At 41.1% G+C, this 92,102-nt stretch carries 78 protein-coding genes and 3 tRNA genes; 36 read left to right on the top strand and 45 right to left on the bottom strand.

The features are described 5' to 3' along the window. Positions 1-139: 139 nt before the first annotated feature. Positions 140-736 (bottom strand): thymidine kinase, encoded by a 597-nt coding sequence (locus B2400_RS07065; protein ID WP_223110934.1) that lies wholly within the window; start codon positions 734-736, stop codon positions 140-142. A gap of 217 nt (positions 737-953) precedes the next feature. Here B2400_RS07065 and B2400_RS07060 point away from each other — a divergent pair, with 217 nt between their 5' ends. After that, positions 954-2,087: a hypothetical protein gene (locus B2400_RS07060; RefSeq protein ID WP_293932110.1), complete on the top strand. Its 1,134-nt coding sequence runs from the start codon at positions 954-956 to the stop codon at positions 2,085-2,087. Between the two features lie 286 nt (positions 2,088-2,373). Here the strand turns inward: B2400_RS07060 and B2400_RS07055 are convergent, their stop codons facing one another. Continuing rightward, the gene (locus B2400_RS07055; RefSeq protein ID WP_149526820.1) at positions 2,374-2,868 is read right to left on the bottom strand and encodes a hypothetical protein; all 495 of its coding nucleotides are present in this window, start codon (positions 2,866-2,868) and stop codon (positions 2,374-2,376) included. Between the two features lie 113 nt (positions 2,869-2,981). On the opposite strand from B2400_RS07055, the gene B2400_RS07050 reads away from it, so the two are divergent. Together B2400_RS07050 and B2400_RS07045 are read left to right on the top strand one after the other, a co-directional pair. Then, complete coding sequence (locus B2400_RS07050) at positions 2,982-3,299, top strand: YbaB/EbfC family nucleoid-associated protein (protein WP_149526819.1); 318 nt, start codon at positions 2,982-2,984, stop codon at positions 3,297-3,299. 7 nt (positions 3,300-3,306) lie between these two features. Then, the gene (locus B2400_RS07045; protein ID WP_349681678.1) at positions 3,307-3,993 is read left to right on the top strand and encodes a metal-dependent hydrolase; all 687 of its coding nucleotides are present in this window, start codon (positions 3,307-3,309) and stop codon (positions 3,991-3,993) included. Positions 3,994-4,131: 138 nt separating this feature from the next. Here B2400_RS07045 and B2400_RS07040 read toward each other — a convergent pair whose 3' ends face one another. Continuing rightward, the gene (locus tag B2400_RS07040; protein ID WP_293932107.1) at positions 4,132-4,995 is read right to left on the bottom strand and encodes an N-acetylglucosamine kinase; all 864 of its coding nucleotides are present in this window, start codon (positions 4,993-4,995) and stop codon (positions 4,132-4,134) included. Positions 4,996-5,237: 242 nt separating this feature from the next. Continuing rightward, complete coding sequence (locus B2400_RS07035; RefSeq protein WP_293932105.1) at positions 5,238-6,965, bottom strand: MFS transporter; 1,728 nt, start codon at positions 6,963-6,965, stop codon at positions 5,238-5,240. Between the two features lie 318 nt (positions 6,966-7,283). On the opposite strand from B2400_RS07035, the gene rho reads away from it, so the two are divergent. Both rho and B2400_RS07025 read left to right on the top strand, forming a co-directional pair. Beyond that, complete coding sequence (gene rho / locus B2400_RS07030) at positions 7,284-8,777, top strand: transcription termination factor Rho (protein WP_293932103.1); 1,494 nt, start codon at positions 7,284-7,286, stop codon at positions 8,775-8,777. Between the two features lie 61 nt (positions 8,778-8,838). Continuing rightward, entirely contained in the window at positions 8,839-9,537 is a 699-nt protein-coding gene (locus B2400_RS07025) for a CDP-alcohol phosphatidyltransferase family protein (RefSeq protein ID WP_293932101.1), read from the top strand. Here the strand turns inward: B2400_RS07025 and B2400_RS07020 are convergent. Together B2400_RS07020 and folK are read right to left on the bottom strand one after the other, a co-directional pair. Beyond that, positions 9,510-9,872: an Hpt domain-containing protein gene (locus B2400_RS07020; RefSeq protein ID WP_293932099.1), complete on the bottom strand. Its 363-nt coding sequence runs from the start codon at positions 9,870-9,872 to the stop codon at positions 9,510-9,512. The two genes, B2400_RS07025 and B2400_RS07020, sit on opposite strands and share 28 nt — an antisense overlap. Next, on the bottom strand, positions 9,865-10,353 hold the full coding sequence (gene folK / locus B2400_RS07015; protein ID WP_293932097.1) for a 2-amino-4-hydroxy-6-hydroxymethyldihydropteridine diphosphokinase: 489 nt from the start codon (positions 10,351-10,353) through the stop codon (positions 9,865-9,867). The genes B2400_RS07020 and folK overlap by 8 nt, the downstream gene beginning before the upstream one ends. 77 nt (positions 10,354-10,430) lie before the next feature. Here folK and sppA point away from each other — a divergent pair, with 77 nt between their 5' ends. Both sppA and B2400_RS07005 read left to right on the top strand, forming a co-directional pair. Then, entirely contained in the window at positions 10,431-12,200 is a 1,770-nt protein-coding gene (gene sppA / locus B2400_RS07010; RefSeq protein WP_293932095.1) for a signal peptide peptidase SppA, read from the top strand. A gap of 147 nt (positions 12,201-12,347) precedes the next feature. Further along, positions 12,348-13,538, top strand: coding sequence for a phosphoglycerate kinase (locus B2400_RS07005; protein WP_293932093.1), 1,191 nt, complete (start codon positions 12,348-12,350; stop codon positions 13,536-13,538). 565 nt (positions 13,539-14,103) lie between these two features. On the opposite strand, the gene B2400_RS07000 is transcribed toward B2400_RS07005, so the two are convergent. Continuing rightward, positions 14,104-16,914: a hypothetical protein gene (locus B2400_RS07000; protein WP_293932091.1), complete on the bottom strand. Its 2,811-nt coding sequence runs from the start codon at positions 16,912-16,914 to the stop codon at positions 14,104-14,106. Positions 16,915-17,554: 640 nt separating this feature from the next. Between B2400_RS07000 and mgtE the strand changes: the two genes are divergently transcribed. From mgtE to B2400_RS06980, 4 genes are all read left to right on the top strand, one after another. After that, positions 17,555-18,928, top strand: a complete 1,374-nt coding sequence (gene mgtE / locus B2400_RS06995) for a magnesium transporter (RefSeq protein WP_149526809.1) — start codon at positions 17,555-17,557, stop codon at positions 18,926-18,928. 109 nt (positions 18,929-19,037) lie between these two features. Beyond that, a tRNA-Asn gene (locus B2400_RS06990) sits at positions 19,038-19,111 on the top strand. Positions 19,112-19,647: 536 nt separating this feature from the next. Continuing rightward, positions 19,648-20,361, top strand: a complete 714-nt coding sequence (locus B2400_RS06985) for a 2OG-Fe(II) oxygenase (protein ID WP_293932089.1) — start codon at positions 19,648-19,650, stop codon at positions 20,359-20,361. A 3-nt stretch (positions 20,362-20,364) separates the two neighbouring features. Next, on the top strand, positions 20,365-20,616 hold the full coding sequence (locus tag B2400_RS06980; RefSeq protein ID WP_293932087.1) for an Ada metal-binding domain-containing protein: 252 nt from the start codon (positions 20,365-20,367) through the stop codon (positions 20,614-20,616). Positions 20,617-20,943: 327 nt separating this feature from the next. Here B2400_RS06980 and B2400_RS06975 read toward each other — a convergent pair whose 3' ends face one another. Then, complete coding sequence (locus B2400_RS06975) at positions 20,944-21,660, bottom strand: class I SAM-dependent methyltransferase (RefSeq protein ID WP_293932085.1); 717 nt, start codon at positions 21,658-21,660, stop codon at positions 20,944-20,946. Positions 21,661-21,877: 217 nt separating this feature from the next. On the opposite strand from B2400_RS06975, the gene B2400_RS06970 reads away from it, so the two are divergent. Both B2400_RS06970 and B2400_RS06965 read left to right on the top strand, forming a co-directional pair. Beyond that, a tRNA-Asn gene (locus tag B2400_RS06970) sits at positions 21,878-21,951 on the top strand. Between the two features lie 58 nt (positions 21,952-22,009). Beyond that, positions 22,010-22,930: a PfkB family carbohydrate kinase gene (locus tag B2400_RS06965; protein WP_149526805.1), complete on the top strand. Its 921-nt coding sequence runs from the start codon at positions 22,010-22,012 to the stop codon at positions 22,928-22,930. Positions 22,931-23,030: 100 nt separating this feature from the next. On the opposite strand, the gene B2400_RS06960 is transcribed toward B2400_RS06965, so the two are convergent. Further along, a complete protein-coding gene (locus B2400_RS06960) occupies positions 23,031-23,546 on the bottom strand; it encodes an RNA polymerase sigma factor (RefSeq protein WP_149526804.1) in 516 nt (171 codons plus the stop codon). A 282-nt stretch (positions 23,547-23,828) separates the two neighbouring features. Continuing rightward, on the bottom strand, positions 23,829-24,845 hold the full coding sequence (gene murB / locus B2400_RS06955; RefSeq protein WP_149526803.1) for a UDP-N-acetylmuramate dehydrogenase: 1,017 nt from the start codon (positions 24,843-24,845) through the stop codon (positions 23,829-23,831). Positions 24,846-24,948: 103 nt separating this feature from the next. Here murB and B2400_RS06950 point away from each other — a divergent pair, with 103 nt between their 5' ends. Next, positions 24,949-25,560 carry a TetR/AcrR family transcriptional regulator gene (locus B2400_RS06950; protein WP_286651994.1) on the top strand — a complete coding sequence of 204 codons (612 nt, stop codon included), beginning with the start codon at positions 24,949-24,951 and terminating at the stop codon, positions 25,558-25,560. Here the strand turns inward: B2400_RS06950 and B2400_RS06945 are convergent. After that, entirely contained in the window at positions 25,557-26,525 is a 969-nt protein-coding gene (locus B2400_RS06945; protein WP_293932079.1) for a YpdA family putative bacillithiol disulfide reductase, read from the bottom strand. The two genes, B2400_RS06950 and B2400_RS06945, sit on opposite strands and share 4 nt — an antisense overlap. Next, positions 26,518-28,710 carry an FUSC family protein gene (locus tag B2400_RS06940; protein ID WP_293932077.1) on the bottom strand — a complete coding sequence of 731 codons (2,193 nt, stop codon included), beginning with the start codon at positions 28,708-28,710 and terminating at the stop codon, positions 26,518-26,520. Before B2400_RS06940 ends, B2400_RS06945 begins: the two co-directional genes overlap by 8 nt. Positions 28,711-28,950: 240 nt before the next feature. On the opposite strand from B2400_RS06940, the gene B2400_RS06935 reads away from it, so the two are divergent. The 5 genes from B2400_RS06935 (at position 28,951) to B2400_RS06915 (ending at position 34,356) form a co-directional block, all read left to right on the top strand. Further along, positions 28,951-31,527, top strand: coding sequence for a phosphoenolpyruvate carboxylase (locus B2400_RS06935; RefSeq protein ID WP_293932075.1), 2,577 nt, complete (start codon positions 28,951-28,953; stop codon positions 31,525-31,527). 90 nt (positions 31,528-31,617) lie between these two features. Beyond that, positions 31,618-32,229: a hypothetical protein gene (locus tag B2400_RS06930; protein ID WP_293932073.1), complete on the top strand. Its 612-nt coding sequence runs from the start codon at positions 31,618-31,620 to the stop codon at positions 32,227-32,229. An 11-nt stretch (positions 32,230-32,240) separates the two neighbouring features. After that, a complete protein-coding gene (locus tag B2400_RS06925) occupies positions 32,241-33,263 on the top strand; it encodes a Gfo/Idh/MocA family oxidoreductase (protein WP_293932071.1) in 1,023 nt (340 codons plus the stop codon). Between the two features lie 75 nt (positions 33,264-33,338). Continuing rightward, positions 33,339-34,217: an exopolyphosphatase gene (locus tag B2400_RS06920; RefSeq protein ID WP_260040872.1), complete on the top strand. Its 879-nt coding sequence runs from the start codon at positions 33,339-33,341 to the stop codon at positions 34,215-34,217. 55 nt (positions 34,218-34,272) lie between these two features. Next, positions 34,273-34,356 (top strand) — tRNA-Leu (locus tag B2400_RS06915). Positions 34,357-34,492: 136 nt separating this feature from the next. Here B2400_RS06915 and B2400_RS06910 read toward each other — a convergent pair. After that, the gene (locus B2400_RS06910) at positions 34,493-35,287 is read right to left on the bottom strand and encodes a (Fe-S)-binding protein (RefSeq protein ID WP_293932068.1); all 795 of its coding nucleotides are present in this window, start codon (positions 35,285-35,287) and stop codon (positions 34,493-34,495) included. 12 nt (positions 35,288-35,299) lie between these two features. Continuing rightward, complete coding sequence (locus tag B2400_RS06905) at positions 35,300-36,592, bottom strand: (Fe-S)-binding protein (protein WP_293932066.1); 1,293 nt, start codon at positions 36,590-36,592, stop codon at positions 35,300-35,302. A gap of 256 nt (positions 36,593-36,848) precedes the next feature. Between B2400_RS06905 and B2400_RS06900 the strand changes: the two genes are divergently transcribed. Then, entirely contained in the window at positions 36,849-38,540 is a 1,692-nt protein-coding gene (locus tag B2400_RS06900) for a GMC oxidoreductase (protein ID WP_293932064.1), read from the top strand. A gap of 78 nt (positions 38,541-38,618) precedes the next feature. Here the strand turns inward: B2400_RS06900 and B2400_RS06895 are convergent, their stop codons facing one another. From B2400_RS06895 to B2400_RS06870, 6 genes are all read right to left on the bottom strand, one after another. Then, complete coding sequence (locus B2400_RS06895; protein ID WP_149526792.1) at positions 38,619-39,176, bottom strand: OmpH family outer membrane protein; 558 nt, start codon at positions 39,174-39,176, stop codon at positions 38,619-38,621. Positions 39,177-39,273: 97 nt separating this feature from the next. Continuing rightward, the gene (locus B2400_RS06890) at positions 39,274-39,807 is read right to left on the bottom strand and encodes an OmpH family outer membrane protein (RefSeq protein WP_260040867.1); all 534 of its coding nucleotides are present in this window, start codon (positions 39,805-39,807) and stop codon (positions 39,274-39,276) included. A 61-nt stretch (positions 39,808-39,868) separates the two neighbouring features. Beyond that, the gene (gene bamA, locus B2400_RS06885) at positions 39,869-42,442 is read right to left on the bottom strand and encodes an outer membrane protein assembly factor BamA (protein ID WP_293932062.1); all 2,574 of its coding nucleotides are present in this window, start codon (positions 42,440-42,442) and stop codon (positions 39,869-39,871) included. A gap of 120 nt (positions 42,443-42,562) precedes the next feature. Further along, a complete protein-coding gene (locus B2400_RS06880) occupies positions 42,563-43,300 on the bottom strand; it encodes an isoprenyl transferase (RefSeq protein ID WP_293932060.1) in 738 nt (245 codons plus the stop codon). 342 nt (positions 43,301-43,642) lie between these two features. Further along, positions 43,643-44,536: an NAD kinase gene (locus B2400_RS06875; RefSeq protein ID WP_311201656.1), complete on the bottom strand. Its 894-nt coding sequence runs from the start codon at positions 44,534-44,536 to the stop codon at positions 43,643-43,645. A 48-nt stretch (positions 44,537-44,584) separates the two neighbouring features. Continuing rightward, entirely contained in the window at positions 44,585-45,247 is a 663-nt protein-coding gene (locus tag B2400_RS06870) for a CBS domain-containing protein (RefSeq protein ID WP_293932058.1), read from the bottom strand. Positions 45,248-45,419: 172 nt separating this feature from the next. Here B2400_RS06870 and B2400_RS06865 point away from each other — a divergent pair, with 172 nt between their 5' ends. Together B2400_RS06865 and B2400_RS06860 are read left to right on the top strand one after the other, a co-directional pair. Next, positions 45,420-46,253: a 1-acyl-sn-glycerol-3-phosphate acyltransferase gene (locus B2400_RS06865; RefSeq protein ID WP_149526787.1), complete on the top strand. Its 834-nt coding sequence runs from the start codon at positions 45,420-45,422 to the stop codon at positions 46,251-46,253. Between the two features lie 3 nt (positions 46,254-46,256). Beyond that, the gene (locus tag B2400_RS06860) at positions 46,257-47,222 is read left to right on the top strand and encodes a GNAT family N-acetyltransferase (protein ID WP_149526786.1); all 966 of its coding nucleotides are present in this window, start codon (positions 46,257-46,259) and stop codon (positions 47,220-47,222) included. A gap of 432 nt (positions 47,223-47,654) precedes the next feature. On the opposite strand, the gene B2400_RS06855 is transcribed toward B2400_RS06860, so the two are convergent. The 4 genes from B2400_RS06855 to ubiE are packed head-to-tail and all read right to left on the bottom strand — an operon-like array spanning position 47,655 to position 50,103. Then, entirely contained in the window at positions 47,655-48,098 is a 444-nt protein-coding gene (locus tag B2400_RS06855; RefSeq protein WP_293932055.1) for a GNAT family N-acetyltransferase, read from the bottom strand. A 15-nt stretch (positions 48,099-48,113) separates the two neighbouring features. Beyond that, positions 48,114-48,563 (bottom strand): GatB/YqeY domain-containing protein, encoded by a 450-nt coding sequence (locus B2400_RS06850; RefSeq protein WP_260040860.1) that lies wholly within the window; start codon positions 48,561-48,563, stop codon positions 48,114-48,116. 1 nt (position 48,564) lies between these two features. Continuing rightward, positions 48,565-49,335 carry an SDR family NAD(P)-dependent oxidoreductase gene (locus B2400_RS06845; RefSeq protein ID WP_293932052.1) on the bottom strand — a complete coding sequence of 257 codons (771 nt, stop codon included), beginning with the start codon at positions 49,333-49,335 and terminating at the stop codon, positions 48,565-48,567. A 30-nt stretch (positions 49,336-49,365) separates the two neighbouring features. After that, entirely contained in the window at positions 49,366-50,103 is a 738-nt protein-coding gene (ubiE, locus tag B2400_RS06840; RefSeq protein ID WP_293932050.1) for a bifunctional demethylmenaquinone methyltransferase/2-methoxy-6-polyprenyl-1,4-benzoquinol methylase UbiE, read from the bottom strand. A gap of 395 nt (positions 50,104-50,498) precedes the next feature. Here ubiE and dnaB point away from each other — a divergent pair, with 395 nt between their 5' ends. The 6 genes from dnaB (at position 50,499) to rlmH (ending at position 58,391) form a co-directional block, all read left to right on the top strand. Continuing rightward, entirely contained in the window at positions 50,499-52,094 is a 1,596-nt protein-coding gene (gene dnaB / locus B2400_RS06835) for a replicative DNA helicase (RefSeq protein ID WP_149526781.1), read from the top strand. A gap of 444 nt (positions 52,095-52,538) precedes the next feature. Continuing rightward, positions 52,539-54,821, top strand: a complete 2,283-nt coding sequence (locus B2400_RS06830; RefSeq protein ID WP_293932047.1) for an ATP-dependent helicase — start codon at positions 52,539-52,541, stop codon at positions 54,819-54,821. Between the two features lie 57 nt (positions 54,822-54,878). Further along, positions 54,879-55,601, top strand: a complete 723-nt coding sequence (locus tag B2400_RS06825) for a DUF4290 domain-containing protein (RefSeq protein ID WP_149526779.1) — start codon at positions 54,879-54,881, stop codon at positions 55,599-55,601. Positions 55,602-55,679: 78 nt separating this feature from the next. Next, positions 55,680-57,005 carry a UDP-N-acetylglucosamine 1-carboxyvinyltransferase gene (gene murA, locus B2400_RS06820; protein WP_293932045.1) on the top strand — a complete coding sequence of 442 codons (1,326 nt, stop codon included), beginning with the start codon at positions 55,680-55,682 and terminating at the stop codon, positions 57,003-57,005. A gap of 97 nt (positions 57,006-57,102) precedes the next feature. Next, positions 57,103-57,741, top strand: coding sequence for a YceI family protein (locus B2400_RS06815; protein ID WP_149526777.1), 639 nt, complete (start codon positions 57,103-57,105; stop codon positions 57,739-57,741). A 176-nt stretch (positions 57,742-57,917) separates the two neighbouring features. Continuing rightward, positions 57,918-58,391 carry a 23S rRNA (pseudouridine(1915)-N(3))-methyltransferase RlmH gene (gene rlmH, locus B2400_RS06810; RefSeq protein ID WP_149526776.1) on the top strand — a complete coding sequence of 158 codons (474 nt, stop codon included), beginning with the start codon at positions 57,918-57,920 and terminating at the stop codon, positions 58,389-58,391. 420 nt (positions 58,392-58,811) lie between these two features. Here rlmH and B2400_RS06805 read toward each other — a convergent pair whose 3' ends face one another. Further along, positions 58,812-59,273, bottom strand: coding sequence for an NUDIX domain-containing protein (locus B2400_RS06805; RefSeq protein WP_260040850.1), 462 nt, complete (start codon positions 59,271-59,273; stop codon positions 58,812-58,814). A 107-nt stretch (positions 59,274-59,380) separates the two neighbouring features. Beyond that, complete coding sequence (locus B2400_RS06800) at positions 59,381-60,118, bottom strand: hypothetical protein (RefSeq protein WP_293932041.1); 738 nt, start codon at positions 60,116-60,118, stop codon at positions 59,381-59,383. Positions 60,119-60,256: 138 nt separating this feature from the next. On the opposite strand from B2400_RS06800, the gene B2400_RS06795 reads away from it, so the two are divergent. Next, positions 60,257-62,677: an alpha-ketoacid dehydrogenase subunit alpha/beta gene (locus tag B2400_RS06795; protein ID WP_293932040.1), complete on the top strand. Its 2,421-nt coding sequence runs from the start codon at positions 60,257-60,259 to the stop codon at positions 62,675-62,677. A gap of 467 nt (positions 62,678-63,144) precedes the next feature. Here B2400_RS06795 and B2400_RS06790 read toward each other — a convergent pair whose 3' ends face one another. From B2400_RS06790 to B2400_RS06770, 5 genes are all read right to left on the bottom strand, one after another. Next, positions 63,145-64,017 carry an ROK family protein gene (locus B2400_RS06790; RefSeq protein WP_293932038.1) on the bottom strand — a complete coding sequence of 291 codons (873 nt, stop codon included), beginning with the start codon at positions 64,015-64,017 and terminating at the stop codon, positions 63,145-63,147. Then, positions 63,992-65,086, bottom strand: a complete 1,095-nt coding sequence (gene aroC / locus B2400_RS06785) for a chorismate synthase (RefSeq protein ID WP_293932036.1) — start codon at positions 65,084-65,086, stop codon at positions 63,992-63,994. Before aroC ends, B2400_RS06790 begins: the two co-directional genes overlap by 26 nt. A 70-nt stretch (positions 65,087-65,156) precedes the next feature. Then, positions 65,157-66,407, bottom strand: a complete 1,251-nt coding sequence (gene aroA / locus B2400_RS06780) for a 3-phosphoshikimate 1-carboxyvinyltransferase (protein WP_293932034.1) — start codon at positions 66,405-66,407, stop codon at positions 65,157-65,159. Continuing rightward, positions 66,407-67,513: a chorismate mutase gene (locus B2400_RS06775; RefSeq protein WP_149526770.1), complete on the bottom strand. Its 1,107-nt coding sequence runs from the start codon at positions 67,511-67,513 to the stop codon at positions 66,407-66,409. The genes aroA and B2400_RS06775 overlap by 1 nt, the downstream gene beginning before the upstream one ends. A gap of 37 nt (positions 67,514-67,550) precedes the next feature. Further along, positions 67,551-68,381 (bottom strand): prephenate dehydratase, encoded by an 831-nt coding sequence (locus B2400_RS06770; protein ID WP_293932031.1) that lies wholly within the window; start codon positions 68,379-68,381, stop codon positions 67,551-67,553. A gap of 631 nt (positions 68,382-69,012) precedes the next feature. Here B2400_RS06770 and B2400_RS06765 point away from each other — a divergent pair. Genes B2400_RS06765 through B2400_RS06755 form a run of 3 tightly spaced genes read left to right on the top strand, consistent with a single transcriptional unit; the run spans position 69,013 to position 71,332 of the window. Further along, positions 69,013-69,867: an EamA/RhaT family transporter gene (locus B2400_RS06765; protein WP_293932029.1), complete on the top strand. Its 855-nt coding sequence runs from the start codon at positions 69,013-69,015 to the stop codon at positions 69,865-69,867. Then, positions 69,864-70,481 (top strand): YigZ family protein, encoded by a 618-nt coding sequence (locus B2400_RS06760; protein ID WP_149526767.1) that lies wholly within the window; start codon positions 69,864-69,866, stop codon positions 70,479-70,481. The genes B2400_RS06765 and B2400_RS06760 overlap by 4 nt, the downstream gene beginning before the upstream one ends. Next, positions 70,478-71,332, top strand: coding sequence for a nucleoside phosphorylase (locus B2400_RS06755; protein WP_293932026.1), 855 nt, complete (start codon positions 70,478-70,480; stop codon positions 71,330-71,332). The genes B2400_RS06760 and B2400_RS06755 overlap by 4 nt, the downstream gene beginning before the upstream one ends. Here the strand turns inward: B2400_RS06755 and rodA are convergent. The 12 genes from rodA to B2400_RS06695 all read right to left on the bottom strand — a co-directional run bounded on the left by rodA (position 71,329) and on the right by B2400_RS06695 (position 85,408). Continuing rightward, positions 71,329-72,603 carry a rod shape-determining protein RodA gene (gene rodA / locus B2400_RS06750; protein WP_293932024.1) on the bottom strand — a complete coding sequence of 425 codons (1,275 nt, stop codon included), beginning with the start codon at positions 72,601-72,603 and terminating at the stop codon, positions 71,329-71,331. The genes B2400_RS06755 and rodA overlap by 4 nt on opposite strands. Next, positions 72,596-74,587 (bottom strand): penicillin-binding protein 2, encoded by a 1,992-nt coding sequence (gene mrdA / locus B2400_RS06745; RefSeq protein ID WP_149526764.1) that lies wholly within the window; start codon positions 74,585-74,587, stop codon positions 72,596-72,598. Before mrdA ends, rodA begins: the two co-directional genes overlap by 8 nt. A 23-nt stretch (positions 74,588-74,610) precedes the next feature. Further along, a complete protein-coding gene (locus B2400_RS06740; protein ID WP_149526763.1) occupies positions 74,611-75,138 on the bottom strand; it encodes a rod shape-determining protein MreD in 528 nt (175 codons plus the stop codon). Next, positions 75,131-75,967 (bottom strand): rod shape-determining protein MreC, encoded by an 837-nt coding sequence (gene mreC, locus B2400_RS06735; protein ID WP_149526762.1) that lies wholly within the window; start codon positions 75,965-75,967, stop codon positions 75,131-75,133. Before mreC ends, B2400_RS06740 begins: the two co-directional genes overlap by 8 nt. 85 nt (positions 75,968-76,052) lie before the next feature. Continuing rightward, the gene (locus tag B2400_RS06730) at positions 76,053-77,075 is read right to left on the bottom strand and encodes a rod shape-determining protein (protein WP_149526761.1); all 1,023 of its coding nucleotides are present in this window, start codon (positions 77,073-77,075) and stop codon (positions 76,053-76,055) included. A 150-nt stretch (positions 77,076-77,225) separates the two neighbouring features. Further along, positions 77,226-78,851, bottom strand: coding sequence for a M1 family metallopeptidase (locus tag B2400_RS06725; RefSeq protein ID WP_293932112.1), 1,626 nt, complete (start codon positions 78,849-78,851; stop codon positions 77,226-77,228). Positions 78,852-78,914: 63 nt separating this feature from the next. Further along, entirely contained in the window at positions 78,915-80,585 is a 1,671-nt protein-coding gene (locus tag B2400_RS06720; protein ID WP_293932019.1) for a DNA polymerase/3'-5' exonuclease PolX, read from the bottom strand. A gap of 364 nt (positions 80,586-80,949) precedes the next feature. Beyond that, entirely contained in the window at positions 80,950-82,266 is a 1,317-nt protein-coding gene (locus B2400_RS06715) for an NAD(P)/FAD-dependent oxidoreductase (protein ID WP_149526759.1), read from the bottom strand. A 186-nt stretch (positions 82,267-82,452) separates the two neighbouring features. After that, entirely contained in the window at positions 82,453-82,782 is a 330-nt protein-coding gene (locus B2400_RS06710; RefSeq protein ID WP_149526758.1) for a 2Fe-2S iron-sulfur cluster-binding protein, read from the bottom strand. A 2-nt stretch (positions 82,783-82,784) separates the two neighbouring features. Continuing rightward, complete coding sequence (locus B2400_RS06705; RefSeq protein ID WP_149526757.1) at positions 82,785-83,789, bottom strand: NAD(P)/FAD-dependent oxidoreductase; 1,005 nt, start codon at positions 83,787-83,789, stop codon at positions 82,785-82,787. A 2-nt stretch (positions 83,790-83,791) separates the two neighbouring features. After that, complete coding sequence (locus B2400_RS06700) at positions 83,792-84,229, bottom strand: MarR family winged helix-turn-helix transcriptional regulator (RefSeq protein WP_293932016.1); 438 nt, start codon at positions 84,227-84,229, stop codon at positions 83,792-83,794. Positions 84,230-84,412: 183 nt separating this feature from the next. Continuing rightward, complete coding sequence (locus tag B2400_RS06695; protein ID WP_293932014.1) at positions 84,413-85,408, bottom strand: acyl-ACP desaturase; 996 nt, start codon at positions 85,406-85,408, stop codon at positions 84,413-84,415. A 213-nt stretch (positions 85,409-85,621) separates the two neighbouring features. Between B2400_RS06695 and B2400_RS06690 the strand changes: the two genes are divergently transcribed. Next, positions 85,622-86,845, top strand: a complete 1,224-nt coding sequence (locus B2400_RS06690; RefSeq protein WP_293932012.1) for an aminotransferase class V-fold PLP-dependent enzyme — start codon at positions 85,622-85,624, stop codon at positions 86,843-86,845. A 6-nt stretch (positions 86,846-86,851) separates the two neighbouring features. Next, positions 86,852-87,274, top strand: coding sequence for a SufE family protein (locus B2400_RS06685; RefSeq protein ID WP_149526753.1), 423 nt, complete (start codon positions 86,852-86,854; stop codon positions 87,272-87,274). A gap of 63 nt (positions 87,275-87,337) precedes the next feature. Here the strand turns inward: B2400_RS06685 and murI are convergent, their stop codons facing one another. After that, positions 87,338-88,162 (bottom strand): glutamate racemase, encoded by an 825-nt coding sequence (gene murI, locus B2400_RS06680; RefSeq protein ID WP_293932010.1) that lies wholly within the window; start codon positions 88,160-88,162, stop codon positions 87,338-87,340. 128 nt (positions 88,163-88,290) lie between these two features. Further along, a complete protein-coding gene (locus B2400_RS06675) occupies positions 88,291-89,712 on the bottom strand; it encodes a glycoside hydrolase family 125 protein (RefSeq protein WP_293932008.1) in 1,422 nt (473 codons plus the stop codon). Between the two features lie 188 nt (positions 89,713-89,900). Here B2400_RS06675 and B2400_RS06670 point away from each other — a divergent pair, with 188 nt between their 5' ends. Together B2400_RS06670 and aroQ are read left to right on the top strand one after the other, a co-directional pair. Then, entirely contained in the window at positions 89,901-91,538 is a 1,638-nt protein-coding gene (locus B2400_RS06670) for a gliding motility protein RemB (RefSeq protein WP_293932006.1), read from the top strand. A 33-nt stretch (positions 91,539-91,571) separates the two neighbouring features. Beyond that, on the top strand, positions 91,572-91,991 hold the full coding sequence (gene aroQ, locus B2400_RS06665) for a type II 3-dehydroquinate dehydratase (protein ID WP_293932005.1): 420 nt from the start codon (positions 91,572-91,574) through the stop codon (positions 91,989-91,991). Positions 91,992-92,102 lie beyond the last annotated feature (111 nt).

Genomic DNA, 92,102 nt, shown 5'->3' with positions numbered 1-92,102 from the left:
CCTTTTTAGACAGCCTCTTTTCTTTTATAGGGTATCTTTTTATTGTTTTCCTAATAATGTTTGCCTCCAAAGGCCGTCAAGAACGTTAATTCCTAATGTTGTCTAGGGAAACATGAAAGTTTGTTTTAGGCAGATGGCTTTATGACTGTTCGTCGTTTTTATTTTCTCTGAAATAGCAAGCACGACAGCGTGGCTCGTAGCTTTCTTTTTCTCCTAGAAGGACGCGTGATTCGTTTTCAGCAAATCGATAAGAATAGGTCGCAGGCGATCCACATTGTACACATACGGCGTGTACTTTACTTACGTGCTCAGCCATGGCCATAAGGTTGGGGATGGGACCAAAAGGTCGTCCCTTAAAGTCCATGTCTAATCCAGCAACAATAACTCTGATACCACGATTGGCTAGGGTATTGCATACCTCCGGCAGTTCGTCGTCAAAGAACTGGGCCTCATCAATTCCCACGACTTTGGTATCCGAGCTTAACAATAAGATAGCGGATGAATGAGAAACCGGTGTCGAAGGGATTGCATTGCTATCATGCGATACTACTTCCTTATCTCCGTAGCGGACATCGATTTCCGGTTTGAAAATCTCTACCGGCAATTTAGCGAACTTTGCTCTTTTCAGCCTCCGGATCAATTCCTCCGTTTTCCCGGAAAACATAGAACCACAGATTACCTCTATGCTACCAACGCGTTCCTGTCTTTCATGGAAATTATGTTCTGAAAACAACATCATTTTTGAATGGATTTAATACTAAAAAGGCTTTTAAATAGTTTATAGTTGTAGACAAATTCTTAAGCCCCAATGGATGCGAATATCGAAATTTAATCTTATTTTTGGTTTAAGGATTATCAATTAATCGCTGAAACCTGTATGAATCAGTGGTTTTAATTTTAATACACTTACTTAGGAAAGACTTCCATTTTATAGAACAAAGATATAGAACAATATGGCCTATTCACAACAAGATATTTACAACAAAATTGGTGATCTACTCGTAGAAATTAACGAACAGTATGCAAGCTTGGACAAAGCAAAACTAACACAAGACTCGGTACAAGTACAGCTAATGGCGGCTCAAGCGAAGTTTTTGGCTGCTAATTTGGATGCACTTAATCAACTATCTGCTCCAGCGATTGTTGCAGCAGTACCTGAATTGCCGGGGACAGAGAATACTGTTGCAGAAGAGGAAAATACATTCACACCTGCGCCGACTTTTGACGAGCATGAGGCGGACAGTCAGCTGGTGATTGAAGAAATCCAAGAGGTAAAATCCGAAGATGTCATTGAGGAAACAGAAGTTGTTGCAGAAGCTCCCGAAGAAGTAGAAGAGGAGGAACAATCCCCAGAACAGAAAACTGAAGGTATTAAGTTTGAAGGTTTCGGCCATATCGATGATAGTGTGACAGATAATGAAACGGATCAAGAGGAAGCTGCGGTTGTTGAGAATATTGAAGACACTGTGGAGGAAGAAGAGCAAGAGGAGGAGGTAAAAGCTGTGGAAGAACGACCAGAAGAACCTGCCGCACCTGCCTATACACATACTGCCTCTTCAAACTATACTTCGGTAGAGCGCCCTACGAATAGCTTTAAAACACAAGCGCCAGTTGAAGAAAAGAAGGAAGAGGTTAGCAATGAGCCTGTAGTCAATGAAGTGGTGATCGAAGAGAAGCATGTTGAAATTAAGGAAGAGCCGAAAGAAGCGAGTCTGAACGATTTAGCGAAGCAAGCCGAACAAACTCCTAGTCGTCGCATGACGTTGAATGAGTTGATTCAGCAACAGAAGCAAGCTGGCCTAACGAATGTTAATCAGTTTCAAACATCAACAAGCAAGTCGTCCGATACCATTGTTGATCTAAAAACAGGTGTGAGCCTAAATGATAAGCTGTTGTTTATTAAAGATTTATTTAATGGCTATAGCCTAGCATATAGCGAAGCAATTGAGCTGTTAAACCGCTTTGATAATTTCGCTGAAGCCGACGCATTCCTGCAATCGAACTATGCGCTGAAGAATAATTGGGCTTCAAAACCACAGACGGTGGATAAGCTTTATGTAGTGTTGAGGAAGAAATATGTTAGTTAGATTTTAGACATTAGACATTAGAAATATAGGGCGCCTACTCGGCGCCTTTTTTGTTGTTTTGAACCAAGAAAGGAAGGGTGCAAGGATTGACAGGATGCTTTTTTCTGAACTAGGAAAGGAAGGATGTAAGGATTGACAGGATGCTTTTTTCTGAACCAGGAAAGGAAGGATGCGAGGATTGACAGGATCCTGCATATCTTTTTATCCTTCCTTTCCTGGTTCAAAACAAACAATAAAAAAGGCGCCGAGTAGGCGCCCTCTATTTCTAATGTCTAAAATCTAACATCTAATATCTAATATCAAATTTGATCCATTCTTCGCCTTCATGGCCAAACACAAAGTATTTCGATTGTACGATTTCTGCTAATACTTCGATATCCTGGATATAGGCAGCTTTATCTTTTGCGAATGCTGATTTTTGGATGATGTAGATTTGATTGTTTTTTACGGCTTTGCTTTCCGCGTATAATGTTTGAAGTTCCACGGGGAGCGTGCTGAGGTAATTGTTTGTTTCGTCGATAAAGATTAGGATTTCTACATCTTCTAATGGAACTGCGGATGCTATTGGCTGTGCTCCAGCAACCTTTAACAGCTCTTGCAGATAATCTTGCTGTATTGATTCATCATTGCTTATTACTTGAACGATCGGTCGACTTTCCAGAGGGATGAACTTTAGTTTATGGATGATGATATGTATTTCTTCGTCCAGTTCTTCGTATGCTGTAGGATTGTTTTTTTGTAAATCTTCCGAAATCTCGGTATAGTATGTTAATTCGTTCATCGGTACGCTATGTTAATTCACAAAGGTACTTAAGCTAAGGAAAAGAACCTAATTGCTGACGGAGAATTGGCTAATATTTTGTATTATTGGGCTTATAAACAATATTTAAGGAGATGTTCGATAAATTATTTCAAGCACAACAGAAGGCACAGGAGATTAAAGATAGATTGGATCATGTATCGGTATCCGGAGAAGCGGAGGGCGGTAAGATTCGAGTGATAGCATCGGCTAATAAGGAAATTAAGGAGATCAATATCGATCCTGAGTTCCTGAAAGACGCTGACAAGGAAGAGCTGGAGGAGCTGTTAATTGTTGCTCTAAATAAGGCTATAACGCAAGCAGAGAGTATCAGTCAGGCAGAGATGGCGGCTGCATCTCAAGATATGCTGAGCGGCTTAGGCGGATTAGGAAACCTATTTGGAAATAAATAAAAGAGAGATGATGAAACTTACCTATTACGGACAATCCTGCGTTGAATTTGATTTCAACGGCACTAAGGTCTTAGTAAATCCTTTTATTACTTATAACCCCTTGGCTTCGTCCATCAATGTTGCCGATATCAGGGCGGATTATATTTTCCTATCGCATGGTCATCAAGATCATGTTGCTGATATGGCGACCATACAAAAGCAAAGCGATGCGACCGTATGTGCTATCGTAGAAACGGCGGCTTGGGTGAGAAAACAGGGCGTAGCGGATGATAAAGTAATCGAGTATAATATTGGTGGTACACTGAAACTGCCTTTCGGAAAGGTGAAGATGGTATATGCTGTACATACGAACAGCACGCCAGATGGAGAATATGGTGGCTTTCCGGTTGGATATGTGTTTTTCGTTGATGGGAAGACTATTTATTTTGCCGGAGATACGGCATTAACAATGGAGATGAAGCTGTTAGAGCGTTTTAATATTGACTTAGCGCTGTTACCAATCGGTGGTCATTATACCATGGATGCGGAGGATGCGGTAATTGCTGCGGATTTTATAAAATGTAAGCATATTGTTGGTATTCATTACGATTCTTTTCCTCCGATTACAATCGATAAAGAAGCCACAAAATCGATATTTGATGCGGCCGGTTTAGAACTTCGATTACCGAAAATAGGAGAAACTATAACATTCTAAAATGATTTTATAAGTTAGTAGTTTCGTCAAATTATAAAAGAGAGGGTCTGTATCAAAATACAGACCCTCTCTTTTATCTTCAAAATACCTAGACGCCATAGGTCTAAATACTAAATACTCACTACTAAATACTAACCACTAGTTTGCAGTAGTCTTCGATCTATTGATATGGAATTGAACTAAATCATCAATAGGTGAACGAAGGATTTTACCTACTTGCATACCATATTGGTTCGCTTTTTCTTCCAATACATTTCTGAAGTTGTATCCCACAGAACCGATACAGTTGAACGTGTAAGATTGGTAATCCGGGTACTTGCTTACTAGGTTGTTAAAGAATGCTTCGAATGCATCGTCAACAATCTTGCGTGTATATTGGATATTTACGTTATTGTCGTAAACAAATTTACTGAAACTTGCGCAGAAACGGTTTGCTAACGGTTTTGTGTAAACATTATCCATGATTTCATCCGGCGTAAGTTTGTATGTTTCGTAGAAAACATCAGCTACATCTTTAGGCATTAATCCGCGGATGAAGTCTGTTAATAGTTTTTTACCGATATAGCTACCACTACCTTCATCACCTAAGATATAAGCAGCAGAATCAATGTTATGAGTGATATTTTTTCCGTCATAGATACATGTATTTGTACCTGTTCCGAGGATGGCTGCGAATCCTGCTTCGTTACCTAATAACGCGCGAGCAGCAGCTAATAAGTCATGACCAACTTCGACTTTTGCATTTGGGAACACCGCTTGGATAGCTTCCTCTACAATCTTCGCTTTCTCTTCGTTGTGAACCCCTGCGCCGTAATAATTTACCTCAGCGATTTTCTCAAAAGGAATATCATGAGGTAATCCTTTCTTAAGGGATGCAACAATGTAATCACTATCTACAAAGTATGGGTTATAACCTTCGGTGTTGAAATAGATTTTTTTATTTGAATCATCTAACAAACACCAGTTTGTCTTTGTAGATCCTCCATCTGCAATTATGATCATTATTTTTTAATTTAATTTAAAGTAACTTGTTTGTTTGTTTTACAATGGTATTTTGACTGCTTAAAATCCGAAATTAATGGATTTATCACTAAAAATAAGAATTTTTATTTGATATAATCAAGCAATTCCCCGTAAACGAAACTCAGTTTTGAAGAAAAAACCTCACAATATTTTGATTGTGAGGTTTTTATGCTTTGTAATAAATTTAAAATACTTAGTGTATTTTATACAATTAGTTGCTCTTAGTGTGCGCCTTCAGACTCCACATCGTCGATATTGATTCCTTGTTTTGTCAAGAATCCTCTCACTAAAAAGGCAAATAAAATAATGTATATAAATCCGATAACCGGTACAATATATGAGTTGTGAATACCGATGATATCGGAAAGCTTTCCTTGGATAGGAGGGATAATACCACCACCTAAAATCATCATTACTAAGAAGGCAGATCCCTGCTCGGTGTATTTTCCTAATCCGACAATCGATAAACTGAAAATAGATCCCCACATGATGGAACAAGCTAAGCCTCCTGCTAAGAATGAGTAGATTGCTACAGTTCCTGAAGTCATTAAGCCGACGATCATAGCAACTAGACCGAACGTGCCAAAGATTACTAGGGTGCGTACGGGTTTATCTTTAGAAATAAAGAAGGCAATGATTTGAACCGCTACACAGATGATGTAGTAATATAAAACCGACATATCGAAGCCTGCAAGGGTATTTACGCCGATAATGATCGAAAATGCAATGATAGGGACAATAATGGTTAATAATTGTTTTTTGGAACTCGTAAAGTTAAATGCTGCAATTGCTCCAGCCCATCTACCGATCATCATACCTCCCCAGTACATGGATACATAAGGGGTGATTTGAGAGGACTGTAGATTGCCGAATTCTTCCAATGTCAATAATTCCCCAAGGTTACTCCCGATTGCCACCTCGATTCCTACATATACAAATAGGGCTAGCATACCTAATACCAACTGCGGATATTTCATTGCTCCCCAACCAATTGGGTTTTTCTGTGCTCTTGTATAAGCGAACAAAAGTCCTCCAACGACAACGACTAAAGCGCCTAATAACCAGAACATACGGCTGATTTCAAGGCCGTGCGTAAGCTCTTTTGCTTTCGCAATTAAGCCGGCATCATTGCTTGCTTTTATTTGTTCCTGCAAAGCAGCGACTTCCAAAGCAGCATCTGATTTATAACTTGTAAACACCGGAACAAAAGCACATAATAATAGTACAGTGATAATGATTAAAGTCGTACGCGCTTTATTCGCAGACTCCATCTGTTCAAGGTTATAACCGGCAGGCACCTTCTTCGAGAAGTTGAATAAAGCTGCCGCAAGGATGAATAAGAGTCCTACGCCTATATATAAGTAAACGACTTTGTTGAGCGGTAGGCTCGCAATCTCTGAGTCTGAAACCGTTTCGAATGTGCCAAACAGGGCGTATCCGATAATTAATGGGCCAATTGTAGTACCTAGAGAGTTTACCGCTCCACCAAGGTTTACACGCGAGGCTCCTGTTTTAGGATCGCCGAGGATAACAGCAAACGGGTTTGCGGCAGTTTGTTGCAAGGAGAACCCTAGTGCCACAATAAATAGTCCGATAAGCATTCCTACATATAGGTTAACCTCGACCGCCACAATCATCGATGCAGCACCTAAAGCGGAAAAAAGTAAGCCATAGACGATACTTTTCTTGTATCCCCATTTACCTACCAGGTCTTTCCCTGATAGTGTTCCGAAGATGAAGAGAAGAAGAGCGCCGATGTAATACGCGGAATAGAAAGCAAAGTCAATTAACTGGGATTGAAATTGGTCTAGGTGAAAGTAGTTTTTACAAAACGGGATAAATACGCTATTTCCAGCTGCGATAAATCCCCAAAAAAAGAATACCACAATGAGGGTATAGAGTGCGGGGTAGTTTGTTTTAGTTTCTGTGTTTGTTGGGTGATTGCTCATATAGTTTAGATCTATTTTGCCATAATAATCTTACAAATAAAGAACTTTTTTTGATTTATTTAAAGTTGATATGCTTCGCTAAAACAATTTATTAGGCATATTTGTTAATCCGTGAGGAATAAGTGAAAAAAAATTACTATTTTTCTTTTGAATTTACATTACTTCTTTTTTTCTTTGTGCAGTTCTTAAAATTATCTTTCAGAAGGATATCGAAAAATCTAGATGGATTTGCCTGAGCCTTGAGGACATCACACAGATGTGGAACTGAAAGAAAAATATCAAAAAGTAAAATCCTTAAATAAATCATAAAATAAATTAATGGATATTAATGAATTGAATACGAAGCTCGTGTCTGAATTACGCGAGATTGCTAAGGTTTTAGGTATTGTAGATGCTGAAAAACTAAGAAAGCAAGAGCTAATCGATCGTATTACTGTTATAGCCGATGAGGCTCAACAAGATAGTGCTGCTCCCGCAGCAGATTCTGATTCAGCAGACCATGCTTCAGGAGATCGTCCTCGCAAGCGCGTTCGTACAGTGAAATCGGCAGAGCCAATCGCTGTTACAAGAAAGCCATCTTCCACAGAAGAAGCACCAAGAGTAGAACAGGCAGTTGCTACGGAAGTAGAAGTTGCTGAAGCTCCAAAACCAGCTGCTCCAGCAGAGCCTGCACCAGCTAAATCTTCTTCGTCTGATTTCGATAATGTTATTGTCAATGAAGGCGTGTTAGAGATCATGGCTGATGGATATGGTTTCTTGAGATCATCAGATTACAACTATTTAACATCTCCAGATGATATTTACGTATCACAGTCGCAGATCAAATTATTTGGTTTAAAGACTGGTGATAATGTTCGCGGATGTATCCGCCCTCCGAAAGAAGGAGAGAAATACTTCCCATTGGTTCGCGTAGAAGCGATCAATGGTCAAGATCCTGCGGAAGTAAGAGACCGCGTTCCTTTCGATTATTTAACGCCATTGTTCCCGGATGAGAAATTGAACCTAGACTTAGGTCCCGGAAATTACTCAACGCGTATCATGGATTTATTTACGCCTATCGGTAAAGGTCAGCGTGGACTTATCGTAGCGCAGCCTAAAACAGGTAAAACAAACTTGTTGAAAGAGGTTGCAAATGCTATCGCGAAGAATCACCCTGAGGTTTATTTGATCATCTTATTGATTGATGAGCGTCCTGAAGAGGTTACAGATATGGCGAGATCGGTGCGTGCGGAAGTTGTATCATCGACTTTCGATGAGCCTGCAGATCGTCACGTTAAGATTGCTAACATCGTGTTAGAGAAGGCAAAACGTATGGTTGAATGTGGCCATGATGTTGTTATTCTATTAGATTCTATCACACGTCTTGCGCGTGCTTATAATACGGTTGCTCCTGCATCAGGTAAGATCCTTTCAGGTGGTGTGGATGCGAATGCGTTGCATAAACCTAAGCGTTTCTTTGGTGCTGCTCGTAATATCGAGAATGGTGGTTCATTAACTATTCTTGCAACAGCATTAACAGAGACTGGTTCTAAAATGGACGAGGTTATCTTTGAAGAATTTAAAGGTACAGGTAACATGGAATTGCAGTTGGATCGCAAGCTTTCAAACAAGCGTATCTTCCCGGCAATCGACCTTACGGCTTCAAGTACTCGTCGCGACGATCTATTAGTAGACCGCGAAGAGTTACAACGTCTATGGGTGTTAAGAAACCATTTAGCCGACATGAATTCTCAAGAAGCAATGGAATTCTTATTGACTCAAATGCGTGGAACGAAGTCTAATCAAGAATTTTTAATTAGCATGAATGGCTAAAAAGCCATTTTAAATTGATACTTTTAAGCCATCTTTTATTCAAAGATGGCTTTTTTTATTTATGAAGAAATATATTCCAAATAGTATTACCTCCCTTAATTTGTTCAGTGGTTGTATTGGCGTTGTGATGGCGCTGCAAGGCAATTACCTTTTTGCATTTTACTGTGTGTTAGCTTCCGGGATATTTGATTTCTTTGACGGGATGTCTGCACGAGCATTGCATGTAAAGTCGTTGATTGGAAAAGAGCTAGACTCTTTAGCTGATGTGATTAGCTTTGGATTTCTGCCAGGGACCATCATGTTTATGATGCTGAAAGAAAGTACAGACTCACAATATCTTCCTTATTTAGGATACGTTATGACGATTTTCTCCGCCTTGCGCTTAGCGAAATTCAATATTGACACAAGACAGACTACAGACTTTATTGGTGTGAATACGCCAATGAATACCTTTTTTATAATCTCCTTACCTTTTATTGCACAAGACTATCCGGTGTTACACAATGTTGTTCTGCTTCTAGGTATTGTAGCCGTGTGTAGTTTCTTACTGGTTTCGGAGATCAAGCTTTTCTCCATGAAGCTGAGTTCCTTAGCATGGAGCGCCAATAAGTTTAAATATCTTTTCTTGTTGCTTAGCCTTGTGCTAATTGTAATATTTAAATTCTTGGCACTCCCAATGGTATTGATCCTATATATACTATTCTCTTATTTACATTTCGCTTCCGAGCGGAATTATGCTTCAGCTAAAGAGGTAGAATAAGTTTCAAGTTCAAGCATCGCTGTATTAAAATCTCTTTTCAGAATGGCAAAAGCTTCCTCAATTTCTTCAATTGATGCTTTGTTTCTTGCTTTTTGTTCTAGATCCTGAAACTGTATTCTCAAGTTCGAGGCACCTATATATTCCATGGTAGGTTTGATATGATGTGCTTTCGATGCTATTTCCAGGTAATTTTTTTCACTGACTGCATTCTCCAAGGTCTCGAAATCCACCTTTCCTTGGGTTAGAAATAGAGCGACCAACTGCTTGACCATCTCCATATTATTCATCATACTACTTTTTAGTACGTCGGGGCTAATAATTTTAAAATCACTCATGTTTGGCAATATTTACATTCAGCGGATCTTTGGAATCCATTAATAGTTGTTGATTTGTTTTCTTGAAAATAGGGTGTTCGAAATTGGGGGCAATTTCAGTAAGGGGAATTAGTGTAAAATTACGTTCCTGTATATAGGGATGAGGAACCTGTAAATCAGGCTCGTGTATAATGTCAGTATTATAGTATAGAATATCGATATCTATCGTTCTAGAGCCCCAGCGCTGTGTTCTTATTCTTCCCAATACCAATTCAATCTGCTGGATTGTTTGCAATACTTTTGAGGCAGAATGTGGGGTGATAATTTCCAACACTTGATTTAGGAATATCGGTTGATCTTCAACTCCCCAAGCTTCGGATTCATAGATAGAAGATTCCTTTATAATCTTCCCGACGCGCTCTGCAATTTCAATCTTCGCATCATTCAACTGTTGTCTTGGATTCCCAATGTTTGCTCCAGTTAATAGGTAAACTATATTCATCCGATTAATATAAGAATAGTTTAAGATAATTCGAATAATACCTTATTTTTACTAGAATTAAAATCACATACAATTCTATGAAGTCTTTCTTTAAGTACGTATTAGCGACCATTACGGGTATTATTATCAGTAGTATTCTCATGTTTTTTATACTGATTGGTATTGTTACATATATGGTGAGTTCGGTGTCTCCGACATCGGAAACCGTTACACCGAGCAATGCGGTATTGCTTGTTACATTAGATCACACGATAACTGAAAAAACAGAACCCAATCCTTTTGAAGGGCTGGACATGCCAGGGTATAGCAGTATGCGCAGTATAGGGTTAAATGATGTCCTTTCTCGAATTCAGGCAGCAAAGGAGGACTCCAATATCAAAGGCATTTATCTGAATGTAAAAGGTGTGAATACCGGCTTTGCAACCATGAAGGCAATTCGCGATGCTATTCGGGACTTTAAAGCGTCAGGGAAGTTTGTCGTTGCATACAGCGAAAGCTTTACTCAAAAAGCCTATTATCTCAGCTCTGTTGCTGATCAGGTATACTTACATCCAGAAGGCGGATTAGACTTTAGAGGGCTGGCAAGCTCAGTTATGTTTTTCAAAGACGCCTTAGATAAGATAGGTGTGGATATGCAGGTTCTTAAAGTAGGGACTTATAAAAGTGCCGTTGAGCCTTATATCATGAATAGTATGAGTGAGGCTAATCGTGAGCAGGTAAATTCTTATTTAGGAAGTATCTATAATACATTTGTAAATGATATCGCAACTGGCAGAAAGCTGAATGCGGACAGCGTTAGAGGAATTGCAGACAATTATGCAATTAAATATCCGGAGGATGCCGTGAACATGAAGTTTATAGACAGCCTTTTATATAAAGATGAGATATTAGCAAAAATTAGAGAAAAGCTAGGCATCGACAGCAAGAAAGATATACCTACGATCTCTTTATTGGACTATAAAAATACGCCTTCTACGGGTAAAGGAACTGCGGATCGTGTTGCTGTTCTTTACGCCTATGGTGCTATTGTAGACGGTGAGGGTTCTACCGGAATGATTGGTGGTGATAAATTATCGAGAGATTTACGCGAATTGCGTAATGATGATAAGGTTAAGGCGGTTGTTTTGCGTGTGAATTCTCCGGGAGGTTCTGCATTAGCATCGGATGTTATCTGGAGAGAAGTTGAATTGACTAAAAAAGTTAAACCGGTGATTGTCTCTATGGGAGATTATGCGGCTTCAGGAGGCTATTATATCTCTGCGGCTGCAGACTCAATCTTCGCAGATCCAACAACATTAACAGGTTCCATTGGGGTGTTTGGTGTTATTCCGAGCTTCCAGAAGCTATTCAATGAGAAGCTAGGTGTTCATTTCGATGCGGTGAAAACGGGTAAGTTTGCGGACATGGATGTTGATATGGACAGACCATTGTCCGAGGAAGAAAAAAGCATTATTCAAGGAAGTGTAAATCGCGTTTACCAAGTCTTTATGAAGCGTGTCGCGGACGGTAGAAAGATGACTGTGGCGAATGTCGATAGCATCGGGCAGGGAAGAGTATGGACAGGCGCGCAAGCTGTTGAATTGAACCTCGTAGACCGCTTGGCGACCTTAGATGAGGCTGTGAAAGCTGCTGCTGCAAAAGCTAAATTAACGGATTACCGTGTTACAGAATACCCACGCGCGAAGGATCCATTGTCTGAAATATGGTCGGTTTCTAAAGAGAAAGTGAAAGGAATGCTTATCGATGAAGAGCTAGGCGAGTATGCCAAGTACTTAAAAGAGCTTAAGCGTGTTACTACGCAATCTGGGATACAAGCACGTATACCTTATATGATTGAAATATATTAATAGAAAATAATTGCTTTTATTAAAAATCAAGAAAATGAAAACTCATAAAAGCATGTAAAATAAGTAAAAAGGCGCTGATGAAGATTTCTCAATCAGCGCCTTTTTTATATCTTTAATCCCAAAATCAACCGGAAAGAAAAATACAATATGAAAACTATCGACGATTTAAATTTTAACGGAAAAAAAGCACTAATCAGAGTTGATTTCAACGTGCCACTTGACGAGAACTTCAATATTACTGATGATAACCGTATTCAAGGAGCTGCACCGACAATCAAAAAGATTCTTAAGGACGGAGGTTCTGTTATTTTAATGTCTCACTTAGGAAGACCAAAAGAGGGACCTACGGACAAATATTCCCTTAAACATATCGTAAAGCATCTTTCTGATGTGTTAGGCGTAGATGTGCAGTTTGCTGATGACTGCATCGGTCAAGAAGCAATTGATAAAGCGGCAGCGTTAGAAGCAGGACAAGTATTATTATTAGAAAACCTACGTTTCTACAAAGAAGAGGAAAAAGGTGACCGCGACTTCGCTGAAAAGCTATCTAAGTTAGGCGATGTCTATGTAAATGATGCCTTCGGAACTGCGCATAGAGCACATGCTTCTACGGCAGTAATCGCTGAATTCTTCCCGAACAATAAATATTTCGGATATCTAATGGCTCGTGAAATCGAGAATGCAGAGAAGGTGATGAACAAGCCTGAGCGTCCATTCACGGCGATCATGGGCGGTGCCAAAGTATCTGATAAATTAGAACTTATTGAAGCGCTATTAGATAAAGTAGACAATTTAATCATCGGCGGCGGTATGGCTTATACCTTCGTTAAAGCACGTGGAGGTGAAATAGGCAAGTCATTAGTCGAGTTAGACAAGCTAGATTTAGCCAATGAATTGGTTAAAAAAGCAGATGAAAAGGGTGTTAACCTTGTTTTACCAACCGATGCGCAGATCGCAGATCGTTTCGCTAATGATGCTAATGTATATGATGGTCCCAACGATGAAATCCCTGCAGATATGCAAGGTTTAGATATCGGTAAAGAGTCTTCAGAGCACTTCCACGATGTTATTATGGCATCCAATACTTTATTATGGAATGGTCCAATGGGTGTGTTTGAAATGGATACATTCGCAAAAGGAACAAAAGCCGTTGCAGACGCTGTAGTAGCCGCAACAGAACGCGGAGCATTCTCCCTAATCGGTGGTGGTGACTCAGCAGCTGCAGTGTCCAAATTCGGAATGACCGAGCATGTAAGCTACGTGAGTACCGGTGGTGGAGCTCTTCTAGAATACATGGAAGGCAAGACTTTACCAGGGGTTAAGGCAATTTTAGATTAGTAGTTATTAATAGTAGTTAGTATTTAGTAGTTAGTATTTAGACCTTTGGCTGAATAGCAAGAGGTTATACATAAAAAGAGAGAGCTATCATAATGGCTCTCTCTTTTTATGTATAGTCATGAGTATTTTTGAGTTTGAACCAGTAAGGGATGGGAAATTTGTCTTTGAACCAAGAAAGGAAGGATATAAGGAGAAACAGGATCCTGCTCATCTATTCATCCTTCCTTTCCTGATTCAAGACAAAATCGGTAAGTATGCTTGATCCTGCTCATCTATTCATCCTTCCTTTCCTGGTTCAAGACAAAATTGTCAAGTATGCTTGATCCTATCCATCCTTTCATCCTTCCTTTCCTAGTTCAAGACAAAATCGGTAAGTATGTTTGATCCTGCTCATCTATTCATCCTTCCTTTCCTGGTTCAAGACAAAATCGGTAAGTATGCTTGATCCTATCCATCCTTTTATCTTTCCTTTCCTGGTTCAAAGACAATACTCTAAAATCTCACATCTAAAATCTCACATCTACTCCCGCCATAGGTCTTAATACTAACTACTAAATACTAACTACTAATAAGAATATGAAAAACTAAAGCTCGGCACTATTTTATTCGTTGCGCTGACATCATTGATATAGCTTAATTTGCTGCCGATACCGAAATCAGGGAGTTTATATCGAAAGATATTGAGGTCAACAGAGAGGCCTATTCCGTAGGTTTTAGGGGCTATATCGCTGTTATGTAAGTTTTGGTAATCAGCGAAGAAATAGCCGTGGAATCGCTTGATATAAGCTAGCGATCCGATTGTCCAATCAGGGTAGGCGATAGGGAATCTATAGTTCAACATTAAGTTATTGGAGACCTTTCCCGACTTGAAATGCCCGAATGCACTGATCATTGGAATCTCGTAAAAATTATCAAATCTACCGGTATTATCTTGGTAGTTGAAGCGTGCTTGGAAGGCGTGGTTGGCGAAAAATCCGGGAAAAAAGAAGTTGGATTTTATGGCAAACAGGTTTCCGTCGAGCTCATTTTCGAAGGGTAAATGTCGGTAGATAATGCTGATATTTTGCCCCCAGCGCGGCACCAAATCCATGCTGCTACGACGAACATTCCTGTTGAAATAGGCAATGTAATTCATCGGAAGGATGATTTCTTCATTGAAATTCTTCAGATTATTAATGCTCAAATCGTAGTTTTTCTGGTAGGAAGTCCCCACGTTTAGACCAAAACTATAGATGTTATTTCCACGATATAGGGAAAAAGGGAGCTGCATTTCGAAGGAATAATAATGATCTCGGTAGTCGAATTGTATGGTTTCGGCATTAGGATTTGAAGATTTTGCGTAGCCAATTCGTCCTCTATTTTGGTATTTCGCAATGAATTTTGGATAGTATTTTTGATAAACAAGCTCGGCAGAATAGATGCTTTTTTCGATATCCATATCGTATTCGTAGCCTAATTTTAGCTGACTTGTATTCATTAAATCGTTCGCCAGCCAGAAGATTCCGGGCTTATAATTGTCGAAATCTTCGAAGTTATTGGCACTAATACTAAGGCTATGGAAGTTGAAAAAGTCACTTAGGGTATTGTATTTTTTGACTTCAAAGTCGCCATTTTCTACCTTTAGCTTGTTCGAAAATGTGTCAGAAATCTGCTGATCTGTGATCGCCGGCGCCTCGAAAACCGGCTGGATTTCCTCTTGATTTTCGTTTCTTAATTCCAATTTTGCTAGTCTGTATCCATCATTTTGGTACTCATTATAGAGTAGATTTCCGTCGGTAGAGAGGGAAGGATAGAACGCTCCGAAGGCAGAATTGCTTATTCTATAAGTTTTATTTTCGGCTTTAGAGTAACGGTAAATATTGTCGATTTGTTCAAAATGTGCTTTGAAAATTAGGTCTTCTCCTGCATATATTGGACGTTCAAATTGTTGATTTGACCATGGAAAAACAAGTGAAGTAGCCTTTGTTTGAAGGTCAATTTCCATCAGATTCGTGCCTTTTTCACTCACTGCGATCGCTACAATCTTATCTTTTTTGTCGTTCAAAGCAGGCTGTTGAACCAGGGTTCCCGACGGAAAATCGATAATTTTTGACTGCTCCTTGGAAATAATGTCGATATAAATGAGGCTAGCGGCATTATCTTGATCCACTTGGACTGCGTATATACCACCTTTCTCTGCATCGATTATAGGGCTGTAAAGGCGCGAATTACGAGATAGGCTCTCCGAACGGCCAGTTTTTACATTGTATAATCGAATAATATTATAGGTTTGTTTGCCAAATCTGCCATCCTTTCGAATCTCATCCCAAACGATAAAATCGCCCGATTGATGGAAATATGGGGTCAGTTGATAGCCGATTTTCAACAATGTTTTCTCTTTTCCGCCACTCCATTCTCGGAATTGAGTCACCTCTTGAGGGGATTGAAATAGGTAGAAAATGGCATCCGATCCATCCGACTGTGGAAGGAAAAGATGCGAAAAATAGCGTTGATCATTGGGTCTAATTTCCGCTTGACTTGGCAGTTTTCCGCTGTCTTCCCAAGTCGACCGGAGGTCCGAAATGGTAGCCTTATAGAGGTCATGGCTATTCATATTTGTAGCCTTCCGAAGTGCTCGATTGAAGTTGTATGGTCGGAGCAAATGTCTTCTCATATCTTCCATAATTTGACCCTTCACCGGGTAGCCAAAATGGTTGGTTAGGTAGGTGTTCATGAGGTAGCCGGTGAGGTAATAAGAGGGGGTGATATCCCGAAAAGAGCCGAGTATGTTTTTGTCAAAAGTATATGTTTTGCCGGTCATTTCATTGGTCCGAAGTGGCATCAAAAAGGAAGGAAGTCGCCCTCGACCGCCTCTTGAAAATTGCGTTTCGATGGAGACGGCATCGCCTTCAAAGTACCAAGCCGGAAGGTGAATTCCATAGAATGCAAGAGCCAATTGCTCCAAAAATGGTCCGCTCATTTTACCTGTCAACTTGTCAAATTGGGCTACATGTCGAAGTTCATGTTGTATCAAATTGGGTAGCCATTCTTGGTTGTCCGATGCTGGTCCTGGGGTAGAAAATGCCTCTACTTTCCGAGGTGCCAGCTGTGCAAATCCGTTCTGCTCAATATGATTTTCGTGAAGAATAATTGAAATCTTCTTAGGATTCCTCCCTAAATCTTTGCTCGCTAATACAAGCATGCTATCAATGCTATGGGCTAGGAGAGAGGCGGAATTTCTGAATTCCTGAGGGAAGATCAGTTGAAAATTTGGATGGTTTATCTGCTCCCATTTCACGGAAGAATGGGGTTGTTCGTTGTCGATTAGCTGTCCAAAAACGGAGCCTGTATATATGGTTAATATTAATGCGGTTAAATATCTGATAATTAATTTCATATTACTGGTATATTCGGCTAAAAGTAGTAAATGCTAAAAATATTAGTATAATAACGATGTCTTAATTTAATGTATTGTTTCGTTTGATAATGTTAATATACTGATCAGTAGTTTTGTAAATGTATTTAATAACACATCAAATACTATAGAAAATAGACTCAAATTCTGCTTGAAGCGACTATTGGGTTGTTTCCAATTGTTTCGCTTTCATGTGCTCGATGTGTCAAATTTTCGGAAGTGAAATTACGTTTTTTTTGCAGTATTCTGCCTATTGCCAAATAATTTGCCAGTTGCTCAAAAGACGGTGTAGGAATGTTGTTGCTTCGGATGCAGTTTTGCGGAAGCCTTGAATTTAGTTTCGGGACGGAGTTTTTAAATGTTGCGAATTTGGAGATGATTTCTCTGGGGGGATTTTGCTTGGTTGTGGCGTCGCACGAACCTTCAGAAGTTCGGGTTTTTCTATGTATAATTATACTGACATAGTGGCAGTGTGGTTTCTCTGTCGAAGTACTCTTTTTTTCAATTGCTAGCCACCTTGCTACATGCCTGAAATTTAATTATATTTTTCAGGTAAAATAAACGACTTTTGCACAAACGAATTTTTGGCACCAATGTAGGAACGATAAAATAGAGGATAGGTATGGAAGAATTAGCAATGCTAGTAGCACATGTGGAGCAATTGATTGAGCGTGGAGACCAGGCGGAGCTTGCAGATTATTTAAACGAATTGAACATCTCCGATGTGGAGGAGTTAATTGACGAACTTCCTGAACATGGACCTCTGTTTTTAGAGACCTTAAGTCTCAAAAGAGCCGTTAATGTTTTTCGTATTTTGGACTTCCCAACTCAAGAGCGGATCTTCAAAAAACTAAAGGCTACAACCATCCGTGAACTCCTTAACGAGATGCCTCCCGATGACCGTACTTCGTTCTTCTCCGAGCTGACTGGCGACGTTGTAAAAAGACTCATTATTCTGCTGACTCCGGAGGAGCGAAAAGAAGCACTCTCGCTGCTTGGCTATCCCGAAGATAGTGTGGGTCGTCTGATGACCCCAGACTATATCACGGTGAAAGAACATTGGACGATGCAGCGAGTGTTGGATCACATCCGCCGATATGGTGGAGCATCCGAAACGATTGATGTACTCTATGTCATCGATGCTGAAGGAAAGCTGATGGATGACGTCCGGATTAAGGACGTGCTCTTGGCAGATCCTGAAACTGTTGTTTCCGACTTAATCGATAATCGACTTATTTCACTTCGCGCAAACGACCCGCAAGAAGAAGCGGTTTCTATTTTCCGGATGAACAATCGCGTTGCCCTCCCTGTTGTTGACGATCGTGACATTATGCTAGGTATCGTGACGATCGATGATATCCTTTGGGTGGCGAACGAAGAGTACTCGGAAGACATGCAACGTATCGGGGGTACCGAGGCCTTAGACGAGCCTTACTTGGATGTCTCGATTTTTCATCTTGTGAAAAAGAGAGCGGGCTGGTTGATCGTCTTATTCCTAGGGCAGCTGCTAACCGTGACGGTGCTGAATCACTACGAAGATAAACTGACCACCGTGTTGGTGATGCTGATGCCAGTGATCATGTCGAGTGGAGGTAACAGCGGATCGCAAGCATCGACGTTGATCATCCAGGCGATGGCGATGGGCGAGGTGACCTTGCGCGACTGGTGGATCGTGATGCGTCGCGAGATTTTGTCGGGTACACTGCTAGGGGTTATCTTAGGTGGACTCGGGTTTTTCCGAATCTCCGTCGAAGAAGCATTCCGTCATACCTACGGCGACCTATGGTATCTCTATGGGTGTGCGATAGGATTGTCCTTGGTGGGCGTCGTCCTCTGGGGTTCTCTTGTCGGTTCCATGCTACCGTTCATCTTACGTCGATGCGGGGCAGACCCAGCGAGCTCGTCAGCACCTTTCGTATCCACGATTGTCGACGTCACAGGCTTGATTATCTATTTTACTTTTGCAACGCTTATCCTCAAGGATGTGCTGTTTTAATTATTCTGATTGGTTCTGAATAACTTGCAAAAAAATGCATAAAAATATTTGCACATATCGGTCAAACTTCCGATAATTGCATCACCAAAACCGAAAGGGGCGGTTGAATTCCTGAATAGCTCAGTTGGTTAGAGCATCTGACTGTTAATCAGAGGGTCGCTGGTTCGAGCCCAGCTTCAGGAGCAAAAAAAGAAAAGGCTATCCAAATGGATGGCCTTTTCTTTTGTAGATATTAGATGTGAGATTTTAGATATTAGAAATGTAGGGCGCCGGTGATGCGCTTTTTTTGTTGATCGATTTGTCTTGAACCAGGAAAGGAAGGATTTAAGGATTGACAGGATCGATGTATTCCTTCGCTATAGATTGGACGCCAATGCGTGCGTATGATCCTGTTCATCCTTGCATCCTTCCTTTCCTGGTTCAAAACAAAAATTATATTTTCAACCCAATCCTGTTCACCCTTGCATCCTTCCTTTCCTGGTTCAAAGCAAAATTATATTTTCAACCTGATCCTGTTCATCCTTGCATCCTTCCTTTCTTGGTTCAAAACAATACCCTTTTACCCGATTCTGATTATCCCAAAATCCTTCCTCCAATTCAAGCCATACTCTAATATCTAAAATCTGATATCTAATATCTAGCACGATTCCGCATGATTCAGATTTTTTGCCAACAAGCGTCTGTCGATATTTGTTTAGGGAAATAAGGTAGATGATGTTATGGAAAATATAGAAGAGAGAATTGCGGGTTACGATTGGGTGCAGTTGAGCGATGACTTGCATCAGAAAGGATATGCGACGGTGCCTTCGCTGCTCACCGCGGAGGAATGTGAGCAATTGAAGTCAGGTTATGACGATGCAAGTCTTTATCGGAAGACCATCGTAATGGCGCGGTATCGGTTTGGTTTGGGGGAGTACAAGTATTTTAACTACCCATTGCCGAATCTTATACAGATTATCCGCACTAGTGTTTATCCCAAATTGGCGCCTATTGCCAATACATGGTTTCGTGTCCTTAACCAGGATGTTCAATTTCCGTTGGAGCATGACGAATTGTTAAAGCGATGTCGGTCGAATGGACAGGAGAAAGCGACGGTGTTGATATTGAAGTATGGTTCTGGCGGTTTCAATACCCTTCATCAAGATCTGTATGGCGATGTTTATTTCCCGATGCAGCTGGTTCTGATGTTGAGCGAACCCGACGAGGATTATGAGGGCGGCGAGTTTGTGCTGACGCAGCAGATCCCACGCGCGCAGTCGAAGGCAATCGTGCTAAAACCTAGAAAAGGCGATGCACTAATTTTTACGACCAATTTCAAACCCGAGAAGGGAACGAGAGGATATTATCGCGTCAATATGAAGCACGGTGTTAGCGAGGTTCACAATGGCGAACGCTATAGTTTAGGAATAATTTTTCACGACGCTAGTACCTAAGCTGTGAAGCAACATGTCGATTTAACTGATAAAGAATTGCACGCAGCAATCCGCGGAGGGAATATTCAATTTGCAGGAAATACTAAGTTAAAAATTTACGGGCTCCTGAGCTGCTCGTCCGGAAAACGGATGAAGCGTGCTAATCGCGTGTTTTTCGAAACGGCTGAGGAAGCGCTGGCGAAAGGTTATCGCCCCTGCGGCAATTGCATGTGCTCAAGCTACCAAAATTGGAAACAGAACACGGAGAAGGGATAGCGTAAGTGATTTGGGGTGATTTTATGACGATTTAAGCGAGGTTAACGAATGAAAGTGATATTCCAACCGCTTATTTGTTGAGTTACGTTAAATCGCCTTAAAAGGGGTTTGTTTTGATGTGGATATTCCGTTGTTCCTGTCTTTTGCTTATAAATTTCTTATTTCCGCTTAAGCAATATAATGCCTTCAAGCAGTAATAGCTTTTTAATACCCAATGTAAAGCCCAATCAAACCCGCTCGGAAGCGGGTTTGATTGGGCTTTACATTAGGTTTGAAAGGGCTTTGAAAGGGGACTGAGCTGTCTTATACCTGTTAGACTCTCGAATATTATTTGAAGGCTACATAGGAAGCCATGCATAGATTTTTGTGCAAAACATCGACTTGTCGAAATCCTACTTGCTGCAACAAGTTCAGCTGGTAGACCAGCGATCTTGGCGAATCCTCTTTTTCGATATAAGCGAAAACATGGTCGCGGTACTCTTCGTCTTTAAGATCGATCAGGAAATTGCCGTAGCGCTGCGTGTAAATAATTTCCTGCAGCTTTGCTGTGTTTTGTTGGATCATATCAAAAATCCATATGCTGCCTCCCGGTTTTAGGAGTGTATAGAGTCGGGCGAAGACCGTTTCCCAATCGGCATCATCGCGGAGGTGATGTAATACCGCAGTAGCGATGATAACATCGTAACTGTTTTCAACGAGATCCACCGTACGGAAGTCGCCCTTGAATGTTTTTACCTCTCCTTGGGTTAGTGGACTTACCCGCTCTTTTGCTTTGTCGAGCATGGGCTGGCTTAAGTCGAGAAGGTGTACACTGGGATTGCTCGTTACGCGAGATAATAACTTAACGTCATAGTTGCCCGCTCCACAGCCGATGTCCAGAACGGATGATAGGGTGGGGTAATACTGCTGTATGCAATCGGTGATCAGGTCGAGATTAAAGGCGGAGTCTAGCATGGTTGCCTGGCCGGTTTCTAAGTTGGAGAATCGTTCGACGTCATTGTCGAATCTTTCTTCTATTTCCTGTAAAGTGGATTTGTTTTGCATGGCATTTAGGGTTTGTATAAAGTTCGTGGATTTGTTATGAGATTCAAAACGAGAATTTTTAAGGCTTTGTATTTTGTTTATAGACAAAGGGTTATCGGGCTGTTATGTGAGTTTAAGGAATTTAAACACATATTTTTTAAAATATTTTTGGGAATTCAAGAGTAAAAGTCTATTTTTGTACCACTTTAAAGGAGAAAGCTAGTTTCTCTTGTTAAATTCCTGAATAGCTCAGTTGGTTAGAGCATCTGACTGTTAATCAGAGGGTCGCTGGTTCGAGCCCAGCTTCAGGAGCAAAAAGTATAACAGCCGACTTCACAGTCGGCTTTTTTTTATTTAAAAAAATACATTCATGAGTTTAGTAATCGTTGGAACCGTAGCGTTCGATGCTATCGAAACCCCTTTCGGAAAAACTGATAAAATCGTTGGTGGTGCTGCTACCTATGCAGGTTTAGCTGCTTCCTATTTATATTCAGATGTGAAGCTTGTTTCGGTGATAGGTGAGGATTTTGGAGATGACAACTTAAATATCATCACTTCGAAAGGTATCGACGTAGAAGGTTTGGAAATTGTTCCTGGTGGAAAATCATTTTTTTGGTCAGGTCGTTACCACAACGATATGAATAGCCGCGATACATTAATTACGGAATTGAATGTCTTAGCGGATTTCGATCCTAAAATTCCGGCATCTTATCAAGACTGCGAGTACTTGTTATTGGGCAACTTAACGCCTGCTGTTCAGTCAGCAACCTTAGAGCGCTTGACGAACAAACCTAAGTTAGTGGTGTTGGATACCATGAACTTTTGGATGGACGTAGCGATGGATGGCTTGAAAGAAGTGTTGAAGAAGGTAGATGTATTGACCATCAATGATGCAGAAGCACGCCAATTGTCTGGAGAATTTTCTTTGGTAAAAGCAGCTGAGAAAATCTTAGAAATGGGGCCACAGTATCTTATCATCAAAAAAGGAGAGCATGGCGCTTTATTATTCGGTGAAGGACAAGTTTTCTCTGCTCCGGCATTGCCATTAGCAGATGTGTTTGATCCGACAGGAGCGGGCGATTCTTTTGCAGGTGGATTTATTGGCTATTTAGCGAAATTGCAATCGATCAACTTTGCAAACATGAAGAATGCAATCATTTTTGGTTCAGCCTTAGCTTCATTCTGTGTTGAGAAATTTGGAACGGAAAGATTGGAAAATCTAACCTCAGAAGAAATAAAAGCACGTATTCAACAGTTCGTTGCTTTATCAAAATTTGAGATAAGCGAATAAGCTTATCTCAAATTTCTTTTTGTTTGCCTCCCTCAAACTCCTATCTCGGCGATAGGGATATCTTGGGAAACCTATAATCAAAGATTTTTATTGTTATAATCTATTCAGCTTCGAATTTATAAGAAGCTAAGGTTTTTTTCATGGACTTTCTTGCCACGTGGATTCTAGTTTTCACTGTCCCGATCGGGATTTTCAAGTGGTCGGAGATTTCATGGTATTTATACCCTTCGAAATACATCGTAAATGGTACATAGTATTCGTCTGATAGTTTTGAAAGCGCATAGTTGATGTCTTCCATGACGAATTTATTTTCGCCTTTGTTCTTGCTAGCTGACACGACTAAGTTTGTTTGTGAAATTTCCTCTTCCTTGGTAATGAAGGTGTTTGTTTTTACGACCCGACGGTAATTGTTGATAAAGGTGTTTTTCATGATTGTGTATAACCATCCCTTTAAATTCGTTCCGTCTCTAAAGTTCTTGAAGTAGGTCACTGCTTTGAGCAGTGTATCCTGCACCAAGTCATTTGCATCATCCTGATCACGAGTAAAGTTACGGGCATAGCTTTTTAGTGAATCGGAATGTTTGATGACAAGTGTGTTAAATTCTAGTTTGTTCATACAATCAGTAGTTTATATATTGTTGTTAAATAGTTAAGTGTCATTTGGAAAATGGTAATTCTATATGATGGGAGTGCCACGATAATCAATCACCATTTGTACTGATAATATCAATTACTGTGCAGTTAATACCTTAAAATGTGGAAAAACATCCTATTTCTCAATAAAATTATCGTTTTACGAGAAAAAATAGATGCTATTTAGCGCCGTTTCTAGTGCTAGAGAGAAGTTTTTTTTTGTTTTTAGGGAATTGTTTACGGACTGTGGAAAATGTGGAAAACTTTATAAAACGTTTACCTCGCGTTCGAGTTTTACACCGAACTTCGATAAAACATCGTCCACAATTTTGGACGATACTTCATAAATTTGTGCTCCACTTGCTGCTCCTTTGTTAGTAAGTACCAAAGCTTGATTTTTCCACACTGCGACTTCGCCGACTTCTTTTCCTTTCCATCCGCACTGTTCAATAAGCCATCCCGCAGCTAATTTTTCCTCATCATTGCCCATTGGATAGTGCACAATATCAGGGTGTTGTGCCTGTAGGTTGATAAACTGCGTTTTGCTGATGATTGGGTTTTTGAAGAAGCTGCCGGCATTGCCAACGGTAGTTGGATCCGGTAGTTTTTCGACGCGGATATACGAAACGACCTCTGCGACATCTTTAATGTTAGGTTCTTGGATGTTTCTTTTTGCTAGTTCGGCTTCGATCGCGCCGTAGCTGGTATTGATCTGTCCGAATAAGGAAAGTTTGTAGGTTACACTACAGATAATGTATCTTCCTTTATGCTCTTTCTTAAAAATGCTATCGCGGTAGGAGAATTGGCAGTCGACGTTCGTAAAAGTTACAAATTCGCCGGTATGGGTGTCAAATGCGCGGCAAGAATAGAAGATGTGCATCAATTCTGTACCATAAGCCCCAATATTTTGAATAGGTGAGGCTCCAACGGTACCAGGGATAAGTGCAAGGTTTTCCATGCCCGGAAAGTCGTGCTTGATACAATACCAAACTAAGTCGTTCCATACTTCTCCAGCTGATGCGGTTACAAAGACTTGGTTGCCTTCGATGAAATGCTGTATACCCTTGTTGGCAATGTGGACAATAAGCCCATCATAGTCTTCAGTAAACAAAACATTGCTTCCACCACCTAAAACAAAGAACTTCTGCTTGAAGGCATCTTGCTCATACAGTTCCTTCAAACTCGACTCCTCCGTGATTCTAATATATTTATTTGCCTTAGCTTCAATTCCGAACGTATTAAAATCCTTTAGGGAGACAGCTGTTTGAAGGGTGTTTTTCATTTTTTTGACCGATATCTTTAAAAATTCGAAAAAATAAAGTAACTTAGTTAAAGAGTGGTAAAGATAATTAAACCAGCATTTATAAACTAATTTAATTAATAGAATGGCAAAGAACGCTGATGTTAAAAGACAAAAGATTTTAGAAGCTGCGCGCCGTAGGTTTGCTCATTTCGGAATGGCAAAGACGACCATGGCGGAGATTGCTCAGGATTTGTCTTTTTCCAAAGCGCTGTTATACTATTACTTCCCAGATAAGAATAGGTTGTATGCCGCTGTTTTAGAATATACTGTGGACGAGATGGTTGCTGAGACGGAAAGTAGGATTACGAAATCCAAAAATATCGACGAAGCATTTACGGCATTTCTAGAAGCTCGTTTGGAAGCCATAAAAGAGAATTACAGCATTTTTGAATATACCTACTCTTTGCGTAACGAGTTTCCACCGGATTTGGAGGAAGCTTGTACTTCGATTATTGATAAAGATATCGAGCAGGTGCAGAATATTTTGAGTCGTGGTATCGAAAAGGGTGAAATCATTGTGGATGATTTACCGGTAACCTCAAAGATTTTTATGATTTCGATTCTGGGCATGCGAATCGGTGTTGTGAAAGAGTTTAACAACATCTTCATTCCGCCGACCAAAGAAGAATTTGATTATATACTTGCCTTACAAAAGAAGCTAGCTAAGATTTTTATTCGTGGGCTGCGTCCTTAATTCAACTCTTTTATTCTCGAAAGGATCATCTGCGCATGCACTCTGGCGTTTTCAATAAACCATAGGTGCGTGTTTAACCCTCCGCAGACCACACCCGCAAGAAAGAGGCCTTCTATATTAGTTTCCATCGTTTCCGGATTATGCTCAGGTATCATCGGCGCTTCGGCCGGGATATGGATTCCGACTTTACGGAGGAAGTCAAAGTTTGGCCTGTAGCCTGTCAATGCTAATACGAAGTCGTTCTCGATAGTTAGCAGACCCTCTTCAGTCATAATCTCAACCTCATCTTCCGTAATATTGGTGATTTGGCTATTAAAGTAAGCTTTGATTTCGCCGAAGGCGATTCGATTGTCTATATCTGGTCTAACCCAGTATTTCACTCTAGGGCTAATTTCTGGACCACGAACCACCAACGTCACATGAGCACCTTTTCTATAGGTTTCCAAAGCAGCGTCAATGGAGGAATTGCTGGCACCAACCACGACTACATTTTGCTTCGCGTAATAGTGTGGATCATCATAATAATGCTTTACTTTCGGTAGTTCTTCGCCTGGCACATGCAGGTACATCGGGATATCGTAAAATCCTGTTGCGATGACCACATATTTCGCAGTATAGGTCTGCTTGGAACTTTCAACCGTAAATAAGCCTTGATCTTTGTTGACAGATAGAACTGCCTCAAAAAGATGTGTATTCAGATTGAACTTGCTCTCGATGCGTCGGTAGTATTCCAATGCTTCAGCTCTTTTCGGTTTTGGATTAGTGGTCACAAATGGGGTGTCGCCAATTTCCAATCGTTCCGAAGTAGAAAAGAAGCTCATGTTGACCGGATAGTTATATAGGGAATTGACTAAACAGCCTTTCTCCAAAATGATATGGCTCAAACCATTCTTTTGCGCCTCGATTCCGCAGGCAAGCCCAATAGGGCCGCCGCCTACAATCAGTATATCGTAATAATTATCCATTGATCATTTCTATTTTTTGCGGATGGATGATTGCCTCTTTCTCCATAACATCCACGGTAGATTTATATAAATCTGCGGATATTTTATTCAAAAACTGTAATTGCTCGGTAATTAATTTAGATTCCGCCGGATCAAGTGTCTCTTCAGTCACTTCAGGGAATTCGCTTACTTCGGTGAATATCGGTTGATCCTGATCATCTGTGAGCAATACAATCGATTTTGCCATATTGCTCAATATCTTTTTCAGTAGGAGCAGATGCTCTTTGGTATAATTTGCATTCATGGCTTGCTGCAGTTGCGTCAGAAGCGTAGCACCGTAAGACGAGAGAATATGGTTCAGGATGACAAACCGGTTGACCTCTTTTGTGCTTTTCTGACGCCATTTAGGTTCCGAGAGCATACGTTGGAAAGTGGAACCCATATTCGCTGAAGCAATGTAAACTTCTTTTCGAGAGAGTTTGTATTCTGTGATATTGACCGTTTCGTCTGATAGGAGTCTAACGGCGATAGCTAGGTAATTATAATTTGCAATCAGCAACTGTCGCATATTCGGGCGAATTTGGAAACTCTCCCAATTCGGGAATACTACATAGCTGGATATAAAAGCGATCATGCCACCTAGAAAAGTATCGAATATGCGTTCCTTTGCAATCTCAAAGGTGTTATATCCGGTGAAGCTCAGCATGATCAATACGTAGGGCGTCATGAAGAGCACTGCGACAATATAATTGACGCGGAATAGGCTATAGGCGGTCAGGAAGAAGAAGATCAGCAATATAAACAGGGCAATTTCATTATGGACCGTCATTAAGATAATGGCGCCAATGATACCGCCAATGACTGTACCTAATAAGCGTTGGAAGTTCCGCTCCTTCGTTAAGCCAAAACCAGGTTTAAGGATCACCATGATAGTCAATAATACCCAGTAACTCCCCATGCTGCCTACATTGAACCAGTCCATGTTCAAAACCAGATAGGTAACCGCCATCACCACTGCCATGCGCAGCGCGTGGCGGAAAATAGACGAGTTGAACGATAAGTTGTCTCTCAGTTTACTCCAAACGATATGCTCCGTCTGGATGAACTTGTTCGCCTCTTCGATCTCTTGCTTATTGACTTTATTCGATCGTATCGCATTATAGTTGTAGATATTGTGAATAAAAACCGTAATGCTACGGATACTGATCAGAATCTTCTTCAGCGGTATACTGTTGATATTCTCTTTTTGTTCAACTTGGTCAATCAGTTCTTTGATACTCTCAATATCGTCTTTGAAATTATATAGCGGCTTGGGCGCTCGATTAGCATTTAATTGATAAGCTAAATGGTCTAGTTCGTTCGCAATTTTTAAAAGCAAGTTTCTGAACTCCTTTAAAATTCCTGTATGCGCGTAGGTTTTGCGGATGACCTCATAGTCATAATGGGTGGTCATGCTTTGCTCAAAAAGGTCGACAATATCATTGAAGATAAGCGTTAGAAAGCGCCCGACCTTGGTCGTATCCTTAATGGAACGCTTACTCTGGAAAAGTAAGTCGCGCACATTTTCTTGATGTTCATGGACTTCAATTTGCTTTTCGATAAGCTTCCGGTAATTATCATCAAGATCGACTTTGTGGTCATAGAAGTTGGCCCGGAGGCGGATGAAGTCGCCTACAAATCGAATAGATTCGGAGAGTTCCTGCTGCGCTAATCGATAAGGGCGAACCTGTGATAGGGAGAAGCTGATCAGCATATACCATACGGCCCCGATGATAAAGAAAAGTAAAAAGTACATTTCTTCTTTAAACGTATAGGCGTCATCAACATTGATCAGCATAATCAATATCCCCATAGAGCCCACAGTTGCCGCTCTTGCGTTGAAAACGGCGAACATGGAATAAAGAAAGCATAATAGTCCGATAACAACGGTCATAATCCAGATATTGGAGTTTGATGCGACCGTGATGAGTTGCGTAAGGATACATACGATGAGGCATGAAATCATACCCGTCCGGCGATGTGAAGGTGCTCCCGGTGTGTCGGACAGACCGATTAACAAGGCGCCTAAGGAAATGAAAGTTCCCATAAGGAACTCCCCAAAAGCCGCACAGATAATAATAGGAACGACACAGCCTATCGTGATGCGCAAGCCATCTGCGAAATATTGACTATAAAAAAAGTTGCTAATTTCCTTTGTTTTCTTCATCGTGATACGACAAATATAAGGAAGGAATCCCGATTCAGCGGTTTTTGGGGAAGTAATTTTTTAAGTCAAAGAATTTCGTAAATTAAAATTGAAAAGAAATATCATTTATTGAAATATCAACATATGTTTGATTGGAATATTAAAATTGTAAATAAATAAGCTTTTTTATATAAAACTTATATATTTGTAATTCGCTGACCATCCTCAGGGAATAACTATAAAATTACTTTTGTTTTAATTATGAGATTAAGCCAGAAAAAAGCAGCTTTTCAAAACGAGGTGCTGACGCGTTTCGATTTGTTTAAAAGTTTGTTTCTTACATTGCCGTTCCAACGTGTGAAACACACGGGGACTATACTTCCATTCTTTACGACGCATTGCGAAAAGGGAGTAGAGGAGAAGTTAACCCCCGAAGCTATTATTGATAGTTTTTTCGGTCAATATGAACAGTATGTTCAAGAAGATGATCGCTTAGACCTATTATTTCGTATTGTTCAATACATTGAGCGCCAAGTGGTGTTGTTTGATGCTGTGGAAGATTCGGCATTTAAGGCGGTTGGTAAATCTGATGAAACCGCAGGATTGGACTCCGTATTCCGACTTGCACAGTCGAATCCGGAAACAAAAAAGCAAGTGATTCAGCGTCTCAGAGATATGTCGGTGCGCTTAGTACTAACGGCTCACCCAACTCAGTTCTATCCAGGACCTGTATTATCGATCATCAACGACCTAATTGAGTTGTTGAAACTGAACGATATCCCTAATATTCATCTACTGTTACAACAGTTAGGAAAGACTCCATTTATCAATAAATTGAAGCCAACACCGGTGGATGAAGCAATCAGTTTGGCTTGGTACCTGGAGAATGTATTTTATCGCGTGGCGTCTGAGATACAGTCGAAGATCGACAACGAATTAGAATTATCAAGCGCGGAGACTAGTCAGATTGTCGAGCTTGGCTTCTGGCCAGGAGGAGACCGTGATGGAAACCCGAATGTGACTTGGGAAAGTACGAAGCGCGTCGCAACGTTGCTTCGCACAATTCTCTTCCGTTGTTACTACCGTGATTTTAGAATCGTAAAACGTAGAATCACCTTCCGTGGGGTTGAAACGTATTTGGATGCCTTGCAGGAGCTGCTGTATGAAAACAGCTTTAACCCGAAAGAGAATCCAGAGGATATTACAGAAGAGATCCTGTTCAACTTGAAAGAGGTTAAGCGCGTGTTGCTTGAAACGCACGATGGACTATTTGTAGAGATTGTGGAGGATTTGATCCGTAAGGTACAAACCTTCGGCTGTTTCTTCACTACCCTGGATATTCGCCAGGATAGCAGTGTGCTTCGGGAAACCTTTAATTGGTTGCTGACCCAATATCCAAAAGAGACAGGAATCGATAAAAAGGAAATCGGAGACGACGAAGATGCGAAGGAACAAGCAATTACTTTCTCGGAGAAAGACCTTGCAATTGAAAACGTGACGGCACCTTTAGTCGAAGACACGCTTAAAGTGATTCGATTGATTAAGCAGATTCAAGAGTCGGGATCGGAACGTGCTGTTCAGCGATTCATTATTTCGAATTGTCAACAAGCTTCTGATATATTAGGGCTAATGCAGCTCTTCCTGTGGCAAGGCTGGTCAAAGAAGGACTTGACGATGGACTTCGTGCCATTGTTCGAGACGGTTGACGACCTTTCTCGTGCTGCGGATGTTATGCGAAGCTTATATGCAAATAAAGCATACGCCGCGCATCTGAAGAAGCGAGGGAATAAGCAAACGATCATGTTAGGCTTCTCTGATAGTACAAAGGACGGTGGTTATTTGATGGCAAACTGGTCTATCTATAGAGCGAAGATCGAACTAACGGCTATTTCCAGAGAGTTCGATGTTGATCTGGTATTCTTTGACGGCCGTGGTGGCCCTCCAGCACGTGGCGGTGGTAAAACACAGCGTTTCTACGCATCCATGGGTAAGGAAATTGAAAACAACCATATCCAATTGACTATCCAAGGGCAGACAATCAGTTCGCAATATGGCTCTTTAGATACTGCCAAATACAATATCGAGCAGTTATTGCACGCGGGCATTGTTTCTGATTTGCGCCAGAAAGAAGGTGATACATTGACTGCGAAACAAAAGAAAGTAATCGATCAGATGGCAGCTGAGAGTCATAAGAAATTCTTGTCTTTGAGAAAGCATCCTAAGTTCTTAAGGTATCTGGAAACATTAAGTCCTTTGAAGAGCTTGGCATCGATTAATATCAGTAGTAGACCGGTGAAACGTAATTCGGATAAGGAATTGCGCTTAGAAGATTTGAGAGCAATTAGTTTTGTGACAGCATGGAGTCAATTGAAACAAAATATTCCAGGATTCTACGGTGTGGGAACTGCCTTACAGTGGGCAGAGGACAACAACATGTGGTCTTACGTGAAGAATCTGTATGAAAATTCTGGTATGTTCAATACCATTATTGATAACTGTATGATGTCCATGACGAAGTCCAACTTCAATATCACTTCCTATATGCAGGATGATGCTGAGTTCGGCGAGTTCTGGAAGATGTTGAAAGACGAATTCGACCGTACGAAGGAATATTTATTGAAGCTGACCGGAATGACAGAGCTGATGGAGAATTATCCGGTTGAAAAAGCATCGATCTGCGAGCGTGAGAAAATCATTCTTCCTTTGTTAATCATTCAGCATTACGCCATCAGAAAATTGGAAAGTAATAAGTTGGATGAGAAAAAGGCGGACGTTTACCGGAAATTGATCGGCCGAACCATCTATGGCGTTGTCAATGCAGGTCGAAATTTGGCATAGAATGATTTTGAATTGCATGAAAATAGGAATTTATACCTCTTAATAGCGATATTTTTTTATTTTTGTGTGTTTTTAAAATATTATAAAGCGATGAAATTAAATACATTATTTGTTGCAGCAGTTTTAGCAAGTACTTCATTGTCATCTTGCGTGTTTAAAACCGCAGATGAGAACCAATTGAAATATACACATACGACATTGGTTGATGGTGATGCTTATGCTTTTTTCAGACAGGTAGGAACCATCGCTCCTTATGAGGCTTCCTATTCTAAACATGTTGAAACTGTAGGATCAGCGCAAGCTAAAGAGGTTTCAGGAAAAGTAGCGAAGGTTTTCGGAGAGATGATGCCACAATTAGACTCATTAGCAACGAAATTCCACGTAGATTTCCCAATCCTAGGTGCTGAGCAATACACTGCGCCTTCGGAAGCAACTACGACTGTAGCAGTAGAAGAAGACACAGCAACACCTGACTCAGTCGCAGCAGCAGCTCCTGTTGAGATCGCTCGCCATGCTGAGGTTTACTCTGATGAAGCCTATTTACACCACATCCAACACCAAATTGCAGTGGTCAAAGAACACTTCAGAAGAATGTCACGCAATACAAACAAAGAATTAAGAGATTACGCCGTAGCAAAATCTGAAACTATCGCTGAACTTTACAAAGCAGCGGGTGGTAAAGAAGAGCACGCGCATCACTAAGCATATTGCCTATGCTGAATCAGCAAATAATAACAGGTATAATGTCGTATGGAATGTCCGGAAGGATATTCCATGCGCCGTTTATAGGGGCCAACCCTCGCTTCAAATTGAAGGCTGTGGTCGAAAGATCCAAGAAAAACGCACAGCTTGATTACCCCGATATCATAAGTTATGATTCCATCGATGAGCTGCTCAACGATCCGGAGATTGAACTTGTGGTGGTCAATACCCCAAATGATACGCATGTAGCTTTTGCAGAGAAAGCTTTGAGAGCTGGTAAGCATGTGTTGATCGAAAAGCCGGTCGCTCCAACAGCAAAAGAAGCTGCCAAGCTATTTGAAATCGCTGAGGAATGCGGGAAACTACTCCTTCCATATCATAATCGTCGCTTTGATTCGGATTATCAATCCTTAAAGAAAGTAATTCTAGAAGAAAGAGTTGGACGCCCGATAGAACTTCATATCCGTTTTGATCGCTTCAAACCGAGTATCGGTGTCAAAGCCTTCAAAGAAAAGAAACAACCTGCCTCAGGCATTCTTTACGATTTAGGATCTCATTTATTAGATCAGGTGATTGCACTGTTCGGTAGACCTAAGTCTATGACCAAGATCAAAGGGACCTTCCGGGAGAACTCTGTAGTCGATGACTACGGTAGCATCATTTTAAATTATTCGGGAGGACTGAATGTATTTATCACTACGAGCCTACTTGTCGCTAATCCGCAAGCGAGCTTTGTGCTCCATGGAACGAAAGGAAGTTTTGTAAAAGAGCGCACAGATACTCAGGAAGCACAACTTTTGGCTGGCAAGTCACCAATGGAAGATGACTTTGGTGTTGAACCTGAGAACAAGGAGGGGCTTTTAACTTTTGAGAATGATTTGAAAGAACTTGAAACAGCGTTGATTCCTTCTGAACGAGGAGAATACATGCGCTTGTTTGATGAAGTATTTGAAGCTATTCGAAACAACAAGCCTTACTTCGTAAACAAAGATCACATCATTTGGCAATTAGAAATACTGGAACCTAGTAAATAATCAGCTATTTAATATTAAGTTTACATTTAATTAATCTAGGATAAGTAAAATTGTCGTTAAATCAAATATACTAACGTGAGATATGCTGCTATAGATATTGGCTCGAACGCCGTCCGGTTGTTAATTGCTGATATCATTGAAAGAGAAAACGAAATAATTTTCAGTAAAAACACCTTATTGCGCGTGCCATTACGCTTAGGCGATGACGCGTTTATCCACCGACATATTTCTGAAGGGAAATTTGAAAGCATGGTGAAAACCATGAGCGCTTTCCGAAATCTTATGGATGTATATCGCGTAACGGATTACATGGCTTGTGCTACTTCAGCAATGCGCGATGCAGATAATGGTCCTGATGTTGTTGCAGCATGTAAAAAAGCAGGAATAGATATACAGATTATTGACGGCGGCGTGGAAGCACAGATTATTTATAATGTGCATAGCCAAACGGCAATGGATCGTAATAAAGTGTATCTGTACATTGATGTAGGTGGTGGTAGTACAGAGATTTCCCTGTTTGCTAATGGTGACCTTGTGGCTTCCAGATCTTTCAATTTGGGAACAATCCGTATCCTAGATAATCAAGACTCTCCAGATACATGGGATGATATGAAGCGCTGGGTGAAGGATATCACTAAATCTTATAAAAATATTTATGGTATAGGTTCCGGAGGAAACATCAATAAGCTATCGCGACTTGCGAATGAGAAAGCTGACAAGCCTATTTCTTATGCGAAACTGAAAGCTCTTTACGTCTACCTGAATTCATATTCTTTAAAGGATCGTATTAACATCTTGGAACTCAAGCAAGACCGTGCCGATGTTATTATACCAGCTGCAGAGATCTTTTTGACGATCATGAAGGTAGGACATCTTAAAAATATTACGGCCCCAAGAATTGGTTTAGCGGATGGAATAATCCAAACGTTAATCAATAAAAATTTCAAGAAATAATAGAGATCACAATCGTTGTAAGTATCGAAAATAATTCTATTTTTGCGGTATAGATACCTAGGTGGCGAAATTGGTAGACGCACCATCTTGAGGGGGTGGCGCCTGAATGGGCATGGCAGTTCGAATCTGCTCCTAGGTACGCTCGAAAGCAATAAAAAAGCCTTGCAAACTGCAAGGCTTTTTTTCTGAAAGTGTCTGTTTTCAGAGGCCATCAAGAACTTTCATCCCTGTTGGTGTTTCAAAGGAAGCATGAAAGTTTTATTGCTATATGCTTTTTAGAGCTTATTTGCTTTGACCGTAATCTCCGCAATATCTAAAACTTGAATCTCTTGTTCTTTTTCCTTAACCTTGACACCGTCTCTTAACATCGTCATGCAGAAGGGGCAAGCTGCAGCTACAACAGATGCTTGACTTTCTATAACGTCCTCAATACGTTCGACATTGACGTCCTTATCGCCTTTCTCCGGCTCTTTAAACATCTGAGCACCACCGGCACCACAGCATAGCCCATTGGCCTTACAGCGCTTCAATTCAACCAAATCAGCATCTAACACTTCTAATGCTCTTCTAGGTGCTTCATAAACATCATTCGCGCGGCCTAAATAACATGGGTCATGATAGGTAATCTTTTTCCCTTTAAATTCATGTCCATCAGCAGGCTTTAGCTTGCCTTCATCAATCAGGGATTGTATGAGTTGCGAATGGTGGATAACCTCATAATTTCCGCCCAAACTAGGATACTCGTTCTTTAGCGTATTAAAGCAATGCGGACATGCTGTCACGATCTTTTTAATCTCATAACCATTCAACAGATCGATGTTCATCATTGCCTGCATTTGGAATAAGAACTCATTGCCCGCGCGCTTCGCAGGATCGCCGGTGCAGCTTTCTTCTGTTCCGAGGATGGCATATTTGATACCTACATGATGTAAAATCTTACAGATGTCTCTAGTAATTCGTTGAGCGCGCTCATCGAAGCTACCCGCACATCCAACCCAGAACAAAAGGTCTGGTGATTCTCCTTTTGCTAATAGCTCAGCGACAGTAGGGATATGTATATTATTTTCCATGTTAAATTCTTCTTATTGATTTGTCCAATTAGCGCGGTCAGCTTGTGAATATTTCCAAGGCGCGCCGTTATTCTCCAAATTCGAAAGCATATTATTTACACTCGACGGCGCTTGTGATTCTTCCATCACCGCATACTGTCTCAAGCCCATAATGATTACTAGTGGATTAATGTTGACAGGACATTGCTCCACACAAGCATTACAGCTCGTACAAGCCCATATCTCTTCTCTAGTAATGTAATTATCCAATAAAGCCTTTCCGTCGTCCTGGAAGCTTCCATTCTTGTCGATGTTCTTTCCAATTTCCTCAATACGGTCTCTGGTATCCATCATGATCTTACGAGGCGATAGTAGCTTACCTGTGATATTTGCAGGGCAGGAAGATGTACAACGTCCGCATTCCGTACAGGTGTAAGCATCTAGCAAGTTTTTCCAAGTTAAATCCAACGCATCTTTTACCCCGAAACGGCTAGCTTCGCCAGTAGGAGGAGGGAGCGAGGGATCTAACATCACCTTCACTTCTTCAGTCACAGATGGCATATTATCAAACTTTCCTTTGGGTTCCAAGCGTGTAAAGTACGTGTTAGGGAATGCCAAAAGAATATGTAAGTGTTTGGAAATAGGTAAGTAGTTCAAGAAAGCAAATACACCGATGATATGGAACCACCAGCAAAAACGTTCGATCAGTATCAAACTACTGACTTCATCAGGTAATAGATTGACCAAATAAGAACTAACCGGAAAAGCACCAGCAGTATGATAATGTTCTGCACCTAGTGCCTGCAGTTTCTGATCTGCGGCGTTCATGAACAAGAATGCCGCCATTAATAAAATCTCTGCAGTCAGGATCAGGTTCGCATCTGTTTTTGGCCAATTATTTAATTCAGCTTGATTTAAGCGCTTCAGTTTTAAGAAGTTTCTTCGGATAAAGAAGATCACACAGCCTAATAATACAGAAAACGCCAATAGCTCAAATGCATAGATCAGGAAGTTGTAGAAGCCGCCCATAAAGGAGAATACCCGGTGTGTCCCGAATAGTCCGTCAATCACGATCTCCAACATTTCGATGTTGATAATACAGAACCCAACATACACAAACAAGTGCAGCAATGCTGGAATCGGTCTTTTAAACATCTTTTTCTGACCAAAAGCGACTAAAAGCATCATCTTCAATCGCTCCGAAGGACGATCAAAACGATTGACCGATTTGCCCAACTTGATGTTACGGTAAATCTTTTTCGCATTGATGAAGAATAGAATTAGAGACGCTATTAATAAGACGCCGAACAGTATCTGACCTATCATAGTTTACAAATTAGGTATAACAAAGATAAAAAAACCGACTATACTATGCATGCATAATAAATTATTTAGAAACATTAAAAATAATTGGCGCAATCGGATAAAGGCATAGATGTCTATCATATCTAGTTTTACAAAATAACATTATTAATTCAATCGTACAAAAACCTAACTTATTTGCGTAGTCTTTTGTAAATTGCAGCATACAACCAAAATCAATGAATGGAATCATTCCATTCTCAATCTATCGAAAAACATAATGAAGTCTGAAACAAATCAGTTTGATGTAATTGTCATTGGCTCGGGTATTTCCGGAGGATGGGCAGCGAAGGAATTCTGCGAAAAAGGATTCAAAACGCTGGTTCTGGAGCGGGGTAGAGACGTGAAGCATATCAAAGATTACCCGACTGCCTATACAGATTATTGGCAATTCGAACATCATAATGCTCTCAGTAATGCTGTCCGTCAGGAAAATCCTATTGCTTCAAAATGCTATGCTTTCCGTGAGGATGCCATGCATTTCTTCACCAAAGACAAAGATCAAGAATATATACAAGAACATCCATTCGACTGGATACGGAGCTATCAAGTTGGCGGCAAATCATTGACCTGGGCGCGACAAGTACAGCGTTGGAGTGATTTTGATTTCGAAGGACCCGCGCGTGATGGCTTTGCCGTCGATTGGCCAATACGCTATAAAGATATTGCCCCTTGGTATAGCTACGTCGAGAAGTTTATCGGTGTTTCCGGAAATCGCGATGGCAATGCTGCTATGCCCGATGGCGAGTTTCTTCCAGCTTTCGACCTGAATGCTGTCGAAAGAATGATACAGCAGAAAATCCCTACGAAATATCCAGACCGACAGGTTATTTCTGGACGCTGCGCGCATATTTCTTCCCCTCAGCCTATTCATATTCAACAGGGGAGGACGCAATGCCAAAACCGGACGATGTGTCAACGAGGCTGTCCATTTGGAGGATACTTTAGCTCAAATGCTTCCACGCTACCTTGGGCGCAGAAAACAGGAAATCTAACCTTAAAGCCCAATGCCATCGTTGAATCCATTCTTTTTGATGAGAATAGTCAGAAAGCTTCCGGGGTGCGTGTCATAGACGCAGAAACCCTCGAAACAACCCAATACAAAGCCAAGGTGATTTTCCTAAATGCATCCGCACTGGCGAGCAATCTTATCCTGTTGAACTCCAAGTCCGCTCGTTTCCCGAACGGATTGGGCAATGACAGCGGTGTTTTAGGGAAATACATCGCCTTCCACAATTATCTAGGAAGCGTAGGCGGGAGTATCGATGGCTTTGAAGATCAATATTACTATGGTCGGAGACCAACGCAGCCCATCATTCCCAATTTCCGGAATGTCAAAAAACAAGAAACAGACTTTCTGCGCGGATACGCATCCTTCTTCTCGGCCTATCGCCGCCGCGGGGTGCCGTCGGAAATGCAAGTAGGCGCAGATTTCAAGGATAGTTTAACCGAACTTGGCGGATGGGGGATCGGTATGATGATGCAAGGAGAGACCATTCCGAAAGAGAGCAATCACGTCCGTCTAAGTGATGATAAAAAGGATAAGTTTGGCATGCCGCAGCTTATCACCTCTGTTCAATATGACGACAATGACCAGAAGAGCATGGAGGACTTCCATAATCAAGCCGCTGAGATGTTAGAATACATTGGAGCCAAGAATATTTATAAGAATAACAGCCAGCAGAACCCGGGGCTCGATATTCACGAAATGGGAGGAGCAAGGATGGGCAATGATCCAAAAACCTCCATCCTCAATAAATGGAACCAAATGCATCTATGTAAGAACGTCTTCGTAACGGACGGTGCATCGATGACATCCACCGGAACACAAAACCCTTCGCTAACCTTTATGGCTTTAACAGCGAGAGCAGCTAACTATGCGATGGAGGAAATGAAGAAACAAAATCTTTAAAGTACATCATACCCCTAAAAAAAGAGGTCTGCATCAAATTGATACAGACCTCTTTTTATTTTCAATAAGATCTAATACTTATTTCTTAGCTGGTGTTGCTGTAGCAGAAATACCTAGTTTTTTCTTGATATCAGCTGTTAAGTCATCGCCACCACCGAAGTAAGGAATACCACCGTTAGACACGTCTAACACGTAAGCATATCCTTTTTCTTGAGCTACTGCGTTGATTGCAGTGAATACTTTTTGCTCGATAGGAGCGTAAAGCTCTTGTTGTTTTTTACCAATGTCCTCTTGTGCTACACGTTGAACATCTTGGATACGAGTTTCCATCTCGCGCATGGAATTAGCGATTTGTTGAACCTCTGCATCTACAGACTCTTTATTTGCTTCACTTCTGTTTCTCAACTTCTCGTTTGCGTCGTTTTGTTTCTTTTGGTATTCAGCATACATTCCTTGAAGCTCTTTTTGTTTTGTTTCGCTTAAGGTTTTCATTTGTGCTTCTGCCGCTTGAAATTCTGGAGTCGACTGAACGATTTCTGCAGTATTGATATGTCCGATTTTTTGTTGCGCACTTGCAGTGTTTGCCGCCAATAAAACTCCTGATGCTACTACTACACTTTTCAATAAATTTTTCATGCTGTTCATGTTAATGTCTTATATACGTAGATATAAGGTTTTTTGCTATTTTAAATTATCTAGTTAAAAATTAGTTACACAATAATAATAAAAAATCTTAGTTCGCTAACGATGCATTAGGCTTCAATCCTAACTTCGTAATAACCTCGTTACTCTTGTCCATCGCTGGATTAGCGTAAAGGAAGGATGTTTCACTACGTTTGTCTAACACGAAATCATATTGCTGAGCTCGTGCAACGTCTTGAATCGCTTTCTGAACACGGTCTTGAATAGGCTTCATCAACTTCTCACGTTGTTGAAATAACTCACCGTCCATACCGAATTTCCCGCGTTGAAACTCCTTAACTGATTTCTCTTTATTTACAATCTCGTCTTCACGACGTCTGCGCATGTCCTCATTCAAACGAGGAGCATCATTCTGGTAAGCTTTATACAAAGTCTCGATCGATGCATATTGCTTGTCAACTTCCGCTTGCCATTGTTGGGATAAGTTATCCAATTGCTTTTGAGCATTGGTATACTCTGGGATGTGCTTCATTACATATTCCGAATCCACATAAGCCAATTTCTGCGCATATGATACACTGCCCATAAAGGCTAGCATAGCTACTAATACTAATATTCGTTTCATAGAGGTACAAATTTTAATCATTTCTTTGTTTATGACAAATATTGTGCTAAAAAGTTTAATCTTAAAATCCTCCCATATTCTGGATGATACTGAACGTAAAGTTTTGTTTCCACTGTGATGTCGGTAATCCCGGAATCGGATCCAAGGCATGACCATAGTCGATACCTAACATACCAAAGATAGGTAAGAAGATACGAGCACCCACACCAACAGAACGACGAACCTTGAATGGATTTACTTCATCAAACTTGTTCCAAGTATTACCAGCTTCTGCGAATGCTAAAGCAAATACGGTTGCTTGCTCATTCAACATGATTGGGTGGCGTAGTTCGATTTGATATTTCGCATAGATCGGGCTACCAGACTGGATGGCGATATTCTGCATATTATTACCTGTCGTTGCAGGGATAACCGTACCGTTCGCATATCCACGCATCGCGATAATCTCAGATCCTTGTAAGAAGTCGAATCCTTGCATACCATCACCACCTAATTTGAAACGCTCGAAAGGTGAAGTTGGTGTTCTATCGCCGTAAGTACCTAAGTAACCAAACTGTGCTTGTGTTTTCAATACCAATTTACCCACGATCTTCGTGTACCATTGTGAATCAAACTTCCACTTGTGATACTCCGTCCATTTGTATTTTTCGTTATCTGGCGCTGTTGCATAGTCAATATTATTCCATGCCGAGTAAGGAGGAGTCAACTGCACGCTGAACTTCAAGTGCGAACCCGAAGTAGGGTAGATTGGCGCGTCAATCGAGTTTCTACTGATCTCTTGTGTAAAGTTGATATTCGTTGCAGTACCATTAGAGAACAAGAAGTAGTTTCCGTAATTCTCCAATTTATAACGTTGGTAAGATAAAGAACTGTTGATCTGGAAGTAGTTATCCGGCCATTGCAAACGCTTACCCAAGGTAGCTGTCACCCCGTGCATTTGAATCTTAGGGTTGTTTGCATATCCTTCATAACGCCCAGTTTGTGGGTTATAGTATTGCGATTGCGAGTTAGAGATGTAAGCACTCAATCCAAAGTAGATTGGTTTCTTACCGCCTAACCATGGCTCCGAGAAAGAGAAGCTATACGATTGATAGCGTTTTCCGGAAGTCTGACCACGAATACTTAATTTCTGACCATCTCCACGTGGAAGTGGCTTCCAAGCCTCTTTCTTAAAGAAATTGCTCGTCGAGAAGTTATTAAATGTTAAACCTAAAGTACCGATTACTTGTCCTGCACCATAACCACCGGATAGCTCCACTTGGTCAGAAGGTTTTTCAGCAACCGTGAATTCGATATCTGTCGTTCCTTCTTCATAGTTCAAGTTTGTCGGCATAGGAGTAACCTTCTGCTCATCAAACATTCCCAATTGTGAAATTTCACGAACGGAACGCACTAATAACTCACGAGAGTATTTTTGACCTGGCTTAGAGTAGATCGAACGAAGAACAACACGGTCATTCGTTACGTCGTTACCTTTCAGGATTACATTGTTGATTGTATACTGCTTACCTTCAAACATCTGGATCTCGATATCCACCGTATCTTGGTAGATACGTTTGATAACAGGCTGAACGTTGAAAGTTAAATAACCATCGTTCTGGTAGATTGCAGCAATATCATCCGAGTTTCTAGTAGGACCAGAAAGCTTCGAATTCAATTTCTCCTCGCTATAAACATCGCCCTTTTGAATACCTAATAAGATATTCAAAACCGAGTCTTTATATTTCGCGTTTCCTGCCCAATCGATATTACCAACATAGTATTTAGGACCTTCGTAGATGTCGAAATCAATAGCAACCTCGTTATTGTCATAACGATAAACGCTATCCTTTAAGATCTGCGCATCACGATATCCTTTATCTTGCATCTTAGCAACTAGCTTTTCCTTAGCCTCTTCGTATTTGTCTTCCTTGAATTTTCCAGGACCAAATACACGGAACCAAGCTCTAGGTTTTACACCTTTTAAGTATTTGCGTAATTGCTTGTCGCTGAATTCTTCGTTTCCTTCGAATTCAACTTTTCTAACTCTAATCTTTTTATTACGCTCTACATCAACTACAACAATCTCGTTGTTGCTTTGCGCAGAGTCTTTTTTAGTAGTGATTTTTATTTCCGGATATAAATACGATTTCTCGCGTAAAAATTTCTCAATCGTATTTTTAGTTGTCTGAAGCAAATTTTCGTTTACAATCTTACCTGTATTCGCATTTAAACGCTTGCGAACTTCCTCTGTCTGGCTTTTGCTTAAGCCATTAAGATCAACGCGGGTCAATCTCGGGCGCTCAACAACGCGGATTTCTAAAAAAATCGTTTCGTCTTGAATTCTGGTAGCATAAAGCTGCACATCCTCGAACAAGTTTTGATCCATCAAAAACTTAATAACGTTGGCCGTTTGTTCACTCGGAACCTCAATATACTCACCAACGGTAAGGCGTGAAATCGTAATCAATACGTCCTTATCCAAATACTGAGCTCCTTTAACCTCTATCCCCCCGATAACATAGCTCTTTGGTTCTAATGCACTGATATCGTTTCGGTTATTTAAATTTAGCGGGCGGTTACCAGGGATCTGCGCATGCGCAAAATTTAATAAGAATATGGTCAGTAATAAGGTAAGTTTAATTTTATGCTTCATCTACTCTTTATTATGTCTGCTAAAGTACAGCAAAGTCTTGTTAATTTTTGTTAAAAGAAATATTACGAAATTATGGCATTAACAGCGCCAAAATCAAAATGTTGCAAAAGTAATGATTTCTTATAATTGTTCACTAGTTTTCCCAAATCTTCTTTCTCTATTTTGATACAAGTAGATGCATTCAAATAGATGTTCCCTAGAAAATTCCGGCCACATAATAGGCAGAAAAAAGAGTTCGGTATAGGCAAGTTGCCACAACATATAGTTGCTAATGCGTTGCTCACCGCTCGTTCTAATCATCATCTCCGGGTCGGGGATCGCTTTGTTATACAGATTTTCGCTGAACGTTTGCTCGTTAATGTCCTCAAGACTTAACTCGCCCGATTGTACTTTTTGAGCAATTGCTTTTGTCGCATCTAAGATTTCTTGGCGAGATCCATAACTTAAAGCTAATGTTAGTGTACAGCCACTGTTATCTTTGGTTTGGTCTATCGTGCTCTGCAAGGTTACTTGGCAATGCGGCGGTAGGTCTGCCATGCGGCCAATCGTGTTCACACGGATATTGTTTTTCTGAAAGGTAGGTAACTCTTTATTCAAGGAGTCTACTAGCAATTCCATTAGGGCATCGACTTCAAATTGTGGTCTGTTCCAATTTTCCGTAGAAAAAGCATATAAAGTAAGGTACGAAATACCAATTTCTACAGCGGCTTCTAGGGCTTCGCGTACCGCAGTGACACCATTTCGGTGACCAAATACGCGTAGCTCGCCTTTCTCCTTCGCCCAGCGGCCATTACCATCCATAATGATGGCGATATGCTTGGGTAGGTTTGATTTGTCTATATTTTCTTTATAGTCCATTTCTTAATTTACATTTAACGATTCACAAGCTCCGCGCTTTTCGAACCGTTGGGACTCATTTTTATATTGCCTACGAAAACGCAACCCTCTCATAAAGAGCTGGAAAACAATTTGCGACCAATAAAGATGAGGGTGTTTCGTTGTCTGATTGATGAGGTAGCGAGGAGGCAAAAACAACATGCGCCCGAACAGATGCTGGGTGATCTAAGTTGCTGGTAGTGCTGTAAAATTCTACAGTATAAGCCTCTCGTGGTTTCAAAGTCTGACAAATTTTCGTAAAGATACAGGTTTTACAGCAATCCTAACACTTAAAATAACGTTAAAAGCAGGTTAAGCTAATAATTAGTAGTTGCGGACGTCGATGCCCCAAAGTAATTTTTCACGCAAAATGCCAAAATATTGATCATCTTTTAGACGGATCAGGTTAACGTGATACGGCGCTTTGGTAATCAGTAGACTAGTCTTTGTTGATAGGGTATAACTTTTTGAATCGCAGCTTACGATATACTTCTCCGTACGGCTCTCAATGTTCAGGCGAAGCTCCATATCTTCCGAAACAACAATAGGGCGAACATTTAAATTATGGGGAGATACCGGCGTGATAACAAAGTTGCCACTGCCGGGCATGATAATGGGGCCACCACAACTTAAAGAGTAGGCGGTTGATCCGGTTGGCGTTGCAATGATTAATCCGTCGGACCAATAGCTGTTCAACAGTTCGCCATTCAAAACGGCATGCACAGTAATCATCGCTGAGGAATCATAACGGAACACCGTAATATCATTTAGAGCATTGGAAACTCCGGCTTTTATGGTGCCGTCAGAGCTTTCCACTTGTAACAAAGCACGCGGTTGAACAGTATATTGATTGTTTAGAATCTGGTCTAATGCCTCTTCAATTTTATTCTTCGAAATGTTCGCCAGAAAACCCAAGCGTCCGAAATTGATACCGGCAATGGGAATTCCCGAATCGCCAATGAGGGTTGCAGCAGAAAGCATGGTGCCATCGCCTCCCAAACTGAGCATAAAAGAGATGTCCTTAGGTAAGTCCTTGTGTGTCTTGAACTTCTTGAACTTAAAATCTACTTTGCACAGCTTTTTTAAGAAGGTATGGAAATCTTGGTAGATATAAACCTGAACATTTCTTTCGCGTAAATAGGTGAAAAGTTCCACAACGTATCCAATGACCGATTGATTGAACTCACGCCCATACACCGCTATTGACAGTTCTTTCATGCTATAAGTAATCGTTTATTTTTTTCAAAGATGGGAAAATCTCTGAAATTATATGTTCAAATAGTTCATTAAAAGGTTGTATCGCTCTTGAATGTCGTTCTGATCGGTACCATCATTAAACGATGCTTTCACCACATAATCATGTCGCCATAGCGATGCCAGAACCGACGAGATATTGTTCTTGTTCACCTTGATGGTAAGTTCCACCTTGGTCGAGTTCTCGATCGGGCGAACCCCGGTATTCAATATCTTCGTATTTTCCGATTCGATGATATGCGCAACATGCGTAAGTGAATTATCGCGGTCTTCCATTTCTAAAACAATGATCGCACCTTTCTCCTGGTTAGAGATCGTCTGATTGATTGCGCGCAACAAGTCTGTCTGCGTCACTGCACCAACATATTGATTCTGTTTGTTGAGGACCGGTAAAATATCGTACTGATAAGTCTCCAGATATTGAAGCGCATCGTAGATATGCTGATAGTCGTATAGATAGATGAAAGGTAGGGTGATTTTAACTTCGGAAATCAAATCGCTTTCATCTTCTACCGAAAGCAGATCCTCCTCAGTCAGCAGGCCATGGTATTCTTTGCCCTTCACGACAGGTAATTGGTGAAAATGCAATTCATTAACCTTGTTTAAGGCAAAATCCACCGTGTCGGATGGCCTAAGTTCGGTATAAAGAGTTGTTATGATTTCGCCAATGAACATATATCGTTTTATATATTAAATAGAATTTAGACCAAAAGGTTTAATTCTTCTTTAAAATACGCTTTAAGCTAAGGTAGGCAAAAAATACAATTTCGGATAAAATAAATAGATGTTTTACGCTACTTTAAACTATTTGTGTAATTTTACCCTACTTTAAAAGAGGGGTTATTATATGGGCTTACTAGAGAAAGAGAAGTTTATAAAAATCAGGGAAGTCATACATAAGAAAAGTCCAACATTAGCCAAATGGATCCCTAAGCCGTTAATCAGCTATTTGGAGCGTGTCATCCACGAAGACGAAATCAATTACATTATGACCACATATCATGATGATATGGGCTTAGACTTCGTAGATTCTTTGTTGAACGAACTTGACGTTAAAGTACATTTAGAAGGTGCAGAGAATATTCCATTAGAAGATAGCGTGATCTTCGCTTCAAACCATCCATTGGGAGGGCTTGACGGTGTAGCCTTCATGCAGGCGATCGGAAAGTATAGAAAAGACGTCAAATTCCTCGTCAATGATATACTAATGAATGTGCGAAACCTAGAACCTCTTTTTGTGCCCGTAAATAAATTAGGCGGACAGAGTAAATCGGGTATTGCCGCCATTGAGAATGCCTATGCATCCGACCATGCGCTCTTAGTTTTTCCTGCCGGCTTGGTTTCCAGGAAGATAAACGGTAAGATCGTTGATTTGGAATGGAAGAAAAGCTTCATCTCGAAAGCTAAGAAATATAAAAAAGACATCGTACCTGTCTATATTGATGGAAGAAATTCTAACTTTTTCTACAATTTGGCTCGATTTAGGAATAAAGTAGGATTAAAAGCTAATATTGAAATGTTATATTTACCTGACGAGCTATTCTCGCAACGCGGTAAAGACATCACCATTAAGATAGGCAAGCGAATTCCTTATTCGCAATTTGATAACAGTAAAAATGAACGCCAATGGGCAGCGGAAGTCAAAGAGACCGTGTATGCCATGTCCGGAGGTAAAAAATAATTTATGCAAGAAATAATTGAACCAGTAGATAGAGCATTGATTAAAGCTGAGTTAACTAAGGAGGCTTTCGTGCGCTATACTAACAATGGGAATAATGAGGTTTACCTAGTCAATTACCACAACTCACCCAACATTATGCGTGAGATTGGGCGATTGCGTGAGATAACCTTTAGAGGTGCTGGAGGTGGTACGGGATTGCCTTTAGATATTGATGAAAATGATACCTGCGAACATAACTATGATCAGTTAATCGCTTGGAACCCTGAGGATGAAGAAATAATAGCTGGCTACCGCGTTATCAAATGTGCTGATGCGATCGATAGTAACGGTGAGTTCCACTTATCAACCGCTCATTACTTCGAGTTCTCGGATAAGTTTGTAAAAGATTACTTACCTTATACGTTAGAATTAGGGCGCTCTTGGGTGCAACCTAAGTATCAGCCTGCCATCGACAACCGCAAAGGAATTTTTTCCTTAGATAATTTATGGGATGGATTAGGAGCCGTCGTATTGATGAACCCCGACGTGAAATACCTTTTCGGTAAAGTGACGATGTATCCGCAGTATAATGAGGAAGCACGTGATTTACTGATCTACTTCATGAACTACTATTTCCCGGATAAGGACAACCTAGTAAAACCTGTCGATGAGCTTTACCTAGGCTATAAAACGGATATCTCTAAACACGAAGGCATCTTCGACGGATTAGACTATAAAGCGGGGTATAAAGTGTTGAACACCAAAGTTAGAGAGCTTGGAGAGAACATCCCTCCATTGATCAATACCTATATGAACCTGTCGCCAACGATGCGTGTTTTCGGCACTGCCAGAAACAATGAATTCGGAGAGGTTGAAGAAACCGGAATTATGATTATCCTCGATGATATCTACCCGGCAAAAAAAGAAAGACACATGAGTACCTTCGAGCGCGACCGCGAATTCGGAAGCCGTAAGATAGAAGGAAAATAACATACGATTCATAAAACGAGCTAAAAAATAGCGCAATGATGAAGATCATTGCGCTATTTTTTTTGTTCCCCATAAGGATATAGCAGAATCCTACCTTGATTAGATCTGCTTTTGCTTAAAGCCCTTTCATAACCCTTTATTACCCCATTCATACCCCAATCAAACCCAATTCCAATTGGGTTTGATTGGGGTATAAATGGGGTAGTATTTAGTAGTCTTAGATATTAGATGTTAGACATTAGACATAAGAGTATTGGGGTTGTTTTGAACCAGGAAAGGAAGGATAAAAGGATTTACAGGATCTTGCTAATCTTTTCATCCTTCCTTTCCTGGTTCAAAACAAACCCTCTTATCTAAACCAACGGTTCAGACAATATTCTAATTCTTTTTTACCCGCTACAGGTCTAAAATCTAATATCTAATGTCTAAAATCTAATCCAACGCCATTTCCACATGCGGAATATCATCTTCCAAGTACACATCGCTTTCTCTGACGAAACCGAGGTTTTCGTAGAAAGTTTGGAGGTATAATTGTGCGCTGATGCGGATAGTGTGTTTGGGGTAGGTGTTTTTCTGATATTGAATTGCTTCTTTCATCAGTTGTTGTCCGAGTTGTTGTTTTCGGAAGTTGGGATGTACGACTACGCGGCCGATGGAACTGCAGTTGGGGTAGGAGACATCGGGGGGTAGAAGGCGCGCATAGGCGGCGCATTGGTCTTGTTCCATGAGGAACAAGTGTTTTGATTTTAAGTCTTTATCATCACATTCAGGATAGAGGCAGTTTTGCTCGAGCATAAATACATCTATCCTGACCTGTAGAATTCGGTAGAGTTCCTTGGCGCTTAAGTCGTCAAACGATTTGATTACCCAATTCATCGATGATAATTTTCTTTAGCTAAGCAATGATTTCACAACTTCAGAGATCGTGCGACCGTCTGCCTGTCCGGCTAGTTTTTGGTTGGCTAAGCCCATTACTTTACCCATATCCTTGATGGAAGCAGCACCGGTTTCCGCGATGATGCCTTTAATAACTTCTTCGATTGCAGCGCGATCTAATTGCTTAGGAAGGTAGCTTTCGATTACCTCTTGCTCTTCTACTTCGATTTGGTATAAGTCTTCTCGGTTTTGTTGTTGATAAATCTCTGCAGACTCTTTGCGTTGTTTTACTAATTTCTGCAATACTTTGATCTCGGTTTCTTCGGTCATCTCGTCAGCACCGCCTTTTTCAGTTTTTGCTAATAGAATCGCTGCTTTAATAGCTCGTAAGCCTCTAAGTTTTGCGTTGTCTTTAGCGATCATAGCCGCTTTAATATCTTGATTGATCTGTGTTTCTAATGACATATTATTTTGAATTTGATCTGTTTATAATAGTTCCTGTTGCTTGTACGGTTGGCATCACCAATAAATCATTGATGTTGACATGAGCCGGGCGGTTTAATGCAAAGACAATGATCTCTGCAATGTCCTGTCCGCTCAACGGTGTTACCCCTTGGTAAACGGCTTTTGCACGGTCAGCATCGCCATGGAATCGAACTTCGGAGAATTCCGTTTCCACCATGCCGGGATTGATTGCCGTAACTTTAATGCCCTTCGGCAATAAATCGATGCGCATCGCTTTATTCAAAGCATCAACCGCATGTTTTGTCGCACAATAGACATTTCCATTCGGATAAACTTCTTTGCCTGCAATAGAGCCCAAGTTGATGATGTGTGCCTGCTGGCTGCCTTCCATCATCGGTACGACATTGCGCGTGACGTAGAGCAGGCCTTTAACGTTGGTGTCGATCATACGGTCCCAATCACCGATATCTCCGCTTTGAATCGGGTCTAATCCTTGGCTTAGTCCTGCATTATTAATCAGAACGTCGATGTTTTTCCATTCCGCCGGGATGTTGGACAGCGTTGTCTCTACTTCATCCGCGTTGCGAACGTCGAGTTTAAAGCTATGGACCTCGCAAGAAGGATTGATTTGTTTGATTTTGGAAGTTAACTCCTCTAGGCGATCGACACGGCGCGCACACAGTAGGAGGCGATAGTTTGTGTCTTTTGCCAACTCTAAAGCACATGCTGCACCAATTCCGGAGCTGGCCCCTGTGATTAATACTGTTCTCATTGGCCTTGATTATTTATTTTAAGCGTTTAGCTATTTATTACATTCATAGATGGTGCAGAATCCGAAAGTCTGCGGACGAACGTTGCAAGATGCAAAACCTACTTTATCGGTAATAGCAGCAAAGCGTTGCCCATCGGGGAACTTCGCTACAGATTCCGGAAGGTATTCATATGCACGGTTGTCTTTCGAGATCACTTTCCCCATTGCTGGAACAACTTTATGGAAGTAAAAGTTGAACAATTGTTTGATAGGGAATGCCGTTGGGTTTGATAATTCCAAGATGATCGCTTTACCGCCTGGTTTTAAGACTCTGCGGATGTCTGAAAGTCCTTGTTCCAGGTTTTCAAAGTTACGCACTCCGAAGGCTACTGTCACGGCATCAAAGGTGTTGTCGTCAAACGGAAGGCTCTCGGAGTCGCCTAAGCGTACTTCGAATTGGCTTTCCACGCCCTTTTTCTTTGCTTTCTCCGCTGCTACATCTAACATACCTTGTGAGATATCGACACCGATGATTTTCTTTGGATTGAGGATGCGGATCGACTCCAGTGCGAAGTCGCCTGTTCCCGTTGCTACGTCAAGAATCATTTGGGGTTGAAGAGGCTTTAATAGCTTGATCGCTTTTTTGCGCCAGATCGTATCGATACCCATCGTCATGAAGCGGTTCAATAGGTCGTAGGTCTTCGAAATGTTGTTGAACATATCGGCAACTTGTTCCTTTTTGCCGCCCTCTGGGTTATAAGGTTTTACAGTAGAAGCATCGTTTGACATAGGTGCAAAGATACAACAAAGTAAACAGAAAATTGCTTTTTCTACAGGACAAGTTTAAAGCGAAAGAAGACCTCAAAATGCCTAACTGCTTGAGTTTGAATTTGAAGTGTAAATAGGCTGCAAAATAGTGATAGAAGTCATTCCGTTGTCAAGCTTATTAACATCAGGGTAGGTTATCCACATTTCGTTAATTAATTGATAATGAGCTTGATTTTTCGTAAATTAACATATTGTCCACATCGGATGTGGAATACTAGGGGCTTAGTTTTCAAATCAGTAGCATGATTGTTGGAGCACCTATTTTGACTGTTTAAAACTTGTGGAAGGGGGCAGTTTTATTTTTCTTACATTTGTTACCCCGTCAGGAAACATCGAGCCGTAAAATTAAATTTGATATGTCCGTAGAAAACGAAAATTCAAACAATATGTCTAGCCAAGCTAGCCGTGCAAACTTTAACAAAAAGCGTACTAGCCTGAACAACTTAGTAAGTGGTTTGGGTAAACTGCCTCCTCAAGCTGTCGACTTGGAAGAAGCGGTACTGGGCGCGCTGATGTTGGAGAAAAATGCACTTAGTGAGGTCATTGATATCTTGAAACCGGATTCGTTTTACAAGGAGTCGCATCAGAAGATTTTTCAGGCAATCTATAACCTTTTTCAAAAGACTTCGCCAATCGATATTTTGACGGTTGTTGCGGAGCTTCGTCAAATGGGCGCACTGGAAATGGTTGGTGGTGCTTACTATATTACGCAGCTGACAGACAGAGTAGTTTCGGCGGCAAATATCGAATTCCACGCACGTATTATTTCTCAGAAATACATTCAAAGGGAATTGATTAAAGTGTCTACAGAGATCATCAATTCGTCTTATGATGAGACGAGTGATATCTTCGACTTGTTAGACCATGCGGAGAAGTCTTTATTTGATATTGCACAGAACAACTTACGCCGCGACTCGCGGAAAATGGATGATATCATGCGTGAGGCGATTTCCTCTTTGGAATTGTTGCGCGATCGTACTGATGGTTTAACGGGTATTCCTTCCGGGTTGACGGCATTAGACCGTATGACTTCGGGCTGGCAGCCTTCGGATTTAGTAATTATTGCGGCACGTCCGGCGATGGGTAAAACGGCGTTCGTATTATCCGTAGCGCGTAATGCTGCAGTAGACCACTCGCGACCTGTTGCGGTATTCTCGCTGGAGATGTCCTCGGTACAGTTGGTGAATCGTTTGATTGCCGGTGAGACGGAGATTGAACAGGAGAAGCTGAAGAAAGGTAATCTGGCGGATCATGAATGGCAGCAATTGCACTCTAGAATCGGCCGATTGACAGAAGCGCCGTTGATTATTGATGATACGCCTGCATTGAACGTTTTTGAGTTCCGGGCGAAGTGTCGTCGTTTGAAAGCGCAGTATGATATTCAGATGGTCATCGTCGATTACTTGCAGTTGATGCATGGTAAGAGCGAGGGCAAAGGCGGCGGTAACCGTGAGCAAGAGATCGGTAGTATCTCGCGTGCTTTGAAATCCGTAGCAAAAGAATTAAATATTCCGGTATTGGCCCTATCGCAGTTAAGTCGTGCGGTTGAGTCGCGTCCGGGTAACTCGAAGCGTCCGATGCTATCGGATTTACGTGAGTCGGGATCTATCGAGCAGGATGCGGATATGGTGTTGTTCCTTTACCGTCCGGAATACTACGGTATCACGGAAGACGAGGAGGGACGCCCTACAGCTGGTGTCGGTGAGGTTATCATCGCCAAACACCGTAACGGGGAAACCGGTATTGTACCATTGAAATTCGTTGGTAAGTATGTGAAGTTCGTCGATCTTGAAGATGACTTCGCAGGTATGGGCGGCGACAGCGGAAGCTTCTCCGATCTGCCTAGTGGCTTCGGCTCTGCCATGGCTCCATCCAATAGCTTCGATAACTTCGGCGGAGGTATTACCATGCCTTCCAGAATGAACGATATGCCGGATGATGCGCCATTTTAAGGTAGATGTTAGATATTAGATATTAGATATTAGACAACCTGCAGCAATGCAGGTTTTTTTGTTTTAAGAAGGAAATGGATTGTTTCTTTTTTTGGGGAGGAAAGTTTGTTTTGAACCAGGAAAGGAAGGATTTTAGGATGCTCAGGATCCTGTTTATCTTTTCATCCTTCCTTTCCTGGTTCAAAGACAATACGCCTATTCTTGCATCCTTCTTTTTTTCAAGACGATCCTGCCAATCTTTTCATCCTTCCTTTCCTGGTTCAAAGACAATTTAACCCCGTTAATCCAAACATCCTGATTATCCTTTCATCCTTTTTTTCCTGGTTCAAGGACACGGGTCTAACTACTAAGTACTAACTACTAAATACTATTTCTGAGTTTTTTTTCTTATTTTTGATTCCCCCTTAGTAGAGGCTATACATAAGTTAAAATTAGGAGACAATTTTGGATTTTTTAGCAGGATTAAATCCCTCACAGCGGGCTGCCGTAGAACAAACAGAAGGACCAGTCATGATTGTTGCTGGTGCCGGATCAGGGAAAACACGCGTAATTACATATAGAGTTGCACACCTTATTCAAAAGGGTGTCGATCCTTTTAATATATTGGTGCTTACCTTTACCAACAAGGCCGCGAAGGAGATGCGCGAGCGTATTATGAAGGTCGTTGGGTCGGAAGCAAAGAATATTTGGATGGGAACTTTCCACTCGGTGTTCGCTCGTATTTTGCGAGTGGAGGCGGAGTTGATCGGGTATCCGCGTAATTTTACGATCTACGATACGGATGATACGAAGAGCTTGTTACGTTCGATTCTAAAAGAGATGAATTTGGATGATAAGCTATACAATGTAAATCATGTATACGGTCGTATCTCATCGGCTAAGAACAACTTGATCTCGCCTCAGGAGTATAATAAAAACGAAGCGATCAAGGCTGAGGATATTTCCAATGGTAGACCTCAGATGGGTGAAATCTATATGACTTATGCACAGCGCTGCTACCGCGCGGGAGCAATGGATTTCGATGATTTGTTGTTCAAGACGAATGTGCTTTTGAATAAGTATCCGGAGGTACTCCATAAATATCAGCATCAGTTCAGATACTTGATGGTGGATGAGTATCAGGATACCAACTTCTCTCAGTACTTGATCGTAAAACGACTAGCTGCGGTGAATGAGAATATCTGTGTGGTGGGTGATGATGCGCAAAGTATCTACGCCTTCCGCGGTGCTAATATTCAGAACATCTTGAACTTTCAAAAGGATTATCCGGATGTGAAGGTTTTCAAGTTGGAGCAGAATTACCGTTCGACCAAGATGATCGTGAATGCGGCAAACAGTATCATTGCAAATAATAAGAATCAGTTAGAAAAGAATGTCTTTTCGGATAACGAAGAAGGCGAAAAGATAAAAGTTACTCGTGCTTTTTCGGATAATGAGGAGGGAAAGATCGTTGCAGAGGGCATTTCGCAAGAAAAGGCGCTGAAAGGATTGAAATATAAGGATTTCTCGATTCTATATCGTACGAATGCGCAGTCACGTTCCTTGGAGGAGGCCCTGCGTAAATTAGGAATCCCTTATAAGTTATACGGGGGTACTTCGTTCTACCAACGTAAAGAGATCAAGGATTTAATTGCCTATTTCCGTCTGACGTTTAACCCGAACGATGAAGAGGCATTGAAGCGAGTGATCAACTATCCGAGGCGCGGAATTGGTGATACGACAGTCGATCGTATCATGGTCGTTGCGGATCAGCAGCAAGTACGCTTATGGGATGTTGTTGCTAATGCGCAGATGTTCTTAGATGGCCGTAGCGCTGCTTCTGTCGGCAACTTCGGGACGATGATTCAAAGCTTTCAGGCTTTAGCAAAGTCGAATTCGGCTTTCGATACAGCGATGCATATTGCTCAGCATTCGGGGATCCTGAAAGAACTATATGAGGATAAATCCGTTGAAGGTTTAAGTCGTTACGAGAATATTCAAGAGCTATTAAACGGTATCAAAGAATTCTCGGAACGAGAAGATTTAGAGGAAAAGGGATTGGATATCTTTATGCAGGATATCGCCCTCTTAACTAATGATGATAATGATAAGGATCCGAATGCGGATACCGTATCTTTAATGACGATCCACTCGTCTAAAGGATTGGAATTTCCAGTGGTATTCATCGTAGGTTTGGAAGAAAATCTTTTTCCATCACAGCTTTCTTTGAATTCGCGTACGGAGTTGGAAGAGGAGCGACGTTTGTTCTATGTGGCCGTGACGCGTGCTGAGAAGAAGTTATTCCTATCCTACGCGACATCACGCTATCGTTGGGGAACCTTGAACAACTGCGAACCGAGTCGTTTCTTGGATGAATTGAACCCGGCCTGTTTAGATCTGGATTTTAAACCTAGATTGAACACGGGAGGTGGATCCGACGACTTTACTTCGGAACGTGTTACCTGGCAGCGAAAAGAATCGTCGGGTGATGTATTCTCGAAGCCAAAGCCAAAGGTTGTGAAAACAACGTCTATTCTTCCTAAAGCGCACGTGCCGACGGCAGGTTTTGCGCCATCGGATACGTCAGGATTGCAAGTTGGAATGGAAGTTGAGCATGAACGTTTCGGATTTGGTAAAGTAATCAATCTAGAAGGGAATAAGCCAGACATAAAAGCAACTATTTTCTTCAAGGAGTTGGGACAGAAGCAATTGTTGCTTAAATTTGCGAAACTTAGAATATTAGAATAATTCGTATATTACATTCAAAATAAAAAGACTCCAGCTGAGGAGTCAATACAATAACATATGATTTTTGATTATAACAGTACAAGACCTAAGCTGATCCTAGCTGAATATGGTAGAAACGTACAAAATATGGTGGATTATATCTGCACCCTATCAGATCGTGAAGAAAGAAACCGCCTAGCACAAGTCGTTATCGACATGATGGGTGTGCTGAACCCGCATCTTCGTGATGTCTCTGACTTTAAACATAAACTTTGGGATCACCTTTATATTATTTCGGACTTTAAGATCGATGTGGACTCTCCATATCCAATTCCGAAGAAAGAAGAAATTCATCATAAGCCACAAACGCTTCAATATCCTAATCACCCCATCCGTTTTAAACATTACGGACATACTGTGGAGGAAATGATCAAGAAAGCGAAGGCTCTTCCTAATGAGGAAGCACGCGTGAAAATGACAATTGGTATTGCGAATTTCATGAAGATGGCTTACTTGACATGGAATAAAGATTCTGTATCCGATGATCAGATCCTAGAAGATTTGAAGACTCTATCGCAAGGCGAATTAGCTTTACCTGCAGATACCGTGTTGACGAAATTAGATTTCAAAACGCCGCCTCCGGGAAGTCGTGTTAAGACAGGAAGTGATAATCGAAGCAACAATAATCAAGGTTCGCATTCCAAAGGAAAGGGCTCTTTCCAACGTAATGACAATAATAAAGGAAGAACCTTCAACAACAATAACAACAACAATAAGCAGAATATTAAACGTAAAAAATAAAACAACATTCATAAACAGAGAAAAGCAATGGTTAGAATATAAATGACGATTGCTTTTTTGTTTTTGTAAGACTATACTATGAACGCATTTGAAATCCGTGGTGGAAAGCCATTAAAAGGTGAGATTGTACCTCAGGGCGCTAAAAACGAAGCGCTTCAGATTATCTCTGCAGTATTATTGACAGCGGAAAAGATGACCATCAGTAATATTCCAGATATTAAAGATGTAAATAAATTGATCGACTTACTTATCGCTTTAGGCGTAAAAGTAAATCGTGTCAATGAGGATACGTATGAGTTTGAAGCGAGCGACATCAATATTGATTATTTCCAATCGGAGGAGTTTAAACGTAAAGGCGGTAGCTTGCGCGGGTCGATCATGATTGTTGGGCCTTTGTTAGCTCGTTTTGGTAAAGCAGCAATTCCTAAACCAGGTGGTGACAAAATCGGTCGCCGTCGATTAGATACTCACTTTCTTGGATTTGAGAAATTAGGTGCAAAGTTCGTTTATGACGCTGAAAAGCATTTCTTCAATGTGGATGCAACAGAGCTAAAAGGAACATACATCCTGTTAGATGAAGCATCAGTGACCGGTACTGCAAATATAGTAATGGCAGCAGTATTGGCTAAAGGTACAACAACGATCTACAATGCTGCCTGTGAGCCATACTTGCAACAGTTGTGCAAGATGTTGAACCGTATGGGGGCAAAGATCTCTGGTATTGGTTCTAACCTGTTAACGATTGAAGGCGTTGAGACATTAGGTGGTACTGAACATCGCATGTTGCCGGATATGATTGAAATTGGTTCTTTCATCGGATTAGCAGCCATGACAGGTTCTGAGATTACAATTAAGAATGTATGCTTCAATGAACTTGGAATTATTCCTACGGTTTTTTCTCGTTTGGGTATTAAGTTTGAGTTGCGTGGCGACGATATTTATATTCCTGCTCAAGATAGTTACGAAATCGATACATTCATTGATGGATCCATTCTTACTATTTCGGATGCCCCATGGCCTGGTTTTACTCCCGATTTATTAAGTATTGTATTGGTAACTGCTATTCAAGCGAAAGGAAACGTGTTGATTCATCAGAAGATGTTCGAAAGTCGTTTATTCTTCGTTGATAAGTTGATCGATATGGGGGCTCAGATTATCCTTTGTGACCCACATAGAGCTACTGTAATTGGTTTAAACAAACAACAACATTTGCGTGGTATTGAGATGACGTCGCCAGACATCCGTGCGGGAGTTTCCTTATTGATTGCTGCTCTATCAGCACAAGGAAAGTCGGTAATCTATAATATTGAGCAAATTGAACGTGGTTATCAGCATATCGAGGAGCGCTTGAAAGCGCTAGGGGCAGATATCCGACGTATTGATGCACAGCCTTTAGGCCACTAGTCTAATTGTCTGTAAATTGTTAAATTCCCTCACGATATTTGGAAAGATTTAGCAACAAACTATTTTTGTATCAAATTTTAATGTTTAAACAAATAAAATGAAAAAAATCACTTTACTTTCAGCGATCGCAGGATTAGTTCTTGCTTCATGCGCTGGAAACCCAGAAGGTAAAAAGGCAGAAACAACAGATTCAGTTGTAGCGACTACAGATTCAGTAGCAGTTGCTGGTGAAGCTTATACTGTAGATACCGCAGAGTCTAAAGTAGTTTGGACTGGTACAAAAGTATCTGGCAAACACACAGGAACTGTAGATGTTAAATCTGGTTCAATCAATGTTGAAAACGGAACAGTTACTGGTGGTAACTTTGTTTTAGATATGAACACAATCAGTGCAACTGACTTAGAAGGTGAGTACAAAGAGAAATTGGATGGTCACTTAAAAGCTGATGATTTCTTCGCGGTAGCAACTCATCCTGAAGCTTCTTTCGTTATTACTGAAGTTAAAGCTGGAGCAACTGCTGGTGATTTAGTAGTATCAGGTAACTTAACTATCAAAGGTATCAGCAAAAACATCACTTTCGATGCCAAAGTTGTTGAAGCTACTGATGCTGCAGTTAAAGCTACTGCAAACTTCAATATTGCAAGAGCTGACTGGGGAGTAAATTACGAAGGTAAATCTGATGATTTAATCTCTAAAGAAGTAAACTTTGATATTACTTTAGTAGCAAAGAAATAATATTCTATTTTAGTTTTTCGAAGCCTCCGGTCAATGATCGGAGGCTTTTTTTATTATGATATGTCACTTGCCGCAAGCGATCATGAGCTTCCATATCTTTTGAGGTATCAATGGAGACAATAAAGTTTTATGCACTAACTGCTCTCATAGCATCGTAAATGTGTAATTTTGCAAACATGAAGATTAGCCTGATTTGCATCGGAAAAACAGATGATAAATATATCGAGCAGGGGATAGAGGTCTATACCAAGCGCTTGAAGCATTATTGTAACTTTCAGATTATTGTGATTCCAGACATCAAAAATGCTAAGAATCTAAGTGAAGCTCAGCAGAAGGAGAAGGAAGCGCAGCTAATCTTGAAAAACATTTCCAACCAAGATTACGTTATGTTATTAGATGAGCGGGGGAAGATGTATAGTTCCATTGAATTTTCCGGCTTTCTGGAAAAGCAAATGCTCTCGAGTGTTTCACATATTGTGTTGGTGATCGGAGGGCCATACGGCTTTGATCAGCAGGTTTATGATCGGGCTAATGGAAAGCTATCGCTATCCAAAATGACATTCTCGCATCAGATGGTGAGGTTGTTTTTCGTGGAACAATTGTATAGAGCGCATACGATTATGCGTGGAGAACCCTATCATCATGAATAATTTTATGTAATTTTAATATGAATTGCATCTTATAATAAAGAAGGAGGATAAAATGGATTTAGATAAGTTTAAGAGAGATTATAAATACAAAAGTCAAGAAGGGGCGCATGGCACTGATATGAATAAATGGATTATCATTATTGGTGGTGCTCTTGTAATCTTACTCGCTTATATATTCAGTTAAGAGCATGTTGACATGGAAATACAGAAGGTGGCATTTAGCCGCCTTTTTTCGTGAAATATATTGTGACACAATAAATAAGGCGATACGGGGAGTATCGCCTTAAAATCACACTAACTATTAATAAAACCCTATAGAACTAGGTGTTTTCAAAACGTAGATCAGGAATTATCTCCCTGACCTAATGTAAAAGTAAAAACCTTTTATTATAAAATCAAATAAAAGTTGCAACATTTATATTATAATTGAATTTTGTCAAGAGTTTTTAAAAATTCAACCCACGCAACTTGGTCAGTTTTAAAGGTTAAGTCTTTTTGATGCAGTTTTTCCACCGGCATTAATCTAAAAGATTGTAGCTTTCCTTCTACGCTTTTTTCTGTAAAATCGAAGATTTTTGTCTTAATATTTAATTCCACTTTATTAATAGGATGTACTTGATAATAGATGGAAATAATTTGACTATCATTAAAACTTGACTTTTCCCAAAAATCGGTCGTATAGATGTGTTTTACAACCTCGATTTCAAGTCCGGTTTCTTCCATATACTCCCGCTTCAACGCATCCAAAAGTCCTTCGCCATACTCCAGTCCGCCACCCGGAAACTTCGTAAAAGAAACGTTTTCCGTTCGCTCATCACTAATCAAAACTTCACCCTGCTCATTGACTAGAATCCCGTAAACCCTTACATTAAATAAATACATCCTTAAATAAATATGATCTTAAATATTAACAATCTTTTTTGGTAGATATGTCTTCTTAAATCTGCCAAGATGGGAAGAGTACCCCATCCTTGGCAAATCATTTATTCTTATAACAATTCGAATCCCGAAGGAATCGCATTCTCATCCATGCCGACGATGGAGTAGTGTCTTGGTAAGAACCAGGAGATACTATTCATCGCTTGTTCGTATTCCTTTTCGTTAGCAAAGTTTTTCGGAGTCACATTGATCACTAAATCTTGCGTAACGTTTGCCTCATCTTCGTAATTTCTGGCAATCAACATAATCTTTGGCATCTTGACACCATTATACTGTAAATATTCGCGTAATTGCTGACGCACAAAAGCAGGAAGTATCGCTTCGGATGGCTGACCCACCAAAACCTGCTCATCCTTGCCTAGAGCAAAATTTCCGGTGTTTTTAGAGAATAGATGCTCGTCCGTATAAAACTCATTGTTGATTTGCAGGTTGGACAAGTCACCATAGGTGAAAATCCAATCCGGATTAGGTTTATGTGCATTGATGGATACACCAAAGCCATTTCCCAATATTGTTGGTAATTTTTGCTTAATCACGAATGCTTGGAAATTCTCGCCTTCTTCAATCGTTCTCAGGTTAAAGTAAGGGAATCCGTCGTTGCTCATCATGATCTCCGGATCGCCAACCTTGAGATTAGCTTCGTCGATTACTTGAAGAAAATCGGCAATCCATTTCGACTCTCTTTCCGCTAATTCTGTTTCCATTAATTTATTTAAGACGATTGTTTTTTCCAAATCGCCTAAATTTCCTGCGCCTCCGTTAGCATCAAAAAAATGTATCGTGCTCATATAAAATTAAAATACGGCTAAAAGTAGTGATTATTGGATAAAAGAACGACCAACAAGTCAATTTTCCTCTGTTTTCCCGGAAATAGGGTAAGATTAACGGGTTAAATTGCTTACTTTTGTTAAAAAACAAACGCATAGATGTCAGAAACAAATACGACACGACCAGTGCAGTTTAACTCAGCTAAAATGAGCTACGAAGAGTTCCGCGAATTGCTGATTGCCGATTATAAACTAGCTGTACAAAGCCGTTTTGTTAGTCTACTAGGAAGGAAAGAAGTTCTTACCGGTAAGGCTAAATTTGGTATTTTTGGTGATGGAAAAGAACTCGCGCAAATCGCTTTAGCAAAGGTTTTTAAACCTGGAGACTGGCGTTCCGGATATTACAGAGATCAAACATTGGCATTTGCTTTAAACATAAGCACTGTCTATCATTTCTTTTCTCAACTGTATGCAAATCCTACTATCGAAGCCGATACTTCCTCTGCAGGCCGCCAAATGGTTGCCCATTTCGCAATGCCCTTAGTGGACGAAGAGGGCGAATGGATTGATCAAACCCAACAATATAATACCGTCTCGGATATCTCCACTACAGGAGGGCAGATGGCGCGTATACTAGGATTGGGTCTTGCATCCAAACTGTATAAAGACAATCCAAATCTTTCGCATAAGACGAAATTCTCCAAGGATGGGGAAGAAGTCGTCTTTTGTACAATCGGGAATGCAGCGACCTCCGAAGGGGTGTTCTGGGAAACCGTGAATGCTGCAGGTGTAAAACAGATTCCTGTTGTCATTTCCATTTGGGATGATGGCTACGGTATTTCTGTTCCAAATGAGGTACAAACGACAAAAGGCGATATTTCATCCGTCCTTCGCGGATTCCAACGGGATGAAGCAGGCGCAGGCTATGAAATCTTTCGCGTTAAAGGCTGGGATTATGCCGGACTTTGTGAAGTTTATGAAAAAGCAGCGGAATTTGCCAGAACGCAACATCAACCCTGCATTGTCCATGTAACAGATATTACGCAGCCGCAAGGTCACTCAACCTCGGGCTCGCACGAACGTTATAAAGATCAAGATCGCTTGAACTGGGAAACCGAATTCGATTGTAATCAGCGCATGCGCGATTGGTTATTGGAGTCTGGCCTAGCAAGCGATGAAGAGCTAAAAGAAATCGAGTCGGAAATGAAGGATTTTGTTCGTCAGGAACAAAAGAGGGCATGGTCTGATTACCGAAAAACACTGCAAGTTGATTTAGATGAAGGCATCGCCTTATTAGAAAAGCTAAATCACCATGCGGTTGAATTGCCGTTGAAAACCTTATTGTCTTTATCGGACTTATCCCTAAAAGAAGTGTATGTCAATATCCGTCGTGTTATTCGCGATCTGAGAGGTATAGAACTGGAAGGAAAAGCCGAATTGTTAGCCTGGTATCAGGAGAAGCAGAAAGTAAATCACAGCCGATTCAACGACAAGCTATTTACAGATACAAAATACTCACCGCTTAAGGTTGAGAAGATCGACGCAGATATCGACGATAATTCGCCTATTGTGGATGGTCGTGAAGTACTGAACGCTTGCTTTAGAGCGAACTTTGAGCGCGACGCTCGACTCATTGCTTTTGGAGAAGACGTAGGTAAAATCGGCGATGTCAATCAAGGTTTTGCCGGACTTCAGGAAGAGTTTGGTGCACAACGTATCTTCGACACAGGCATACGCGAATCGGCGATTATTGGTAAGGGCTTAGGCCTCGCGATACGCGGTTTCCGCCCGATTGCTGAGATACAGTATCTCGATTACTTGATCTATGCGATGCCGGTATTGAGCGACGATCTTGCCAGCTTGAGCTACAGAACAAAAGGACGCCAGAGAGCGCCTTTGATCGTACGTACGCGTGGTCACCGTTTGGAAGGTATCTGGCACTCCGGGTCACCTATGTCGGTGCTATTAGGAGGGTTGCGCGGTATGCACATCTGCGTGCCTAGAAATATGACCCAAGCGGCCGGAATGTACAATACCTTATTGAATGCTGATGAGCCTGCTTTGGTTGTCGAATGCCTGAACGGTTACCGTTTGAAAGAGAAAATGCCGCACAATGTAGGCGAATTCACAGTGCCGATCGGAAAGGCTGAGTTATTGCGTGAGGGTTCTGACATTACGGTGGTTTCTTATGGCTCTACCTTGCGCATCGTGCAAGAGGCAGCGCTAGAACTAGAGAAGTTAGGGATTTCTATCGAGATTGTCGATGCACAATGCTTATCGCCGTTCGATCAGGATCATCTATGTAAAGCCTCGCTAGAGAAAACAAATAGATTATTAATCGTTGATGAAGACTTCCCTGGAGGTGCATCATCCTATATATTACACGAGATTCTAGAAGTTCAGGGGGGATACTATCTCTTAGATAGTCAACCTCGAACCTTAACAGCGAAAGCTCATCGCCCTCCATATGGTTCTGACGGTGATTATTTCACCAAACCAGCTGTTGACGATGTCGTAGAAGCTGCCTACAAGATTATGACAGATAGCCGGCCAAACGAGTATCCGCCATTATTTTCATAAAATAAATAAATTGTAAAAAAGGGAAGCTGTCTGTGAAGACAGCTTTTTTTTGTTAGAAATTGTCTGGTTTCGTTTCAAACCAGAAAAGAAAGGGAGAGTTTGTCTCGAACCAGGAAAGGAAGGATTTAAGGAGCAGCAGGATCTTACTCATCTTCATAGTCGAAAGTAGTTAAGTATCTAATCGTTAGACTAGATCCTGATAATCCTTAAATCCTTCCTTTCTTGGTTCAGACCAGATATAAGACCAAATCAACCTTTCTTTTGGTCAGACCCCTTGTAAAGCCCTTTCATACCCAATACAAACCCCAATCATAACCGCTCCGGAAGGGCTTTACATTGGGTTTGATAGACTTAAAAAAAGGATGCCTCTGCATTTAGGTCAGTTCTTCATATCGGCCATAACGAAGCGAGCTGCAGTCGATTTAATCAACGCAGCTCGTTTATATTATTTTTTTCTAAAGAGGATTTTAGCTATTGAATAGGCTTGCAGCTCCGATAATTGCTGCTTGCTCTTGAAATTTGCCGATTTCGATTTTGTAATTGCTCAATTGACTTTTATCAGGGAATATTTTGTCCCATGCCTTACTGATGTTTCCACCCATTATAAATTGATGGCAATTGTATTTCTTGCTGAAGAATAATAAGAAATCTAATAGTTGGTCTCGATACTCCGCTAATAATTGTTCAGTTTCAGAGCTGTCTTCGTGCTTTTCAAGAATCTCACGAAGACCAGACTCCTCAAGTCCGGTAAGTTCTTTAAATCGTTTGATAAACCAGCGTGTCACTAAGTATTCTTCGAAGATATCTTCTTGGTATGGGCTGTTCCATAGGTCGGCGTCGAAGGCTTTTTCACCATTATACCATACGGCAGAACCTAAGCCTGTGCCTAGGGTGATTCCAAGAATGCAATCCTCCTTGTCTAATCCACTACCATAAACTTCGCCTTGTAAAAACGCCGCAGCATCATTGATATAACGGATGTTTAGGTTATTAATACCGATTAAATCTTTGATTGGCTCCGTAACCGGCATCTGATACAGCTCGTCATATTTGGACTGTCCTTTCATCAGAGGGATGCCGTTTTCATAATCAAAGGGGCCGGGAGCAGCGATGCCAATGGCTTCAACGGGGCTGTCGACTTTGGATAAACAGTCCCTCATATTGCTCGTCCATTCTTGTAAAATCGATTTAGCTTCTGCTTTCGAATTTACATGCGAGCGGGTGATCGTATCTTCTAAGATAGTCCAATTACTACTGTCGACAATGGCGGAGGTAATGTGCGTTCCGCCAATATCACAAGAAAGAATAAGTTCGTTACTTGGCATTATGATAAGCTTCATATTTTAAGAGGTGGTCAGCGATCACCAATGCAGCCATAGCTTCGACAATGATTACCGCACGTGGAACAACACATGGGTCGTGACGACCTTTGCCAGATATTGTTGTGTCGTCGCCTTGCTCATTGATCGTTGCTTGATCTCTCATAATGGTTGCAACAGGTTTGAAAGCTGTTTTGAAAGTGATATCCATACCATTGGAAATACCACCTTGAATGCCTCCTGAAAAATTGGTTAATGTTTTTATTTTCGAGTCGTGATTTACAAATATATCGTTGTGTTCCGATCCCAGCATTTGTGATCCATCGAAGCCAGAGCCATATTCAAAGCCGTGAACAGCATTGATGCTCATCATAGCCTTTGCTAGATCTGCGTGCAATTTATCGAAAACCGGTTCTCCAAGACCTACTGGAACATTGCGGATGATCGTATTAATTCTACCACCTACCGTGTCGCCATTCTTGCGTACCTGATCGATAAATTCGGTCATTTCGGCCGCAGTGGCAGGGTCTGCGCAACGCACGATGTTGCTTTCGCGTTGTTCTAAGAGTTGTTGCAGATCCGAGGTGTCCAAATTCGGTGCTTCGAGCTTTCCTACGCCAGAAACGTGCGCAAATATTTCTATGCCACGTTGTTTTAAGAAAAGCTTGGCAATGGCTCCGGCAGCAACGCGTGCTGCGGTTTCTCTTGCCGACGAGCGACCGCCGCCGCGATAGTCACGTATGCCATACTTCGTCTGATAGGTATAGTCTGCGTGAGATGGGCGGAATTTGTCTTGGATATGCGAGTAGTCTTTAGATCGTTGGTCTTCGTTAGGAATAACAATGGCTATTGGCGTGCCTGTTGATTTGCCTTCAAATACGCCAGATAGAATCTGTGCAGTATCACTTTCCTTGCGTTGGGTGGTAATCTTCGATTGTCCAGGTCGGCGTTTGTCGAGTTCAGATTGAATAAATTCTTCATCAATTTCGACCAAAGGCGGACAGCCATCTAGTATAACGCCGATTGCTGCACCATGTGATTCGCCGAAAGTGCTAATCTTGAAAATATCCCCGAAAGTGTTTCCTGCCATAATTTGTAAATGCTCGTAAATATAAAAAAATGCGCGTAATAAAAAGGAGTAAATCGTGGAATAATATGCCTTATTCCACGATATGAAAACCCTGCTCAGCAAGGTGTTTCCAGAACGAGGGGTATGATTTCTCTACCACCTCAGGTTCTTCAATAGTTACTTGATCGAAAACTAATGCAAGAGGTGCGAAGGCCATAGCCATACGGTGATCTTCATAAGTTGCGATACTGATTTGTTCAGGCTCGAATACCTTGTCGGTCTTGAGGTGATAAACCTCGCCCTCGGCAATTAACTCCGCGCCGAACTTGCCGATCTCCTGCTGTAATGCCAAGATGCGGTCTGTTTCTTTAATTTTTAATGTTTCAAGGCCCGTAAAAGAGGTGTCTTTTCGCAATGCTGCAGCAACGACCACGACAGTCTGCGCGAGGTCAGGACATTCTTTGAAATCAAACAATGATTTCTTAGAGATCAGCCCTGATTTGCGTAAATGCAGACCATCTTTCTCAAAGGTTGAGGTGACCCCAAAGTGCGTCATGATATCGATTATTGCAAAGTCTCCCTGTAAGCTATGTTTTTTCAGTCCTGGTAGTACAATATGTGCTTCCTGTGCCAATGCGACCATCGCATACCAATATGATGCGGCGCTCCAATCCGGTTCAACATAAATTGTAGCGGGTTGGAAATCCTGCTTCTTGATGGCAATGCTTTGTTCCAGAAAGTCGTATTGTATTCCGGCTTCTTTCAACATTTCGAGCGTCATCGTTACATAGGGTCTCGATGTCAGTTCCCCTTCGATGTTGATCGTCAAACCTTTCTTTAAGGACGACGCAATCAATAGGAGAGAGGAGATATACTGGCTCGATATATTTCCTTGAATAGCAACCTGCTCTTTGCTTTGGAACATACCCCCTTCGATCTTCAACGGCGGAAAGCCGGATTTTTTCTCGTAGTGGATATCGGCGCCAATGGTTTTCAATGCATCGACTAGGATGCCGATCGGACGCTGTTGCATGCGCTCGGTTCCTGTTAGTATAAAGTTTCCTTTTACTAAGTTTAAATATGAAGTCAAGAAGCGCATGGCGGTTCCCGCAGGACCAATGTCAATAGTTTTAAACTCTTCAGTCCCTGTCTTTGCGATTTCCAATGCTGCCTGCAGAGTAACGGTATCAGCGGCTTCCGACAGGTTTTCCACTTTGACGATGCCATCGCTCAAAGCGCGGATAATAAGAGCACGGTTGCTCTCTGACTTGGAGCCAGTAAGTTGAACCGTGCCTCTAATAGTTTTTGATTGATGTGATAATATCAATTTCTCTGTTGTCATTATGCCTCCGCAACAGATTTAGCGTTCATGATTTCGTTTTGTTTGCGGATTGACTCGTTGTGCAATAACTCTAAGAATTTCACTGTGAATTCTTCGCCTAAGTTTAATGCTTTAGCAAGAGAAACGCGTTTTTGAACGATTTCATCCCAACGACTAACCTGAAGGATGGTTACATTATTATCTCTTTTGAACTCACCAATTTTCTCAGCAATCTTCATTCTATCGCCAATTTGTTTGATGATCTGGTCGTCAAGTTTATCGATTTGACCACGTAGTTCTGTTAATTTATCTTCGAAAGCCGGGTTGTTGGACTCAGGCTTACGCACAGAAATAGAATCTAATAAATCCGATAAAGCTGCAGGCGTAACTTGTTGTTTGGCGTCTGTCCATGCTACGGAAGGGTCAATATGCGACTCGATGATCAAGCCTTGCATATCCATATCCATTGCTTTTTGTGTTACGTAAGGGATAAGCTCACGGTTACCACAGATATGGCTAGGGTCGTTGATGATCGGAAGATCAGGAGCGATTGTTTTCAATTGAATGGCAAGATCCCACATTGGTTCATTACGGAACGCCGTTTTTTCATAAGATGAGAACCCACGGTGGATAGCTGCCAATTTCTTGATACCCGCACGGTTAATACGCTCTAAAGCACCGATCCATAAAGAAAGGTCAGGGTTTACCGGGTTTTTAACTAATACCGGAACATCTACGCCCTGCAATGCATCAGCAATTTCTTGTACCGTAAATGGGTTTGCTGTTGAACGCGCACCAACCCAAAGGATGTCGATACCTGCCGCAAGGGCTTCTTCCACATGTTTTGCAGTAGCTACTTCCGTTGCTGTTAATAAGCCGGTTTCTTCTTTAGCACGTTTCATCCACTCCAAACCGATACTGCCGATACCTTCGAATTCGCCTGGACGAGTACGAGGTTTCCAAATACCAGCACGAAGTACATTGACTTTGCCCGTGTTGGCTAATAAATGAGCAGTAGAAACTAATTGTTCTTCCGTTTCTGCGCTACAAGGTCCTGCGATGATTAAAGGTTTGTCTCCAATTTCAATCCATGAATTCAAAGGAAGAATGTCTAATGAGTGTTTCATCTTATTTGCGTTTGTGTTGTTACTTATTTAATTAGATTTAGATTTTTTCGTTTTTCAGGTATTCGCCCATGATGCTGAAGTTGACCGTATGTTTCAATACTTTACGGATAGCAGCATCATAATCTGCTTGTTTTTTCCATTCTACGTCTACATAGAAGTCGTATTCATTGCGACGACCTACAACAGGCATCGATTGGATTTTGCTAAGGTTGACATTTTGCTCCGCGAAGCATTGCAATACAGCAGCTAATGCACCAATGGCGTGCGAAGTTTGGAAGGATAGCGATGCTTTATTCGCATTTTTGATTTCCTGTACCTCATTGGAAAGAATGAGAAAGCGTGTTGAATTTTTCTTGTTGGTTTCAATGCGTTTCTCTATGATTTCCATACCGTATACCTTTGCGGCAGCTTCGCTAGCAATAGCAGCCGTATTCGTTAATTTCTCTTCGACGATCTTTTTCGCACATGCCGCCGTATCCATTCCTTCTTTGATGGTCCAGTCAGGGTGCTCGCTTAGGAATTCATCACATTGGCGGATAGCGATAGGGTGGGACTCGACGAATTTGATGTCGCTTAATTTAGTGCCCGGCAATGCTAATAAGTGCTGCTGGATGTTTAAATGCACTTCGCCGATGATGTGAAATCTGTAGTCGCGAAGGAGGTTGTAGTTTGGAAGAATGCTTCCTGCAATTGAGTTTTCGATTGCCATGACCACGTAGTCAGCTTTGCCTTGTTTTAGTAGTTCGCAAGTCTTTTTGAAAGACTCACATTCTAAAGTTTCGATATCCCTGCCGAAATATTTGTAGGCAGCTTCTTCATGGAAGGAGGCTTTAACTCCTTGGATAGCAATCTTTATCTTTTCACTCATGTTGTTTTTTATTCGGTATTAAATCAAAAAAAAGAGGTCCCAAATTACTTTGGGACCTCTAAATATATCTTTCCATATACTACATACTAGTCCCTGCTCTTATCGCTAAAATAAAAGTGCCAGAAATAAGTATATGTGTTCTTTGTGTTCATTCCCTTAATGTTATGGCTCAAATATAGAGGTAAAATTGATAAGTGCAAAATATTTTTAAAAAAAATGTGAAATATTGTGTTTTATGATCGAAATAATTCGTGTTTTTATGCTATAAAAATGAGTAAAAATTGACGTAAAATTATGTTGTTTTTATATAAAAAATAGGGTTATTATTGTTGTTTATTTTATCTTAGAATTTGCAAACTATTGATAATAAGATTATTGATAAAATAATATGTTTTATTTCTCTTGTAAAAATACGTTCTGTTTTCTAGGTAAAAATGGGTGTAAAAATGAGTTTTTTTCGGCTAAAAATAATCGGTTTTTTATTAAATTTTATCATCGAAAAAAACTGATGTTTTCATGTTGAAACATCTAGTTTTCGAAATATTCTTAACTCGATCGCGTCTAGCGAACTGATTTAGATATCTTTGTTCGGCCATAAACTGGTCTGAGTTTACAATAGAATATTGTCGATATGTTGTTTGTTTTAATATCTGTCTTTTGTTCGGTAACCGTAGCCGTTATCATTAAGATTGCACGCGAAAAGGGTGTTAATTATCTTCAGTTGTTGGTGTGGAATTATCCAGTCGCGCTGTTGATGACTTATTTCGTGTTAAAACCCGAGTTGATTGTCTGGAATAGTTCGCTTCCATGGAACCTTTATATTCCCCTTGGTTTCCTATTGCCAACAATCTTTATTTGTATCGCGATGTCTATTCGATACGGTGGGATCGTTAAAACGGAGGTCGCGCAAAGGCTTTCGCTTTTTATTCCCTTGTTGGCGGCATTCCTCTTTATGGGGGAAAAGATTGTTCCCAAAAATCTAATCGGTATTGGGTTTGGCTTGCTTGCAATCGTATTCTCCATTGGATGGAATAAGCAGAACACGAGCAATGAAAGGAACTATTGGGTATTTCCCTTAATGGTCTTCGTCGGGATGGGGATCATCGATATTCTTTTTAAACAGATTGCATTATTGGCGGGCATTACTTACATGTCGTCGTTATGGATTGTTTTCGTATTGGCATTGGGTTTTGCTCTATTATTCTTGTGTTATCTATTGTTCATCAAAAAACAGGCTTTGGATGTTCGTGCTGTTGCCTATGGTGGAGTATTGGGATTGTTCAATTTTGGAAACATCGTCTTTTATATGAAGGCGCATAAGGCATTGCCGGAGAATCCGTCTTTAGTTTTTACGGCGATGAATATCGGCGTAATCTCTGTTGGAGCACTTGTTGGGGTTTTGCTGTTTCGAGAAAAACTTAGCAATTACAATAAAATTGGGGTACTTTTGGCGATCATATCCGTATTATTAATAGCATTGCTGTGAGTTTATTCGACGATACCTATAGAACCATTGCGGAACCCGCAGATGGAATTTTTAGAGATAAAGGAAGTAAATTTATCGCCTACGCTTATCCTTTTCGGGATGAGAATAAATTGAAAGAGATTATTGCGCAATTGAAAGCCGAGCATCCCAAAGCTCGACATCATTGCTGGGCATATCGCCTTACGCCCGATCGGAGTATCTTCCGCGTCAATGATGATGGGGAACCTTCCGGCACGGCGGGACGCCCCATTTTAAATGTATTGCTCTCGCAAGATATAACGAATGTATTGGTCGTCGTGGTGCGTTATTTCGGTGGCACCTTATTGGGAGTGCCGGGCTTGATAAATGCCTATAAAACAGCGACACAAGAAGCTATCGACGTAGCGGAAGTCGTGGAGCGAACAGTAAATGATGTCTATGCCGTTCATTTTGATTATTTGCAGATGAACGATGTGATGAAAATCGTGAAGGAATATGATCTAAAAGTACTTAGTCAAAACTTTGATACAACCTGTACAATTCATGTAGAAATGCGTAAATTACAGGTAAACGAGGTTGTCGGAAAATTGGACAACATCGAGGGGATTGAAGTAGACTATTTACGGACCATATGATTAACGATTCTGAACTGATTATCAATGCTGATGGGAGCATCTATCATCTTAATTTAAAACCTGAAGACATTGCAGACACGGTTATCTTTGTTGGAGATCCCGACCGCGTAGCTGAGGTATCTAAGTATTTCGATAATATTGAAGTTAGAAAAGGAAAGCGTGAGTTCATTACACATACTGGCTTTCTTGGCGATAAGCGACTTACAGTAATCTCGACTGGAATAGGTACTGATAATATCGATATTGTCTTGAATGAACTGGACGCTTTAGTGAATATTGACTTTGAAACAAAGACGCTGAAGGAGGAGATTAAATCCTTAGATATTATTCGTATTGGGACTTCGGGTTCTATTCAAGGAAATATTGCCATTGGAACTGTTTTGGCCAGCGAATATGCGATTGGCTTTGATACGTTGATGCAGTACTATAAGAAACCCTATACCGAAACCGAAACAGCCATACAAGCGGCGGTAATCGATAGTTTTGAAGACCTCACCTTTAAACCTTACGTAGGACATGCTTCAGAGAAGTTGTTAGCGAAGTTTGCATTTGATATGCCTAAAGGTGTTACGATGACTGCGCCTGGCTTCTACGGCCCCCAAGGACGATCCTTAAGGACGAATAATTCCTATCCACAATTAATAAAGCACGCGAATCAGTTTGCTGTCGGCCAAAGAAAGATTACGAATCTGGAGATGGAAACAGCGGGGATCTACGCGTTGAGCAATATGCTTGGGCATCATGCGATTTCGATCAATGCTATTTTGGCGAGTCGGGTTCAAGAAACATTCTGTGAAAATCCGCAGGAAATCATCGATAATGCAATCAAAATGGTGCTAGATCGTATTTAGATCCCGACGGTTCCTTTTCTTGAGGAATCGAAGCGCAACAAAATAAACAATAATATTGTAAACGACCATAACGAGGAACCTCCATAACTAATGAAAGGCAATGGAATCCCGATAACTGGTACTAAACCGATGGTCATGCCGATATTGATAAAGAAGTGGAAGAATAGGATGGAGGCTACGCCATAGGCGTAGATCCTAGCGAAGGCCGTCCGCTGTCGTTCTGCAATATTCACAATGCGCAGCAGCAAGGTCAGATAGATGGCTGTCAATACGACCGATCCTACGAATCCCCATTCCTCACCGATGGTACAGAAAATAAAGTCGGTACTTTGCTCAGGTACGAAGTTGTATTTTGTTTGAGTGCCCTGAAGGTAACCTTTGCCGAATAACTGTCCGGATCCAATTGCTATTTTCGATTGGTTTAAGTTATATCCACCACCTCTTGGATCGTCGATTTTTCCCAAGACAATGTCGATACGATTTCTTTGGTGCGGCTGCAATATTTTCTCGTATGCGAAGTCGACACATAATACATAGACGGATGAAGCAACAAATAGAATGGCCATGTTGATGACGTTCTTCCGCTTTTTCCGCATCGTGAATGCAAAGAAACCGCAGATTAAAGCGATGCAGCCGATAATGATCCATTGGTTGATCAATAACGCTATGACGAACAAGAAGATCGCTAAACCGCCAATAATTAAAAATCCGGTGCTCAAATATCCTTCCCTATAGAATACAAAGGTTAGCGAGAAGAATGCCAATGCAGAACCAGTATCCGGTTGCAGCATAACTAACGCTACGGGAAATAGGACAATACATGCCCCAACGAATAGGGTCTTTAGATTCGGGTTCTTGTTGGTCTGATTACTGAGATAGTAGGCTAGTGTTAAACAGGTGGCGAGTTTTCCAAACTCCGAGGGCTGAAGACGGAAGCTTCCCAATGGGATCCAAGCCTGATTTCCTGCGACGTTTCTACCTACCACCAACACAAGGATTAAGAGCAGAACGACAATAAAATAGATTATCGGTGCAGAAGACATAAAGAAGCGGGAATCGATAATAAGGATACAGATCCCGATGATTAATGCCGTAAAGATATATATGGATTGCTTGCCGTAGTTCGTGGCGAGGTTGAAAATCCCGGGGTTTTCCGGATCGTAGACCGCGGCATGAATATTAAACCAACCAATAAGACATAAGGTGAACCACAGTAGGATGGTTATCCAGTCAATTCGTCCGAAAAAGCTTTTTTCTTGAAGGCTATTCATGTGTTCTTCTCACTTGGCTATGATGTACTAATACTGCGCTTTGTTCTTTTTTCGGGTCTCGTGCTGCAGACTTTAAGGGTGCTGTCGTTTTATTTTTTGTACTATCCTTCGGGTTTTTAGTGCTGTCTTTTTTGACTTCGGTTTCCTTCGGTTTCTTCGGCTTCGGAAGAAGATTAGCATTATAAACGCGATCTTGGATATACTTCGGTAAGGTGATGGTATCTTTCAAGTATTTCTCAACGAGCATAGATGCAATCGGAGCTGCCCAAGTACCACCATAACCAGCATTCTCTACGAAGACAGCGATTGCGATTTTTGGGTTATGACGAGGTGCAAAAGCAAAGAATACAGCATGGTTTTCCCCGTGCGGGTTTTGTACAGTTCCTGTCTTTCCGCACATCTCTATCCCTGGAATACGTGAGGCTGCGCCTGTACCGCCCTGATTGACCGCTTGGCTCATGCCTTCGATCACTGGCTCGTAATATTTGGCATCAACACCGGCAAATATCTTTTCGGTAAACTCTTCTTTGACGATCTTTTTCTCTCCGATTCCTTTGATTAGGTGCGGACGATAATAGAATCCACGGTTGGCAACAATTGCCATAATATTCGCCATTTGCAAAGGCGTAATACCTAGCTCTCCTTGCCCGATGGATAGGGAGATGTTATATCCTGAACGCCAAGAGCCATTGCCGTAGCGCTTTGTATAAAAATCTGAGGTAGGAACCAATCCTGGTTTTTCTCCTGGAAGGTCAATCCCTAAGCGATGTCCTAGACCAAACTTACCAAGCGCTTCACGCCAAAGGTCATATGCTTTCGGTCCACTCATCCCTCTGGAATCAATCATCTTGGCATATACATAGCCGTAGTAGGTATTGCAGGACATTTTGATGGACTTCACTAATCCTGTGGCACCATCGACGTGGGTACAGCGCATAATCGCGCGACCGCCGCCATAGCGATAACCACCAGGACAATAAAATACCGACTGTTCATTGATAACGCCCGCTTGTTGTCCCGTCAATGCTGCCACGACTTTAAATACCGAGCCTGGAGGGTAGGAGGCCTGTATTGGGCGGATAAACATGGGTTTCGTCTCGTCGTAGAGCAACTTCATATAGTTATTGCCCAAGTCGCGACCAACCATCATATTCGGATTGTAGGAAGGACTGCTGACGAAGGTTAAGATTTCACCCGTCGAAGGCTCGATAGCTACGACTGATCCCAGCTTATTCTTCATCATTTTCTCTGCTAACACCTGCAGGTCTTTATCTAGGGAGGATACCAGTCCATCACCTGTAACAGCGACCGTATCGTATTTTCCCTCCATAAAACTTCCCTTCGGTCTGTTCAACGCATCGACCATTTGGTTCTTAACACCTCGTTTGCCGCGTAAAAGATCCTCATAAGCTCTTTCTACGCCGGAAGCACCGATATAATCACCAGGGCGGTAAAAGCCATCTGACTTTTCGATATCTCGCTCGTTGACCTCTTGGATGTATCCGAGGAATTGCGCAGCGATACTGTCCGGATAACTTCTAACGGTACGGTTTTGATAATAGAATCCTCTAAACTTATATAGATGTTCTTGAAACTTCGCGAAGGTTATCGAGCTGACCTGTTTCATAAACTGCGAAGCGCGATAGGGCGAATGCGCCTTTGCTTTCTTCATGCGTGTATTGAAATCGGCTGTGTCGATATTTAATAGATTGCAAAGCAAGACGGTGTCGATATCTTTGACCTCTCTCGGGGTCACCATGATATCATATACCGGCTCGTTTTGAACAAGTACCTGTCCGTCGCGGTCTAAAATAACTCCACGAGCAGGATAGACAATAACCTTCCGCATCACATTATTGTTGGCCGATAGCAGATACCGGTCATCGATAATTTGCAGATAGAAAAGCCTTGCGACTATAACCAATGCAATGGCTATGAAGATTCCTTGAATGACGAATTTACGGTTGAAGAAACTATTATTCATGAATGAAATGACCGTAACAAATGTTAATTACCTAATAAGCGCGATTTCCTTTTGTAGAACAATAAACTCATCAGGATGATCAGCAATATCGTGAATATGGAGCTTAACAAAATGCTGAATAAAGTGCTCAGATAATTGTTAAAGCTGAAATATTCCACGTGCAACAATACGATATGATGAATTAAAGTACCTATGGAAATATAAGAAAAAAACCACTTATTTCCCATTATGCCTAATGAAGGGGTTTCGAAGGAACCCTGAACATCGACGTCTAGGGTGATGTTAAAGAAGAATGTTCTGAACCATACCAAAGCAACGGAAGCCGCTGCATGTACTCCTATGGTATCATAAAAGGCATCCACTGTCAGTCCGGTCAGAAAAGCAATAAGATATAATATAAAATTGGGAGTACCGATTGGTAACAAAAAGATAATAAGAATATACGGAAATGGAGTCGCAAGGTTATAATATCCAATGTTCTTGAACAAGACTACCTGCATTGCAATCAATACAATGAAGCGAACGATATTGAAAATAAAAACTTTACCCATTGTTGTCTTCCGTCAGCTCCTCTAACTGATTCTTTTCATTTTCCAGCAGATCTTTTACCACATAAACATGGTTCAAGTTGCTGAAGTTCGTTCTTAATTTAATGCGCACATCTAAAAAGCTTTCACCAGATTGTATTCCTGTCTCTTCCACCGAGCCGATCTCAATCCCTTTAGGGAATAAAGAGAACCCCGATGTATAGATCTTTTGTCCCTTCTGAACTTTTACGTGATTCGGGATATCCTTTACCATCGCATATTGTGGGTCTACATTATTTCCCCACACTAAGGCACCAAATACATTGGTCGTGTCCAGGGTCACTGAAATACGCGTGTCGGGATGGAGTAGGGACTGTATGGTGCTAAAATGTGGAGATACATTCAAAACAATGCCTACCACACCATTGGATGTAATAACGCCAAGTCCTTTCTGGACGCCATCGAGTGCTCCTTTATTGATCGTAATGAAATTACTCTTCTGATGTATACTGTTGTTTACAACCTCACCCATTACGAATTGATAACGGTTTTCTTCAATTGAATCTTGTAATGAAATGGAATCGACAGTGTCTTTTAAGATGTAGTTCTGTAATTGCTGACGTAATAATGCGTTCTCCTGTGCTAAATTCTTGTTCGCTTCATCCAAAGCTAGATAGCTCTTCCACGAATTTAATTTGTCGTAGAAAGAACCCACAACGACATTGGAAGAGTTGATAAAGGACGAACGTTGATAGCGATTATTTTGAACAACCAAGATTAAAGCAACAGTAAAGAAGAGTACAAACCAAAAGAAGGCATTGTATCTAACCAAGAAAAGCCAAAGGTTTTTCATTCTTGTTGTCTTTTAATAGCTACGCGATATAACGTTTAAAAAGAACATTATATCGCGCAACGAATAAATATATCTCAGTTTATTATTACTGCATTAAGAACTTGAAGCGTCCTATATTTTTCAACGCAATACCTGTACCTCTTACTACGGCGCGAAGTGGATCTTCTGCAACATGTACTGGTAACTTAGTTTTTGCTTGAATACGCTTGTCTAATCCTCTTAATAAAGCACCACCACCAGTCAAATAGATACCAGTTTGATAAATATCTGCGGATAGTTCCGGAGGGGTAATCTCTAATGCTTTAAGGATAGCTTCTTCAATTTTAGAAATTGATTTGTCTAAACAGTGTGCAATCTCGGTATAAGAAACCGTAATCTGTTTAGGAATACCGGTCATAAGGTCACGACCTTGAACAGCGAAATCCTCAGGTGGGTCGGTAAGCTCAGGTAGAGCAGCACCAACTTCGATTTTGATTTTCTCCGCTGTACGGTCTCCAATCATGATGTTATGCTGACGACGAATGTATTGAACGATATCAGAGTCGAAGTTGTCTCCGGCAACACGGATAGATTGGTCGCATACAATACCAGATAGCGCAATTACAGCAATTTCCGTAGTACCACCACCAATATCGATGATCATGTTTCCAACAGGCTCTTCAACGTCAATCCCGATACCAACAGCAGCAGCCATAGGCTCGTGGATCAAATAAACCTCTTTTGCTCCTGCAATCTCCGCAGAGTCACGAACAGCGCGTTTCTCAACCTCCGTAATACCGGAAGGTATACAAACGACCATGCGTAAAGATGGGAAGAACCAACTCTTACCATTATTTACTAGTTTAACCATACCGCGAATCAAGTGCTCAGCAGCCGTAAAATCTGCTATAACACCATCACGTAATGGTCTTACCGTTTTTATATTATCGTGAGTTTTTCCCTCCATTTGCATAGCCTGACGACCAATCGCAATCACTTTGTTTGTCGTGCGGTCGAAGGCAACTATCGAAGGTTCATCAACTACTACTTTATCATTGTGAATGATTAGGGTGTTAGCTGTACCCAAGTCTATTGCAACTTCTTGCGTAAACCAATTAAAAAGCCCCATTTATATGTGAAAGTATAATTAAAAATTTTATGCAAACCTAATGAAAAAAAATGGTTTTTAAATAATTACTCCCTGAGAAAAATCATCTTTTAACTAAGCCATTTAACAATGATTTACAATCTGGTAGAAATAACGTATCAGTTGGTTTTTTTATTGTATGGATACGCCGATGTAATAGTTAAAAGTGTCAACCCCAATGCTTTCTTTTGTAAGCCCATCTAGTCGCATCAGCTTGAACTTACTGGTTGGTTTTATCAATTGACGTTTACCATCTTTATCAAAAATATGTACCGGCATATCAAAGTTTTCCACTTCTGAAATCCAGCGGATCATGAATACTCCAGGGCTATTTTCAATGATCTCTAGGGTCGGTATGCTTTTGTGTTGAACATACTGTTCGAAAACCTTCGTCAGGTCGATTCCACTTTGCTCATTCATGTAATTTAGGATGTCTTGATAATCGACCGTCTGATGATAGAATTTTGCATTCATTCCGCGTAGTAAAGATCGCCACTTTTCATCGTCATCGATCATGGTGCGGATCATATTGTGCAGAACGCCGCCCTTGTTATACATGTCGCCCGAACCTTCCTTATTTACGTTATATGGGCCCTGAAGCGGGATATCATTTTGAATGCCGCGTCGATTCCCATTGACATAAGCTTGACTCGCCTTTTTACCGTAAAAATAATCGATAAAAAGTGCTTCGGAATAGTTCGTGAAACTCTCATGTATCCACATATCGCCTAGGTCTTTGGCTGTGATGTTGTTTCCAAACCACTCATGTCCAGACTCGTGGACAACAATGAAGTCCCATTTTAGACCCCATCCTGACCGTGAGCCATCGCTTCCCAAATAGCCGTTCTTATATTTGTTACCATAGGCAATTGCACTCTGATGCTCCATTCCTAAATGGGCAGTTTCTACAAGTTTATAGCCATCCTCATAAAAAGGATAGGGACCAAACCAGTGTTCGAATGCCTTCAGTGTTTCGTTTGCATTCTTTTTCAGATGTTCAATCTTATCTTTGTTTTCCTGCAATACATAATAGTCTAACGACAGCGGGCCTTTTTCGCCAGCGTAAGTCTCTTGGAAATGCGCATAATCGGCAATATTTAAAGCGATATTATAATTGTTGATTGGATTGTCTACTTTCCAATGGTACTTGGTATATCCGCCCTTCATCTTCTCGGTTTTAACCAATCTGCCGTTCGACACATTCATCAATCCGTTGGGAACTGCTACAGAAATCAACATGCTATCCACTTCATCGGATTGATGGTCCTTGTTCGGCCACCATACGCTCGCACCAAGCCCCTGACAAGCCGTTGCTACCCAAGGCTTACCCTGACTATCTTTCTTCCAATCAAAGCCTCCATCCCAAGGCGCACGTGTCGCCTGAATTGGATTGCCCGAATAATGTACAGTAAAAGAGTCTAATTTTCCTTTCTCTATATAATCTGGAAAAGTGACGAAGACCGCATTATATTCTCGCGTAAAGGAAAGCGATTTACCGCGGTACTCCACCTTGTCGACCGATAGATTGTCGAATAAATCAAATTGAAGCTTATTGAAGCGATCTACGGCTGCAAACTTAAATAGATTGCTGCCAGAGATAAACTTATTATCAATATCAACTTTCACATCCAGGTGATAATATTTGATGTCATAGCAGGTGCGTAGGGGAGTAAGTTCTCCGCGTAATGAATCTGCTTTGGTATATATTTCTTTTGCCTTCATCAGTTGCGCCTGTGGCGCTGAAATGCCAGAAAGCATCGCTAAACCGATGAATAACGGTTTCAAATTGATCATAAATAGACTTTTAAATTAATTTAAGCATTAAGCGTTCGACTTGCGATTATTGAAGTAGGTCGTAATCTCCTCTAACGAAAAAGCATTCAGACATCTTTCCGCAGATAGACCTCCCTTTCTTGCCACGTAGATGCCGAATTCCATATCCAGGAAGCCTTCCTTGCGGTGAGCATCCGGGTTTACTGAAAGTAAAACTCCTTTATCTAAAGCGTATTGATGCCAACGCCAATCTAGGTCTAAGCGAAGAGGATTTGCGTTGATTTCAATCACAACATTGTTCGCTGCGCATGCGTCGATCACTTTCTTAAAATCGATTGGATAGCCCGCGCGAGACAAGAGTAATCGGCCCGTAGGATGTCCTAGCATTGTGGTGTAGGGGTTTTCGATTGCTTTGATCAAGCGCGTGGTCGCCTTTTCTTCATCCATCTTTAAGTTGCTATGGATAGAGGCAACAACGAAGTCAAACTTTGCTAACACGTCATCGGGATAATCGAGAGAGCCGTCGGAAAGAATATCCGACTCAATGCCCTTGAATATTTTGAAGGGTGCCAGTTCTGCATTTAATCTGTCGATCTCCGCCCATTGTTGTTCTAAGCGCTCGATAGAAAGACCATTTGCATAGACCGCGGTCTTGGAGTGATCACATATACCTAAGTACTCCATCTTCAATTCATCACGAAGATATTGCGCCATTTCTTTTAAGCTGTGAACCCCATCGCTATAAGTCGAGTGGTTATGCAGCGAGCCTTTCAGATCAGCATAAGTAATTAAACGAGGAAGGGCGCTGTTTTTTGCAAGCTCGATTTCATTCGTTCCTTCGCGCAGCTCGGGTTCAATATAAGCTAAGCCCAATGCTGAATAGATGGCATCCTCGCTATCTAATGATGGTATTTCTCCAAAGCCCTTTAATAGTTCAATATGCAAAGCAGAGCCGGTAGTCAATAGCAAATTCTTAGCGAAGTCATCCGTCTTGCTCAGGTGGACCTTAAAAGGCGTATTATTTTCGTCACGAAAGTTAAGGGTCAAGTGTTCAGTGTCGACGGCAAACTCATTATCAAGCGCTCTAATCGCTTCTATGGCGACTTCGTTTGGCGCGTCAGTAATAAGCTCCACATGTTGTAATACCTCCGCTTTGCGACGGAAATCACCCGTAAATTCTACCTGATAATCTTTCAAGCTTGCCTTCAGTGAAGCAAGGATCGTATGAGCAGAGTTTAAGACTTTAGCAAACAAATACCAACCCTGATTGGCAATCGAGAATTCGATCGCCTTCTTGATGTCTTCTTGCGTCTTTAATCCAAACCCTTTCGCTTCGACCAATCTATTCTCATTGCAAGCATAATATAGTTCGCCGACTGACTCAATTGCCAGATCATTCCAAATAATTTGAATCTTCTTAGGGCCTAATCCTTTTATCTTCAGCATTTCAACAATACCCTCAGGCGTTTTCTCCAACAACTTCTCCAAATCAGGGAAAGTTCCTGTCGTTATCACCTGCATAATCTTTTCGGCGGTGCTTTTCCCAATATTCGGTTGCTCGCTAAGCTCTTCTAGATTAGATCCGCTAGCAGCAAACGGCAATTTGTCGATACGAAAGGCAGCGCCTGCCATAGCTTTTGTTCGGAAAGGATTCTCATTGTGAAGCTCCATAAGCTGTCCACATAATTTGAATACTTTAGCTATGTCTTTATTTGTCATGATGATGTTGTTGGTGAAACTCAAAAATACAAATCTTATTTCAATAAAAGCTTTGCAGGATTTGTTGGAGCAGTAATAGCTGGCGCATGGACTACAAACCATCTGAAAGCCACCTTACATAAAAAATCCTGAGGCGGGGAACCTCAGGATTTTTACCAAACCAATTATTAACCTAAATTATGAAATTTTTACTCTTTTACTTTTTACTACACTAATAACGCAATACTGATGCCTTTCGTCTCAACAACGGGTCAGATTAACATCTTTTAACAGATCAGCCTCTCAAAGACCCTAGATAGCAATAAAAAAGGCTATCTATTTCTATAGACAGCCTTCTCATATGTTTAGTTTGTTTTGTTTTCAATTATTGTTGTTCAGAAACCGATACAACAGGTTTGCTCGGCTCCGGGCGATTGTATTTGTGGATAATTAAACGGATACCTGAGTTTCTCGTTAAGAATTTAATTGTCCAGTTCACAAAAGTAACCACACGATTTCTGAATCCAAATATAGAAACTAAGTGAACAAACATCCAAGTAGCCCAAGCTAAAAATCCTTTCATGTGGAAGTTGCCCAAATCTACAACCGCTCTAGCACGTCCGACAGTGGCCATTGAACCCTTGTCAAAGTATTTAAAGTTTTCAGTGCTTTGTTTATTTAAGGAGTTGATAATATGTCCTGCAACATACTTACCTTGTTGTTGAGCAACAGGTGCTACACCTGGCAATCCTCTCGGATTTTCGTCCGTTATCAATGCTGATACATCACCGATAGCATATATATCATTCTCACCCTCTACACGGCACTGCTCATCGATCTTGATGCGGTTACCACGTTGGATGATCTCTTCTTTAATCCCTGTTGGCATCTGTCCCATCACACCAGCACCCCAAATCACCGTTTTTGTAGGGATTTGTTCACCAGAAGATAAGGTCACAGTGTTACCGTCGTATCCATTAACCGTGGTGTTCAAAACGATATTAACACCGAGTTCTTTCAAATAACGCTCCGCATCGCGGGAAGACTTCTCTGAAAGTGCACCTAAGATTTTTCCAGTACCCTCTACCAAGTGGACTTTCATCTCATAAGTAGACAATTCCGGATAGTCGATCTTAAGCATGTGTTGCTGATATTCGGCAATCGCCCCAGAAAGCTCAACACCTGTAGGTCCACCACCAACAACTACGAAATTCAAATAACGCTCGCGGTCAGAGGCATTTTTACGTAATACTGCTTCCTCTAAGTTCTGCAATAGGTAACTACGAATATTGAGTGCCTCTACAATGTTTTTCATTGGTAAGGCGTATTTCTCAACTTCTTTATTGCCGAAGAAATTCGACGTAGCACCCGTAGCAACAACTAAGTAATCATAGTCGTAATCTGCAACAGATGTCTGTACGATTTTGTTAGCTGTATCAATATGAAGTACTTCTGCTAATCGGAAACGGAAGTTCTTTTGGTTCTTGAACATCTTCCGAATAGGGAACGAGATAGAATCTGACGCCAATGTCCCGGTAGCAACTTGGTACATCAAGGGCTGAAAAGTATGGTAGTTGTTTCGGTCTATCAGTAAAACCTCCACCTCTTTGTTCTTCAATTGTCTCGCAACTTCAACACCACCGAATCCAGCTCCAATTACGATAACTCTAGGAAAGTTTCTTTCAGAACGATTTAATAACATAATGCTCTCTTGTTATAAGAATTTTAAAATAAGGCACAAATATCCAACATTTTATCGTCTAATTCATTAAAATATTACATTATTTTAAGTTTAAACGATTGTTAATTGCCGGAATTGAATCTATTTATCTTCTAATCAGTAGTTTACATTATGTCTATTTAGTGTTAAAAATACACTATCAAATCGCTACTGCAAACTACCTCGAATTTTTACCCTTAAGCCCTCATTACTATTGTTTAACCTTAATTGGCAGGCAAGCCTGCTCGAATCGGTTAAATCGGGCAAAGTATCTAACATGTCCAACTCCTGATCTTCTGGCTCGGACAAGTTCTCAGCACCTTCTAAAACCTCCACATGGCAGGTCGCGCATAAAGCCATTCCGCCACAGGTAGCTAAGATGTCGTACTCCGAAGCCTTCAAGATTTCCATTAGGCTTAAGTTGATGTCCGTAGGGACTTCAACCGTCCTTGTTGTTCCGTCGCGATCTTCGACTTCAATGTTAATGATATTCTCCATAGTTAAAACGCATTGATACCATTAACGGTAGTGTATTTAAAGCTTAATTTCTGATCCGGATAAACATACTTGAATGCCGATTGCGCCATTAATGCGGCTTCGTGGTAACCACATAGAATCAGCTTCAATTTACCTGGATAAGTATTGATATCCCCAATTGCAAAAATGCGTTCAATATTTGTCGAATAGTCAAATGTGTTGACCTCGATCGCATTCTTATCGATTGTCAATCCCCAGTCGGCAATTGGTCCAAGCTTCGGACTCAATCCATACAATGGAATGAAATGATCCGTAGGAACAATAACTTCTTCTTTCGCTTTATTTAGCAAGTGGATACTCTCTAAGGTTCCATTTCCATCCAGCTTTTGCAGATTATGAGAAAGCAACAAATTTATCTTTCCATCCTGCGCCAGGTTAAAGACTTTCTCTGCGGAATCTGGTGCTCCGCGGAAGCTATCGCTTCGGTGAACTAAAGTCACTTCCTTGGCAATGTCTGCTAGGAAGATCGTCCAGTCTAATGCCGAGTCGCCACCTCCTGCTATCACAATACGTTGATCTCTGAATCGCTCAGGGTTCTTCACCATATAATGAACATTCTGGCCCTCAAAACGTTCTAAGTTTTCTAATTCTGGCTTTCTAGGTTCGAAACAGCCCAAACCACCAGCGATTACTACCACTTGGCAGTGGATAACTGTACCTTCGGTTCCAATGACATAATACGAGCCGTCATCTAATTTCTGTAATTGATCGACGCGCTCACCTAGTGTAAAAGTAGGGTGGAAGGGAGCAATCTGCTCCATCTGATTGTCGATTAACTGCTGCGCAGTAATACTTGGGTAACCTGGGATATCGTAAATAGGCTTGTGCGGATAGATCTCTGACAGCTGACCTCCAATCTGAGGCAATGCATCGATCAAATGACATCTCATCTTCAACAAACCGGCTTCAAATACTGCAAATAGACCAACTGGTCCTGCTCCGATGATACAAATATCTGTTGTAATCATATCTATTTTGTTTCTAGATTATTATAAATAGTGTTCAATATTCTCGTAAAATGGTCGAAATCTTCCTGCGAAAGGTTCTCCCATGCTTTCATCCTAAATTCTTTAACTAAAGGAGCCAACGCTTCTACTTTTGCCTTCCCTGCTTCCGTTAGATGTAAAAGCAAACAACGGCGATCTGTAGGATGTTCAACGCGGACAACATAGCCCTTTTTCAAGAGAAGGTCAATGATTCTCGTCATTGTAGGTTGGTCCTTTCCGCACAATTCCGCTAATTCCCGATGCGTATGATCCGCATCCTCGTACAAGGTTTTCAATACAGACCATTGATCGACCGTCAAATCAATGCCATGAGCAGCAAATGAACCTTGCGCAAACTGCTTCACACGACGAGCCGTCTGATCTAAAATGAAAGAATATTGATTAAATGATTCCGTTAGCATAACAATTATTAGTATGTCAAGTAAAGCTAAAGAATATTTGTGTGATAACAGATACTCAACGAAGTTTTGACATAGAATTAACTTTAACGCTGAGGGTAGGCGGGGGAAAGATTCAGAAATGCGCTGGACATAAAAAAAGCTGTCTTTCGACAGCTTCTTCATATATTTTTGATAGCGGGATCACTATCCGTAAATCCATTTGAAATTATATTGCTTCTCAGGAATACTCATTCTATCCGCCAAGCGTATTAGACGATCAGGAAGACGCATTAAATAATCTCTAGCTTTCTCGCCCTTTTCGTTCAGCCCGGAAACTTGATCGATTTTCCAATCAGCAATAAGTTCCTTTAAAATATCTACGTAATCTAAAGCCGTGTAAACACCTAAGCGCTGTGCAGCGTCAGAGAAGTGTGCAAATGCCTCGCCTTGCGGTTCTCCCGATTCTCTTAAGAAGTGCGCCGGCATAACAATTTTCTTACGCATCATATCTTCAAATGCAATCATGACCTCCGAAGGGTCAACAGCCATTGCATGCGAAATAAATGACATATAGGCTTTCGCATGGCGAGCCTCATCGGCTGCAATTACGCCACACATTTTTGCCAGCAATTTGTCACCGCTCTTTTTCGAAATACCAGCAACACGACGGTGCGATACATTCGTTGCTAATTCCTGAAATGAGGTATAGATAAAGTTACGATAAGGATCCGCTCCTGTACCGATATCAAATCCATCTTTAATTAAGTATTGTACAGAGATTTCGAACTGACGCATATCAATACGTCCTGAAAGGTAAAGGTACTTGTTCAATAGGTCGCCGTGACGGTTCTCTTCAGCTGTCCAAGCGCGAACCCATTTCATCCATCCACCTTGTTCGTTCTTTTCCACATCATCAACCATTGTCAACCAAGATTCGTAAGTAGGAAGTGCTTCTTCAGTTACTGTATCACCAATCAATACCGCTACTAAATCATATGGAAGTTCTTTAGCGCTTTCTTGTAAATCGCGCACCTCCTCAAAAAAAGTATCGCGTGAAGAGTCCGGTAAGAAATCGGCAGGTTGCCACATTTCTTCAACAGGCTTTAAATACTCAGACATTTCATTGATCATGAAAGGTTCTAAGTAAGCCATCACTTCTTTTCTTGAGCCCTCAGGTATGTTTAATGGTAATTCTTGCATAATTACAACAAAGTTAATCAAAGTAAATTTAATGTAAGTTTTATATTTTCATAATTCCTGCCGGAATAAGCAGCCATATCCTTAATCTATAAGACAGCAATAAACGCCATTTGTTTGCGCTTTTGTCCCTAATTATTACGTTTATATTAGATAATATATACTCAGATTGTAGGCATTATTGTTAACTTTGCCTTCATATCAATACGGAATAAATTGAGTAATCTAGATATACAGAAAATCCGTGAGGATTTCCCCATATTAAAACGCCAAGTGAATGGTAAACCGCTGATTTACCTAGACAATGGTGCTACAACACAGAAACCTAAGCTAGTGATTGATGCAATCATGTCATATTATACCGATATGAACAGCAATGTGCATCGCGGTGTTCACTACTTAAGTCAAATCTCTACCGACGCCTTCGAAGTTACGCGTAGAAAGCTGCAGGAATTTATCAATGCCGCGCACGATTACGAGGTGATCATCACCAAAGGGACGACTGATAGCATCAACTTAGTTGCGACCTGCTACGGACGCGAATTTGTGCACGCGGGTGATGAGATTATTGTATCGGCTATGGAGCATCACTCGAACATTGTGCCCTGGCAGATGCTGTGTGAAGAACGCGGAGCTACGCTAAAGGTAATACCGATGAATGAGGAAGGCGAACTGGATATGGAAGCCTACAAAGCCTTGTTGAACGAGAAGACGAAGTTAGTTTCTGTAAACTATGTTTCCAACGCGTTGGGAACGATCAACCCTGTTCGAGAAATCATTCAACTTGCGCATGCGCAGGGCGTACCGGTTTTACTGGATGCGGCTCAGGCAGTACAACATATCAAGATTGATGTGCAGGAACTAGACGTGGATTTTCTAGCTTTCTCCGGTCACAAGATGTACGGCCCGACAGGAGTTGGTGTGTTATACGGCAAAGCAGAATGGTTGAATAAGATTCCTCCTTATCAAGGCGGTGGTGATATGATTAAAGATGTAACCTTCGAGAAAACAACCTATAACGAACTGCCGTTTAAGTTCGAAGCCGGAACACCGAACATTGAGGCGGGAATTGCACTAAACGCAGCAATAGACTATATCAACGATCTGGGAATCGAAAATATCAAAGCTTATGAAGACGAACTTTTAGCCTATGCTACAGAACAGTTGAGCACGGTGGAAGGTATTCGCTTTATAGGAACAGCTAAAGAAAAATCCTCTGTTATCTCCTTCGTAGTCGATGGAACACACCCATACGACATCGGAGTGATTCTGGATAAATTAGGAATTGCCGTTCGTACGGGGCACCATTGTGCGCAGCCGGTGATGGATCAATTCCATATTCCTGGTACGGTGCGTGCTAGTTTAGCGGTTTATAATACAAAAGAAGAAATTGATGCGTTAGTCGCTGGCGTAAAACGCGCGACGGCAATGCTGGTATAAAAGGATATGACAATTAACGAAATACAAGACGAGTTAATCGAAGATTTTGCTTTCTACCAAGACTGGATGGAGAAATATGAATATATCATCCAGCTAGGGAAGGAACTCCCTTTGATCGACGAAGCAAACAAACAAGACCAATATATCATTAAAGGGTGCCAATCTAAGGTATGGTTATTCCCTGAGGTAAAAGACGGTAAATTATTCTTTACGGCAGACTCGGATGCTGTTATCACCAAAGGCTTGGTCAGTCTGATGGTAAAAGTACTATCCGGCCATAGTCCAAAAGAAATAGCAGAAGCCGATCTATATTTTATCGAACAGATAGGTTTAAAAGAACATTTGTCGCCAACACGTGCCAACGGATTGTTGTCTATGGTGAAGCAGATGAAGCTATATGCACTGGCTTTTCAAGCACAAGGCATTTAACAAACTATATAAACAAAGAAAGGTCGCAATATATGCGACCTTTCTTTGTATATATAACGCTATCTAGACTTTGATTGTCTGAGACGCAATTCTCTTTCCAAAGAAAATCTCCGCCTTTTCATTGAAATCATTAGCATCATCGGTCGTGAAGAATTGCAGCTTGCTACCTTTGCTACACTGCGTCTCTACCTCCGGATGTCGTTTTAAATAATCGACCAGACTATCAGCAACAAGCTTCCCTTGCGATATAATATTGATGCCTTCAGGCACATATTTTTCTATGATAGGCAATAGCAGTGGGTAATGTGTGCAGGCCAATAAGATCGTGTCGATATTCGGAGAAAGTGCAAGAAGTTCTTCAATATCTTGTTGCACAAAGTAATGAGCGCCCTCGCTCTGCAATTCGTTATTCTCCACCAAGGGTACCCAAAAAGGACAAGCATGTTGAAATACATCAATCTGCGGATGAAACTTGTTGATCTCGATAACATAGGATTCGGAGTTTACCGTTCCTTGTGTCGCCAAAATACCAACTTTATTGCTTTTGGTAAATTGGTCCACAATCTCCGATGTTGGTCTGATGACGCCCAATACCTTTTTTCCTGGTGGCAAATCATTTTGTTGAATAGAACGTAAAGCCTTCGCAGAAGCCGTATTGCAAGCTAAGATAACCAGGTTGCATCCCAAATCAAATAGCTTGAAAACACACTCTTTCGTGAATTCATATACGGTTTCAAAAGACCTAGTCCCATAAGGCACGCGTGCATTATCTCCTAAATAGATATAATCATATTCAGGAAGCTGTTTATGTATTTCTTTAAATACCGTGAGGCCACCGTATCCGGAATCAAATATACCGATCGGGCCTGCTATTGTTGTGTCGCTCATAGAGAATTTCGATGAAGCAGCTTATCTAACTCCACTGCCTCCATATGTAGACAAAGATGAGGTTTCTTTTTTCCTTTGTCAATAGAAAAAGGCTGCCCCGAAAGGCAGCCTTCAAATATATCTTTAAATTAGACTTTCAAAAGATGCGGTTTTTCTTGGTATAATTTCCACATCAATTCACCGAATAAGGTGTTGGTCCAAGCAAACCAATGGCGCGTAAATTTCTTAGGGTCATCCTTATGGAACGACTCGTGCATAAAGCCTGTGCCGCCATGCGTATTTTTTAGCATTTGAACACATTTCTTAATCTCTGCATCATCTTTTGAAGTAAATGCACGCATAATGATAGACATTGGCCATATCATATCCCGACCGATATGCGGTCCACCGATACCCTCGCCAGCCGAGCCTTTGAAGAAAAATGGATTCTTCTCCGAAAGAATGAATGCACGCGTGCGTTGGTAAACTTCATCATTCACATCGACAGCACCTAAGTAAGGAAGAGCAAGCAAGCTAGGCACGTTCGCATCGTCCATCATCAAATAGCTGCCGAAACCATCGACCTCGAAGGCATAAACACGTCCATGTGTTGGGTGGTCTACAATACCATATTGTTTGACTGCTGCCTCTACCTCGTTCGCTAAGGCTTCAAATTTTGCAGCTACATCAGGCTTGTTTTTTACTTTTCTCATGATTTCCGCAGACTGACGTAAGCTCACCACAGCAAATAGATTCGAAGGAATCAAGAAAGGGAAGATGCTGCAGTCGTCCGACGGGCGGAAGCTCGATACGATCAATCCGACAGGGTTCACCGGATAACCATAACCATCAACTTGAAGGGTGTCTGTTCCACGTGCTGTCGTCCGTTCAAATTTATAAGGACCAAGGTTTTCTTTACGCTGCTGTTCGACAAAAGTTTTGTAGATCAATTCTTGCGCCTGTACCCATGTATCGTCGAATGGGGTCGTGTCGTTCGTAGTTTTCCAATAATGATAAGCCAAGCGGATAGGGTAGCATAGCGAGTCGATCTCCCATTTACGTTCATGAAGACCCGGCTTCATGTCCGTGTGATCCGAGAACCATTCTCCTTTTTTAGTAGGGTCGTTATAGAATGCATTTGCATAGGGATCAATTAATATACATTCCGACTGCTTATTGATCAAACCCAAAACCAGGTCCTGAAGATTCTTGTCCTTCTTCATAAAAGGCAAGTAGGGCCATACTTGCGCACTACTATCTCTCAGCCACATCGCATCGATATCCCCAGTGATTACATAGGTCAAGCGACGGTTGGGCTTATTTTCTAAATAAATGGTTGTATCAAGCGTATTAGGTAAGCAATTGTTAAATAACCAGCCTAATTCTTTATCCGCTACATTTTTCTGGAATTCTTTAATCATCCCTTCAATTACCTTGCTATTGAAGTGTCGCTTCGATTCCGCTGTTCGAACCACCGGAAAGCTAGGGTTTGTTTCCGCAAAGGAAAACTTGCTGGCGAGAACGCCGGCACCTAACAAAGCAGAGTTCTGAATAAATGCTCTTCGTTTCATATCTTTATTCGTGAGGTTTTATAATTTCAATCGTTAGCAAGATACAAATTGTAGTCGATTCTAGAAATAGCAAATCGTTTTAGCATAGCATTACTAGTTAATACGGGTGGATTGAGAATTAAAAACTATTTTTGTTCCGTTTTAGGAATAGTATTTGTTAGTATAGGCCCAAACACCCAATCCATTATATGAAGCATATTATCAATGGTGCTTTAGCTACGGTTTTAGTTATCGGAACCGCAGACTCTTTGCAAGCACAGATTAGAAATCAGCCCTTCTCGCATCAACAATATCAAAAGTTGAATGAGGAATTGTATTCCCCATATACCCGTTATCATACTTCTTCAAAGCCGGTCTTATTTAAAGGCGCCTTGTTGGACAAACTTGATTCAATAGAAACAGCGAATCAGACGATGTCTGATAATTGGTTTATGCGAAAGATATTCAATGAGCATCTGATCGAAGTTGAAAAAGAAGATCATACTTTTTATTTAGATGTATTACCTGATTTTCAGATCGGGTCGGAATTGATAGCTGCGGACAAAAGAACAACTTGGTTAAATACGCGTGGTATTCAAGCCGGTTTGACGATCAAGGATAAATTTACCTTCTATGGTAACTTCTTCGAGAACCAAGGTGTTTTCCCGGAGCATATTGATGATTATGTTGACCGCAGTATGGTTGTTCCAGGACAAGCGGCATCAAAAAGACATACGGAACAAAAGAAGGATTGGATGTATGCAACTGCTAACTTGACCTATGACTTTAGCGATTATTTCCAAGCAACTTTAGCCTACGATAAGAACTTTATTGGAGATGGATACCGTTCGGTATTACTATCGGATTTCTCTTCGAACTACGCACATTTAAAATTTACCGGTAAAATTGGTAATGTACAATATACCTCTATTTGGGCTTATATGCTAGACCCGACGAATCCTCGTGTTGATTCTCTAGACTCGGGCGGTCGCTATGGCGACGGCATCAAATGGGGAGCATTCCAGTACTTAGATTATAACGTAACGAACCGCTTGTCAGTCGGTTTTTTCCAATCTGTAATTTGGGCAAATAGAAATGAAGCTGGACACCGTGGTTTCGATTTTAACTACGTTAGCCCGGTTATCTTCCTGCGTCCGGTTGAAAACTCCAACCGCTCTTCACCAGACAAGATGTTCCTAGGTCTGAATGCAAAATATAAAGTGTTGGATAATGCAACGGTTTACGGACAGTTCTTGCTAGGAGAGTTCACAGCAAAAGAATTTTTCGCAAACAATGGCTATGTGCATAATAAATGGGGGGCTCAATTAGGAGCAAAAGCATTTAATATCTTCGGTGTGAAGAATTTGAACATCTTAGGAGAGTATAACATGGTTCGCCCTTATACTTACCAACATTATGTTTCGATTTCCAACTACAGCAATAGAGGCGAGCCTCTAGCACACCCTCGTGGAGCAAACTTCCGCGAACTTCTAGGTATTGCAAATTACTCTTGGAACAGATTTGATTTCTCCGTACAAGGCTTATATAGCCGTTATGGAACCGATGAAGCAACTCCTTCAGGAATCATTAACTGGGGAGGCGATATCTTCCAATCATACCGTAGTGCACCAAATACCTATGGCAATAAAATCGGACAAGGTGTACAAAATGATTTGTACTATGCAGATTTCAAAGCTGCCTATGTTTTGAACCCTAAATATAACTTGCGCTTAGAACTTGGCTATACACAGCGATACAATAAAATAGAGAACCAGCCAACTCAAAAATCAGGAGTAATCAACGTTGGATTACGTTCTAGTTTCCGCAATTTCTATGGTGATATGTAAGATTCTATTATCTTTATTGTATTAATCAAAACCATGAAGAAAATACTGATACTAAACGGGCCGAATCTGAATCTATTGGGCGTTCGCGAAAAAGGGATATATGGAGATCAATCTTTCGAAACCTATTTCGAAACCTTGAAAGAACGATTTGCCGGTAATGCAGAATTAAGCTACTTTCAAAGCAATACCGAAGGATTTATCATCGATAAACTCCACGAAGTAGGATTCAGCTATGATGGTATTGTATTGAATGCCGGAGCTTACACGCATACTTCTGTGGCTATTGCTGATGCAATCGCTGCCATCAATACGCCGGTAATAGAAGTCCATATTTCCAATGTACACCAGCGTGAAGCGTTTAGACATCATTCTTACCTATCTAAAAATTGCAAGGGAGTCATTTTAGGTTTCGGGCTTGATAGTTATCGACTCGGAATTGAGAGTTTAATATAAAACTTTCATGTTTCCTTTGAAACACCAACAGGGATGAAAGTTCTTGATGGCCTCTGAAAACAGACACTTTCAGAAAAAAACAGACACTTTCAGAAAAAACATTCATGATAC

The organism is Sphingobacterium sp. UBA6645, from assembly GCF_002455685.1.
Taxonomy (GTDB): domain Bacteria; phylum Bacteroidota; class Bacteroidia; order Sphingobacteriales; family Sphingobacteriaceae; genus Sphingobacterium; species Sphingobacterium hotanense.
Note: the sequence above shows the minus strand (reverse complement) of the source record. Positions and strands in the feature narration are given on the sequence as shown.

Coding starts and splice junctions, on each gene's coding strand:
- aroA (WP_293932034.1), bottom strand. CDS start 66,407: ATGACAACAGAGAAATTGATATTATCACATCAATCAAAAACTATTAGA.
- B2400_RS07050 (WP_149526819.1), top strand. CDS start 2,982: ATGTTCGATAAATTATTTCAAGCACAACAGAAGGCACAGGAGATTAAA.
- B2400_RS06890 (WP_260040867.1), bottom strand. CDS start 39,807: ATGAAACGAATATTAGTATTAGTAGCTATGCTAGCCTTTATGGGCAGT.
- B2400_RS06875 (WP_311201656.1), bottom strand. CDS start 44,536: ATGAAAGAACTGTCAATAGCGGTGTATGGGCGTGAGTTCAATCAATCG.
- B2400_RS06790 (WP_293932038.1), bottom strand. CDS start 64,017: ATGAAGCTTATCATAATGCCAAGTAACGAACTTATTCTTTCTTGTGAT.
- B2400_RS06815 (WP_149526777.1), top strand. CDS start 57,103: ATGAAAAAAATCACTTTACTTTCAGCGATCGCAGGATTAGTTCTTGCT.
- B2400_RS06795 (WP_293932040.1), top strand. CDS start 60,257: ATGTCAGAAACAAATACGACACGACCAGTGCAGTTTAACTCAGCTAAA.
- B2400_RS07005 (WP_293932093.1), top strand. CDS start 12,348: ATGAAAACTATCGACGATTTAAATTTTAACGGAAAAAAAGCACTAATC.
- B2400_RS06910 (WP_293932068.1), bottom strand. CDS start 35,287: ATGGAAAATAATATACATATCCCTACTGTCGCTGAGCTATTAGCAAAA.
- B2400_RS06670 (WP_293932006.1), top strand. CDS start 89,901: ATGAAGCATATTATCAATGGTGCTTTAGCTACGGTTTTAGTTATCGGA.
- B2400_RS06905 (WP_293932066.1), bottom strand. CDS start 36,592: ATGATAGGTCAGATACTGTTCGGCGTCTTATTAATAGCGTCTCTAATT.
- B2400_RS06870 (WP_293932058.1), bottom strand. CDS start 45,247: ATGTTCATTGGCGAAATCATAACAACTCTTTATACCGAACTTAGGCCA.
- B2400_RS06950 (WP_286651994.1), top strand. CDS start 24,949: ATGGCAAAGAACGCTGATGTTAAAAGACAAAAGATTTTAGAAGCTGCG.
- B2400_RS07000 (WP_293932091.1), bottom strand. CDS start 16,914: ATGAAATTAATTATCAGATATTTAACCGCATTAATATTAACCATATAT.
- B2400_RS06775 (WP_149526770.1), bottom strand. CDS start 67,513: ATGAAACACTCATTAGACATTCTTCCTTTGAATTCATGGATTGAAATT.
- aroQ (WP_293932005.1), top strand. CDS start 91,572: ATGAAGAAAATACTGATACTAAACGGGCCGAATCTGAATCTATTGGGC.
- B2400_RS06880 (WP_293932060.1), bottom strand. CDS start 43,300: ATGGACTATAAAGAAAATATAGACAAATCAAACCTACCCAAGCATATC.
- B2400_RS06845 (WP_293932052.1), bottom strand. CDS start 49,335: ATGAGAACAGTATTAATCACAGGGGCCAGCTCCGGAATTGGTGCAGCA.
- rodA (WP_293932024.1), bottom strand. CDS start 72,603: ATGAATAGCCTTCAAGAAAAAAGCTTTTTCGGACGAATTGACTGGATA.
- B2400_RS06925 (WP_293932071.1), top strand. CDS start 32,241: ATGCTGAATCAGCAAATAATAACAGGTATAATGTCGTATGGAATGTCC.
- B2400_RS06945 (WP_293932079.1), bottom strand. CDS start 26,525: ATGGATAATTATTACGATATACTGATTGTAGGCGGCGGCCCTATTGGG.
- B2400_RS06965 (WP_149526805.1), top strand. CDS start 22,010: ATGAGTTTAGTAATCGTTGGAACCGTAGCGTTCGATGCTATCGAAACC.
- sppA (WP_293932095.1), top strand. CDS start 10,431: ATGAAGTCTTTCTTTAAGTACGTATTAGCGACCATTACGGGTATTATT.
- aroC (WP_293932036.1), bottom strand. CDS start 65,086: ATGGCAGGAAACACTTTCGGGGATATTTTCAAGATTAGCACTTTCGGC.
- B2400_RS06720 (WP_293932019.1), bottom strand. CDS start 80,585: ATGACAAATAAAGACATAGCTAAAGTATTCAAATTATGTGGACAGCTT.
- murB (WP_149526803.1), bottom strand. CDS start 24,845: ATGAAAAACACCCTTCAAACAGCTGTCTCCCTAAAGGATTTTAATACG.
- B2400_RS06765 (WP_293932029.1), top strand. CDS start 69,013: ATGTTGTTTGTTTTAATATCTGTCTTTTGTTCGGTAACCGTAGCCGTT.
- B2400_RS06725 (WP_293932112.1), bottom strand. CDS start 78,851: ATGCTTTCTGGCATTTCAGCGCCACAGGCGCAACTGATGAAGGCAAAA.
- B2400_RS06805 (WP_260040850.1), bottom strand. CDS start 59,273: ATGTATTTATTTAATGTAAGGGTTTACGGGATTCTAGTCAATGAGCAG.
- B2400_RS06715 (WP_149526759.1), bottom strand. CDS start 82,266: ATGTTATTAAATCGTTCTGAAAGAAACTTTCCTAGAGTTATCGTAATT.
- B2400_RS06730 (WP_149526761.1), bottom strand. CDS start 77,075: ATGGGGCTTTTTAATTGGTTTACGCAAGAAGTTGCAATAGACTTGGGT.
- folK (WP_293932097.1), bottom strand. CDS start 10,353: ATGAATATAGTTTACCTATTAACTGGAGCAAACATTGGGAATCCAAGA.
- B2400_RS07035 (WP_293932105.1), bottom strand. CDS start 6,965: ATGAGCAATCACCCAACAAACACAGAAACTAAAACAAACTACCCCGCA.
- B2400_RS06960 (WP_149526804.1), bottom strand. CDS start 23,546: ATGAACAAACTAGAATTTAACACACTTGTCATCAAACATTCCGATTCA.
- B2400_RS07065 (WP_223110934.1), bottom strand. CDS start 736: ATGTTGTTTTCAGAACATAATTTCCATGAAAGACAGGAACGCGTTGGT.
- B2400_RS07040 (WP_293932107.1), bottom strand. CDS start 4,995: ATGATCATAATTGCAGATGGAGGATCTACAAAGACAAACTGGTGTTTG.
- B2400_RS06865 (WP_149526787.1), top strand. CDS start 45,420: ATGGGCTTACTAGAGAAAGAGAAGTTTATAAAAATCAGGGAAGTCATA.
- B2400_RS06770 (WP_293932031.1), bottom strand. CDS start 68,381: ATGAGTGAAAAGATAAAGATTGCTATCCAAGGAGTTAAAGCCTCCTTC.
- B2400_RS06755 (WP_293932026.1), top strand. CDS start 70,478: ATGATTAACGATTCTGAACTGATTATCAATGCTGATGGGAGCATCTAT.
- B2400_RS06930 (WP_293932073.1), top strand. CDS start 31,618: ATGAAATTAAATACATTATTTGTTGCAGCAGTTTTAGCAAGTACTTCA.
- murA (WP_293932045.1), top strand. CDS start 55,680: ATGAACGCATTTGAAATCCGTGGTGGAAAGCCATTAAAAGGTGAGATT.
- B2400_RS06975 (WP_293932085.1), bottom strand. CDS start 21,660: ATGCAAAACAAATCCACTTTACAGGAAATAGAAGAAAGATTCGACAAT.
- B2400_RS06900 (WP_293932064.1), top strand. CDS start 36,849: ATGAAGTCTGAAACAAATCAGTTTGATGTAATTGTCATTGGCTCGGGT.
- B2400_RS06985 (WP_293932089.1), top strand. CDS start 19,648: ATGGAAAATATAGAAGAGAGAATTGCGGGTTACGATTGGGTGCAGTTG.
- B2400_RS06800 (WP_293932041.1), bottom strand. CDS start 60,118: ATGAGCACGATACATTTTTTTGATGCTAACGGAGGCGCAGGAAATTTA.
- mreC (WP_149526762.1), bottom strand. CDS start 75,967: ATGAAAAACCTTTGGCTTTTCTTGGTTAGATACAATGCCTTCTTTTGG.
- B2400_RS06705 (WP_149526757.1), bottom strand. CDS start 83,789: ATGATTACAACAGATATTTGTATCATCGGAGCAGGACCAGTTGGTCTA.
- B2400_RS06935 (WP_293932075.1), top strand. CDS start 28,951: ATGAGATTAAGCCAGAAAAAAGCAGCTTTTCAAAACGAGGTGCTGACG.
- B2400_RS06685 (WP_149526753.1), top strand. CDS start 86,852: ATGACAATTAACGAAATACAAGACGAGTTAATCGAAGATTTTGCTTTC.
- B2400_RS06700 (WP_293932016.1), bottom strand. CDS start 84,229: ATGCTAACGGAATCATTTAATCAATATTCTTTCATTTTAGATCAGACG.
- B2400_RS06940 (WP_293932077.1), bottom strand. CDS start 28,710: ATGAAGAAAACAAAGGAAATTAGCAACTTTTTTTATAGTCAATATTTC.
- B2400_RS06740 (WP_149526763.1), bottom strand. CDS start 75,138: ATGGGTAAAGTTTTTATTTTCAATATCGTTCGCTTCATTGTATTGATT.
- B2400_RS07045 (WP_349681678.1), top strand. CDS start 3,307: ATGATGAAACTTACCTATTACGGACAATCCTGCGTTGAATTTGATTTC.
- B2400_RS06675 (WP_293932008.1), bottom strand. CDS start 89,712: ATGAAACGAAGAGCATTTATTCAGAACTCTGCTTTGTTAGGTGCCGGC.
- B2400_RS06695 (WP_293932014.1), bottom strand. CDS start 85,408: ATGCAAGAATTACCATTAAACATACCTGAGGGCTCAAGAAAAGAAGTG.
- B2400_RS07055 (WP_149526820.1), bottom strand. CDS start 2,868: ATGAACGAATTAACATACTATACCGAGATTTCGGAAGATTTACAAAAA.
- B2400_RS06855 (WP_293932055.1), bottom strand. CDS start 48,098: ATGAATTGGGTAATCAAATCGTTTGACGACTTAAGCGCCAAGGAACTC.
- rlmH (WP_149526776.1), top strand. CDS start 57,918: ATGAAGATTAGCCTGATTTGCATCGGAAAAACAGATGATAAATATATC.
- B2400_RS07060 (WP_293932110.1), top strand. CDS start 954: ATGGCCTATTCACAACAAGATATTTACAACAAAATTGGTGATCTACTC.
- B2400_RS06860 (WP_149526786.1), top strand. CDS start 46,257: ATGCAAGAAATAATTGAACCAGTAGATAGAGCATTGATTAAAGCTGAG.
- ubiE (WP_293932050.1), bottom strand. CDS start 50,103: ATGTCAAACGATGCTTCTACTGTAAAACCTTATAACCCAGAGGGCGGC.
- rho (WP_293932103.1), top strand. CDS start 7,284: ATGGATATTAATGAATTGAATACGAAGCTCGTGTCTGAATTACGCGAG.
- murI (WP_293932010.1), bottom strand. CDS start 88,162: ATGAGCGACACAACAATAGCAGGCCCGATCGGTATATTTGATTCCGGA.
- mrdA (WP_149526764.1), bottom strand. CDS start 74,587: ATGAATAATAGTTTCTTCAACCGTAAATTCGTCATTCAAGGAATCTTC.
- bamA (WP_293932062.1), bottom strand. CDS start 42,442: ATGAAGCATAAAATTAAACTTACCTTATTACTGACCATATTCTTATTA.
- dnaB (WP_149526781.1), top strand. CDS start 50,499: ATGTCCGTAGAAAACGAAAATTCAAACAATATGTCTAGCCAAGCTAGC.
- B2400_RS06710 (WP_149526758.1), bottom strand. CDS start 82,782: ATGGAGAATATCATTAACATTGAAGTCGAAGATCGCGACGGAACAACA.
- B2400_RS06895 (WP_149526792.1), bottom strand. CDS start 39,176: ATGAAAAATTTATTGAAAAGTGTAGTAGTAGCATCAGGAGTTTTATTG.
- B2400_RS07020 (WP_293932099.1), bottom strand. CDS start 9,872: ATGAGTGATTTTAAAATTATTAGCCCCGACGTACTAAAAAGTAGTATG.
- B2400_RS06825 (WP_149526779.1), top strand. CDS start 54,879: ATGATTTTTGATTATAACAGTACAAGACCTAAGCTGATCCTAGCTGAA.
- B2400_RS06850 (WP_260040860.1), bottom strand. CDS start 48,563: ATGTCATTAGAAACACAGATCAATCAAGATATTAAAGCGGCTATGATC.
- mgtE (WP_149526809.1), top strand. CDS start 17,555: ATGGAAGAATTAGCAATGCTAGTAGCACATGTGGAGCAATTGATTGAG.
- B2400_RS07025 (WP_293932101.1), top strand. CDS start 8,839: ATGAAGAAATATATTCCAAATAGTATTACCTCCCTTAATTTGTTCAGT.